Genomic DNA, 113655 nt, shown 5'->3' with positions numbered 1-113655 from the left:
GCCGAACGCAACGGCGCCGCACGGGACGTCGTGGAGGTCGCCGCACTGGTGCACGACCTGAACTACATGGTCCGCCGCAACTCGCTGCCCACGGACGGCGCGGCGCTGCGCCGGAAGGTCCTCTTCGTCGCCGGCGTCTCGCAGGGCGACATCGAGTGGATCGAGCGGATCGTCGTCGAGGCGGAGATGCGCACCCGCTCCCGCGACATCTCGCTGGAGGCGCAGGCGCTGTCCGACGCGGACACGCTGTTCAAGGCACTGCCGGTCACGCCGGTCGTCCTGGCGCACAAGTACCTCCAGGAGAACGGCATCACCCTGCGCGAGCTCGCGTACAAGATCGTGGGCGAGCAGGTGGGCAAAGCCGACGAGGGCTACTACTTCTACGACTCGGAGGCCGCCGCGACCTACACGAAGTGGGCCGAGACGAACCTCCTGTTGTGGAAATGCATTGTCGAGTCCCTAGACGACCCGTGCGTCGAGGACCTGCTGACCAAGGTGGCGTCCTGAGCACGTTCTTCAGCGTCTGAAGATCAGCGAGCAGGCGTGAGGCCCACGGTCTGCTGCAGAGGCATCGTCACGCCGACGGCGGTGAACGCGAGTTCGCGAGCCGCCCGCCGGACGGTGAGCACGCCGAGATAGGAGTGCACGGTCGAAGCGCGCCGCAGGTCGACGTACGCCTCGACAGCGGCGTCGACGATCAGGTCACCCGCCACGCGATCACCGAAGCGGCGGACCAGTTCGTCGACCGCTTGCCGCAGCTGGGCTTCCGAGTTCAGCATGCCCAGGTAAACGACCAGCCGACGCCCGCGGTTCAGCGCGCCCGGAGATCGGCACTTCCGTGCAGCGCGTACGCGAGCCCCATGACGTTGCCGCGGCTGAGCATCTCCCACCGCACCTGCCGCAACGCCTCGCCGGCGCTGATCCCGGCGGCCAGCCGGGAGAGCAGCAGGCCCGTCACCCAGCCGGCCATGTCCTGCGGTACGGCGACCTCGGGACTGATCACGCCCGACGCGCCGTGCTCGACGAACGAGCGCACCAGGCCGTTCATCGGTGTCGTCCCCACGATTAACGGCTTGCGCACGGGCCAGTGCGGTTGTGGCCACACACCCTCGCTGTGCCACCGTGCGATCTCCTCGGCGTCGAGGAACCCCTCGCGGAAGTGCAGGTGCACGACGTCCATGACCTCGTCCGCCAGCGCCCGCCCCAGCTCGGACGGGCTGACGTACGCCGATGTCACGGATTCCGGCGGGACCTGCGACATCAGCTCCGTGACGTGCCGCTCGGTGAGCGAACGGTCCATCCCGGGATCGACCGCCATCGCCACCTCGAACGGCCACGGGCGCGGAAGGATCCGCTGCACCAGCGGCCCGACGGGGTGCTCGAGCACGCTCGACAGACCCCAGAACCCGAAGGGGCACAACACGTTCCCGCTGTGATCGGGCACCGGGCAGTGCGCGGGCACCTCTCCCCCGGCGCCGAACGGCCCGAACTGCCCGACCGACGGGCACAGCCGGTGCGGCCCGTCCGCGAACGGCAGGTCGTAGATCATCGGCCACCGCACCGGACCGGAGGCGGCGGACGCCACCATCACCCCGGCCGGACGTCCCGTCACCCGCGCCGCTTGCCGGACGGCGTCGGCCGGCCCGGGCTGACCGAACAGCCGCGCGTACGCCGCCGCACCCTGCCGGGCCAGGAAGGCGAGATCGGCGCAGTAGGCCGGGAAGTCCTTGCCGTACCAGGGATCCAGCCCCGACGACGAGGGCAGCGACAGCGCGGGCCCGGCCAGGCTGGTCCACGACGTCACGCCTCCTGCCGCGACGAGCGCCCGGTCGCCGAGGTCCAGGACCGACACCGCGCGCGCCGCCGGGAGATCCGCGAACGTCCGGGAGAGCTTCCACCGCGGCAGTGAACGCGGCTCACCCGCGCCGACCGGCAGCACGACCTGCTGGACGTGCACCGGCACCACACCGTGGTAGACGACCAGCTCACCGGTCCAGGGCACGGCGGCGTACGGCGTCGTGACGTCGAAGCTCACCCACGAGCTGGGCCCCTCGGCCGGCAGCACGAACGACTCGGACTGCCCTGGCCGGCCCGACATGCTGAGCACGGCGCGCAGCTCCAGGTCGGCCGGCAGGACGACGGGATAAGCACCGACGCGCGCCCACACCTCGTACTCCGCGCCCGGCCGCAACGCCCCGGCGATGCCCTCGGTGGCTCCCGGCAGCGCGACCATGACCGTCACCGCGCGATCCGCGACCACAGGCGGTGCGGGCAGGGACGTGTACGTCATCCTCCCCAGCCGCTCCAGCTCCCGGAACTGCCAGAGGACGTCCTCGACCCGTGTCTCACCCGAACCGCGTGGCGCGGCGAGGACGACGTGCGGCGCGCTCCACCCCATCACCACCGACGCGGTGTCCACACCGGACACCCAGGTGTGCACGGCGGTGAAGAGGACGACCGGCCGGCCGAGCGCGCGCAACGACGCGACCACCGGAGCCGAGTCCCACGAGCGCGTGTCGTGCAGCGCCACCACGTCGCCGGGCACGTCCGAGAGCGGCGGCAGCGACGAGGCCGACGAGAAGTGCCGGAGGTCGAGCACCGCGAACCTCAGCACCCGCACCTGCGTCGTGACCGCGGTGGACGCGGCCGATCCGACGGCCAGCCCCCGGCTGACCTGCTCCCACCCGGCCGGATCGGTGATCACGACGAGCGAGGAGGCGGGCGTCAGTGCCGCGACGAAGTCCAGTGGTGAACCTTCACCACCGGTGACGGTGAACTCAACGGGCGCCACAGCCGTACGACTGGAGGTGCAGCTAGAACGGCCAGCCAAGCACCGGCAACCCGACCACGGCGTCCACGGCGAGACCGCAGAACACGAACATCAGGTAGAGGTTCGACATGTGGAAGAACTTCATGGTGTTCGTGGATCCGCCGCGCCGGACAACGTTGTGCAGCTTGTGCGCGAAGACCGCGAACCACAGGCCCGAGAGGGCCGCCACCGCCACGTAGATCCAGGAGGTGACGGGGGCGAGGGCGAGCGTGCAGACGACGGTGATCCAGCTGTAGATCACGATCTGCCGCGTCACCTGCGCAGCTGTGGCCACCACGGGCAGCATCGGCACGCCTGCTCGGGCGTAGTCCTCCTTGAACTTCATCGCCAGCGCCCAGGTGTGCGGCGGGGTCCAGAAGAAGATCACGCCGAACATGACCAGGGCGGGCCACTCGACGGTGCCCGTCACCGCGCTCCAGCCGATGATCACCGGCATGCAGCCCGCCATGCCGCCCCAGATGATGTTCTGGGAGGTGCGGCGCTTGAGCACGAGCGTGTAGACGAAGATGTAGAAGAGGATGGTCGCCACGGCGAAAGCCGCCGACATCAGGTTGACGAAGATCCACAGGAACGCGAACGAGACGATGCCGAGCACGATGCCGAAGATCAGGGCGTTGCGCGGCGGAATGGCGTTGTGCGCGAGCGGGCGGGCCGCCGTCCGCTTCATGATCGAGTCGATGTCGGCGTCGACGAAGCAGTTGAGGGCATTTGCCGACCCCGCGGCGAGGGTGCCGCCGGCGAGGGTGCAGGCGATGAGCCACAGGGGCGGCAGGCCGCGCTGGGCCAGGAGCATCGCGGGGATCGTCGTGATCAGCAGGAGCTCGATGACCCGCGGCTTGGTGAGCGCCACGTACGCGCCGACAACCTGGCGAGGCGACCTGGCGGGGGCCTCGGCGACGAGACTGTCGGCACTCATCGGGTGAACGCTCCTCGTGTCGAAACAGGTGTGAAAACCAGCGACTGATGGTAACCGCGCAAAGAATTCACAGCCCGTTCGGGTGCTGGTGTGCCCCGGCACACACGTGCCTGGGACCTTTCAGAGCAACTTCTGAATCTCTCCGGACTAGGCTGGCCGGAGGACGTGGGAGAGACGCGGGTGAGGCTCTTCGGGATCGATTCCGAACGAGCTGGGCACCCGCCCTAGCGACAAGTTTGGAGCTGTAAGTCCGTGACCGTCACCGACGACATCACCCGGCTCACCAAGGCCGATCTGCCTGACGACTGGACCGACCTCGACAAGCGCGCCGTGGACACCGCGCGCGTGCTCGCGGCGGACGCCGTGCAGAACGTCGGCAACGGCCATCCCGGTACCGCGATGAGCCTTGCCCCACTCGCGTACACGCTGTTCCAGCGGATCATGCGGCACGACCCCGCGGACGCGGACTGGGTCGGCCGCGACCGGTTCGTGCTCTCCGCCGGGCACTCCAGCCTGACGCTGTACGTCCAGCTGTTCCTGTCGGGTTACGGCCTGGAGCTCGACGACCTCAAGCACCTGCGCAAGTGGGGCTCGAAGACGCCGGGTCACCCGGAGCACGGCCACACCAGGGGCGTCGAGATCACCACCGGCCCGCTGGGCTCGGGCCTGGCCGCCGCCGTGGGCATGGCCATGGCCGCCCGCCGCGAGCGCGGCCTGTTCGACCCGGAGGCCGCGCAGGGCGAGAGCCCGTTCGACCACCACATCTACGTGATCGCCTCCGACGGTGACATCGAGGAGGGCGTCACCTCCGAGGCCTCGTCGCTCGCGGGCACGCAGCAGCTGGGCAACCTCGTCGTCTTCTACGACGACAACAAGATCTCCATCGAGGACGACACGACGATCGCGCTGTCCGAGGACACCGCGGCGCGCTACGAGGCCTACGGCTGGCACGTCCAGGTCGTGGAGTCCGGCGAGAACGTCACGGGCATCCTCGAGGCGGTCGAGAAGGCCAAGGCCGTCACCGACAGGCCTTCCTTCATCCTGCTGCGCACGATCATCGGCTTCCCGGCGCCGAACAAGCAGAACACCGGTGCCGCGCACGGTGCCGCGCTGGGCGTCGACGAGGTCAAGGCCACCAAGCAGATCCTCGGCTTCGACCCCGAGCAGACCTTCGAGGTCGCCGACGAGGTCCTGGCGCACACCCGCGAGGTCGTGAAGCGCGGCGAGCACGCCAAGGCCGAGTGGCAGAAGTCGTTCGACGCGTGGGCGTCGGCCAACGCCGAGGCCAAGACGCTGCTGGATCGCCTGGTCGCGCGCGAGCTGCCCGCGGGCTGGGACGCTGACCTGCCGGTCTACCCCGTGGACGCCAAGGGCGTGCCGACCCGCAAGGCCTCCGGTGAGGTCATCAACGCGCTGGCGAAGCACCTGCCGGAGCTGTGGGGCGGTTCGGCCGACCTGGCCGAGTCGAACCTGACGACCATCAAGGGCGCGAAGTCCTTCGGTCCCACGGAGATCTCCACGGGCATGTGGAGTGCCGACCCGTACGGCCGCGTGCTGCACTTCGGTGTCCGCGAGAACGCCATGGGCATGATCCTCAACGGCATCGCGCTGCACGGCCCGACCCGTCCGTTCGGTGGCACGTTCCTCGTGTTCTCCGACTACATGCGTCCCGCGGTGCGTCTCGCGGCGATCATGCAGGCCGCCGTCACGTACGTGTGGACGCACGACTCCATCGGCCTGGGCGAGGACGGCCCGACGCACCAGCCGATCGAGCACCTCGCCGCCCTGCGCGCGATCCCGGACTTCGCCGTGGTCCGCCCCGGTGACGCCAACGAGACCGCGTTCGCGTGGAAGGCCGTCATCGAGCAGCTCGGCCCGGTGGGCCTGGCGCTCAGCCGGCAGAACGTCCCGACGCTCGAGGGCACCTCGGCCGAGGGCGTGAAGCGCGGCGGTTACGTGCTCTTCGGTGACGAGAACCCGGAGATCGTGATCATCGGCACAGGCTCTGAGCTGCAGGTCGCCGCCGAGGCAGGGAAGGTCCTGCAGGGCGAGGGCGTTGCAGTGCGAGTGGTCTCCATGCCGTCCATCGACTGGTTCGAGAAGCAGGACGCCGAGTACCGCGAGTCGGTGCTGCCGCCCTCGGTCAAGGCGCGCGTCGCGGTGGAAGCCGGCATCGCGCAGCCTTGGTACCGCTACGTCGGCGACAACGGCGAGATCGTCTCGATCGAGCACTTCGGTGCCTCGGCCGACTACCAGGTCCTGTTCAAGGAGTTCGGCTTCACGACGGAGAACGTCGTCGCCGCCGCCCGCCGTTCCCTTGACCGAGTGAGGGGTTAATTCAGTGAGCAAGCCGAATCTTGCCAAAGAGAATTTGGCTCGACTGTCCGGTGCCGGCGTGTCGATCTGGCTCGACGACCTGTCCCGTGAACGGCTCACCAGCGGCAACCTGGACGAGCTGATCCGCGACTGGAACGTCGTCGGCGTGACGACGAACCCGACGATCTTCGCGGGCGCGCTGTCGAAGGGCGAGTCCTACGACGAGCAGGTCCGCGAGCTCGCGAACCGGGGCGCCGACACCGAGGCGGCCATCCGCGAGGTCACGACGACCGACGTGCGCAACGCGTGCGACAAGTTCCGCGACGTCCACAGCTCGACCGGTGGTGTGGACGGCCGCGTCTCCATCGAGGTCGACCCGCGCCTGGCGTTCGACACGGACAAGACCGTGGCCGAGGCGCAGGACCTGTGGAAGACCGTGGACCGGCCGAACCTGCTGGTGAAGATCCCGGCCACCGAGGCGGGCCTGCCGGCGATCACGAAGACGATCGCCGAGGGCATCTCCGTCAACGTGACGCTGATCTTCTCCGTCGAGCGGTACCAGAAGGTCATGGAGGCCTACGTCGCGGGCCTCGAGCAGGCCAAGGCGAACGGCCACGACCTGCGTTCGATCCACTCGGTCGCGTCGTTCTTCGTGTCCCGGGTGGACACCGAGATCGACAAGCGCCTGGGCGCGATCGGCACGGACGAGGCGACCGCGCTGAAGGGCAAGGCCGCTCTCGCCAACGCGTGGATCGCCTACGGAGCGTTCGAGAAGACGTTCCAGGGCGAGCGCTGGGAGGCTCTCAAGGCGGACGGCGCGCACGCGCAGCGTCCACTGTGGGCGTCGACCGGCGTGAAGGACCCGAGCTACTCCCCCACCCTCTACGTCGACCAGCTCGTCGTCGCCGACGTCGTGAACACGATGCCGGAGAAGACGCTGCACGCCGTCGCCGACGCGGGCAAGATCACCGGTGACACGGTCACCGGCCGCGCCGCTGAGGGCCAGGAGGTGTTCGACCAGCTCGCCGCCGTGGGAGTCGACCTCCCGGACGTCTTCAGGACCCTGGAGACCGAAGGCGTCGAGAAGTTCGAGAAGTCCTGGGAAGAGTTGCTCGAGACGGTGACGAACCAACTGGCTCAACTGAAGGGCTGATACCCAAGTGACCTCCGTCGAAATCGTGAGGTCACCGAACGCCGACCAGGTCAGCACCATCGCTGCTGACCTGGTCGCGGATTCGGTGCCGAGCAAGCTGACCGCGCAGGACCCGACCCTGTGGGGGCCGGAAGCCGAGTCCGAGGCGAGCATCCGCCTCTCCTGGACGACGTTGCACGAGTCGTCCCGTGCACTGCTCCCCGAACTCGTGGCACTGCGCGCCGAACTGCACGCCGAGGGTGTCGACCGCGTCGTCCTCGCCGGAATGGGTGGCTCGTCGCTGGCCCCCGAGGTGATCACGCGGACCGCGGGCGTTCCGCTGGTCGTGCTGGACACCACCGATCCCGCCCAGGTCGTCGACGCTCTCGCCGGTGATCTCGAGCGCACGGTGATCGTGGTGTCGTCCAAGTCCGGTGGCACTGTCGAGACCGACAGCCACCGCCGGATCTTCGAGAAGGCCTTCACCGACGCGGGCATCAACGCCGCGTCGCGCATCGTGGTCGTCACCGACCCCGGCTCGCCGCTGCAGAAGGCGTCCGAGGAAGCGGGCTACCGCAAGGTGTTCCTGGCCGACCCGAACGTCGGTGGCCGTTACTCGGCGCTGACGGCGTTCGGCCTGGTGCCGTCCTACCTGGCCGGCGCCGACGTCGAGGCGCTGCTGGACGACGCGGCCGAGGTCGCGAAGGTCGTGTCGCAGGACTCCGTGGACAACCCGGCGGTGATCCTGGCCGGGGTCTTCGGCGCCGCGCACGCGCACGGCGCCGAGAAGATCATCTTTGCCGACACCGGGTCCGGCATCGTGGGCTTCGGCGACTGGGCCGAGCAGCTCATCGCCGAGTCGACCGGCAAGAACGGCACCGGCCTGCTGCCGGTCGTCGTCGAGGGCCCCGGCGCTCCCGGTTTCGTGGACGCGCGAACGGATGCCACGACCGTCGCGATCGGACCGGCCACCGGGTCGGCGAACATCGCGGTCGAGGGCAGGCTGGGCGCGCAGTTCCTGCTGTGGGAGTACGCGACCGCGCTCGTCGGCCGGGTGCTCGGCATCAACCCGTTCGACCAGCCCGACGTCGAGGCCGCGAAGAAGGCCTCCCGCGCGCTGCTCGACGCACCGGCCGTCGCCGCCACGATCCCGTCCTTTGTGGATGGTCCGGTCGAGGGTCACGGCACCGGCTGGACGCAGCGCAAGGTCCACACGGTCGCGGAAGCGCTTGCGGCGATCGTTGAAGTGACGCCCGAGCACGGCTACATCTCGGTTCAGGCGTACTTGGACAGGATCGACGACGCGTCGTTCGAGCTGCTCCGTGCGGAGATCGCGAAGAGGACGCACCTGCAGACCACGTTCGGCTGGGGTCCGCGCTTCCTGCACTCGACCGGCCAGTACCACAAGGGCGGTCATCAGAACGGCGTGTTCATCCAGATCACCGGCGAGTCCGGTGACGACCTGGAGGTGCCCGGCCGTCCCTACACGCTGGCGCAGCTGCAGCTCGCGCAGGCGCTCGGCGACGGTCAGGTCCTGGCCGAACACGGTCGCCCGGTGCTGCGTCTTCACCTCGAGGACCGCATCGCCGGCTTGGCCCAGCTCGTCGAGGCAGTCCAGGAGGACGGCTCGTGACCACATCCGCCAAGTGGCACAACCCGCTGCGGGACGCGCGCGACAAGCGCATGCCCCGCATCGCGGGCCCGAGCGCGCTGGTCATCTTCGGTGTCACCGGTGACCTGTCGCGCAAGAAGCTGATGCCCGCGATCTACGACCTCGCGAACCGCGGTCTGCTGCCGCCGGGCTTCGGTCTCGTCGGCTTCGCCCGCCGCGACTGGGCCGACCAGGACTTCATGAAGGTCGTGCACGACGCGGTGAAGGAGCACGCGCGCACGCCGTTCAACGAGGCCGTGTGGCAGCAGCTCGCCGAAGGCATCCGGTTCGTGCAGGGCACGTTCGACGACGACGCGTCGTTCGACAACCTCGCGTCGTGCCTCGCGGCTCTGGACGCCGAGCGCGGCACGGGCGGCAACCACGCGTTCTACCTGTCGATCCCGCCGGGCGCGTTTCCGACGGTGGTCAACCAGCTCAAGCGCGCGGGCCTGGCGCAGTCGCAGGCCGACCAGTGGCGCCGCGTCGTCATCGAGAAGCCGTTCGGCCACGACCTGAAGTCCGCCAAGGAACTGAACCGCACGGTCAACGAGGTCTTCCCCGAGGAGTCGGTGTTCCGCATCGACCACTACCTCGGCAAGGAGACCGTGCAGAACATCCTGGCGCTGCGGTTCGCGAACCAGCTGTACGAACCCATCTGGAACTCGAACTACGTCGACCACGTGCAGATCACCATGGCCGAGGACATCGGTCTCGGTGGCCGCGCCGGCTACTACGACGGCATCGGCGCGACGCGCGACGTCATCCAGAACCACCTGCTGCAGCTGCTCGCGCTGATCGCGATGGAGGAGCCCGTCTCCTTCAAGCCGTCGGACCTGCGGGCGGAGAAGGTGAAGATCCTCTCGGCGACGCGTCCCGCGGAGCCGTTCGAGGAGACCACCGCGCGCGGCCAGTACACCGGTGGCTGGCAGGGCGGCCAGAAGGTCCTGGGCCTGCTGGAGGAGGGCGGTTTCTCGCCCGAGTCGAAGACCGAGACGTTCGGCGCGATCACCTGCGAGGTCAACACCCGCCGCTGGGCCGGGGTGCCGTTCTACCTGCGCACCGGCAAGCGGCTGGGCCGTCGCGTCACCGAGGTGGCCGTCGTGTTCAAGCGGGCGCCGCACCTGCCGTTCGACGACACCGCGACCGAGGAACTGGGCCAGAACGCCCTGGTCGTCCGCGTGCAGCCGGACGAGGGCGTGACGATCCGGTTCGGGTCGAAGGTGCCGGGCAACACGATGGAAGTCCGCGACGTCACCATGGACTTCGGTTACGGCCACTCGTTCACCGAGTCGTCGCCGGAGGCCTACGAGCGGCTGCTGCTCGACGTCCTGCTCGGCGAGCCGTCGCTGTTCCCGAAGAACGACGAGGTCGAGCTCTCCTGGGAGATCCTCGACCCGATCCTCGACTTCTGGGCGCGCAAGGACGAGCCGGCTCTGGAGAAGTACAAGGCTGGGACCTGGGGTCCGCCCTCGGCGGACGCGATGACCGCCAGGACCGGAAGGCACTGGAGGCGTCCGTGATCATCGACCTGCCCTCGACCACCACCTCCCAGATCAACTCGCGGCTGGTCCGGCTGCGGGACGAAGGCGGTGCGACGACCCTCGGTCGCGTGCTGACCCTCGTCATCGTGACCGAGGACGGCCAGCGCACCGACGCCGCGATCGACGCGGCGAACGACGCTTCGCGCGAACACCCGTGTCGCGTGATCGTCGTGGCCCGCGGCGCTCGTCAGGCCGCACCTCGCCTGGACGCGCAGATCCGCGTCGGTGGTGACGCCGGAGCGTCCGAGGTCGTTGTCCTTCGTCTGTACGGAGAACTCGCCAAGGAAGGCGCCTCGTGCGTCATGCCGCTGCTGCTGCCGGACACCCCGGTCGTGGCGTGGTGGCCGTTCGACGCGCCGGTCTCGCCGTCGAAGGACCCGATCGGCCAGCTCGCGCAGCGTCGCATCACCGACGCCGCGGCCGAGAAGAACCCGATCAAGGCCCTGGAGTCCCGGCGGGCGCACTACGCGCCGGGCGACACGGACCTGGCGTGGACGCGGCTGACGTTGTGGCGCGCCATGCTCGCCTCGTCGCTGGACCTGCCGCCGTACGAGAAGGTCCTGGAAGCGGACGTGACCGGTGAGGCCGACTCGCCGTCCACGGACCTGCTCGCCGCGTGGCTGACCGACCGGCTGAAGGTCCCGGCCAAGCGTTACAAGGCGACGTCGGGTGAAGGCATCGTGGAGGTGCGGCTCGGCCGTCCCTCCGGCTCCGTCGACCTGCTGCGCCCGGACGGCAAGGTCGGCACGCTGACCCAGCCCGGCCAGCCTTCCCGCCGGGTGGCGCTGCAGCGTCGTTCGGTGCGCGACTGCCTCGCCGAGGAACTGCGCCGGCTCGACCCCGATGAGGTCTACGCGGCGGCACTGAGGTCGCTCGCGAAGGTCGTGAAGGGCCGCACGCCGTCGCCGAAGGATGAGGCTCCCGCCGCCGTCGCGGAAGCCACCAACGGTTCCGTTCCCAAGAAGTCGAAGGCGAAGGCTGGTTCGTGAGCAACCCGCAAGTCGTGGTGCACCGCGACGGCGACCTACTGGCCGCCGCCGCGGCAGGCCGCCTGGTGACCCGCATGGTCGACGCCCAGGCCGCACGCGGCTACGCGTCCGTTGTGCTGACCGGCGGCCGCACCGGCACCGCGGTCCTGGAACACCTGAACCGCAACGCCGCGCGGGACGCGGTGGACTGGTCCCGGGTCGACCTGTATTGGGGCGACGAGCGGTTCCTGCCTTCGGGGCACCCGGACCGCAACGAGACCCAGGCGCGTGCCGCGCTGCTGGACCACGTTCCGGTGGATCCGTCGCGCGTGCACGTGATGGAGCCGTCGGACGGCAAGTTCGGTGACGACCCCGAGGCCGCCGCCGAGGCCTACGCCGCTCTGCTGGCGTCGGTCGCGCGGCCGGAGGACCACGGCGACGTGCCTGCGTTCGACGTCTGCATGCTGGGCGTCGGCGAGGAGGGGCACGTGGCGTCGGTGTTCCCGGATTCGCCTGCTGTGCACGAGAAGGAGCGGACGGTCGTGGCAGTGCGCAACTGCCCGAAGCCGCCGCCCACGCGCGTGTCGCTGACTCTCGCGTCGGTGCGGTCCGCGCAGGAGGTCTGGCTGATGACCACCGGTGAGGCCAAGGCCGCCTCGGTGGCCATGGCGTTGAGCGGTGCCGGCGAGGTGCAACTGCCCGCCGCCGGTGCCACCGGTCGCCGCCGGACGTTGTGGCTGCTGGACACGGCGGCCGCCTCGGCGGTGCCGGCCTTGTTCAAACCACCGCTGGCTTAGTGGTTCCGGCCCCCAGGCTTCGGCCTGGGGCCAGTTCCTCCATCACGCGCACCGGCACCGGCAGGTGCGGATGAGCGGCCGCGGAGTGCCGAGCCTGAGCATCCTCCAAACACAGCACCAAGGTCTCCCCCGAAGCGTGCGGATGCCGGGCAACGGCCCGATACGTCTTGTCGACCGACTCGGCCCGCAAAGCCATGTGGTGCAACAACTCCGCAGAACACATAGGATTGCGCGCGATCCGCGTAGCGAAGAGATCCGGCGTCAGATCGGCACGCGCCGCCACCATCATCCGCACCTGTATGACGGGCGACGCGGCCAACGCCGGAGTTCGGCGGGAGAAGCGGAAGCGCAGGTCGGGGCGCCCGGCCAGGCAGTGCGGGGTTCGACGCCAGACCGTCCAGTACAGCGTTCACCAATCTCCCAGGTAACACGGCAGGCATTCCCCCCGACAACGCGTATCATCCCCAATCGCGTTGAGTAGCGGGGGTTTTGTGGCAATCGGCAGTGCGAAGCGACGTCCCACCATCGGGATGATCACCGCTGGCCCGCTCATCGAGCTCGCGGGCGAGCAGTGGCGTGGTGTCAGCGACGGGGCTCAGCGCCTCGGGTGCGACCTCGTGTGCTTCGTGGGCAGTGAACTGGATCATCCGGATCCGCTCAAGCGTCGTGCCAACACGGTTTACGACCTCATTTCGCCGAACCGCATCGATGCGCTCGTGGTGTGGACTACGCGCGTGGGCCAGCTCATCGGCTCCGATGGCATGCAGGAGTACGTGAAGCGGTACGCGCCCATGCCCATCGTGAGCGTGGAAACAGGCCTTGCCCAGTGGCCAACGATCTCGATGGACAACCGGGACGGCATGAAGCAGGCCGTCGACCACCTCATCGAGGTGCACGGCAAGCGCCGGATCGCGTTCGTCCGAGGGCCGCAAACGCATGCGGGCGCCCGAGAGCGGTTCCTGGGTTACGCGGATTCGTTGCGCAACCACGGAATCCCGTTCGATCCCGCGCTCGTCACGATGCCGGGTTCGTTCATCTGGGAACCCAGCCGCGCGACCGAGGCCGTGCGCAAAATGCTCGCGCGGATCGAGGAACCACCGGACGCCATCGCCGCCGCGAGCGACGACTACGCGATCGGGGTCGTGTCCGCGCTGGAGGAACTGGGTTTCCGTACACCGGAGGACGTCGCCGTCGTCGGGTACGGCAACCACACGAACGTCCGCACGCACGACCTCGGTTACAACGCGGGAAGTCAGACGTCGAGGGCGCGGCGCGAGGTGCACGCCGACGCGGCGACGCCCGCGTTCACCACCGTCAGGGCGCCGTTCCACGAGATGGGGTTCCGGGCGGCCGAACTCGCGGTGGCGCTGGTCAGGGGCGAGCCCACGCGCCGGCGGCAGACCATGCCGACCGAACTGATCGTGCGCCGGTCGTGCGGCTGCCTGCCGTCCGGGCTCGGCGACCACGCGCCCGCGCACGACCGGCTGAGCATCAACGAGTCCGCGACCGCGTCCACCGTGGCCGACCACCTGCGCGACTCGCTCGGGCAACCCGCCGTGAAGCTGCCGGAGGGATGGGCCGAGCAACTGGTCGTCGAGCTCATGGCGGCTGGCCGCGGCGAGGTCGAGGGCGCGGAGTTCCTGAAGCTGCTGGCCGAGTACATCCGCGGAAGTGCGCGCGCCGGGTGCGAACCGGCGCAATGGTGGCCACCGCTGTTCGACCTGCATCGGTTCGTGACGGCCCGCATCAGTGACGCGACAATCATCAACGACCTGTGGCTGCGCGTGCAGTTGCTTCTGGGCGATGCGTTCGCTGCGGACGCACGGTTCAAGTACCTGTCGCACGAGCGTCACGACCAGACGGTGCGTGAAGCAGGGCAACGGCTCATCGCGTCACGGGACGTGGACGAGCTGACGAGCGCACTGGCCGAGGAACTCCCCCGCCTCGCCATCCCCGGCTGTCACGTCATGGCGTACGACACTCCGGGTACGGCGCGCGCGCTCGTCCGGTACGAGCACGGCGAACTCAAGACCCCACCGGACGCCCCGTTCCCCACCATCAACCTGACGCCGTACCAGTTCCGGCGGAACACCCCGTTCAACGCGCTGATCGCCCCGCTCTACACCGACGAGGACCACCTCGGGTACGTGATCTTCGAGGAGGGCCCGGAGCCCGGCTGGATCTACGAGGCCGTGCAGCAGCAGCTCAGCAGCGCGTTGCGCAGCATCAGGCTGATGCAGGAACTGAAGGACGCGCGCGCACGGCTCGAAGAACGCGTCGGCGAGACCGAAGCGCAGTTGCGGCACGCACAGAAGATGGAGGCCATCGGCCGGTTGACCGGTGGCATCGCACACGACTTCAACAACATCCTCACGGTCGTGAACGGCAACAGCGAGATGCTGCTGCGCCGCACCCTTCAGGACGATCCGAGGCGCACGGCGATCGAGGACATCAGGCACGCCGGCGAACGGGCCGCGAACCTGACGAGGCAGCTGCTCGCGTTCACCCGCCAGCAGGTCCTGCATCCGGAGTCGCTGGACCTCAAGCACAACCTCACCCAGGTCCACTCGATGCTGCGCACGCTCGTCGGCGACCACATCGAACTGGAGATGCACCTGCCCGACGGCGTCGCCCGGGTGTGGGCGGACGCGGGCCAGGTCGAGCAGATCCTGTTCAACCTCGCGGTCAACTCCCGCGACGCCATGCCCGGCGGCGGCACGCTGAAGGTCTCGATCGCGGACAGGAAGCTCGGCGGCGGCGACACCGGCCGGATCGTCGGCGTGCGGCCCGGCGAGTACGTCGTCCTGCGCGTCCAGGACACCGGTGCCGGCATGGCGCCGGACGTGCAGGCGCAGGTGTTCGAGCCGTACTTCACCACCAAGCCGGTCGGCAAGGGCACGGGTCTCGGCCTGTCCACGGTGTTCGGCATCGTGCAGCAGTCCGGCGGGCAGATCGAACTGAAAAGCGCGCTGGGCGAGGGCACGACCGTGGAGGTCTATCTGCCCGTGCCGCACGAACGCGACGGCACGCCCGAAGCGCCGTGCGCGCGCCGCCCCACCACGCACCAGGGCGCCGGCACCGTGCTGCTCGTGGAGGACGACGCGCAGGTGCGGGTCATGACCCGGCGCTCGCTGGAGATCGCGGGCTACGCGGTGATCGAGGCGGGCGACGGCCAGGAGGCGCTGCAACTCGCCACCGCGCACCGCAGCACCATCGACCTCGTGCTCACCGACGTCGTGATGCCGAAGATGGGCGGCCCGGAACTCGTCCGGCTGCTGCGCTCGACCGGTGCCGCGCCCGCCGTGATGTACATGTCCGGCTACACGACCGACGAGGTCCTCGACGACGAGGTGCTGATCACCAAGCCGTACGTGGAGTCGGTGCTGCTCGAACGCGTCCGCGAGGTACTCGCTCAGGACGCCTGAGCGCGCTTGGCGAGCACGGCGCGGATCGTCTCGTCCAGCGTCTCCAGCCGGAACGGCTTCTGCAGGTAGGCGGCGATCTCGTGCCCCGCGAACCGCCGCTCCAGCGACGGGCGGTCGTAGCCGCTGGTCAGCACCACCGGCACGGTCAGGCCCTCGCGTTCGAGCTCCGCGAGCACCTCCTCGCCGGACAGGCCCGGCATGCTGTGGTCGAGCAGCATCGCGTCGATCTCGGTGGACCGCCGGCGGAGGGTCGCGATCGCCTCGATGCCGTCGATGGCCTGCAGAACGGTGAAGCCCAGCTCCTCGAGCAGGCTCACGGTGTACCTACGCACGGGGTCCTCGTCCTCGACGACGAGCACCAGCCCAGCCAGCGACATACGGGCAAGTATGCCGGAAACTATTCGTGTCCTCAGCACCAGGTCACCGTCTATTCTTGGTAATTCTTCACGAACTGCTCCATCAGTGTGACCTGGGCCATTTGGATCACACCATTGGTGGAGGCTCTGCGCTAACCTTCGCGACACCGCTGCCGCGCCACGCTGAGAAAGAGGGACCAGGAAAGGCCAACTCCATGCGTAAAGCGACGGCAGCAGCCGCTCTGGCCGTGCTGTTCACATTGTCGTCAGCACCCGCACACGCCGCGACGATTCCTTCGGAGCGCGTGACGATCGACGTGGTGACGGTGAACGGTTCCGGGTGCAAGCAGGGCACCGCCGAAGTGATCGTCTCACCGGACAACACCTCGTTCTGGGTGATCTACAGCGACTACCTGGCCCAGGCGGGCAAGGGTGCCGGTGCGACCGAGTTCCGGAAGAACTGCCAGCTGACCCTGCAGGTCAACGTCCCGCAGGGCTTCTCGTACGGCATCGCCGAAGCGACCTACGGGGGCTACGGGTACGTCCGGCCCGGCGCCGTCGGGCACCAGTCGGTGAATTACTACTTCCAGGGTCAGTCGGCCACCACGACGTGGAGGCACACGTTCAACGGTCCGTTCGACGACAACTGGTCGATCACCCACCGGACCGAGTTCTCCGAGATCGTCTGGGCACCGTGCGGCGAGAAGAAGAATCTCAACGTCAACAGCGCCCTGCGGGTCGACAAGGGTACCTCGGACGCCGATACGAACAGTTTCATGACGATGGACTACCAGCGCGGAGAAGTGCGCACCCTGCACCACTTCTCGTGGAAGCGCTGCTGATTTCCTGAAAGGCCGCCGCCACCCAAGTCCAACCGCCGCCACCCTCCTGCGAGACGCGTTTGGAAAGGTGCCTCATGCTCAACGCGGTTGCCGCTGCCCTGCTGGCCTCGGCCATCATCATCCCGCCCGGCGCGCCCGGCGACACGCCGCCGCCCGACCACATCACCATCGACGTCGTCACGGTCAACGGCTCGGGTTGCCCGGCGGGCACGGCGGCCGTCGCGGTGTCCGAGGACAACAAGGCCTTCACCGTCACCTACAGCGACTACCTGGCCCAGATCGGGGTCGGCGCACGACCGACCGACTTCCGCAAGAACTGCCAGCTCAACCTGCGGGTCAACGTCCCGCAGGGCTTCACCTACGGCATCGCCCAGGCCGACTACAGAGGGTTCGCCCACCTGGAACGCGGGGCGTACGCCATCCAGAAGGCCAACTACTACTTCCAGGGCATGTCGCAGAACGACTCGGCCTCACACCGGTACAACGGTCCGCACAGCGACGACTGGCAGGCCACCGACCAGACCGAGCTCGCCGCGATCGTCTACTCACCGTGCGGCGAGAAGCGGAACTTCAACATCAACACCGAGCTCCGCGTCTACCCCGGCTCGTCCAACACGGCCACGACGACCAGCTTCGTGTCGATGGACTCCACGGACGGTGCCATCGACACGACCTACCAATTTAGTTGGAAGACGTGCCCGTAGTAGTGCTGTGACTACCGCACGCGCTCGCACGAGCGTGTGCGGTAGCACATATGTGAGCCGACAGCCGTACAGATTCGCGTGTGACGACGTCTTACTCCCATGACGGGGCAGGTCGGGGTAAAGGGGCAGCCAATGCCATCCGCCGCATACGCGCAGTACGGTGAGGATCGCAAGGCTCACAGGGGAGGTCGGATACTGACCACGACGCTGCTCCCGGCCAGACGGTCGGCGACGACTGCGGCCGGCTCACGCTGGCCGCTCAGTGGTGACTACCGCCAGGTCCTCGCCGACCTCGCGTTGATCTTCTTCGCCGCACTCGACGTCTGGCTTTTCGGGTTGTGGCTCGAAGCCGACCCGATCACGGACCTCCCGCCGATCGAGAACTACCAGCTCTGGCTCAACTGGCTCGCGGTCGGCGCGCTGGTCCTGCGCCGCCGGTTCCCGTTCCTCACGCTGGTCCTCACCATCCCCGGCTTCTTCGTAGGCTGGTCGCAGCTCGCCGCGATGATCGCCCTCTACACGGTCGCCCGCCGCTACATCGGCGGCTGGCAGACGGGTCTCGCGGCCGCGCTGGTGTGGCTCTGCCGGTTCGTCGCCTGGCCGTTCCAGGAGCTGATCGAACGGCCCGCGTCGGGTCACTTCCACTCGGCGATCTACGGCTTCCTGGTGGCGGGCCTGCCGATCGCGATCGGCCTGCTGGTGCACGCGCGTCAGGAACTCTCCGACCGCATCTCCGAACTGGCCGAGTCACGCGAGAGAGAGCGTGTGCTCCACGCGCACGCCATCCGTGCCGACGAACGGGCAAAGCTCGCCCGCGAGATGCACGACGTCGTGTCGCACCAGGTCAGTCTCATCGCGATGCAGGCGGGCGCGCTCCGCATGGCCGTGGCCGACGCCGAGCACAAGCAGGTCGCTGGCACCATCCGCATGTTGTCGACGCGCACGCTCGACGAACTCCGTCAGCTCGTGTCCGTCCTACGCACCACAGACGACACCCAGCCGAGCCTCGACGAGCTGCCGGAGCTGGCCGCCGACGCGGGCTTCGAGGTCACCATCCAGCTCAAGGGCCCCGTCGAGGACCTCTCCGCACCGGTGTCCGGCGCCGTCTACCGGACGGTGCAGGAGGCCCTGACGAACATCCGCAAGCACGCCGTGGGCGCGAGCGCGACGGTGTTCATCGACGCCCAGTACGACGACAACGTGCTGGTCGAGGTGCGCAACACCGCCTCGTCCAGCCCGTCGTCGACGTTGCCCAGCGGAGGTCACGGCCTGGTCGGCCTGCGTGAGCGCGCCACGTTGCTCGGTGGCGAGTTCTCGGCGGGGCCGACCGAGGACGGCGGCTTCCTGGTGTCGGCGACGTTCCCGAGGGAACGCGTCATCACCGATTGAAGCGCTTGAAGGCGTGGTACGACTTCTTGGGCTCCAGGCGGTAGGGCGAGTTCTCGTCGTCGAACCGCTCACGGATCGTGCGCAACAGGCTGTACGAGGCCATGTCGTAGTCACGATCGCGGCTCGTCGGGTTGTGCGGCGAGTCCGGTGAGATGACCGAGTACAGGTGCGATCCCTCGACATCGGGCTGTGCGCCGAACACGCGCAGCATGCGGGCGATGTGGTCGGCCTGTTCGCGTTCGTTCCGCTCGAAGCCGGGCTTGATCACGGGCGGGTCGGCCTCGTAGTCGACGATGTCCCAGCCCATCCCGCCGGCCTTCGCCGCGCCCGTGAAGGTGCAGCAGCCGTACTCCAGGATCATCAGCGGCTTGCCCCAGCGACGGTATTTGTCCAGGTCAGTCGCGTACTCGGCGTCGGTCTCGAAGTGCGTGTAGTAGTCGAGGCCGACGAGGTCGAACAACGACCAGTCGGTCCACTCCGCGTCCGCGCCCGCCGCCGCGCCGTAGGTGATGCGGCCGTGGAACTCCCTGCGCGCCACCTCGACGGCCTTCGCCATGAACTCACGGAAGCGCCGGACGACCGCCGGCCAGTCCGTGATCGACGGGATGTGCGCGATCCGGTCGAGGAACGTGTCGCCGGGGATGATGCCCGGCGTGAACAGGAAGTGCTCGCAGCCGGTGACGAACGTGATGTCGTCGCCGTGCCGCTTCCGCTCGGCCGTGCGCGCGGCCTCCGCCATGTGCTGCAGGATCTGCTCCTGCGGGTGGTCGTAGAGCCTGGGCTGCACGAAGACCCGCATGCCCTGGCGCACCGCCGCGTCCGTCGTCTCGGCGAGGCGGCCGAGATCGCTGCCGAACGCCGTGATCGACGGGCAGCGCAGGTCGTCCGCGATCAGCCGGATCTCCCGTTCCAGCTGCGGACGGCTCCAGCGCACGCGGCTCAGCGGTTCCCCTGCCGCGTGCAGCACACCGGTGTCGTAGCAGACGCCGCCACGCTTCCGCGGCGCCGCTGCCGCCGTGCCTCCCCCGATGCTCGCCAGCACCGCGGCACCGGCGACGGACTTCAGAAACACCTTTCGACTGATCATCGTTCCCCCTGACTGGTTGCTCTCCCAGAAGCACTGCTTCTTCGAGAACGCCCGTCAGGGGTCGAATTGTCGCGTTCGAAAAGCGGTCAGGCGCGCCTGGAGGCCAGCGACGCACTCAGTGCCGCGGCCGCGCCGAGAACACCGCAGGTGAGCGCGACGGACATCGTCGGTTCGTGCTTGAGCAACACCGACACCAGCAGCCACACGGCCAGCCCGAGGCCGAGACCGAGCGGCACCGACGCGATGACCGCCGCCATGCCGGTCTGCCGCCGCCGCAACGCCCGCAGGTTCGACTCCAGGTACGCGAACGTGAACAGCAGCAGCAACGCCGAACCGGTGCCCATGAGGCTCAGCCACGGCGTCTGGCTGGACTCCAGCAGGAACGGCGGCTGCTCGTCGACCTGGGCCGTCACGACGCCGCCGATGATCCACCTCGCCGCGCCCGGCAGCACGAAGCCCTCGGTCCCGCGCTGCGGCACGTCCGCGAGCGGAATCCCGGCCGCCGTCACGACGAGATGCGTGCCGTCGACCTTCACGGGGCCCGCGAGGTCCATCTCGATGGTCGTCGCGGGCGGGTTGCCGGTCGCCACGAACGGCACCACGGCCATCGCGATCAACGCGAGCGCCGCCACCAGCCACAACGCCCACGGCGTCGACGGCGGCTTGATCACCTGCGAGGCGGGCACCAGCGTGCTGCTGCCGCTCAGGCGCGCAGCGGGGATCGGGTCGACCAGCGTGGCCCGGATCCGCTGTCCCGTGAGCGTGACCGTCTCGCGTTCCGGCACAGGCCGCAGCGACGGACGTGTGGACGACGACGACACCTGCGGTGCTAGGTGCACGGGGATGCCCAGGCGCACGAGCCAGTCCGGACCGAACAGGTGGCCCGCCGCGCCCGCCAGGTCGATCGCGAACGTCTCGGCGTTGCGGTAGCGCGCGTCGGGCTCCCGCGCGATGCTGCGCATCACCACACCGGCCAGAGGTTCCGGCACCTTCGGCAACGGCCGCGGCTCCTGGAACACCCTCTTCTGGATCATCGCGATCGGACCGCCGCCGCGTTCGAACGGCAGGTCGCCGCACAGCAGTTCGTAGAGCATCGTGCCGGTCGCGTAGACGTCGGCCGCGGGCGACAGGGCGTTGCCCATCGCCTGTTCCGGCGCGATGTAGGCGGGCGTGCCGAGCACCGCGCCGCCGTGCGTCACCAGCGTCGCGCCCTCCGACACCACCTGGGAGATGCCGAAGTCCGCCACCTTCACCACGCCGTTCGAGGTGAAGAGCAGGTTCTTCGGCTTCACGTCGAGGTGCAGCACGCCGGCCTCGTGCGCCGCGTGCAGCCCAGCCAGCGCCGCCAGCACGATCCCGCACGACTGCTGCGCGGTCAGGCCGTCACCGGAGAACCGCGACCAGACCGTGCCGCCGTCGAGGCGTTCCATCACCAGCAGGTGCTCGCCCTGCTGCCGGACGTAGTCGTAGACCGGCACGATGTGCGGGTGGTCGAGGCGTGCCAGCAACCGCGCCTCGTGCTCGAAGCGCTCACTCATCCGCGGATCTTCGGCCACGGCGTGCGGCAGCCGTTTGATCGCCACGGGACGCCCGAGCTGACGGTGCACACCGCCGTAGACGACACCCATGCCGCCCTCGCCGATCTGGTCGCCGACGGCGTACTGCGGCAGGGCGGCGACCACACTGGACAGAGTCACCGTTGAATCCTCACGGTATCCATTTCGGACGGTGGCCGTTGCTCACCGGGGTGCGGCGTCACGTAACCGAGCACGAACGCCGCCGCGGCCGCGCCGATGATGAACGGGATCTCGGCCGTGGGCGACGGCGCCACCAGCCGCAGCACCGACAGCGAGATGACCGCGATCAGCCCGGTCCCGATGCCGGCGGGCAGGAACCGCATGGCCCGCTGCCACCGGTTCGCGGGCAGCCTCCTGCGCGCCAGCGCGATCAGCGCGCCCGCCCACGACAACGCCGTCAGTACGAGCACGCCCAGCCCGAACGCCCCGTAGACCGACCAGAGCGAGCCCCTGACGTCACCGGTCGTCTCGACGGACGCGATGCTCTCGCGTTGCACGTCGATGACCTCGACCGTGACCGGAAGGAGACCGATCGCCTGCGAGCCGAGGTCGGTCGGCTCCAGCGGGAACGAACGGGTCTCCGAGGACTTCGCCGGCACGTCGAACGGAACCGTTGTGTCGTAAGCGAAGAAGGTCAACGCCAGCGCGGTGCCGCTGATCCGCACGGTCTTCACGCGCTGCGGGGTGTTCGTATTGTTGCGGACCGTGACCGAAATCTTGGCGGTCTGCGACGGGTCCAGCACCAGGTTCCCTACTCCAACCGGCCTACCGTCCACATCGGCCTCGAGGATCACAGACCCGTCCTGTGCGGAGGCCGCGGAGGGAAGCAGCATAATTCCGCACCACAGCAGTAAACCTGCACCGGCCATGCGACGTCTCACTAGCGCACCTTAGGTTCTGATCCGGGGAGAGGGAATGCGGTCTTTAGGCTTACTCGTGGCCATGATGGCCGGTGTTACGGTGCTGGTCGCCACACCGGCCACGGCCCAGCAGCCGCCGGTGCTCTCGGCGAACCCGAGCGTCGGCGCCCCAGGAACGGCTTTCAAGGTCGCGTGGACCGGGATCTACTTCGATCCGGACTGCACGAACTTCGCCATGCGCGTCCTCTGGGACGGCAAGACCGTAGTGGGCAGCGGTACCGGTGGCGGTCGCGGGACGGGTTCCGGTTCGGCAACGGTTCCGGCGAACGCCACAGCCGGTGGTCACCGGGTGACGGTCCAGGCGACCTCGTGCCAGGCCGGCGCGGCGACCACGACGTTCACCGTCCGCGTCCCGCCGACCACCACGACGACTCAGCCGCCCGTCACCACACAGCCGCCCGTTGTCACCAACCCACCGGTGACCAAGCCTCCCGTGACGACCCGTCCCCCGGTCATCACGACCACCACGACTCCCCCGGTGACGACCACGACCACCACCACGGATTCGTCGACCCCGCCGTCCTCCTCCACGACCGACGCGCTGACCGACCCCGATGACGGCGTCCTGATCCTGGACAAGGACAACATCCAGCCCGGCGACGACCTGACCGCGACCGGCACCGGCTGCCCCAAGGGCGCGAAGGTGACGCTGAAGTCGCTGGGCCAGGACGTCGGCAGGACCACGGCCGACGAGAACGGCGAGTTCCGCTCACCCGTGCGGTTCGAGAACATCGAGCCCGGCCGTCACAAGGTCCGCGCGGAGTGCGGCATCGTGCTCGTGGGCAACGTGGACGTGACGCTGTCGAGCTCGTCCGGTGGCACGACCAGCACGCTCGTGGTGCTGTTGTTCTTCCTGCTCGTGGGTGCCGCGATGCTGCGCCGTCAGTTCTCCGGCCTGAGGCGATAACGAGAAACGCGAAAGGCACCCTCTCCGCAGTAGAGGGTGCCTTTCGCGTGACTACCGAAGATCTGAGCCTTACGGCTCTTCGCGCTGGCGGCGCAGCTTGGCGAGAGCCTCTTCGAGGATCGCCTCGCCGTCCGCGTCGGAGCGCCGCTCCTTCACGTACGCAAGGTGCGTCTTGTACGGCTCGTTGCGCGGAGGCGCGGGTGGCGTCTGCTCGTCACGACCTGCCGGCAGGCCGCAGCGCGGGCAGTCCCAACTCTCCGGAACCTCCGCCTCGACCGCGAAGGAAGGCCGGGACTCGTGACCGTTCGCGCACCAGTACGACACCCGACGACGGGGCGCGGACTCGCCGCGCTCCGACTCACCCATCGGGCCTGCGCCGACGCGGGTACCGCGAATCGCGTTACCACCGGACATCGACCGTTACACCCCCACCAAGTGGTTACCCCAAGCCCCTGAGGGCTTCTGCCGCTGAACGGAAGATCAGGCTCCGGGGAGCTTGATCAGCAGCCCGATACCCACGATGGCGATGACCCAGATCGCGCCGACGAACAGCGTCAGGCGGTCGAGGTTCTTCTCGACAACGGAGGAACCGGACAGACTCGACTGCATGCCGCCGCCGAACAGCGAAGAAAGGCCGCCACCACGGCCGCGGTGCAACAGCACCAGCAGCACCAGCAGCACGCTGGAGACGATCAACAGGATCTGCAGGAACAGGATCATTTCTTCCTCGCTGTCAGGCAGCCGACGCCATAGAGTACCTGTTCGACTGCCGAACGTGTGCATCCGGTGGGATTAGGGATTAAGCCAGATCAACTTAGGGTAGAGGCCCGCCGGCAGCCAATGCGCACAGCTTGGTGAATTCGTCCGCCTGAAGGCTGGCGCCGCCCACGAGAGCGCCGTCGATGTCCTTCTGCGCGATCAGTTCACCGATGTTCGACGACTTCACCGAACCGCCGTAGAGCACCCGGACGACCGCCGCGGTCTCCTCGCCGTACTTCTCCGCGACGAACGAGCGGACCAGCGAGCACACCTCCTGCGCGTCCGCGGACGACGCGGTGCGGCCGGTGCCGATGGCCCACACGGGCTCGTAGGCGAACACGATCTTGGCGACCTGCTCGGCCGTGAAGCCCTTGAGGCCGTCCTCCAGCTGCCGGCGCACCAGCTCCAGGTGACCCTTGGCCTCGCGGACGTCGAGCTTCTCGCCGAAGCAGAAGATCGGGGTGACCTCGACCTTCAGTGCCGCCTTGACCTTGGCGTTGACGATGGCGTCCGTCTCGCCGTGGTACTCGCGCCGCTCGGAGTGCCCGACGACCACGTAGTGGCAGCCGAGCTTCTTGATCATCAGGCCGGAGACCTCACCGGTGTAGGCACCGGAGTCGTGCTGCGAGATGTCCTGCGCGCCGTACTTGATCAGCAGCTTGTCGCCGTCGACCAGCGTCTGGATGCTGCGGATGTCGACGAACGGGGGAAGAACGGCGACCTCGACCTTGGCGAAGTACTTCTCCGGGAGGGAGAAGGCGATCTTCTGCACGAGGCCGATCGCCTCGAGGTGGTTGAGGTTCATCTTCCAGTTGCCCGCGATGAGCGGGAGCCGGGCTGCCATCAGGACTCCAAAACGCTGATGCCGGGGAGTTCCTTGCCCTCAAGGAACTCCAGGGACGCGCCACCGCCGGTGGAGATGTGCGAGAAGCCGTCCTCGGGCAGGCCCAGCGCACGCACCGCGGCAGCCGAGTCGCCACCGCCGACGACGGTGAACGCGTCGGACTTCACGAGCGCCTCGGCGACGGCACGGGTGCCGCCGGCGTAGGTCTCGATCTCGAACACGCCCATCGGGCCGTTCCAGAACACGGTCTTGGCGTCGGCGAGCTTCGACGCGAACAGCTCGCGCGACTTCGGGCCGATGTCGAGGCCCATCTTGTCGGCGGGGATCGAGTCGGTGCCGACGACGTCGTGCTCGACGTTGCCGAACTCGGCCGTGACCAGCACGTCGACCGGCAGCACGAGCTCGACGCCGCGCTTCTCGGCCTCGGCGAGGAAGCCCTTCACCTGGTCGAGCTGGTCGGACTGCAGCAGCGACGTGCCGACCTCGTGGCCCTGGGCCTTGAGGAACGTGTACGCCATGCCGCCGCCGATGAGCAGCCGGTCGACCTTGGCCAGCAGGTTCGCGATGACGCCGAGCTTGTCGGACACCTTCGCGCCGCCGAGCACCACGACGTACGGGCGCTCCAGGTCGTCGGTGAGCTTCTTGAGAACCTTGAGCTCGGCCTCGACGAGACCGCCGACGTACGCGGGCAGCTTCTGCGCCACGTCGTAGACCGAGGCCTGCTTGCGGTGCACGACACCGAAACCGTCGGACACGAACGCGTCCGCGAAGGACGCGAGCTCGTCGGCCAGTGCCGAACGCTCCGCGTCGTCCTTCGAGGTCTCGCGGGCGTCGAAGCGGACGTTCTCGAGCATCACGACGCCACCGTCGGTGAGCGCGCCGACCACGGACGTGGCGGACGGGCCGACCAGGTCGCTCGCGAGCGCGACCTCGGTGCCGAGCAGCTCACCGAGGCGAGCGGCGGCCGGGGCCAGGGAGAACTTGGGGTCCGGCTCGCCCTTGGGGCGGCCGAGGTGGGCGGTGACGATCACGCGGGCACCCGCGTCGGCCAGGGCCTTGATCGTCGGCACCGACGCGCGCACGCGGCCGTCGTCGGTGATCTTGTCGCCGTCGAGGGGGACGTTCAGGTCGGCGCGCACGAGGACGCGCCGACCCGAGACACCCTCGGCGAGCAGGTCGCTGAGAGTCTTCACTGACTGTTCGCCCCTGCTCAGATCTTGGAGGCGACGAGCTTGACCAGGTCCGCGAGGCGGTTGGAGTAGCCCCACTCGTTGTCGTACCAGCCGACGACCTTGACCTGGTTGCCGATCACCTTGGTCAGCGGCGCGTCGTAGATGCACGAGTGCGGGTCGGTGACGATGTCGGCCGACACGATCGGGTCCGTCGAGTACTTGAGGATGCCGGCCAGGGGGCCCTCGGCGGCGGCCTTGTACGCGGCGTTGACCTCTTCGACGGTGACCTCACGCTTGAGCGTGACGGTCAGGTCGGTGGCCGAGCCGGTGGGGATCGGCACGCGCAGCGCGTAGCCGTCGAGCTTGCCCTTGAGCTCCGGCAGCACCAGGCCGATGGCCTTCGCGGCGCCCGTGGAGGTCGGGACGATGTTCAGCGCGGCGGCGCGGGCACGGCGGAGGTCGCTGTGCGGCGCGTCCTGCAGGTTCTGGTCCTGCGTGTACGCGTGGATCGTGGTCATGAGGCCCTGCTCGATGCCGAAGCTGTCGTTCAGCACCTTGGCCAGCGGCGCGAGGCAGTTCGTGGTGCAGGACGCGTTCGAGATGATCGTCTGCGAACCGTCGAGCTTCTCCTCGTTCGCGCCGATGACGACGGTGAGGTCCTCGTTCTTGGCCGGCGCGGAGATGATGACCCTCTTGGCGCCGCCCTCGTCCACGTGCGAGCGGGCCTTGGTGGCGTCGGTGAAGAAACCGGTCGACTCGACCACGACGTCGACGCCGAGGTCCTTCCAGGGCAGCTTGCCCGGGTCGCGCTCGGCGAGGGCCTTGATGACCTTGCCGTCGACGGAGATGCCTTCGTCGGTGACCTGCACGTCGGCGTCCAGACGACCGAGGATGCTGTCGTACTTCAGCAGGTGGGCCATGGTGGCGACGTCACCGAGGTCGTTGAACGCGACGATCTCGATGTCGTGGCCGCCGGCCCTCACGGCGCGGAAGAAATTGCGCCCGATCCGACCGAAACCGTTGACACCTACACGAACCGTCACGACTGACTCCTTGCGTTCAGCTTGGTAGGAACAAGCCCACCCTATCTGCCGAACTGCGTCCCTGGTCACAGGGATAGTGAGTATCTCTTGATCGAGCCAGAAAATCGGCCCCTGACTAGGCCGTTCGGCGGCGCAGCGCGCGGAGCATCCAGAGGTACGCGCTCAGCTCCTCCGCGGCCTCCGCAGCAGTGCGGCAGGACTCCGGACCGGTCTCCTGCGCGTCCCCGCCGACGACGGCCGTGATCCGGGCGAGCCACTCGTCGACGACGGCCCGGTCCTGGGGCGGCACAAGCGACGCCGCCGGGTCCACCGGTCTGTTCTGCGCTGTCATGGACCGATCCTGGCTACACCTGGGAGAACCGTTCAATACCCGAAACAGCGGGTGTTACGGACCGTTACGCGCCGGGTACGGTCAATGGTCATGACGGCCACCGCCGCCTGCGTGACATGTGGAAACCCGCTTCCCGAAGCGGTCGCGGGCCGACGCTACTGCTCCAACGCCTGCCGTCAACGCGCGTACCGCGAACGCAGCTCGGCACGCGAGGACTCCCCGCACGACTCGGCTCTCCCGGCTCCGCTGGACACGTTCGTGGGCCGCCGCGAGGAGCTGGCCTCGCTGGCGCGCACCGAGACGGCACGTCTCGTCTCGCTGGTCGGTCCAGCGGGCGCCGGCAAGACCAGGCTGGCCGTCCAGCATGTGGCCAGACGCGCCGACCAGACGTGGTGGGCGGCGTTGGCGCCGGTGTCCGACGCCGTCCAGGCCGTCTACACGGCGGTCGGCGCCCACCCGCTGCCGAACCGCTCGGTGCGCGACGCGGTGGTCGCCGAGATCGAGCAGCACCGGCGGCCGTTGCTCGTGCTCGACAACTGCGAGCACCTGCTGGCCGACGTCGCCGACGTGGTGTCGGAGCTGCTGGCGTCCTGCCCGCGGCTGCGCGTCCTGGTGACGTCGCGGGAGCCTCTTCGCCTTGCCGGGGAACAGGTCTTCGCGGTCGGCGAGCTGGAACTGCCGCCCGCCGAGGCCGACGTCACCGAGGCCCTGCGTTACGACTCGGTGGTCCTCTTCCGCGATCGCGCGGTGTCGGTGGACCGCTCGTTCGAGGTGGACGCCACGAACGTCGCCGACGTCGTCGCCGTGTGCCGTTCCCTGGACGGCATGCCGCTGGCGATCGAACTGGCCGCGCGGCGCATCACCGTGCTCTCCCCCGCCGACATCCTCGCCCGCCTGGGCGACCGCCTCGCGTTGCTGACCGGCGGGCCGCGCGCCGCCGAGGACCGGCACCGCACGCTGCGGACCGCGATCGGCTGGAGCTACGACCTGCTGTCCGAGGAGGAGCAGGCGGCGTCGCGCCGGCTCGCCGTGCTGGGCGTGCCGTTCGACCTCGGGGTGGCGAGCGCGGTCTGCGGTGTTGCCGACGCCCTGGAGCTGCTGACCGGTCTCGAGCAGAAGTCGCTGCTGGTGGTCGACCGGGTCGGCGGCCACACGACGTTCCGCCAGCTCGAATCGGTCCGCCTCTACTGCCACGAGCGCGCTATCGCGCACGCCGACATCTCTCTCGTGGCCGACCGTGTCGTCGAGTGGGTGTGTTCGGTCGTGGAGCCGGAGATCTCGTCGTTCTTCCCGTCGCCGCCCGTCGTGCTGCGCCTGGACCGCAACGTCGGCCTGCTCGCACTGGCCGTGAAACGCACCGCGGAGACCGGCGACTGGTCGCGGCACGCGCTCGCGATCGTCGCGATGGCCTGGACCTCGACCCCGCACGGCCCTCGCGGCGCCACCACCGAACTACTGCATCAGGCACTGTCCCGGCCGATGCCCCAGGCGTACCGCAGCGTTCTGGCGGTGCTGGCGGCGATGCACCACCGGGTGCGCGGCGGCTGGCACGTGACCCGCCGGTTCGCCGAGGAGTCGCTGGCGATCGAACGCGCCGACGCCCGCCGCCCCGGCACGACGGCCCGTGCGCTGGAGGTACTCGCGTCCGCCGAGGCCCACACCGGCGGTCCGGAACTGGCCTGGCGGTTGTTCGACGAGGCCGCCGCACTCCTGCGCGAATCGGACGACAAGCTCGCACGCGCCATCCTGCTGAACTCCTACGGCTGGACGTTGGTGCAGCACGGTTTCCCGGACCGGGCCGCTCCGCTGGTCCACGAGGCGCTGACGTTGACCCGCCTGATCGGCCTGCCGCACATGCTGAACCCGGTCCTGCACACCGCGGGCGCGATCACGTTGGCGCGCAACAGTTTCGCCGAGGCGGTCGACCTGTTCCGCGAGAGCCTCGAAGTGGGTTCCGAACACCCGGTGGACCAGTACTACGACCTGGAAGGGCTCGCACTGGGCTTGGTCGGCGTGGGTTCCGACGACGAACGCGCCCTCTCACTGCTCGTGTCGGCCGCCGCCGTCCGCACCCGCTACGACTTCCGCGCCGAGCCGTACTGGCAAGCGCTGCTGGACGAGGCGCGAGCCGTGTGCCGTGAGCGGATCGCGGCCGGGCGCCTGCGCGCCGCCGAGTCGACGGGCGAGCGAATGTCGTTGGCACAGGCCATTTCCTACGCCCTGACCGCGCGCCCGAACGCCGAGGCCGATGGGCTGGTCTCCGCACGCGAGTTGCACGTGGCGACGCTGGTGGCGGAGGGGCTGACGAACCGGCAGATCGGGCAGCGGCTCGGCATCTCACCGCACACGGTCGCCCGGCACGTCACGCACGCGCGGTCCAAGCTGGGGCTGCGGTCGCGGGCCCAGCTCGCCGTGTGGGCGGGCCGCCAGACGCCCTGAAGGCCCGCACCTGATCGCCAGGTGCGGGCCTGCGGAGTGGTTCAGGTCAGCCGAGGTCGGGGAACTCGACCCGCTCGGGGTCGACGGTGCCGACGCCACCGATGTTCACCGGCGCGTGCCACGAACCTGCCAGCGCGTTGTTGTTCTGCCACGCCGTCAGCGAGCCGTCACCGGACACCTTGATCACTTCCGCCCTGCCGTCCGCGTTGAGGTCGGCGAACTTGACGCCGGCGATCGGACCGGCGCCGACCCCGCCGATGGCCGACGGCGCGTGCCACGACCCGGCGAAGGCGTCGTTGTTCTGCCACGCGACGAGCGTGCCGTCGGCGTTGACCTTGACCAGGTCTGCCTTGCGGTCCGCGTTGAGGTCGGCGAGGCGCAGCTGGGCCGGGTCGACCGGACCGGTACCGCCGATGTTCACCGGCGCGTGCCAGGATCCCGCCAGCGCGTTGTTGTTCAGCCACGCGGTCAGCGAGCCGTCCGGGCCGATCTTGACCAGGTCCGCGCGCTTGTCACCGTTGAGATCGGCCAGCCGCAGCTGTGCCGGGTCGACGTCGCCGACGCCACCGATGGTCGACGGCGCGTGCCACGAGCCGGTGAGGGCGTTGCCGTTCTTCCAGCCGGTCAGCGTGCCGTCGGCGTTGACGCGGACGATGTCCTCCTTGCCGTCACCGTCGAGGTCGCCGTACTTCACCCGCGACGCCTCCACCGGGCCGACACCGCCGATGCCCTCCGGCGCGAACCACGAACCGGCCAGGGCGTCGAAGTTCTGCCAGCCGGTCAGCGTGCCTCCGTCGTTGAGCCGCACGACGTCCGCCTTGCCGAACTGCGGGGGCGGCGGCGCGTCGCTGACCCCGACCGGGCGGACGTACTTCACGAGGTAGTAGCCCTCGCTCGCCGAGTAGGTGCCGGTCGTGCCATTGATCGTCTCCGGCACCACGCGGGACCTGCCGGAGGTGGTCGGCTGGTCGCCGGAACCGCCGTCCCAGTTGCCGTTCTGGACGCGGACCGTGCCGTTGGAGTTGACCCCGACGACGATAGCGACGTGGTTGATGTTGCTGGCCGAGTTGGTCGAGCTGAAGACCGCGGCATCACCGACGTGAGGCGTGTCGCTGAGTGAGCCGTTGCTGACGCCGTACCGGTAGAAGCTGCGGGCGCCGGGGTCGAGGCCGGTGACGCTGATGCCTCCGACGTTCGCCCAGACCCACTTGGCGAAGTCGGCACACCAGTACTCGGGACGGCCGCTGTAGCCGGTGCAGCTGGTGTAGTAGTACCTGCCTCCTAAACTGTTGGTGCTGCAGGCCATTTTCCCCTCGTTGGCGTTGGCCAGGTTGGCGATGTCGGTACCCGTGGCAGCCTGGGCCTGGCCGACGAGCAGCAACGAGCCGAGGACGGCGGTGGAGAGCAGGGTCGTGGCGACCCGGCTGAGGGCGCGAGTGAGCGTCATGGTGGTTCTCCTTGTCAGAGTTGGGTTTCGGGATTGCTCAGCCGAGCTCTGCGAACTCGACGCGGTCGGTCTCGTTGATGCCGACGCCGCCGATCGCCGACGGCGCGAACCACGAACCCGCGAGCGCGTTGTTGTTGCGCCACGCGGTCAACGTGCCGTCGCCGTGGACCTTGATCACGTCGGCCTTGCCGTCCGCGTTGAGGTCCGCGAACCGGACGCCCGCGACACCGTCGGCCCCTACGCCACCGATGGTCGACGGCGCGAACCACGAACCGGCCAGCGCGTTGCTGTTCTGCCAGGCGGTGAGCGTGCCGTCGGCGTTGACCCTGATCAGGTCGGCTTTGCCGTCGGCGTTGAGGTCGGCGAAGCGCAGCTGGGCCGGGTCGACCGGACCGGTGCCGCCGATGGTCTGCGGCGCGTGCCAGGAACCGCCGAGGGCGTCGTTGTTCTGCCAGGCGCTGAGCGTGCCGTCAGCGTCGATCTTGATCAGATCGGCCTTGTGGTCGCCGTTGAGGTCGGCCAGCCGCAGCTGCTTCGGGGCGACGGAGCCGACGCCACCGATGGTCGACGGGGCGAACCACGAACCGGCCAGCGCGTTGTTGTTCTGCCAGCCCGTCAGCGTGCCGTCGGCGTTGACGCGGATCAGGTCCTCGCGGCCGTCCCCGTTGAGGTCGCCGAACTTCAGCCGCGCCGGCTCCACCGGCCCCGTGCCGCCGATGCCCTGTGGTGCGTACCAGGAACCGTTGAGAGCGTCGTTGTTCTGCCAGCCGGTGAGCGTGCCGTCGGCGTTGAACCGCACCACGTCCGCCTTGCCGAACGGGGTCCCGCCACCGCCACCGCCCCAGAGGTGGTTCGCGATCTTGACCGCGTCGGGTGCCTCGACGCCGTACTTGTAGCGGAGGTCCTCGCGTGGCCGCTGCACGTCCGCGGCCACGGCGCCGATGTCCGCGTTGTTCCAGGAGCCGTTGGGGTAGAAGCGGACCATCGTGTCGAGGAACTTGTCCGTCGCGATCGCGGGGTTCGTCCGCTCAGCGAAGCTGCCCCAGCTCGCCCGCTGCTGGAACAGGCCGACCGAGTCGAGGTCGCCGCCGTCCAGGTTGGCGTTGCTGCTCTCGATGATCGTCGTCGAGATCGCGATGGCCGCGGCTCTTTCGTTGAAGCCACGTGCTTTCACCCGTTGCACCACCGCACGGGCGCAGGAGGTGTTGTAGGCGGTCATGTGGCCGCGCATCTTCTTTGCCAGCAGCGGGTTGAGTGCCGCGGCGTCGGCGGCGTCCGCCGACGAAGGTCCGGCCGACGTGCACGGCAACGCGTTGGCCGCGTGCGCCGCACCGGTCCCGAGCAGGCCGAAGGACAGCGACGAGACAGTGATGGCGGCCAGAATTCCGCTCAAGCGATTCATCAGTTTCCCCAAGTCGGTGGTTCCTGCGTTCTTGGGGAAACGATCAGCTGCCGGCCTGCAAACCGGCTGTAAACCTCCTGCAAGCCGCCTTCAAGCGATCCTGCAGGCCGTTACACGGCGAATGGCCCGCAACCGATCGGCTGCGGGCCATTCGCTTCGTCTTCTCTAGTGGTGTGGCCCGGAACGTTGCCGGGGGAATTCGCGGTCAGACGGGTGCATCGTGGTGTCGCCCCCACGTTCTCGTACTGGTTGTACGGGGACGTGGGGGCGGCGCCGCGAGGTGCCCTGCTGAGCGTGGATTACCTCGCCGACGTTCCGGGTCGCGCCACTAGACCTCTGCTTCGAGCATTTCCGCCGTGACCGCGGACTCGGTGTCCGGCAGGCCCAGATCCTTGGCCCGCTTGTCCGCCATGGCCAGCAGACGCCTTATACGGCCTGCCACCGCGTCCTTGGTCATCTGCGGGTCCGACAGCTGGCCCAGCTCCTCCAGCGACGCCTGGCGGTGCGCGAGGCGCAGCTGCCCGGCGGCGGCCAGGTGGTCCGGTGCCTCCGGGCCGAGGATCTCCAGCGCACGGGCGACCCGTGCGGCGGCCGCGACGGCCGCGCGGGCCGAGCGGCGCAGGTTCGCGTCGTCGAAGTTCGCCAGCCTGTTCGCGGTCGCGCGGACCTCACGCCGCATCCGGCGCTCTTCCCACGCCATCACGCTGTCGTGCGCGCCGAGCTTGGTCAGCATCGCCCCGATGGCGTCGCCGTCCCTTATCACCACGCGTTCGGCCCCGCGGACCTCGCGCGACTTGGACGAGATGCCCATCCTGCGTGCCGCACCGACCAGCGCGAGCGCCGCCTCGGGGCCGGGGCAGGTGATCTCCAGCGACGAGCTGCGACCGGGTTCGGTCAGCGAGCCGTGCGCCAGGAAGGCACCACGCCACGCGGCTTCGGCGTCGCACACGCCACCGGACACGACCGGCGCGGGCAGGCCGCGCACCGGACGGCCACGCGGGTCGAGCAGACCGGTCTGCCGGGCGAGACCCTCGCCGTCCTTGACCACGCGGACGACGTACCGGGTGCCCTTGCGCAGGCCGTTCGACTGGATCGTGAAGACCTCGGCGTGGTGGCCGTAGAGCGCCTGGATCTCCTTGAGCAGCCTGCGGGCCGCGGAACCCAGGTCGAGCTCGGCCTCGACGACGACCCGGCCGGACACGATGTGCAGGCCGCCGGCGAACCTGAGCAGGGAGGACACCTCCGCGCGGCGGCAACAGGTCTTGGATACCGCGAGCCTGCTCAGCTCGTCCTTGACCGCCGACGTCATCGCCACTGGCCAGTCCCTCCCACTCCGGTCTCCACGACCACTTGCCTCAGGCAACCGGCAAGTGCCTCCGGATCATGCCGTTCTGCGGCGTCCGGTGCGGCGATCTTGGCCAGATGCGTACGCGCACCCAGTGCCGAGGCGGCTCGCGTCAACCGGTCCGGGGTGGGGACCGAGTCGACGTCGGCGATCACCGCGTCCACCTTCAGCTTGGGTGCGTGTTCGCAGACTACGTCCAAATGCCGCTCCGGAGAGAAACCAGCGGTTTCACCCGGTTGGGGGACGAGATTGAGCACGAGCACCTTTTTGGCCCGCGTGTGCACGAGCGCGTCGTGCAGTTCGGGCACCAGCAGATGCGGCAAGACGCTGGTGAACCATGATCCGGGCCCGAGTACCACGACATCGGCGTCAAGTACAGCCTGTACTGCTTCCGGGCAGCCGGCAGGTCGCCCGTTCGGGGCTGTCAACCGGATGCGCTGCACCAGTCCCGGCGTGGTCGCGATGGCGACCTGGCCCCGGATCCGCCGCACGTCCGTCTCGTCCTCGTCCAGCCCGACGACGTCCGCCTCGATGTCGAGCGGATCGTTCGACATCGGCAGCACCCGGCCTGTGACGCCGAGCAGCCTGCTGGTGAGGTCGAGCACCGCGACGGGGTCGCCGAGCTGCTCGAGCAGCCCGGCGATCACCAGGTTGCCGACCGCGTGCCCCGCGAGCGCCCCGGTGCCACCGAAGCGGTGCTTGAACAGCGACGTCCACCGCCGGCTGGCCTCGTCGTCCCCCGCCAGCGCCGCCATGGCCTTGCGCAGGTCACCGGGCGGCAGCAGGTCGGCGAGCTCGCGCCGCAGCCGCCCCGACGACCCCCCGTCGTCCGCGACGGTCACCACGGCCGTCACGTCGTCGGTGACCTGCTTCAACGCACTCAGCGTCGCGTGCAGGCCGTGGCCGCCACCCAAAGCAACAGCTTTCAACTTCGTCATTCACGTCCCAGATCCCTGTGCACGACCTTCACGGCCGTGCCGTCCTCGCTTGCCAGCCGCCCGGCCAGCTCTTCGCTCAGGGCGACACTGCGGTGCTTGCCGCCGGTGCACCCGATCGCGAGCGTCAGGTAGCGCTTGCCCTCACGCCGATAGCCGGCACCGATGAGCCTGAGCAGCTCGTGGTACCGATCAAGGAACTCGTCCGCGCCCTCCTGGGACAGCACGTAGTTACGCACCTCACCATCGAGCCCCGTCTGTTCCCTGAGCTCCGGGATCCAGAACGGGTTCGGCAGGAACCGCACGTCCATGACGAGGTCGGCGTCCATCGGCAGCCCGTACTTGTACCCGAAGCTCAGCACCGTGACCCTGGTCCGGCTGGCCATTTCGCTGCCGAACGTGTCCTCGATCTTGGCCCGCAGCTGGTGGATGCTCAGCGCGGACGTGTCGACCACCAGGTCAGCCTCCTGCTTGAGCGGCGTCAGCAGGATCCGCTCGGCCTCGATGCCGTCCTGCAGCCGCCCGTCCCCCTGCATGGGGTGACCGCGCCGCACCGCCTCGAAGCGCCGGATCAGCACGGCGTCGGTGGCTTCGAGGAACAACACGCGCGGCTTGTACCCACGCGCGTCGAGGTCCTTGATGATGGAGGCCAGGTCCTCGGTGAACGCGCGGCTGCGCACGTCCATGACGACCGCGACCCTGGTGATCGCCCCGCGCGCCTGAGCGCCGAGCTCGACCATGGTGGCGATGAGTTCCGGGGGCAGGTTGTCGACGACGAACCAGCCGAGGTCCTCCAGGCACTTGGCCGCGGTGCTGCGGCCCGCACCGGACAGCCCGGTCACCACGGCGACTTCGATGCCGGACTTCTCCGCGTTCACGACTACGACTCCTGTTACCTGTTCATGAGCGCGACTGTGCCGCTCTCGTTTGGGCAAGCTCGATGTTGGGTCACGCCACGACCGGACGCCCCCTTGGAGAGTCTCCACCGGAACGGCCCCCACGTGCGGCAGGTTCCACGGTTGACGGGGCGCGTCGTGGTCGTGGTCACGATCCTCACCCGGTCCGCGGAACGTTCGCAGTGCGAGCGTGACCGGTGCGGCGGGTGGGGCGAGTGAGAGGCACCGCGCTCACCCCGCGACCGGGTAGCTCGACTGGAACGCCGAACACGACCTGTGTCCGCGCGAACCGAGCCAGCCGCTCCTCGACCCCGCTCGCTCGCAGCAGCTCGTGGCCCGCCGACTCGTGCACCGAGCCCGGACCGGACAACTCGCTTAGGGTGCAACATCTTCCCGGTGTCGTGGGTGGCCACGCCGTACACGGCCCGCAGGTGCGCGACCAGGCGCGGCGAAGCCTGCAACTCGGTCAGCAACTCCTCGACGGACGTGGGCAACGGCCGCAGCGTCACGGCTTCGGCCAGGCCCTCGAACTCGGCTCCCACCGGCGCCGGACCTCCCGTCTGCTCCGCGAGGCGAGCCGGCTCCTGTCCCATCAGGAGTTCCCGCCCGACGAGGCCAACGTCGCCACCACGGCCTCCGCGGTGCGGCGACCCACCCCCGGCACGTCGCTGATCTCGTCCACTGTGGCCTGTCGCAGCTTCCGCACCGAGCCGAAGTGCTTGAGCAGCGCGGCTTTGCGGGTCTCGCCGAGGCCCGGCACCTCGTCGAGGGCCGAGGTGGTCATGCGCTTCGAGCGCTTCTGGCGGTGGTAGGCGATGGCGAAGCGGTGGGCCTCGTCGCGGACTCGCTGGAGCAGGTACAGTGCGTCGCTGGTGCGCGGGAGGATCACCGGGTCCTGCTCGCCCGGGACCCAGACCTCTTCGAGGCGTTTGGCCAGGCCCACGACTGCCACGTCGGTGATGCCCAGTTCGGCCAGGACATCGGAGGCCGCGGCGGCCTGGGGGCCCGCGCCGTCCACCACCAGGAGGTTGGGCGGGTAGGCGAACTTGCGGAGTTTGCCGGTGTCCGGGTCTATGCCCGGGTTGGGGCCGCCGGACGCGGTTTCGCGCAGCATGGCCTGGAAGCGGCGGCGGACCACCTCGGCTATCGAGGCCACGTCGCCTTCGGAGGCTGCCTCGCGGACGGCGAAGCGGCGGTATTCGGACTTGCGGGCCAGGCCGTCCTCGAACACCACCAGGGACGCCACGACGTCGGTGCCCTGGACGTGGCTGATGTCGATGCACTCGATGCGCAACGGCGCGGTGTCCAGGGACAGGGCGTCCTGGATTTCCTGCAGGGCGGCGGAGCGGGCAGTGAGGTCGCCCGCCCGGCGGAGCTTGTGCTGGGCGAAGGCCTCGGAGGCGTTGCGCGCCACCGTTTCCATCAGGGCCCGCTTGTCGCCGCGTTGCGGGACGCGCAGGACCACCCGCGAACCTCGTTGCTCGGACAGCAGGTCTTCCAGGGCCGAGGCGTCGTCCGGCAGCACCGGGACCAGCACCTCGCGCGGGGTGTTCTCGGTGTTGTCGCCGTAGAACTGCATGATGAACTGGTCGACGAGCCCGCCGTCGTCGAGGGCCTCCACCTTGTCGAGCACCCAGCCCCGCTGACCGCGGACACGGCCGCCGCGCACGTGGAAGACCTGGACCGAGACCTCCAGCTCGTCCTGCGCGAACGCCATCACGTCGGCGTCCGTGCCGTCGCCCAGCACGACGGCCTGCTTCTCCATCGCGCGGCGCAACGCGCCCAGGTCGTCGCGCAGACGCGCGGCGCGTTCGAACTCCAGCTCATCCGAGGCCTGCAGCATCTCGCGCTCCAGGCGGCGGACCATGTGGTCGGTCTTGCCCGCCAGGAAGTCGCAGAAGTCGAGCACGATGTCGCGGTGCTCGTCGGCCGACACCTTGCCCACGCACGGCGCCGAGCACTTGTCGATGTACCCGAGCAGGCACGGGCGGCCGATCTGGTTGTGCCGCTTGAAAACACCCGCCGAGCACGTGCGCGCGGGGAACACGCGCAGCAGCAGGTCGAGCGTCTCGCGGATGGCCCAGGCATGGGCGAACGGCCCGAAGTAGCGCACGCCCTTCTTGCGCGGGCCGCGGTACACGTGCAGGCGCGGGTAGTCCTCGTGCAGCGTGACGGCCAGCACCGGGTACGACTTGTCGTCGCGGTACCGGACGTTGAAGCGCGGGTCGAACTCCTTGATCCAGTTGTATTCGAGCTGCAGCGCCTCGACCTCGGTGGTGACCACCGTCCACTCGACGGAGGCCGCCGTCGTCACCATCTGGCGCGTACGCGGGTGCAGCCCGGCCAGATCCGCGAAGTACGAGTTCAGCCTGCCGCGCAAGCTCTTCGCCTTGCCGACGTACACGACCCGGCCACCGGCGTCGCGGAACTTGTAGACGCCGGGAGCCTCCGGAATCGTGCCCACAGCAGGGCGATACGTCGAGGGATCTGCCACGCCGTCCAGACTATCGACGCGGTCCGACAAAAACAGAAAGGGTCAGGTCAGGACGACCTGGTCACCATCGACCTTCACCGAGACCGCACGCAGCCCGGTCGTCGCCGGCCCCTTCTTCACCGCGCCGTCGGAAGCACCGAACTGGCTGCCGTGCGAAGGACACGTGATGGTGCCGCCGGAAGGCTCCGCGACCATCGAACCCTGATGCGGGCACGTCGCGTCGTAGGCCTTCACCTCGGTGGCGGAAATCCGCGCGACGACGATCTTCTTGCCGCCGGGGGCGTCGACGACGGCCCCGCCGCCCTCGGGCACGTCGGCCAGGGCGACGAGCGCGGTGCCGCTGGTCCCGGCGGATCCCGTCGGGGTCGAACCGCCCTGGGTGGGTGTGGTTCCGGACTCGGTCGAGGTCGGGGTGGAACTGCACGCCGTCACGAGTCCGCTGGGAACGGCGAGGGCAACCGCGATTCCGCACAGCGCCGCGCGCCTGCTGACCAGGCTTTCGGTGTTCACGACCGATCCTCCGTGGTGGTGGGTGTTCGGGGTCACACCACAGCATTACGCGAACAGGTCCGCGAGAGTTCAGCGAGAAGCCAGATGCACAGCGAATGCACAGGTCTCAGCCGAGCACCAGATCGTCTCCGGAACGGACGAGGGCGATTTCGACGAGACCCGATTCAGCAGGTCCTTTGCGGACGGCCCCGGTCGAGGCGTCGAAGGCGCTTCCGTGCAACGGGCAGGTGATCACGCCGCGGGCAGGCGGGTTGACCATCGAACCCACGTGCGGGCAGGCCGGGTTGAAGGCACGGAATTCACCCGATCGAGATTGCACGACCAACAGCTGGGCGTTGCCGGGCATGTCCACCAGCACGCCGGAGCCGTCGGGCACCGAGGAGACGGCGACGACACGGTCTCCGGGCCGGGCGGTGCCGGCACCGCCCGTCTTACGAGGAGCGGGCTCGCCACAGGCGCTCAAAGCGGCAGCGAGCCCACACAACAACACTGAACGACGATCCACGAGCACCGATTATCGGCGCTGGTCCTCCGCGGCGGCCTGCCGGGCCAGCGCAAGCACGGCGGTGAACGGCGGGAACCAGTGCCGCGAGTGCGACGGCGGGTTCGCCCAGCGCAGCGATCCGTACCTGGTCATCGTCGGCGGGAGCGCGATCCGGTGCGGCGATCGCACGAACTGGACCTCCGGCGGAGCCTTCAGGTGCGTGGGCAGCAACGCCACCAGTTCGGCGAGGAAGATCCAGTGTTCACGGGGGCCGGGGATCACCGTGACCGGTCCGGCGAGCATCCGCGACTTCAGGTCGGCCAGGACTCGCGACCCGATCCGCGCCGGCATCGCCAAGGCTGTCGTGGCGGGACCCAGGGGCAGGAACACACCCTGCTCGGTGACGGTCACCCGCCAGCCGAGCAACCGGTAGCCCGCGACGGCCTCCCCGATCGCCCGTGCGTGTCCCCTGTTCTGTGGGATCCCGGCCGTGCCGGTCTCCGCGGTCGTGAGGCTCATCGGCGGTTGTCCTCCCCGTTGGTGGGTCAGGCACTGGTCAAGCCGCGGGGATCCACCCGCAGCCTGACGTTGTGCAGGGTCCTTCTCACTTCCCCCCAACACCACTCGCCTGCTGCATGGGCCCCATGCAGCGGACGTATGAAGCTCATCCACCGGGTGGAGGTACCCGGACTGCGACACGCGAACCCATTACGTCTTATGCATGAGATGGATGGACTGACGATCACACGTCCGTACACTGGGGAAACGCTCAGTGACGGGGGCGAGGCCGATGGATGCAGCGAGACCCAAATCCAGACGCGCTTGCCCGTGTGGGGCGTTCATCGCCGCCGACAACTCCGATCGGCTGTGTCACCGGTGCCGCCGCAACGCTCGTGCGGACGTGCACGGACCACCTGAGGTCCCGAACGACTTCTGGGACCACCCCGCGATCGCCGCCGCATGCACGGACCGCGACATGGGTGCGCTGATCTCCGCGTACCGGCACCACCCCCGGCACCTCAGCCGGGTCACGCAGGACCGCATGGCGGCGTGGCTCGGCATCAGCCAGGCGCAGCTCTCGCGTTACGAGTCGGGCGAGAACCAGATCGACCGGCTCGACCGGCTGCGGCACTTCGCGCTGGTGCTCGGTGTACCGGGCGAACGACTGTGGTTCGACCGCGTCGTCATCCCAGCTCAGGTGGGCTCACCCGACACGGGCCCGCCAGACGTGCTCGCCGCCCCCTGGGAGGCGACGAGCATTGCCCGTTCGGTCGAGGAGACGGCGAGGAGCGACTTGGCGATCAGCAGACGAGCGGCGCTCACCGGAGCCGCCGCGGTGACGGTGGGTTCCGCACTGGTCGAGCCGCTGCAGCGGTGGTTGCACCCCCTGCAGAACCTGTCGAAATGGTCGTCGCACTCGGCGATCAGTGAGGAGGAGCTCTTCGCGTTGCAACGCGTGGCGGACGGGCTGCGCGGCTGGGGTGGCCGGGGCGGCTACGGACTGGCCCGCAAAGCCGTCCTGGGTCAGCTGGACGAGCTGGCCGAACGCCTGGGCCGGGCACCGTCCGGCCCGACGACGGAACGCGCGTTCTTCATAGGCGCGGAACTGTCGAAGGTGGCGGCGAGCATGTCGTTCGACGCCGGCCTGCACAACGCGGCCCAGCGCTACTACGTGCTGGCCGTCCGCATGGCCAAGGCCGGCCACAACGACGGCTTCGCGGCACTGTGCCTGGCCGCCATGGCACGGCAGATGTTCGACCTGGGCCGCCCCGAGGACGGCCTGGAGCTGGTCCAGCTGGGCCAGTACGGCACCCGCCGCACCGGCACACCGACGCTCAAGGCGCTCCTGCTCACCCGCGAGGCCTGGGCCTACGCGAGCATGGGCAAGACCCGCGAGTTCCATCAGGCCGTGGGCATGGCGCAGGAGAGCTTCGCCCAGCGGGACGCGGACCACGAACCGCGCTACCTGCACAGCTTCGACGAGGCCGAGCTCGAGGGCGTCATCGGCGCCCGCTGCCGCGACCTCGCCCTGCACGACCCGTCCCAGGCCGTGTTCGCCGAACAACACATCCGGCGGGCCCTGGCACTTCGGGACCCGTCCAAGGTGCGCAACCGCGCCTTCGACGTGATCGGACTGGCGCGCACCAAAATGGTCGCGGGAGACCCGGAGGCAGCGTGCGGGTTGATCAACGAGGTCCTGCCGACGGCGGCGAAGCTCTCCTCGGGCCGAGTCCTGCGCAAGCTCGAGGACTTCGCCAAGGAAGCGGCACGGCACCGCCACATCCCCGCCGTGCAGGACACCAGGGACGCGATCAGAGCGATCCGGACCGCTTGATGCGCGTAGGCATCACGGGCCACAGCAACCTGGTCCCGGAGTGCGTCCCAGCCGTCCAGGCCGCCATCACGGAGGCGCTGGAACGGCTGGGCACCACCCTGGTGGGCGTGACCTGCCTGGCCCCGGGAGCCGACCAGGTCTTCGCCAGGGCCGTGCTGGCACTGGGCGGGGAGGTGGAGGTGGTCCTGCCCGCTCTGGACTACCGCGACCGCCTGAAACCGCACCAGGTGGCCGACTACGACGAGCTCCGCGCCGCCGCCACGGTCGTCAGCGTCCTCCCGCACATGTCGAGCGGACGGCTGGCCTACGTGGCGGCCAACGAACGCATGCTCGCCTCCGTCGAGCTCCTGGTGGCGGTGTGGGACGGCGTCCCGGCCCAGGGCAAGGGCGGCACGGCGGACGTGGTGGAGCAGGCCCGCGCGTCCGGCGTGCCGATCGAGGTCGTCTGGCCGGACGGGGCGCGCAGGAAACCTTGAGGGTCGCTAGGCCGAGTGAGGGAAGTTGATCGGCAACCGGACCAACTCCCCTCACAGGCCTAGCCCCGCCCACCGAGCTTGATCACGATTTCGGGGCATGGCAGCCGATCAGTTCGCTCGCCTGGCCGACCGCCAGCAGTCCCTGCGAACAACCCTGCGAGTCCTTCAGTCCGCAGGCCCTGGCAGCCCGGACTTCCAGTCCCTCCTCACCACCGCGAACGCCGAGGTGGAAGCGGTCATGCAGGCCCGCCGGGACGTCGAGGCGGCCAGGCTGACCACCCCGAACCGCGCGATAGCCGTCGCCACCACCGCCACGGCGCTGATCGTCGCCGTGGGCTGGTTCGACGCCTGGTCGCTGCTCTCGCTCCTGGTGGCGGTGGCCACGGCCGCGTCGGTCCTGGTGGACCCGGCGGGCCGCCGGATCTTCGAACCGCGGGCCAGGACCACCGCGATCACCGCGGCGCTGGTCGCCACCCTCCTGACCCCGCTGGCCAGCGGCTGGGCGACACTCATCACCGCGGCGGGCATCGCCTGGTGGGCCTGGAGGACGCTCAAATGAACATCGACCCGGTCAAGGCACTGGACGGCAAGGTCGAGCGGCTCAAGAAGGAACTGAAGTCGCTGGAGACCCGCATCGACCACGCCCAGACCGACGCGGCGCACGACCAGCTCAGCCAGGCGAACCAGCTCAAGGACACCACGCGCAAGCTCACCAGGACCAACGACCGCGTCACCGAGCTCGCGGAGAGCGTCCACCGCCTGGAGCGTCTTCTGGTGGCACTGAACCGGAAGGTCCGGGCGGGCGAGACCCGGAAGGCGAACTTCGACGACTGGCCCGAGATCGACGAGGCACAGCTCGCCAAGATCCTCAAAGGCCAGGAGGCCTACGCCCGCAGGGCTTTCACCCCGCAGGAAGCCAAGGACACGCGCAAGGCCATCGCCGAGTACGACCGGAGGGCCCTCGAGGCGATCGACGCGGCCGAGGCCCTGACGCACCTCCCGCCCACGGCGGAAGCCTTGTGGCGCAAGAACTACAAGCAGTGGCGGTCCATCTCGGACCAGAAACGCCCGGAAGCCCCGGACGACGACACGCATGCCAAGGACACCGTTGCCAAGTCGGCCGGCAACGAGGCCATCGCGCACACGCGACAGCTGATCCGCGCGCGCATCGAGGACGCGGTGGCACGTGATCTGCTGTTCCCGGCGTGGTTCGAGAACATGCTCGGACCCGCCGCACCGCCCGGCAAGGCGGACGATTGGCTTTACACCGCAACGGATGTCGTGTTGTACCGGCTGTTGCACGACGTCACCAGCCCAGCGGACGCGCTCGGTCCGGCACCCCTCGAAGAGGGGCACCGCAAGACCCTGCACGACCGCCTGACCGGCGAGTGCGCGGACCACCGGAAACCGTGAGAAAGCCCGGGCAGGGCGCCTCTGCCCGAGCACTCAACTCACGCCAGCTCCAGGCTGAACCGCTGCTGCTCGGCGTCCACCGCGAGCACCTTCACCTGCACCGAAGCACCGACCTCGGCCTGGCGGCCGTGCAGGAGCCCGTGTGCACCGGCGGGGTGCTCGATGAACGAACCGAAGGGAACGGTCGAGACGACCTTCCCCGAAAAGACATCACCAACGTTGGGAAGCATTGCGCATCACCTCCTCTCCCTGAGCGCGTATCCCACAAAGCGGATAGGCGCGGGGCTGGAGGGGCCCTGATCAAGTCAGGGCCGGGCAACCGTTCCGCTCACGGCACAAGGCCGACCCGGCAGTCATGACGAGAACCTTAACCACCGCAGGCCGTTGTCCGCAACGGAATCTAGACTTCCCCACATGCTGGAGACGTCCGCACGACTGCTGAAGCTCCTGTCCCTGTTGCAGGTGCGGCGTGACTGGACGGGCCCGGAACTCGCCGGCCGGCTCAGCGTCGACGTGCGCACGATCCGCCGTGACGTGGACAAGTTGCGCAGCCTCGGTTATCCCGTCACGTCACTGCCCGGCGCGGCCGGCGGCTACCAGCTCGGGGCGGGTGCGGAACTCCCGCCGCTCCTGCTCGACGACGACGAGGCGGTCGCCGTCGCGGTCGGACTGAGGACGGCGGCGAACGGCTCCATCGCGGGCATCGAGGAGACGTCGGTCCGTGCTCTCACCAAGCTCGAACAGGTGCTGCCGACGAGGTTGCGCCGGCGCGTGCAGGCACTTCAGGCGCACACCACTCCCCTGCCGGCCGCGGGCCCTACGGTCGACCCGGAGACGCTCACGATCATCGCCGCCGCCTGCCGCGATCACCAGCAGCTGCGCTTCACCTACGCCCCGACGCAGGGCGAGCCCGCGAAACGGCTGGCGGAACCGCAGGGCCTCGTGCACACCGGCCGCCGGTGGTACCTGGTCGCGTGGGATGTGCCCAAAGAGGACTGGCGAACGTTCCGGGTGGACCGCATCACCGAGGAACCCGCGCTCGCGGCGAGGTTCACGCCCCGCGAACCGCCGGCGAAGTCCCTCGGCGAGTTCGTGTCGCGACAGGTCGCCTCCAGCGTCTACACCTACCAGGCGGTGCTCACGATCCACGCACCCATGCAGGCGGTCGCGGAACGCACCACGCCGATGTCCGCGGCGCTGGAACCGATCGACGACCAGTCCTGCCTGATGCGCACGGGCGCCGACGGGCTCGAACGGATCGTGTTCCACCTGCTGTTCCTGGGCTTCGAGTTCGAGGTGCACGAACCGGTCGAACTCAGGGACTACATCGAGATTCTCATCGGCAGACTCCGCAACGCCATTACAGTGCAGGAGTGACAGTGGACTTCGCGACCGCGGCGGACCCGTTCAGACGGGAGCTTCTCGCGCACTGCTACCGGATGCTCGGCTCGCTGCACGACGCCGAGGACCTGGTGCAGGAGACGTACCTGCGCGCGTGGAAGGCGTACGGCCAGTTCGAGGGCCGTTCGTCCGTCCGCACCTGGCTGTACCGGATCGCGACGAACGTCTGCCTCACCGCCCTGGACGGCCGCACCAGACGCCCGCTGCCGTTCGGGCTCGGCACCCAGGCGGCCACCGAGGCCGACCCGCTCACCCAGGACCACGAGGTCCCGTGGCTGGAGCCGTTCCCGACCGATCCGGCCGCGATCGTCACCGAACGCGAGTCCACCCGGCTGGCGTTCGTCGCGGCGTTGCAGTACCTCCCGCCGAGGCAACGGGCGGTGCTGATCCTGCGCGACGTGCTCAAGCTCAGCGCCGCCGAGACCGGAGACGAGTTGGACATGACGGTGGCGGCCGTCAACAGCGCCCTGCAGCGGGCGCACGCTCAGCTCAAGGACCTCACCGAGGACGAGGTCGTCGAACCGGCGGAGGCCAAGCCGCTGCTCGACCGGTGGGTGAAAGCCTTCGAGGCCAAGGACATCCCGGCGATCATCGGCATGTTCGCGCAGGACGTCGTCTGGGAGATGCCGCCGTACCCGCAGTTCTACCGGGGCCCGGACATGGTCGCGTGGCACCTCGCGAACCAGTGCCCGTCAGTCCCGCACGGCGCCAGGATGATCGCCACCGAAGCGAACGGCCAGCCCGCGTTCGGGCTCTACCTGCGCGGCGAGGACGGTGTGTTCCGGCCGTTCAACCTCCAGACACTGGAGGTTCGCAAGGGCCGGATCACGCGCGTCTCGTCGTTCTTCGACCTCAGTCTGTTCCCGCGATTCGGGCTGCCTTCGACCGCATGAACTCGGCACGGTCCAGCGGCCGGTTCACGATCCGCATGTCACCGATCCAGCCGTGCAACGACTTCTCGACGACCTTGTCGTAGGCGTAGGCGCCGACGAGCCACGGGTCACCGGCGGTCGAGATGCCGCGCGCGGGCGTGGACGGGTTGCGCAGCAACGGAGATCCGTCGACGTACAGCGTGGTGTGCACGCCGTCGTTGACCACGGCGATGTGCCACCACGTCTCGTAGTCCATCTCGTGGCCCCAGTTCGTGGAGATGCCCGGCAGGCTACGCGGGAACACCGCCCACTGCAGCTGACCGCCACCGGCGACGTTCAGGGTCGCGATCGGCTCGCTCGGGTCGTCCCCGGTCTTGCCGGCCGCCGAACCGGGCGCGAGCTTGGTGAACAGACCGCACCAGGGATGGTTGAAGCCGTTGGGAAGCTTGAGGAACAGCTCGATGGTGTAGCCGCGCTCGAACGTCTCCCTGTTCACCGGCGCCGAGTCCACGGTGGACAGATGGCCGTCCTTGCCGAAGTACAGCGAACGGTGTGACGGCGCGAGCCGGCTGTGGTCGTCCGAGGCGGTCAACGAGCCGGTCTGCCGCAGGTCGTTCCCGTTGCCCGACAGGTCCTTCAGGCCCTCACCGAGGCGCCAGTAGGCGACTGTGCCATGTACCAGCACGTCACGGACGGGCTGCGGCGCGGGCAGCACCGGCGGGTCGAAGCGGGCGAACCGCTGCTCGAAGTCGATCGGCACGCTGAACCGGTCGGCCGGTCCGGTCAGCTCGATCTCCTTGCGCTCCAGCGGGTTGAGCGACTTCTTGCCGAGCAGCCACGGCGACAGGGTGCGGACGTCGATCACACCGCGGTCCAGGTCGAAGTGGTAGAACCGGATCATCGCGCCGCCGCCGTAGTAGCGGTCCTGGTAGTTCGCGATGTGCACGTGTACGTCGTTGCCGGCGGTGTTGCGCATGGTCGTACGGGCGGGCGGCCAGAAGTGCCCGTTCAGCGTCAGGAAGATCTGGTCGTTGTCCTTGATCAGCTCGTTCCACAGCCTGCGGCCGTAGTCGGACATCGCGGCGGTGCCGTCACCGCCGTCGTAGACCAGTTCGTGCGTGGTGAGGATGACCGGCAGCTTGGCGTGCTGCTGCAAGACCGAACGCGCCCACTCGAAGCCCTTGGCGGACATCCGCCAGTCCAGCGCGAGCACCAGCCATTCCTGGCCGGCCGCGCGGAACACGTGGAACGTGTTGTAGCCGTCGGCACTCGCCCCGCGGAACGTCGGCGAGTTGCGAAACCGCCGCGGCCCGAACCGGTCGAGGTACGGAGTGCGGCCGCGCTGGTCGTCCAGCCGCGAGTCCGGCACGTCGTGGTTGCCCGCGAGCACGCTGTACCCGATCCGGCGGCGGTCGAGCACCTCGAACCGCTCGCTGATGTCGTCGATCTCGCTCTGGCGCGCGTTCTCGACCAGGTCGCCGAGGTGGCTGATGAAGACGATGCTCTCGGATCTCTGCCGGTCGATCAGGTACTGCAGCGTGGCCTTCAACGGCGCGGAGTCACCGCGATCGAGGTCGAACATGTACTGCGTGTCCGGGATCACGGCGAGCGTGAACCGCCGCGCCTCGGGGTCGGGACGGCCGCCGACAACGTTGTCAGCGGTGGCGGAACCAGGGGTGACCAGGGCGGCAGCGGCGGCGGTCGCACCGGTGCCGAGCAGGAAGGAACGGCGGGACGCGGTCATGGCGCGGAGCGTAGGTGTGCTGGGCCAACGGCAGGCGAACAATGGTCGATAGCATTGCGAACTATGTCTTGGGGGTTGCTGGCGGTCGCCGGCGTGGTCGTCGCTTTCGGAGGGTTGCTGCAGGGCCTGATCGGCTTTGGACTGGCCCTGGTCGCCGTGCCGCTGCTCGCGTTGCTGGACCCGGCGCTCGTCCCGGTGCCGGTCCTGGTCATCGCCTGCGCGCACGCGGTCATGTCGCTGGCCAGGGAGTTCGGCCACGTGGACTGGCGTGGCGTCGGCTGGGCGATGCTCGGCCGCCTGCCGGGCACGGTCGTCGGCATCTGGATCGTCGACTCGCTGGACCCGAAGAGCTTCGGCGTGGTCGTCGGCGCCGCGGTGCTGGCGTGCGTGCTGCTGTCGATCACGTCCTGGCGCCCCCACCCCACCCCGCCGTCACTGGTCACCGCCGGCGTGGCGAGCGGCTCGTTCGGCACGGCCACGTCGATCGGCGGCCCGATGGTCGCGTTGCTCTACCAGAACCAGGCCGGGCCGGAGGTGCGGGCGACGCTGGCGGCGTTCTTCACGCTGGGCTCGGCCGTCTCGATCCTCGGCCTGACCGCCACCGGCAACGTCACCGCGCACCAGCTGTGGAGCGGCGTGCTGCTGATCCCGTTCCTGGTCGCCGGATTCCTGCTTTCGGGGCCGTTGCGCGCCAAGTTCGACGCGAAGGGTGTCCGGACCCCCACGCTGATCGTGGCGGGCGCGAGTGCCGTCGTGCTGATCGTGCGGAGCGCACTGCTGTGAAGATTCCGCCCGCGGTGGCGGCGCTGCACGAGCACCGCCACCGCTTCAGGCGAACCGATCAGGCGAACGGCTGAACGTTCGGCTGGAACACCTGGCCGTCGGCCGGAGCGACAAGATCCACCAGGTACTTCGCGACCGCCGCGTCCGTGCCCGCCGAGCGGCCCAGGATGCAGTGGCCGAACGCGTCGACGCTGATCAGGCGCGCGTTGCCGAGCTGCTTGGCCATGCGCTGCGAGAACAGGTACTGCGTCGCCGGGTCGTAGTAGTTGCCCACGACGACGATCGGGTTCTTGGTGTGGCGGTTCCACGGGCCGATCCAGCGGTCCGGGTTGCGCGTCGGCCACGTGGCGCAGGTCAGCAGGTCCGCGGCGGCCTGGTAGCGGCCGAACGTGGGCGACTCCTGCTCCCACTTCGCCGCGGTCCTCTCCCAGTTGCGGGTGGTGCGGGAGAACGGCTTGTCGGTGCAGTTGACGCCGAAGTACGAGTCGTCCGCGGTGTACGGGGTGTCGGGCAGCGGGTCGACGTCCATGCGGCCGCCGGCGTTGTTCAGCGGCGGGGCCAGCTCCACAGTGGACTGGACGCCGAGGGTCGCGGCGGACGGGTTCAGCGCCAGGTGGACGTTCTGCAGCCAGGCGGCCAGAGGCGCGATCCGGGCGATCGAGTACAGGTCGCCGGCGACGCGGCCCACCAGGCCGGACAGGGTGACCTGCGTGCCGTCCGGCAACGTCGCGGGGGCCTTGCCCAGCGCGGTCTTCATCGCCTCGAACTTGCCGCGGGCGTCACCGGCGAACGCGCACTTGGTGGCACCGACGGAGTCGCAACGCTTCAGCATGGCGTCGAGAGCGATCTCGAAGCCGTCGGCGCGCTGGCGATCGTACTCCGCGCCGTTGGTCAGGCGGAGCCGCGGGTCGACGTTGCCGTCGATCACCATCGCCCGCGTGCGCTGCGGGAAGATGTTCGCGTACGTCGAGCCGATCAGCGTGCCGTACGAGAAGCCGACGAAGTTGAGCTGCTTGTCCCCCACGGCCTCGCGCATGACGTCGAGGTCGCGTACGACCGCTTCCGTCGACATGTGGTTCAGCAGCGGACCGGCGTTGATCTTGCAGTAGTCCGTGTAGGCCTTGGACTGCTTGATGGTGCTCGTGATCTCGGCCTTGGTGATGGGCAGGGAGTGCCAGCCCTCGTTGACCGAGTCGGCCTCCTCCTGGGTGCGGAAGCAACGCATCGGCGCGCTGCGGGCGACGCCGCGCGGGTCGAAGCCGACGACGTCGAACCGGTCGAGCACCGACGGCTGGAAGTAGTTCTTCGCGACGGCGCCGCGCAGCAGGCCGGAACCGCCGGGGCCGCCGGGGTTGAGGAAGATCGAGCCGATCTTGCGCGACGGGTCGTTCGCGGGGCGCTTCATCATGGCGATGCCGGTCTTCTCACCGCGCGGGCGCGAGTGGTCGACGGGCACTTCCTGAACGGCGCAGGTGAGCTTCGCGCGCTCCTCGGGCGTCACGGAGGCGGGAAGGGCGGCGAGGATGTCGGCCGCGCACTGCCCCCAGGCAGCGGGTCTGACGTTCGACGAGACCTCGGTCTGGGCGCTCGCCACGCCCAGGCCGGAAACGATGGTGCCGAGCACGAGCGCGCTCGCGAGTACGGCACGCGCTGAAGATGATGACGTCACGCTTGCACCCCATCACCGACCGTGCACCGTTTGTACCCGCCTATCGTCGGGTTGTCCGACGACAGGCGGGCATCAACGAACTAGTGGCGCGACCTGAGTTACACCGCTTGGGCTAGCGAGACCGCGAACCGTCCCTCGGCGTCGGTCCACCAGCGGTGCAGCGAAAATCCGCCGTCCTCCAGCTCCTGCCGCACGCCCTCCTCGCGGAACTTGGCCGACACCTCGGTGCGCAGTTCCTCGCCCTCGCGGAACTGCACGACCAGGCCGAGTTCTGCGAGATTCACGCTCATCGCCCGCTTGGCACGCAGGCGCATCTCGATCCACTCCTGCTCGGCGTTCCACAACGCCACGTGCTCGAACGCCTCGACGTCGAAGTCTCCGCCGACCTCGCGGTTCAGCACGTTCAGCACGTTGCGGTTGAACTCCGCCGTCACGCCCTGCGCGTCGTCGTATGCGCGCACCAGCGTGCCCAGGTCCTTGACGAGGTCCGTGCCGAGCAGCAGCCACTCCCCCGGCTCCAGCACGTCGCGGACCGTGCGGAGGAACTTCTCCCGTTCCTCCGGGATGAGGTTGCCGATCGTGCCGCCCAGGAACGCGACCACGCGCGGCGACTCGCCGGGCAGCAACGACAGGTGCTGCGTGAAGTCGCCGACCACGCCGTGCACCCGCAGGCCCGGGTAGTCCGCCATGATCGCGTGCGCGGCCTCGGTGAGCGCCGACACCGACACGTCCTGCGGCACGAACTCCTTCAGCGTCCCGTGCTCGCGCAACGCGCTGAGCAGCAGCCTCGTCTTCTCCGACGAGCCGGAACCCAGCTCCACCAGCGAATGCGCGCCCGTCGTCGCCGCGATCTCGCCCGCGCGCTCCGCGAGCACCTCCCGTTCGGCACGGGTCGGGTAGTACTCCGGCAACCTCGTGATGTCCTCGAACAGCGCACTGCCCACGGCGTCGTAGAACCACTTCGGCGAGACCCACTTGGGGTCCGCGGTCAGTCCGGCCCGAACGTCGGCACGTAGCGCGTGTGCGGCGTCCTCCGGCTTGAGATGAACGTCCAGCACCGGCTCGGTCATATCGGTCGAACCTCCACAGTGGATGGTACGGCGGTGACCACGTGCCGGTCGGGGATCTCCCGCCAGTCCGGGTCGTCGTCGAGCGGCTCGGACGCGAGTGTCACGCCCTCGCCTTTCTGCAGCACCCACAGGGCGTGTGTCCACGTCGTCCCCACGAGCACTTTTCCGTTGGTCAGCAGGAAGTTCAGGCGCGACTTCGGCGCCGCGTCCGCAACCTCCCGCACGAGTTCAACAAGCGTTTGTGCCGGGTTCTTCCCGGTTTCCAGACGACGTCTGAGGACCGTCCACAACAGCGCGGAGTCGGTCGGCGCGTCCATCGTGAGCAGGTCGGTCACGTCGAGCGTCTTCGCCAGGCGCGCCACGGTGTGCGGCCAGCCGTCGACGCGTCCGTTGTGGCTGAACAACCACGTGCCGTCGGTGAACGGCGCGCACGCCGCGTCCGCCACGGGCATCCCCGTGGTCGCGGACCGGACCGCCGCCAGGAAGGCCGTCGATTCGGTGCCCGCCAGCTGACGCAGGTTCGGGTCGCTCCACAACGTGCCGGCCCGGCGGTAGCGCACCGGGCCGGGGAACCAGCCGACGCCGTACCCGTCGACGTTGACGGTTCCCCCCGCCCGCATGTCGCCGGGCGCGTAGGACTGGCGCTCCAGCGAGTGCGGTGCCTCGTAGAGCGGACCGCCGATGGGCACGGCGGTGCCCAGGTAAGCCAGGTGGCGGCACATCCGGCTAGGCGTCCCTGGCGCAGCGGAAGCCGGCGAAGATCTGCCGTCTGATCGGGTAGTCCCAGTTGCGGAACGTCGCGCGGATCGCCGACTTGTCGGTGCCGAACGAACCTCCGCGCAGCACCTTGTAGTCCGGGCCGAAGAAGACCTCGGAGTACTCGCGGTACGGGAACACCTCGAAGCCCGGATACGGCCCGAAGTCGCTCGACGTCCACTCCCACACGTCGCCGATCAGCTGGTGCACACCGGCAGGGGACGCCCCCGCCGGATACGCGCCGACCGGGGCCGGTCGCAGGTGGCGCTGGTTGAGGTTCGCGTGCTGCTCGGCCGGTTCCTCGTCGCCCCACGGGTAACGGCGGGTCCTGCCGGCGGCGGTGTCGAAGCGGGCCGCCTTCTCCCACTCCGCCTCCGTGGGCAGGCGCTTCTTCGCCCACGTCGCATACGCCTGGGCCTCGTGGAAGCACACGTGCACCACGGGTTCGTCCGGCACGATCGGCTCCGTCACGCCGAACGCCGTGCGCACGAACGAGTGCTCCTCGCGCTGCCAGAACCTCGGCGCCACGAGCTTGGCGTTCGTGCGGTGCTCCCAGCCGTCGTCCGTCCACAGACGACGGTCGTCGTAACCGCCTGCCAGGATGAACTCGGCGTACTCGCCGTTCGTCACCGGCGTCGTGTCGATGAAGAACGAGTCGACGTGCACGGCGTGCGCCGGACGTTCGTTGTCCAGCGCCCACGGTTCGTCCGACGTGCCCATTTCGAACGGTCCGCCCGGAATGAACGTTTCCGTTGCGGGAACCAGGTTTCCACCGGGCGGCAACGGTGCGTGCAGCACCGGTTCACCCGTACGTAACTGGTGCGTCGCAAGCATCGTCTCGTCGTGCTGCTGCTCGTGCTGCACGATCATCCCGAACGCGAAGCCGTTCTCGACGAGCCGGCGCCCCTGCAGCGGCACCTTCTCCAGCACGTCGAACACCTTGCCGCGCACGTCCCCGACGTACTGCCGGGCCTCTTTCGGGTTGAGCAGCGGCAACTCCGGCCGCACGCTGCGCGAGAACTTGAACGCGTCGTAGTACTCGTCGATGTCGCTGCGCACCGGTTCGCGTCCGCCGACATCGCGAACGAGCCACAGCTCTTCCTGGTTGCCGATGTGCGCCAGGTCCCAGACCAGGGGCGACATCAGCTTCGAATGCTGCCGCACGAGGTCGTGCTCGTCGACGGCGTCGGTCAGGGCGGTGGAACGCGCGCGTGAGCGCAACAGTTCCCCCGCCACCTGCTCGCGGAGGTCGTCTCCATTGATTTGGCGGGTCACAGCTTCCCCTCAAGCTCCCGGCCGATGGCGCCGATCTGGTCGTGGGAGAGTCCGGTGCGGGGCAATGCCTCGATGCCCAGCGCCACAACGTCTTTCGCGGCACGCGCGATGCGTTCGTCCGCCAGTCCGTACCGCGCGGCGACGAGCCACCGCCCGGCCGCCCGCTCGGTCGCCGCCAGCACACCGTCCACAATGGACGGATCACTGAACAGCGCGACGAGCAGCGCACTCGGCGCGATCCACCCGCCCGGAGCGGGTGTGTCCAGGTATCTGATCTCCATGTACCCGCGCGGCCGCACCGGCGGGAACATCAACGACAGGTGGTAGTCGAGGTCGTCGCTCGTGGGGACGCGATCGTGCGCCCCGTCCAGCCACTCCGCGAACGTGAACCTGCGCGCCGGAATCCAGTTGGGACCCGGCCCGCGCACGACGATGACGGGTGTGTCGACGACTCTTCGCGCGTAAGCCTGAGCCGGATCGGCGCACACAGCACTGGGTCTGGTGCGCACGGGATCACAGCCATAAAGCGTGCGCATGCGCGCGGACGCCCAGTCCCGGTGCATGCCACCGACGCTCGGCGAGTTCGCGAACAGCGCGATCATCACCGGCCCGAGCTGGTGCACGGCGGCCCATCTGTCCTGCAGGTACTTCTGCTCGCCGAAGTCGAGGCACACCTGCAGGCCCGCGGTGTTGCACATCATCGAGATGCCGTCGGCGCCGAGCCCGCCGAACGCGTGCTCCATCGCGGCGTACCGGGGCACCTGCAGCAGGCGTGCGGGACGTCGATGCAGGTCAGCACCCTTGTCGCCGAGCACGAGACCGTGGTCGGCCAGCATGGCGGTGAGGTAGGAGATGTCCTGGGCGACGGTGGAGAAGAGGTCCGGGAGGCTGGCGCAGGGAGGAGTGGAGATCTCGACCTGCCCTCCCGGTTCGACGGTCAGCGGGGTGCCGCTGGGAAGCGGCCTCTGCGGGCTGTCCGGAACGAGAGTGGGTGGTGCGTGTTCGCCGAGAGCTACGGCGAGGCGGTGTTTGTCGAGGACCTGAACAGGGTCTTCGGCGTGGTGGACGGTCCATTCCAGCTCCACGCCGAAAAGCCTCGGAGGCCCGTGTTTGAAACAGACCGAGGCCACATAAGCCTCGGCCTCGGCGCGATCGGCGAACCTCGCCGGCGCCGGTTGATTACGCAACGCAGTCACGCTGCCACACTCCCCGTGATCGTCTGGCCGATTCGACGCTACACGCGGGGTCTGACACTCGCAGCCCTCAAATCCTTACGAAACAAGTGAAGTGCCCGTGTGCACGCGTGCATGCAGGGGTTTTTGACACAGTTCCTTGGAGGACCTCCAACTCGTAAGGTAATCAAGCAAACACAGAGGATCACCACGGGGGCCCTGATGACAGACCCGCTCGCACCGGTCAGCGGGCAGTTCGCGCTGGCAGGCTCCACCGGCGCGATCGACGCAGGCGCCATGCCCTCACCGGACGGCGTCAGGCCCTGGGGACTGCGCCGCGCGCACCCGGCTCGCCCGGTACCGGTCTCCGGCGAGCCGACAGCGCTGACGACGTCGAGCGTCGACGGTGAGGACCCGCCCAGCGCCGAAGACTGGATCAACGACTGATGACGGTTCTCGTGCTCGCCGCGGACCGGGATCCCACAGCCGATCGAGTCATCCGCACCCTGTACGAGCGCGATGTGCCGCATGTCCGGTTCGACACTGCGCGATTCCCACTGGAAGCAGCCATCGACGCGGAGTTGCGGCAAGGCCGGTGGACCGGACGGTTGCGGACGAACGGGAAGATCGTCGCGTTGGAAGAGCTGCGATCGATCTGGTACCGCAGCCCCGGCGCGTTCGAGTTCCCCGGCACGCTGTCCGCGACCGAACGCCAGTGGGCGACGACCGAGTCCAAGCTGGGCCTTGGAGGAGTCCTGGCAGCTCTGCCCGTGTGTTGGGTGAACCATCCGGCACGCAACGCGGACGCGGCGTACAAGCCTGTACAGCTGGTCACCGCCGCTCGATGTGGCCTCCAGGTGGCGGACACGCTCGTCACGAACGAACCCGAGGCCGTTCGCCGGTTCGCCTGCGGCGGCGAGGTGGTGACCAAAGCGTTCGGCTCACCTTCCATCCGGGAGGAGGGAGTCCGGAAGGTCACCTTCACCGCGCTCGTGACCGAGAGCGATCTCGCTGACCTGCGTGGAATCGAGGTCAGCGCTCACCAATTCCAGCGCTGGGTCCCCAAGCTGTGCGAGGCGCGGGTGATCGTGGTCGGCGATCGGCTGTTCGCCGCCGCCATCCACGCTCGGACCGAGGAGACCCGCGTCGACTGGCGCAACGACTACAGCGCCCTGCGCTACGAACGGATCGAGCCGCCGGCCCAGGTCACGAACGGTGTGCGCGGATACTGCGCCGCACTCGGCCTCGTCTACGGAGCGTTCGACTTCGTCATCAGACCGGACGGCGCGTGGGTGTTTCTCGAGTGCAACGCGGGCGGCCAGTACGGATGGATCGAGGACGAGATCGAGGCACCGATCAGCGAGGCGATCGCCGACGTTCTGGAGGCCGGATGACGGCCTGGCAGCAGCTGGCCCGCGGGCTCGCGGACGAGGTCGAGGCGGACGGCGCCACCGCCTGGCGGGATGCGCTGGAATCGGTGCCACGGCACGTCTTCGTGCCCAGGTTCTACGTCCAGCACGCCGATGGGGGGTGGACTGAGACGACGTCGCGGGATGACGGCTGGATGACCGCCGTCTACCGGGACCGGCCGCTGGTCACCGAACTCGCCACGACGCCGGAAGGCCACCGCGTCACCGTCTCGTCGTCGACCAAACCGGGACTCATGGTCCGCATGCTCGAAGCCCTCGACCTGCACGCAGGTCATCGAGTGCTGGAAATCGGCACCGGTACGGGCTACAACGCCGCGCTGCTCGCGCACCGGCTCGGGTCCGAGCAGGTGTTCTCAGTCGACATAGGTGCCTCGCTCGTCAACGCCGCCCGTGCACGGCTGACCGGACTGGGACTTGCCCCTACTCTCGCGGCCACGCACGGCGCTGATGGCTGGCCGCAGCACGCTCCGTTCGACCGAATCATCGCGACGTGCTCGCTACCTCAGGTGCCGTGGGCATGGGCAGAACAAGTCAGCGAAGGAGGCCGTGTCCTCGTGGACCTCAAACCGAGCGTCCACGCCGGCAACCTCGTGTCGCTCACACGTCACGCCGATCGCCTCGAAGGAAGGTTCCTGCCACGATGGGCGGGATTCATGGCGATCCGCGATGAGGACAGCGCACCGGAAACCCTCGTTCCAGCAGTCGACCTCGATGAGGGAACGCGTTCGGCCACACGGCTGGATCCTCTTCCATGGTCGTCCCTCGTGCCGTGGTTCCTCGCTCAGGCAGCTTTGCCGGGCGAGGTGGCGTTCGGCTACCGCGGAGACAAGGCGGTCTTCAGCACCAACGACGGCTCGTGGGCCTCGATCGGATTGAAGCCCGATGACACCGGGGAACGTGAGGTGCGCCAAGGCGGTCCAGTCCGGATCTGGGACGCGTTCGAAGCCGCGCAACGAACGTGGGACGAACTCGGCCGGCCGAACTGGGACCGCCTTGGACTGACGGTCACACCCGATGGCCGCCATCGCGTCTGGCTCGACGCTCCGGCGAGCGGCATCGGGTGGGACCTCAGGTGAAGCTACGTCCTGGCATTCGAACGGCCGCGCAGCACCGTGCCGGCGACCGACGCGTTCTTGATCGCCGTCTCGATCTGCGCCATCGACGAACCGGAGGTGATCCCGGGAACCGTCGCGGTGTTCAACGCGTACAACGTGAACGTGTACGGGTTGGTCGAGCCGCCAGGGCAGGGCCCGAAGTACTTCAGGGAGTTGGCACCGGATCCCATCGCCTTCTGCTTCGCCGCGCCCTGGCCCGGCACGGCGAACCCGGACCCCAGGTTCTCCGGCAGCGAACGGGAACCACCCGGAATGTCCCAGATCGCCCAATGGAGCTTGTTGCCGTTGTTCACGCGGTCCGCGAACACGATGGCGTAGGCCTGCGCCCCGGCGGACTCACCCCACGCGAACGACGGCGACGGGTCCTGGCCCGCGACACCGTCACCGGCGCACGTGTGCTTGGCCGGGATCATCGCGTCGTCCGCGAACGCCGGTGACGACAGTTTGAAAGCACTGCCGCCGCCTTCGTAGACGATGTCGATGTGCATGATCCGGTCGTTGCCGGCCGACCCGTCCTTGTCGGTCGTCGTGGTCAGCCAGATGTCGCCCTCCCGGTCCACCTCGACCGTGCGCAGGCGGTTGTAGGTGCCCTGGAAGTAGATCTGCTGGTCCACGAGGTTGCCGCCGGCGTCGATGCGCATCCGGTAGATGCGCTGGCCGACGGTGGTGGCGACGAAGACGTAGTCGTTGATGATCGTCAGGCCGGAGGGTGAGGCCTGCGAGGTCGACCAGGTCTTCTTCGGCGGGACGGTGCCGGCGCAGCTGCCGATCGTGCCCTCGCAGGGCTCCCAGCCGTAGTTGCCGCCCTTGGTGATCAGGTTGACCTCGTCCTGCCGCGAGTTGCCGAACTCCGAGGCCCAGAGGCGGCCCTGCGAGTCGAAGTCGAGGCCCTGCACGTTGCGGTGGCCGTAACTCCAGATCGCCTTGCCGGGGAACGGGTTGTCGGACGGGATGGAGCCGTCCGCGTTGAGGCGCAGGATCTTGCCGGCGTTGGTGTTCAGGTTCTGGGCGTTGTTGCCGTTCTGCGCGTCACCGGTCGAGATGAACAGGTACCGGCCGTCCGGGCTGAACCGCAGGCGCCCGCCGTTGTGGTAGCGGTTCTTCGGCACGCCGTCGAGCAACGTCGTCCAGCCGGTCAGCTGCGTGCCGTCGAACTGCGCCCTGACCAGGCGGTTTCCGCCACTGTAGGTGTGGTAGACGTACACGAACCGGTCGGAGGCGAACTTCGGCGACACCTCGATGCCGAGTGCGCCGCCCTCACCGTTCGTGCCCATGGCGCCGGGCACCTTGCCGACGACGGTCTTGGCGCCGGCCTCGGTCACGCGCAGGACGTTGAACGTCTCGCGCTCGGTCACCAGCGCCGAGCCGTCGGGCAGGAACGCGAGGCCCCACGCCACGTCGACGCCGGACGCGATCTGCTTGACCGTGCCGGGGTTCGGCACACCGGTGCCGCCGCCGGCCGTCGGCTTGACGGAAATCTCGTTCGAGAACGGCGATAAGTTGCCCGCCGCGTCCTTGGCACGCACCTTCACCGCGTACGTCTGGCCGGTCACCAGGCCGGCGACGGTCGCCGACGTGGCCGAACCGTCCGCGGTCTGCTTCAGGACGCCGTCGAAGTGGATCTCGTAGCCGGTGACGGCCACGTTGTCGCTCGAAGCGCCCCAGGCGATGGCGACGCTGGTGGAGGTGGCGCCGGTGGAACGCAGGGTGCCCGGAGTGGTGGGCGCCTGGTTGTCCACGGGCGCGGGCTTGGTGCGGCCCGGCACGTTGTTCGAGGCCTGCGAGACGTTGCCCGCGCGGTCCTTCGCGAACACGGTCCAGTCGTACTCGACATCGGGACGCAGGCCGGTCGCGGTCGCCTCCAGCACGTTGCCGACGCTCGTGACGAGCTGGCCGTGCTGGTAGATGTCATAGCCGGTGACGCCCACGTTGTCGGTGGCCGCCTCCCACTTCAGCGACACGGAGTTGTGGGTCGACGACACGAACTGCAGGTTGCGCGGCGGCGTCGGCGCCTCGTTGTCCGGCGGGCCGACCAGCACCGCGGTCAGCTTGTCCGCGTTCGGGCCGCCGTTCGCGGTCGTCGCGGTCGCCTTGATCCTGTTCGCGCCGGCGTGCAGCGTGACCTTCGCGGTCCGCGTCTGCCACGTCGTCCATGCGCCCGTGCCGGGGAACGAGACGGTCTGCGCGTTGGCGCCGTCCACGGTCACCGAGACCGGACGGTCGGCCGTCGTCCCGTTGGCGTAGCGAAACGTCAGGTCGTGCTCGCCGCCGGACTCGGCGTTGATCGTGTACTCGACCGACGAACCGATGACGTTGTTGTAGTTGACGAACCCGCGGCCGGAGAAGCCCGCCCAGTTGGACTCGACGACGCCCTGGCTGATCGTCGCGTCCTCCGCCTCCTGCTCCAGCGCGGGAACGGGCGCGAGCTCCTCGACCTCCAGGTAGTCGAGGTTGGGGCCACCGGTGGCACCGGTGGACGTGAGCTTGATCTTGTTCGAGCCCGCGTTCAGGTTCACGGTGTTCTCGGCCGACATCCAGGTCGTCCACGCGCCGGTACCGGCGAACGCGCGCTCGTCGGCGGCGAGGGCGCCGTTGACGCTCACGTCGACCGGCCGGTTGGCCGTGGTTCCGTTGGCGTAGCGGAAGACCAGCTTCGCCTGGCCCGCCTTCGACGCGGTGACGGTGAACTCGACCGAGCTCCCCGCGACGTTGTCGACGTTCACGAACCCGGCCCCGGAGAACCCGGCGTGGTTCGACTCCACCACGCCCTGCGAGATCGTCGCGTTCTCCGCTTCGTATCGCACCGGCGCCGCGAGGGCCTCCGGTACCGACATCACTGCGACGGCTGTTGTGCAGGCAACACCCATCGCGCCGAACGCGCGAAACGTCCGGCTTCTATTCGGTGCCACTGTTGTGCCTCCCACAAGACGGGTAGGGGGTTCACGAGGGAGCGGCGGCGGATTCAGTTTTAGACAGGAAAGTTTCTTGACTGTCGCGCAGATCACACCACCGCGCGACAGTTGAGTCAACCCCGTCCCGGACGCACTGGAAAGCGCTTACCAGAACCAGTTACCTGTCCCGGTTCTCCGCGAGAGCGGCGATCAGGTCCGAGACGGACCGGCTGAGCAGCAGGTCGATCATGTGGACACCTGTGGACTCACGCCGCTGCCACCCCAGGCGCTCGGCGAGCGTCGACAGCTTGATGATCTCCTGGGTGTCCATGGCGGCAGAGGATATGGGCAGCACCTCGCCCATTCGCGCAGGCCCGGCCGATGATCCACACGAAAGGGATCACGGGGGAAGATCACACTGATGGACCTGTCCAATCCGTACGTACGGATTGGATTTCCCGCCCTCTCCCTGCGACCATCTACCGGTGCCCAGGGTGAGCCAGGACCACCTCGACGCCCGCCGCCGTCAGATCCTCGACGGTGCGCGTGCCTGTTTCGCGCGACACGGCTACGAGGGTGCCACGGTACGCCGTCTGGAAGAAGCCACGAGCCTCTCTCGCGGCGCGATCTTCCACCACTTCCGTGACAAGGAGTCGCTCTTCCTCGCATTGGCCGAGGACGACGCGCTCCGAATGGCGGACGTCGTCGCCGAGCAGGGCCTCGTCCAGGTCATGCGCGACCTCCTCGACGAGCCGGAGAAGCGGACCGGGGAGCACGCCGCCGACTGGCTCGGCACGCGCCTCGAGGTCTCCCGCCGGCTCCGCACCGACCCGGATTTCCGGGCGCGGTGGGCCGAACGCAGCGAGCAGCTCACCGCCGCCACCCGTCAGCGCCTCATCCGGCAGCGCGAAGCCGGCAACCTGCGTGACGACGTCGACGTCACGGTGCTGACCAGCTTCCTGGAGCTCGTGCTGGAAGGCCTCGTCTCGCACCTCGCGATGGGGCTCCCGGCCGACGACATGGAACCCGTGCTCGATCTCGTGGAAGAAACCGTGCGGCGACACCGCCGCAACTCTTGAGAGTTCTTCACGTAGACCGCACTGTGGACACATGTCCCAGCTGAAGACCACCGCCCAGTTCTTCGCGCTGCGCACGCTCGTCCGCGGCTACGCGCTGATCGGTGACCCGTACGCGGGAGTCATGGCCTCGCCGCCGGACCGCGACCCGTACGCGATGTACGAGAAGGTGCGCGCCAAGGGCGACATGGTGCGCAGCCGCATGGGCGCCTACGTCACGCCGAGCCGCGAGATCTGCGACTCGGTGCTGCGGGACAACAGGTTCGTCACCGCGACCTTCGACGAGGCGTCGATGGTGCCGATCACGTTGGTCAAGAACGGCGAGAAGATCGTCAACCCGGTGCAGGACTCGTTCCTGATGAAGAACCCGCCGGACCACACCCGCCTGCGCAGGCTCGTGCAGCCGTTCTTCACGCCACGGGCCCTCAAGGACCGCACGGCGTCCATCCAGAAGATCGTGACCGATCACCTCGACCGGCTGGGCGACCGCTTCGACGTGGTCACCGAGTTCGCCTCGCAGGTGCCGATCCAGGTCATCGCCGACCTGCTGGGCGTGCCCGACGACCACAAGGACGTCTTCGCCCGCTGGGGCAGCGCCCTGGCGGAGACGCTCGACGGCGTGTGGTCGCACCGGCAACTGAAGGACCTGCACGCCACGATCATCGAGTACAACGACTTCATCGACGTCCTGATCGACGAACGCCGCCGCAACCCCCAGGACGACATCGTCAGCCACCTCGTGACGCAGCACGAGGACCTCAGCCGCGAGGACCTCGTCGCCACCACCGGGTTGCTGCTCTTCGCGGGCTTCGAGACGACGGTCAACCTGATCAGCAACGGCGTGCTGAAGGCGTTCGAGAACCCGCACACCGTGGCGCCGCTGGCCCAGAGCGCCGAGTACGCCGAGGGGTTCGTCGAGGAGGTGCTGCGGCTCGACCCGCCCGTGCAGTACACGATCCGCTGGCCAGGGGAACGCCTCGAGCTGGCCGGGGTGTCGCTGCCGAAGGGCATGCCGGTGATGCTGATGCTGGCGGCGGCGAACCGCGATCCGAGGGTGTTCGAGGACCCGCTGAAGTTCGACCCGACGCGGTCCAACGCGCGCGAGCACCTCGCGTTCAGCGCGGGCATCCACTACTGCATCGGCGCGGGCCTGAGCCGCATCGAGGGCACGCTGGCGTTGCACGAACTCTTCAAGCGCTTCCCGAAGCTCGCGGCGGACGGCCCGATGACGCGCAGGCGCTCGAAACTCATCCGCGGCGCGTTGCGACTTCCGGTACGGGCCAACGAAACGAGCCGATCACTGACGGTGAAGTAATGCTGACCTGGGGCTAATTTCGTTGCGGCGAGTGCTCGACTTCACCCGGCTGGAGCAATGTTCGTGCCCCAATGACACATCTGTGTAGTGCATTCTTAGAAGTGAGAGGGAGACCCGCCGCACCGCCGCCGCGACGGGCCTCCCTCTCACCTTGTCGAAAGCCTTATTCGACGCCCGACATCAGCTTCTTGATAGCCGGTGCCGCCACGGCCAGGCCGCCACCGAGAACGACGGCTGCGCCGCCCAGCGTGAGGAAGTACGCCGACGGGCTCGTCGTGTAGAACTTCACGAGCTGCGCGGCCACACCGGTACCGGCCGAGCTCGCCAGGAACCACAGCCCCATCGTCTGCGACGCGAACGCCTTGGGCGCCAGCTTCGTCGTGACCGAGAGGCCGACCGGCGAGAGCATGAGCTCACCGGCGGTCATGAACAGGAACATCACCACGAGCCAAAGCGGCGTCACCTTGCCGTCGGCGGCCGAGTTGCTCGCGAAGTACATGAGCACGAACGACAGGCCGACCAGCACCAGCGCACCCGCGAACTTGCGCGGCGTGGACGGCGCGCGGTTCGCGAGCTTCACCCACAGCAGCGCGAACACCGGCGCCAGCACGATGATCATGATCGGGTTGATCGACTGGAACCAGGCGACCGGGAACTCCCAGCCGAACACGTGGTTGTCGACGTTCGAGTCGGCGAACTCCGCGATGACCGACGCGCTCTGCTCGAAGATCAGCCAGAACATCGCCGCCGCGATGAACAGCGGGATGTAGGCGACGACCCGCGGACGCTCGTGCGGCAGCGTCTTCTTGCTGCGCAGCATGACGGTGAAGTAGCCGATCGGCAGCACGATGGACATGATGCTGATCATCAGGATGACGCCCTCGACACCGCCGAGGAAGAACGCCAGCACGCCCAGCCCGACGATCGCCGCGGCGATGAGGCCGATCAGGCCGTAGATGCGGCCCTTCTCCTGCGCAGGCAACGGGTTCGGCGCCACGGCGGCCGAGCCGCGCAGGTTCTTGCGGCCGTAGTGGTACTGGACCAGGCCGAGCGCCATGCCGACCGCGGCCACGCTGAAGCCCCAGTGGAAGCCGAGGCCGTCCGCGAGTGCGCCGGTGATCAGCGGCGAGATGAAGCCACCGATGTTGATGGCCATGTAGAAGATCGTGAAGCCCGCGTCACGGCGGTTGTCGTGCTGCTCGTAGAGCCCGCCGACGACGGTCGAGATGTTCGGCTTGAGCAGGCCCGTGCCGAGCACGATGAAGACCAGGCCCGTGTAGACGCCCGCGAGGCCGATCGGCAGGGCCAGCGCGATGTGGCCGAACATGATCAGCACGCCGCCGTAGAACACCGACCGCTGCCCGCCCCAGACGCGGTCGGCCAGCCAGCCACCCGCGACACCGGACATGTAGACCGCTGTGCCGTAGATGGCCACGACGGACAGGGCGAGCGCCTTGTCGACGCCAAGACCTCCCTCGGACACGGCTGTCCACAGGTAGAGGCCGAGGATGGCCTTCATCCCGTAGAACGAGAACCGTTCCCAGAGTTCGGTGAAGAACAGCGTGGACAGGCCTCGGGGGTGCCCGAAGAATCCCTTGTCCTGCGCGGAGATGCTGGCGCTAGGAGCGCTCACGTCATCGTCCCTTCGTGTCAACGATGTCACGGCGGATCTGGTCGAGATTACGCCGAACGCGCGTACGGTTTGAAATCAGGGTTGCGCCCAAGTGGCTTAACTCTCACGCCGGGGTGCGCACTTGGGCGAGATTTGATGCACTGCTGGGATGGACTTGATCCAGGCGCACGGTGTGGCGATGACGGAGTTCGACCGGCGGGTCCGGCAGGTCGCCCCGGACCAGTGGTCGCTCGGCACCCCCTGCCGGGAGTGGTCGGTCAGAGACCTCGTCGGCCACCTCGTGTACGAGCAGCTCTGGGCGCCGGAACTGCTGGCCGGCTGCACGGCGGAGCAGGTCGGCGACCGGTTCGACCACGACAACCTGGGCGACGACCCGCTCGTGTCCTGGGTCGTGGCGGCCGCGGCGGCGCGCGAGGCGTGGCTCGGGCCGTTCGCGCTGGCGAAACCCGTGACCGTGTCGTCGGGGAAGCTGGACGCCGAGGAGTACTGCTGGCAGATGACCACGGATCTCGCGGTCCACGCCTGGGACCTGGCGCGCTCGATCGGCGCCGACGAACGCATCGATCCCGATCTCGCCTCGACCGTCCTGAACTACGTCGAGCGGAGCATCGGCGAATGGAGTGGTTCGCCGATGTTCGACTCGCCCGTTCCGGTGCCGCCGGACGCGGACGACCAGACGCGACTGATCGGACTTCTGGGACGTAAGCCCTAGGTTCTTTCCGAAGCGTCCCGCGCCGCATCCCCCTGTGCCTCCTGCGGTGCGGGACGCTCCTCCCCCGGCAGCGATCACGGATCCCCCCGGACCGACGATCGCACCGCATTTCTACAGGTAGATCGTTGTCCGGTGTCGGCGCCGGAAAACCGGACAACGACCTCCGGACAACGGTTTGGTCTCCCTCAGAACATCAGACGACCTTCAGCTCCAGAGTGACGCACCTGATGCCGACGGCGTCGAGGTGCTCGCTGACCCGCACGAACCCGGCGCTCTCGTAGAACCCGATGTTCCCGTCGCTCTCGGCGCCGGTGAACAACCAGACGACCCGCACCTCCGCGGGCGCCCGCTCGCTGATCGCCTCGAGGAGCTTCCGCCCGACCCCACCGCCCTGCACGTCCGGTGCGACGGCCAGCCGGGCGACCTCCATCCGCTCACCGTCGACGCGGCTGCGCACCGACCCGACGAGCCGCGCCCCGTCGAACGCGCCGAACGCCGGCATGCCGTCGCCCAGGTGGCGCCGGATCTCATCCAGCGTCTCGACGAGCGGCGGCAGGTCCCACGCCCCGTACCGCCTGGCTTCCGCGAGGTACGCGGCGCGCTGGACCGTCATGACCTCACCGGCGTGCCCGCCCGTCAACGGTCCGATGTGGACGTTCACGGCCCGGTGACCCCCGGCGTCCAGCTCTCCGGCAGGCCGCTCTCGGTGAGGATGATCTGGTGGTCGTGGAACCCCTCCGGCGCGTCCGGCTGCCACGGCCACTGCCCCTGCGGCGTCGGCACGATGATCTGCAGCGCCGCGAAGTCCGACCCGTCGTAGAGCAGGTACGCGCTCCCGAAGAACTCCGGGTAGAACCCCTTGTAGACCCGCTCGAACGCGACGGGCACCCCGTCGAAGAAGTCGTCGTAGAGCTTGCCGGGCTGGAACCGCTCGCCACCACTGGCCCGCTGGACGTACATGTTGATCAGGTTCTCGCCCATGCCCTGCGGCAGCCCGATCACCACCGCCTCGGCCACGCCGAACCGGCGCCAGGCCCCCACCGAGAACACGTATCCCGCGCCCTCGGCGTCCGGGTTCACAACGATGTTGGTGTGGCCGAACCGGTCGGCCGCGGAGAGCAGGCGGGCGCGCAGCTCGATGTCTTCGTCGGAAAGCACGGCACCCAGCCTACGGCACCTCCCGGCGCCTTATGCCTGCTTGGAGCTGTTCCAAGGCTCCCACCTTCAGGCATATTTGGCCGGAAACGATAGAGCTTTCGCGGCGCTGCCCCTACCGTCCGTCCATGCCCAAGAGATCGTCCAGCGTGGTGGGCCGCGAGTTCGGCAACGGCGTCCGAGCCGCCATCGAGAGCACCGGCCTGACCCAGCGCCAGCTCGCCGAGGCACTCGGCTGGCAGGAGGCCAAGTTGTCCGACATGCTCGCCGGCAAAGGCGGAGTGAACGAGTCGGAGGTCCGCGAACTTCTCGCCTACTGCCGCACACCACTCAAAGAGCGCGAACGCCTGCTCGACCTGTTCCGCGAGTCGGGGAACGTCTGGCTGCAGATGCCCGAAGACGGCGTACCGGACCAGGTCCGCACACTGATCGAGCAGGAGCAGAACGCCAACCAGATCGACTGTTGGTCGATGATCCTCGTGCCAGGTCTTCTGCAGATTCCCGAGTACATCACCGTCGTCACCGAGGCCGCTCCTGTCGAAGCAGAGAACGTGCCGCCTCTCGTCGCCGCACGTGTCGCGAGGGCGGAGATCCTCGATCCGGACCGGAAGTTCAACTTCTACGTGCACGAACAGGCTCTGTGGCTACCGGTCGGCGGCGAGGAGGTGTGGCGCGAACAGCTCGCTCACCTCCTGCGGATGTCGGTGCGGAAGTACATCAGCCTGCGGATCATCCCTCGATCGGCCGGCATGCACGCGGGCACATCCGGCGACTTCCGGGTGATGAAGTTCCCGAAGTACCCACCGGTCGTCTACATCGAGAGTGTCAGGTGCTGCTTGTTCTTCGATGACAAGGAGACCGTTGACACCTACGAGACCATCCTGACGGACCTCGCAGCCGTCGCGTTGGATGAGGAACAATCGAGGGCGGTGATCAACAGCATCTTGGAGGGCCTCCAATGACCAACTGGCGCAAGAGCAGCTACAGCGGCACCGGCGACAACTGCGTCGAGGTAGGCCACGGCGTCGGCATCCGCGACAGCAAGGCGCCGACCACGCACCTCCCCTTCTCGGCGGCCGCGTGGTCGGCGTTCCTGAACGACGTGAAGGTCAGCTCACCGCAGTCTTGACTCTCGCGCGGTGCAGGCGTTCGATCGCGATGATCGTGATCGTGACGAGAACCGCCTGGGCGATCATCACCCAGTGGAACGCGTTCGCGTAGACCGCCGCCTGGCCGGGGTGTCCGGCGGCGGTGTCGTGGGCGAGGTCGCGGTCGGGAATGGATCGTCCGATCAACCAGGTGAGCGTGACGGCGTAAAGACCTACAGCGATGGCCTCACTGCCCATGCGAACGAGGTTGAGGACGCCTGAGGCCGTTCCGATGCTGTGCGCGGGGACGGCGGCGAGCGCCTCGGCGTCGATCAGGCCCATCGGCAGGCCGAACCCGAAACCGAGCAGCACCATCGGCAGGACGAGCCAGCCGAGCCAGGTTCCCGGCGCCAGCAGGAGCATGCCCAGCGTGCCGAGGACGAGTGCTGCCAACGAAACTCGGATGATCGTCATGGGCGAGCCCCGCGCACCGATCATCGGTCCGATGAGCACCGGGATCGCCATCGGCAGCATCAACAGCCCGGTCTCTCCCGCGGACAGTGCCGCGACCCCGCTGAACGCCACCGGCAGGTACGTGAGCAGGGTGACGAAGCCGAACGCGCCGGCGACGGGCACGAGCGTCAGCGCGAGGAAGTACTGGTTGCGCAGCAACGAAAAATCAGCCAGCTTGCGGCGTTCTGCGCTTCGGAGATTCGGGAGCAACGCGCTCAACGCGAGCGCGGGCACCGCCAGCACCGCGTGCGCCGCGAAGACACCGCGCCAGTCGAACAACGCGATGAGCCCGCCTGAGATCGTTGGGCTCAGGGCAAGTCCGAGACCGATCACGGTGCCGAACACGGCGAAGGCGCGTCCGCGTTCGGCACCGCTGAAGGCGTTGGACAGCAACGAGGTTCCACCGGTGGCGACCGCCGCGCAACCGACGCCCGCGACGAGCCTGGCGGCGTCGAGCACCAGCAGGTTCGGCGCGAGCGCGCTCATCGCGGAGGCGGCCAGCACCAGCGCGACGCCGAGCCGGAACGTGGCGCGGTAGCCGATTCGGTCGGACGCGATGCCCCAGACCAGGCTGAAGACGGCGAACGTGACGTTGAATCCGTTGACCACCCACTGCAGCATCGCCGGTGAGCTGCCGAGTTCGCCGGCGATGTGCGGGAGGGCGATGGCCGTTCCCGAGATGCCCATCGGAATGACGAACACCGCGATCATGATGATCGGGATCATCACCCGGCTCTCATGCCGCATAGCCGCCGTCGACGTTGATCGTGGCGCCGGTGATGTAGGCGGCGTCCGGCCCCGCGAGGTACGTGACCAGGCTGCCGACCTCGTCGGCCGTCCCGTAGCGGGCGGCGGCGATGTGGGTGCGCACGCTGTCGGCGAACGGGCCGTCGGCCGGGTTCATGTCGGTGTCGACCGGGCCGGGCTGCACCGTGTTGACGGTGATGCCCCTGCCGCTGACCTCGCGGGCGAGTGCCCTGGTCAGCCCCGCGACCGCCGCCTTGGTGAGCGCGTAGACGGTGCCGCCGGCGAACGGGATGCGGTCGGCGTTGACGCTGCCGATCGTGATGATCCGGCCGCCTTCCCCGAGGTGCCGCAACGCTTCCTGGCTGGCCACGAAGACACCGGTCTGGTTGACCGCGAGCGCCCGGTCGTAGTCGGCGTCGGTGACCGTGCCGACGGGACTGATGTCGATCACCCCCGCGTTGTTGACGAGGACGTCGAGGCGCCCGAACCGTTCGGCGATCTCGGTGATCCCCGCTCGCACCGCGTCGCGATCCCCCGCGTCGACCCGAATCGCGACCGCCGTGCCACCCGCTTCCCCGATGGACTTCACCACCAGTTCGGCCTGCTCAGGCGACGCGTAGTAGGTGATCGCCACCGTCGCTCCGGCCGCCGCGAGCCGTTCGGCGATGCCCGCCCCGATGCCGCGCGACCCACCCGTGACGATCGCGACCTTGCCGGCCAATGACTTGCTCATCGCACTTCCCCTGTCCTTGTTGAATGCTTGCTCAAGATGTCACCGCAGCCAGTCGACCGGCAAGTGATATCTTGAACGAGCACTCAAAAGGTGAGGAGGGCCACGATGGCAGTCGGCAGGCCGCGGGAGTTCGACACGGAGCACGTCCTGGCCGCCGCCATGCGGGTGTTCTGGGCCAAGGGCTACGAGGGCGCCACCATGGCCGACCTCTCGGCCGCCACGAACCTCAAGCCGGGCAGCGTCTACGCCGCGTTCGGCTCGAAAGCGGGCCTGTTCAAGCAGGTGACCGACCACTACGCCGCCACCGTCTCCACCTACGGTCCGGTCGCCCTGCTGGCCCCGACAGTCCGCGACGTGGCCCGCCTCTGGCTGCAGGGCGCCGTGGACACCACGACGGGCGACGACACCCCACCGGGTTGCCTGCTCGTCCAAAGCGCCCTGGCCACCGGCGACACCGCCGTCGAGGCCAAGGCCGAACTCTCCGCCCGCCGCCACGCCGCAGAAGAAATTCTCACCGAACGCTTCACGCGCGCCCTTGCCGATGGCGACCTACCTGCTGACGCCGACCCACGTGACGCGGCGGTCTACGTGCTGTCGATGTCGCACGGCATCGCGGTCCAGGCGTCCACCGGCGCCACCCGCGAGCAGTTGCGGCGGCTCGTCGAACTGACGCTGCGCAAGCTCCCCTGGGAGTGAACGCGAAACGCCGGCCACGCTGCTGCGTGACCGGCGTTCGTGCTGCTGCTGGTGGTCAGCCGACCTCGGCCATGACCTCGTCCGACACGTCGAAGTTCGCGAAGACGTTCTGCACGTCGTCGCAGTCCTCCAGCGCGTCGATCAGCTTGAAGATCTTCCTGGCGCCCTCGGCCTCCAGTTCCACCGACACCGACGGCATGAAGCTCGACTCGGCCGACTCGTAGTCGATGCCCGCCTCCTGCAGTGCCTTGCGGACCGGGATCAGGTCGCCGGCCTCGGACACGACCTCGAAGGCCTCGCCCAGGTCGTTGACCTCCTCGGCGCCTGCCTCCAGGACCGCCAGCATGACGTCGTCCTCGTTCGTGCCCGCCTTCGGCACGATCACGACGCCCTTGCGGCTGAACATGTACGACACCGAGCCGGGGTCGGCCATCGAACCGCCGTTGCGGCTCATGGCCGTGCGGACCTCGGTGGCGGCGCGGTTGCGGTTGTCCGTGAGGCACTCGATGAGCACCGCGACACCGTTCGGGCCGTAGCCCTCGTACATGATCGTCTGCCAGTCGGCGCCGCCGGCTTCCTCGCCGCCGCCGCGCTTGCGGGCGCGCTCGATGTTGTCCAGCGGCACCGAGTTCTTGCGGGCCTTCTGGATCGCGTCGAACAGCGTCGGGTTGCCGTCGGGGTCGCCGCCGCCCGTGCGGGCCGCCACCTCGATGTTCTTGATCAGCCGCGCGAAGAGCTTGCCGCGCTTGGCGTCAATAGCGGCCTTCTTGTGCTTGGTGGTCGCCCACTTGGAGTGGCCGCTCATTTCTCCTCCGTCGAACCGCGAACCATGTCAACGAACAGTCGGTGAACACGCTCGTCACCCGTGAGCTCCGGGTGGAACGCCGTCGCCAGCACGTTGCCCTGCCTGACCGCGACGATCCTACCGGCGGCGTCTCCCGCCTCAGCCGTAACAGGAACCGTAGCGAGAACCTCGACCTCCCCGCTCACCGCCTCCACCCAAGGTGCCCGGATGAACACGGCGTGCACAGTCTCCCCTGCCAGGTCGAGGTCGGTCTCGAACGAGTCGACCTGCCTGCCGAACGCGTTGCGCCGGACCGTGACGGCCAGGCCGCCGAGCTGCTCCTGGTCCTCCCGGCCGTCCAGCACGGTCTCGGCCAGCAGGATCATGCCCGCGCACGACCCGTAGGCGGGAAACCCGGCCTTGATCTTGGCACGCAGCGGCTCCAGCAGCTCGAAGTTCACCAGGAGCTTGCTCATGGTCGTCGACTCGCCGCCGGGGATGACGATGCCGTCGAGCTCGTCCAACTCCTCGGCGCGGCGGACGGGGCGCGCGGTGACATCGCACTTCGCGAGCGACACGAGGTGTTCCTGGACGTCGCCCTGGAGGGCTAGCACGCCGATGACGGGTGGGGCAGCAACCATGCTCACCAGCATATTCGAGGTCCACGACCCCGCTGCGCAGCCCTCCGGGCGACGCCGGGTCAGTCGACGGAGATCAGCCGCTCCTGCGCCGGACCGACCGGCTGACGCGACTTCACGAAGCGCCACCCGAGGAACAACACCAGTGCCAGCACCGGAATCGACCAGAACGCGATCTTCTCGGCCGTCCCCGCGAACGCCATCTGCCCGATCACCAACGCGAGGAACGCCAGCGTTCCGTACGAGGTGTAAGGCGCTCCGGGCATCCGATAGGAGGGCCGCTGGATCTCTCCCGCCAAGGCCTTCCTGCGCAACCGCAGCTGACAGATGATCAACGTGGCCCAGGTCGACACGACACCCAGCGACGCGACGGCGATCGCGATGTCGAACGCCTCCTTCGGCACGATGTAGTTGAGCACCACGCCGAAGAGGTAGGCGACACCGGTGAAGAGGATGCCGCCGTAAGGCACGTGCCGGGAGTTCATGCGACCGGTGACCGCGGGCGCCTCGCCCTTCTGCGCCAGCGACCTCAGGATGCGGCCGGTCGAGTAGAGACCCGAGTTGCAGGAGGACAGTGCGGCCGTCAGCACGACGGCGTTCATGATGTCGCCGACCACCGGGATGCCCAGCGCCGAGAACACGGTCACGAACGGCGACTCGGTGCCGGTGAAGTGGTCCCACGGCAACAACATCGTCAGCAGCAGCACCGAACCGACGTAGAAGATCGCGATGCGGTAGACCACGCCGTTGATGGCGCGCGGCATGACCTTTTCGGGGTCCTTGGTCTCACCGGCGGCGATACCCACGAGTTCGATGGCCGCGTAGGCGAAGACGACGGCCTGCAACGTCATGAGGGCGATGCCGACGCCTGCCGGGAACAGGCCGCCGTGGCCGAGGGTGTTCGAGACCGAGGCCGTCGTACCGCCGATGTCGGCGTTGCCGATGACCAGACCGGCACCTACCACCAGGAAGACCACGATCGCGGTCACCTTGATGACCGAGAACCAGAACTCCAGCTCACCGAAGAGCTTGACCGACAGCATGTTGATGGCGACGAGCACGACCAGTGCGACCAGCGCGGTGATCCACTGCGGCAGGTCGGGGAACCACTTGTGCATGTAGATCGCGATGGCGGTGATCTCGGCGATGCCTGTCATCGCCCAGTTCAGCCAGTAGAGCCAGCCCGAGGTGAAACCGGCCCACGGGCCGATGAACTCGCGGGCGTACTCGACGAAGCTGCCGGACACGGGCCTGTGAAGCACAAGTTCGCCCAGCGCGCGCATGACGAAGAACGCCGCGAGGCCGCACACCGCATAAGACAGGATCAGCGACGGCCCCGCTGTGGCGAGGCGTCCACCCGCACCCAGGAAAAGGCCGACGCCGATCGCGCCACCGATTGCGATCATCTGCACCTGGCGCTTGCTCAGCGCCTTGGTGTAGCCGTCCGCATCAGTTTCCACAGAACTCACGAGGAGGTTCCTTCCGAAACGGAAAAATGCTCGCGTCGGAACCTCCCGCGCCCCGACGCGCTGATTCGGGGAACCCTAGCGAGTGGCGGTCATCACCAAGAAATCACCTGGGGAAGACTTAACGTAAGCGACGTCACAGAGCGCTGCGTTTAGGTCGTCCCAAATGTCCTCTACGTGCTCGAGACCCACCGAAATGCGCAGCAAATTGTCCGGAACGCCAGAAGCACGCAGTTCTTCTCCGGGAACCAGGCGGTGCGTCAAAGCCGAGGGGTGCTCGATAAGTGTGTCGACCGAACCCAATGAGACGGCCGGCGTGATGAGCTTCAGCTTCCGCACCACCTCGACGGGATCGCCGTGCACACCGAACGCGATCATCGCGCCTGTTCCGCGCATCTGCCGTGACCTGGACGGGTAGCGCACGAACTCCACGGCGTCGTGCTCGGCCAGCCGCGAAGCCAGCACCGCCGCCGAACGGGACGCCGCCTCGACGCGCAACGGCAGGGTCGCCAGCCCGCGGTGCAGCAGGTAGCCGCCCAGGGGGTGCAGGACGGCGCCCGTGATGATCCTGACCTGCCGCAACGCCGCCGCGAGCGACTCGGAGCAGGCCACGACGCCGCCGAGCACGTCACCGTGCCCGCCGAGGTACTTGGTCCCGGAGTGCAGCACGTAGGAGGCGCCGTGCAGCACCGGGTTCTGCAGGATCGGCGTCGCGAAGGTGTTGTCGACCATCACCGGCACGGAGCCGGCCTGGCGCACGACGTGCTCGATGTCGACGAGGTCCAGGTTGGGGTTGGCCGGGGTCTCGACGACCACGAGCCCGGTGTCCGGCCGGATCGCGGAGGACACCAGGCCCGCTTCGACGTACGTCGTCGTGACGCCCAGGAGACCGGACGACAGCAGGTGGTCGGTGCCGCCGTACAACGGCCGCACGGCTACGACGTGCGGTTTTCCCGCCATCACGCAGGCGGCCTGGATCACGGCGGTCACCGCTGCCATGCCGCTGCCGAACGCCACGGACGTCTCGGTGTGCTCGAGAGCCGCGAGCGCCTGCTCGAACCGGGCCACCGTCGGGTTGTGCAGCCGCGCGTAGACGGGCGAGCCGGCCCGCGCGGCGCCGGTGGCCCACTCACCCAGCGCTTCCCCGCCGAGCGCCTGGTCAGGCACGGGGTAGGTGGTGGACAGGTCGATGGGGGGAGCGTGCACGCCGAGCTCCGCGAGGTCGTCGCGGCCGCCGTGCACTGCGATGGTCTCGATGCGCGTCATGGCCCGAATGGTGAAGACTGCCTCGGCATAGTGGGCGCAAGACCGCAGCTGATTCGGTGGAACGGAGAAGAGCCGTGCTGGATTCGATCGACGAGGCCATCGTGCGGGAGCTGCGGAAGGACGCGCGGCTGCAGAACAAGGACCTGGCCGAACGCGTCAACGTCGCGCAGTCCACGGCGGTGGTCCGGCACCGGGCGCTGCGGGAGCGCGGCGTGATCACCGGCTACCACGCCGAGATCGATCCCGGCGCGGTCGGGCAGCACGTCCAGGCGATGCTCGCGGTGAAGATCCGCCCGCACACCAAGGAAATCGTCGACCCGTTCATGGCATACGTGCTGTCGCTCCCCGAAACGCTCGCGCTCTCACACGTGACGGGTCCAGAAGATTTCCTGGTGCACGTCGCGGTATCGGACGTCGGCCATCTCCAACGACTCGTGCTCGACAAGTTCACGAGCCGCCGAGAGGTGACGGAGGTTCATACAAACCTGCTTTTCTCGCACGTCAGGAAGCATTGATCGGCTGCTCAAGCCACGCCGATGAACCTCAGTCCCGCCGTAGTCACCGCGGCCAGCACGATGACAGCGACGAAAGGCAGTTTCCGCCACGCCGCAATGCCGCCGACCGCAACTCCGATGGCGAGTGCCCAGCCGCCGAACTGCTTGCCGTTCGTCAACGCCGAGACCGCCACCAGTGCCAGCAGCAACACCGTCGCGGACGCCGACATCAGTTCGCGCACCCGATCCGGCAGGGTCACGCGGTCGCGCAACAACGGTCCGGCGAACCGGATGGCGAAGGTGCCGGCGGCCAGGATCAAAACTGCGGTGACGGGCACGGCTCCTCCTTCTTCTTAGTGGTGCGAAACGCGAACAGTCCGGCGAGCGCAAGCAGCACCGGCACACCCGCAGGCAGGAACGGCGTCGTAGCGAGCGCTATAGCCGCACCCACGAGTGCTGCGTTGCGCGTAGCCGCGTCCTTGAGCGCCGGCAGCGTGAGCGCCAGCAGGGCCGCCGGGAACGCCGCGTCCAGCCCGAACGTCATCGGGTCGCCGATCGCCTGCCCCACGAGCGCACCGATGAGCACGCCCGTGTTCCAGCTGAAGAACAGCGACACGCCGCACGCCCAGTAGGCCGCACGCGCTCTCGCGGGGTCCTTCTGCGACATCGCGAACGCCGTGGACTCGTCGATCAGCAGGTGGCTGCCGACGATCCGGGCGAGCGGGCTCCTGCCCAGCACGTCCCCGATCGCCAGCCCGAACGGCAGGTGCCGCGCGTTGAGCACGAGCCCGGCCAGCACCGCCGCGGCAGGGCTGCCACCAGCGGCGACAATGCCCACAGCCATGAACTGCGACCCGCCCGCGAAGATCACCAGCGACATCAGCACCGGCATCCACCACGGCAGGCCGGAGCCGACCGAGATCGCACCGAACGAGGCACCGGTCACCGCGGCACCGAGTGCGACTGCGGCCACGTCACGCAGGAGCACAGCATCAAGAGTTCGCCAGATCGAACGCACCACCCATTAAGATGAACACCTGGGACTGGTGTTCGTCAAGACGAACGGATGGACTTCTGTGTCGAACGCACCACTCGACCTCATCGCGGCCAACCTCCGCCGGGAGCGCGATCGCACCGGCATGTCGCTCTCCGAGGTCGCCAAGAAGGCCGGCGTGGCGAAGTCGACGCTCTCGCAACTGGAGTCCGGCGCCGGAAACCCCAGCGTGGAGACCCTGTGGGCACTGGGCGTGGCGCTGGGGGTCCCGTTCAGCCAGCTCGTCGAACCCGCCGTGCCGCGCGTGCAGGTGATCCGCGCGGGCGAGGGCCCGGTCATCCACTCCGAACGCGCGCACTACTCGGCGACACTGCTGGCCGCGTGCCGTCCGGGCACCAAGCACGACATCTACTGGCTGGCCCTCGAACCGGGCGGCGCCCGCGAGTCACTGCCCCACGTGCCGGGCAGCATCGAGCACATGATCGTGGCGACCGGCCGCTGCCTGGCGGGCCTCGCCGAAGACCCGGTCGAGCTCGGGCCCGGTGACTACATCGTCTATCCCGGCGACGTGCCGCACATCTGCAAGGCGCTGGAGCCGGGTACGACCGCGATGATGGTCATGGAGCACACCGTCTAGCCAAGGCGGCTTCACCGGCTCGCGGTGCGATTCTTCCCACTTAACCGTATAGCAGACAGGGGGCCTTGCCACAAGGCCCCGTGCATCGTTCACACTCATCGCCTCAGCCAGAACACAGGCGCACTGGGGAGCACGTGGGTTACGAAGAAGAACTGCAGTCCGAGCGTGAGTACGTAGCCGAGCTCTACGCACGGCTCGATGGGGAACGCGCGCGCGTGAAGGCCGCGTACCTGTCGGCGCTGGGTGGCACCGGCGAGACCGCGATGGACCGTGACAACGAGGTGCGCGCCCGGCACCGCGAGATGAAGCGCCTGAACGTGGCCGACTACGGCCTGTGCTTCGGCCGGTTGGACAGCGTCGACGGCGACCGTTCCTACATCGGCCGCATCGGGCTGTTCGACGAGGAGAACGAGTTCGAACCGGCGCTGCTCGACTGGCGGGCACCGGCGGCGCGGCCGTTCTACACCGCCACCGGGGCCACGCCTGAGGGCATGCTCCGGCGCCGTCAGTTCCTCACCCGCCGCCGCACCGTGACCGGTTTCACCGACGAGGTGTTCGGCAAGCTCGGCGAGGAGCAGGGCGACGTGGCCCTGCTGGAGGCGTTGAACGCGCCGCGTGGCGAGGGCATGCGCGACATCGTCGCGACCATCCAGTCCGAGCAGGACGCGATCATCCGGCTGGACCACCCCGGCGTGCTGGTGATCGAGGGTGGCCCCGGCACCGGCAAGACGGTCGTGGCGCTGCACCGCGTCGCGTACCTGATGTACACCCAACGAGAGCGCATGGAACGGCACGGCGTGCTCGTCGTCGGCCCGAACCCCGCGTTCCTCAACCACATCGGCCGCGTGCTGCCGTCGCTGGGCGAGTCGGACGTCGTGTTCTCGACCGCGGGCAGCCTGCTGCCGGGTCTGGTCGCGACCGCCGAGGACGCTCCGGACGTCGCGCGGCTCAAGGGTTCGCGCGCGATGGTCGACGTGCTGAAGGCGGCCGTCGGGGCCCGGCAGCGCGTTCCCGCCGAGCCGATTCCCATCGGCATGAAGGACGTCGTCGTGCAGATCGGCGCGGACGTCGCCGAGTGGGCCCGTCAGGAGGCGCGCGACAGCGGCCTGCCGCACAACGAGGCCCGCGCGGTGTTCCGCGAGATCGTCACGTACGTCCTCACCGAGCGGGCGATCGGCCGGATCGGCAAGGGCTGGATGTCCCGGTCGGACAAGCAGGCCTGGGAGGACATGCGGTCCGGCCTGGTCAAGGACCTCGACGACGACGAGAGCTTCGTCGCGGCGCTGGACTTCCTGTGGCCGATCATGACGCCGTTCGAACTGCTGGGCGAGCTGTACTCGTCGGCCGAGGCACTCGCGGCTGCGGGTGCGGACCCGTCGCTGCTGCGCGCCGAGGGCGAGCCCTGGACGATCTCGGACGTGCCGTTGCTCGACGAGCTGCACGACCTGCTGGGCAAGGACGGCACCGAGCAGGCCGACGACCAGGCCGCGGCGGCGGAACGCCGGGCCGAGGCCCGGTACGCGGCCGAGGTGCTCGACAGCATGGTCGGCCGCTTCGACCACATGGACGACGAGGACCACCTCTTCGCCTCGGACATGTTGTTCGCCGAGGACCTGGCCGAGCGCTTCGAGGACCACGACCAGCGCACGCTCGCGGAACGAGCGCTGGCGGACCGCGCCTGGACCTACCGGCACGTGGTGGTGGACGAGGCGCAGGAACTGTCCGAAATGGACTGGCGCGTGCTGATGCGCCGCTGCCCGGGCCGTTCCTTCACGGTGGTGGGCGACCTGGCGCAGCGTCGCGCGGCGGCGGGTGCCACGTCGTGGGGCCAGATGCTCGACCCGTACGTGCCGGGACGCTGGGAGTACCGGTCGCTGACGGTCAACTACCGCACGCCCGCGGAGATCATGGCCGTCGCGGCACGGGTGCTGGCCGAGTTCGCGCCGGACGTGAAGGCTCCCGATTCGGTGCGCGCCAACGGCGTTCAGCCCTGGGCACGACTGGTGACCGAGGAGGAGCTGGCCGGCGCCATCGAGGAGTTCACCAAGCAGGAGGCGGAGTTCGAGGGAACGAGCGTGGTGATCGGGCTGCCCGGCGTGCCCGGCACGGTGCCCGCCGCCGAGACCAAGGGCCTGGAGTACGACTCGGTGCTCGTCGTCGCGCCGGAACGGATCCTGGCCGGAGGGCCGCGCGGTGCGGCGGAGCTGTACGTGGCGCTGACCCGTGCCACGCAACGGCTCGGCGTGCTGCACCACGAGGCGTTGCCCGCCGCTCTGTCCGGTCTCGTGGAAAGCGTGGGCACGACGAGCTGAAACGACGAAGGCGCACCGCTTCGTGCGGTGCGCCTTCGGTTCGGGGCTCTGTCTACCAGCCGCGCTCGGAGAGGCGGTGCGGCTCCGGGATCTCGTCGACATTGATGCCGACCATGGCCTCACCCAGGCCGCGCGAGACCTTGGCGATGACGTCGGGGTCGTCGTGGAAGGTGGTGGCCTTCACGATGGCCTCGGCGCGCTGGACCGGGTTGCCAGACTTGAAGATGCCGGAACCGACGAACACGCCCTCGGCGCCGAGCTGCATCATCATCGCGGCGTCGGCCGGGGTGGCGATGCCGCCCGCGGTGAACAGCACGACGGGGAGCTTGCCGTTCTGCGCGATCTCCTTGACCAGCTCGTACGGCGCCTGGAGCTCCTTGGCGGCGACGTAGAGCTCGTCCTCGGGGAGGTTCTGCAGGCGGCGGATCTCCTGGCGGATCTTGCGCATGTGCGTGGTGGCGTTCGAGACGTCACCGGTGCCGGCCTCGCCCTTGGAGCGGATCATGGCCGCGCCCTCGGTGATGCGGCGCAGCGCCTCACCCAGGTTCGTCGCGCCACAGACGAAGGGAACGGTGAACGCCCACTTGTCGATGTGGTTGGCGTAGTCGGCCGGGGTCAGCACCTCGGACTCGTCGATATAGTCGACACCGAGCGACGCGAGGACCTGGGCCTCGACGAAGTGGCCGATGCGGGCCTTCGCCATGACCGGGATCGAGACGGCGTTGATGATCCCGTCGATCAGGTCGGGGTCGCTCATGCGCGCGACGCCGCCCTGGGAGCGGATGTCGGCGGGCACGCGCTCGAGGGCCATGACGGCGACGGCGCCCGCGTCCTCCGCGATCTTCGCCTGGGTGGCGTCGACCACGTCCATGATGACGCCGCCCTTGAGCATCTCGGCCATGCCGCGCTTGACGCGGGCGGTGCCCGTGACCTGATCAGTGCTCACCGGGGTGACCTTTCACGAGGGGAAGTCTTGGTGAACTCACCGTACGTCCGCTGTGGCCCTCTCGCCCAAGCCACTGGAGCCGCGATCCAGAAGGCCACTTTCCGATCAGCCGCAGGTCGTGAGCCTCATCACTGGGCAAGTCCGTGAAACATGTTCGCGAGGCGGCGGGCATCCGATCGGGCCAGCGGGGTTGTCCCGGGAGGTGAACGGGTGTGAGATCGAACACTACGACTTGACGGAGGTCGCCATGGGAAGCAAGCACTCCGACAACGGCACATCGGCAGGCGCGGTCGCTGTGGACGACCCGGCCAAGGTCCGCAACGTCGTGCTCGTGGGGCCCTCCGGGGCGGGCAAGACGACGCTCACTGAGGCCCTGCTCGCCGCCACCGGTGTCCTGACCCGCGCGGGATCGGTCACCGAGGGCACCACGGTCTGCGACCACGACCCGGCGGCCGTGCGACAACAACGATCGGTAGGCCTCGCCGTGGCTCCGATCCAGCACGGGGACATCAAGATCAACCTGATCGACACCCCCGGATACGTCGACTTCGTGGGTGAGCTCAGGGCAGGACTTCGGGCCGCGGACGCGGCCCTTTTTGTTGTCAACGCTTTCGAAGGCGTCGACGCGGCCACCATCTCGTTGTGGGAGGAGTGCGCTCTCGTCGGCATGCCTCGCGCCGTCGTCATCACACGCACCGACCACCACCGTGCGAACTTCGGCAACGAGGTCATCGAGTGCCAGGCGGCGTTCGGCCCGGGCGTCGTGCCGTTGTACATGCAGGAGGGCGACTCACTCGTCGGGCTGCTGACGTCCGGTGAGAACTACCCGGACGAGCGCGCGGCGTTGATCGAGGGAATCATCGCCGAGAGCGAGGACGAGACCCTCATGGACCGCTACCTGGCGGGCGAGGAGATCGACCAGGACACGCTGATCGCCGATCTGGAGACCGCCGTCACGCGCGGCTCGTTCCACCCCGTGATGCCCGTGTGCGCCGCAACCGGCATGGGCCTGGTGGAGCTGATGGACGGCATCGCGCGCGCCTTCCCGTCACCGCTGGAGCACGAGCTTCCGTCCGTGACGTCGGTGGACGGCATCCCGCAGCCCCGCCTGGCCGCCGACCCGGACGGGCCACTCGTCGCCGAGGTGGTCCGCACCGCAGTGGACTCCTACGTCGGCCGCGTGTCGCTGGTCCGCGTCTTCTCCGGCACCCTGCGCCCCGAACGGCCCGTGCACGTCTCCGGCCACGGCATGGCCGACCGCGGCCACGAGGACCACGACGCCGACGAACGCGTGGCCCACATCTACTCGCCGCTGGGCTCGTCGCTGCGCGAGGTCCCCTACTGCGTCGCCGGCGACCTGTGCGCGTTGACGAAACTGACCACCGCCGAGACCGGCGACACCGTGTCCGCGCCCGAACAGCCGCTGCTCATGGCGCCGTGGAACATGCCGGAACCGTTGCTGCCCATCGCTGTCGTGCCGCGCACCCGCAGCGACGAGGACAACCTGGCCCGCAACCTGAACCGCCTCGTCGCGAGCGACCCGACACTGCGCCTGGACCGCAACGCCGAGACGCACCAGATGGTCCTGTGGTGCATGGGCGAGGCGCACGCCGACGTCGTGCTGGCCCGGCTGCGGGCCGGCGGCGCGGAGATCGACACCGAACCGGTGCGCGTCGCGTTCCGTGAAACCTTTGCCGGGCCCGCGAAAGGCCACGGCCGGCACGTCAAGCAATCTGGAGGTCATGGCCAGTACGCGGTGTGCGACATCGTGGTCGAACCGCTCCCCCGCGGCACCGGCTTCGAGTTCGTGGACAAGATCGTCGGTGGCTCGGTCCCCCACCAGTTCATCCCCTCCGTCGAGAAGGGTGTGCGCGCACAGCTGGAGCGAGGCCTGCACGACGGCACCCCTGTCGTCGACGTCCGGGTGACGCTCGTGGACGGCAAGGCGCACTCTGTCGACTCGTCGGACGCGGCCTTCCAGACTGCCGGTGCGCTGGCGCTGAAGGAGGCCGCGTCCGCTGCCCGGACCCAGTTGCTGGAGCCCATGGACGAGGTCATGATCCGGCTGCCCGACGAACACCTGGGCACCGTGCTGGGCGATCTGTCCGGACGGCGCGGGCGGGTGCTCGGGACCGAGGCGGACGAGGGCGGGCGCACGGTGATCCGTGCCGAGGTGCCGTCGTCCGAGTTGCTGCGGTACGCGGTCGAACTGCGGTCGCTGACGTCCGGGACCGGCACGTTCACCCGTCACTTCTCCCGGTACGACCCGCTGCCGGAGGCGCTGGCGGCTCGCGCGGCAAGGTAGTCAGGGCGTCTGCAAGTACCACCGGCTCGAAGTCGGCGGTACTTGCAAACCCCGGTACAGCTACGTGTTCTGCGGGAACCCGAGGTTCACGCCGCCGTGCGACGGATCGAGCCAGCGCGACGTGACGACCTTCGAGCGGGTGAAGAAGTGCACGCCGTGCGGCCCGTACGCGTGTGCGTCGCCGAACAGCGATTCCTTCCAGCCACCGAACGAGTAGTAGGCCACCGGCACGGGGATCGGCACGTTCACGCCGACCATGCCGACCTCGATCTCGTTCTGGAACCGGCGGGCCGCGCCACCGTCGTTGGTGAAGATCGCGGTGCCGTTGCCGTACCGGTTGCGGTTCACCATCTCGACGGCGTCCTCGTAGGTGTCGCAGCGGACGACCGAGAGGACCGGGCCGAAGATCTCGTCGGTGTAGATCGTCATGTCCGTGCCGACGTGGTCGAAGAGCGTCGGGCCGAGCCAGAACCCGCCCTCGTCGCCGTCGATCGGGTGGTCGCGGCCGTCGACCGCGAGGACGGCGCCCTGGGAGACGCCGGCGTCCAGATAGGACGTGACCTTGTCCCGATGCACGCCGGTGACCAGCGGTCCCATCTCGCACGACGCACCGGAACCGACCTGCACGTCGGCGATCCGGGACTTGATCTTCGACACCAGTGAGTCGCCGACTTCACCGACGGCCACGACGACCGAGATCGCCATGCATCGTTCACCGGCCGAGCCGAAACCGGCGGAGACCGCGGCGTCCGCGGCCAGGTCGAGGTCGGCGTCGGGCAGGACGACCATGTGGTTCTTGGCACCACCGAGTGCCTGCACGCGCTTGCCGTGCGCGGTGCCGGTCTCGTAGACGTAGCGGGCGATCGGCGTGGAGCCGACGAACGAGATCGCCTTCACCGTCGGGTGTTCCAGGAGCCGGTCGACGGCCACCTTGTCGCCGTGCACGACGTTCAGGACGCCGTCCGGGAGCCCGGCCTCGGCGAACATCTCGGCGATGAAGATCGCCGCCGACGGGTCCTTTTCGGACGGTTTCAGCACCACCGTGTTGCCGCAAGCGATTGCGGTCGGCACGAACCACAGCGGAACCATCGCCGGGAAGTTGAACGGCGAGATCACGCCGACCACACCGACGGGTTGCTGGATCGAGTAGACGTCGACGCGGGTCGACGCGTTCTCGCTGAACCCGCCCTTCAGCAGGGTCGGGATGCCGCACGCGTACTCGACCGACTCCAGCGCCCGCTGGATCTCGCCGCCCGCGTCGGACACGACCTTGCCGTGCTCCGCCGAGACGATCTTCGCGAGGTCGCCCTTGCGGTCGTTCAGCAGCTCGCGGAACTTGAACATCACCGTCGAGCGCTGCGCCAGGGACACGTTGCGCCACGACGCAAACGCTTCCGCGGCGGCGTTGACGGCAGCGTCCACTTCGGACACTGACGCGTAGGCGACCTGCTGGGCGACCTTGCCGGTCGTCGGGTCGTAGACGTCGCCGAGCCGTTCCGGAGCGCCGTCCCAGGGCTTGCCGTTGATGCGGTGTTTGATCCACTTCTGGGTATTGATCACGCCCGCTCCACCGCCAGAGTAAGAATCCCGAGAGCCTCTTCCAACTCGTCCTCGGTCAGGGTCATCGGCGGGGCCAGGCGGATCACGTTGCCGTACAGGCCGCCCTTGCCGACGAGCAACCCGCGCGCCTTCGCCTCGCTCAGCACGGTCGCGGCGGCACCGGCGTTCGGTTCGCCCTCGGGTCCGACGAACTCGACGCCGACCATCAGGCCCTTGCCGCGCACGTCACCGATCACCGGGTGCTTCTCGGCCAGTTCGCGCAGGCCACCGAGCAGCCGTGAGCCGAGCTTGGCCGCGCTGGCCTGCAGGTCGTGGCTCAGCAGGTAGTCGACGGTGGCGAGCGCACCGGCCGTGGAGATCGGGTTGCCGCCGAACGTCGAGATCGAGTTGGCGTTGATCGTGTCCATCAGGTCGCCGCGCGCGACGACACCACCGATCGCGAGACCGTTGCCGAGGCCCTTGGCGAACGTCATCGCGTCCGGCACGACGTCGTGCGCCTGGATGCCCCAGAAGTGCTCGCCGGTGCGGCCCCAGCCGGTCTGCACCTCGTCGGAGATGAACAGGATCCCGTACTCGTCCAGCACGTCCTTGAACGCGCGGAACAGGCCGTCGGGCGGGGACGTGAAGCCGCCGACGCCCTGGATCGGCTCGGCGATCATGCACGCGACGTCGCCGGACGTGGTGGTCTCGATGATCTCGCGCAGGTCCTCGACGCAGGCCCTGATGTAGTCCTTGTCGTCCATCGCCCTGAACGGCGAGCGGTAGCGGTAACCGCCGTGCACCCAGCTGACCTTGATCGGCGACAGCGCGGACGCCGACCAGCCGCGGTTGCCCGTGATGGCGATCGTGGCGAACGCACGGCCGTGGTAGCTGTTGCGCAGTGCCAGGACCTGCTCGCTGCGGCGCGCCTGGGTGGCGAGCATCAGCGCGGTCTCGTTCGCCTCGGTGCCGGAGTTGGTGAAGAACACCTTGGCGTCCGGGATGCCGCTCAGGTCCGCGATCTTCTCGGCCAGCTCGACCTGCGACCTGATCAGGTAGAGCGTGGAGCTGTGCAGGACGCCGGTGTCGAGCTGCGACCGGATCGCGTCGCTGATCTCCGCGACGTCGTAGCCGATGGCGTTGGTCAGGATGCCGGCGAAGAAGTCCAGGTAGGTCGTGCCCTCGCGGTCGGTCACGCGGCGCCCGGAGGCGCTCGCGATCTCGATGGGCTCGTCGTAGTAGAGGGCCAGCCACTTCGGCATGACCGCGCGGTGTCGTGCCAGCAGCTCCTTGTGGGCCATCTCGTCCTCCAGGGGTCTGACGCCTGCCTCGGAGTCTGCTGGCGCGCCGGGTGCGCCGCCATGCACAACCTGTACCCGGATCGGCTGGTTGGCATTACGTTGTGTCCATGTACCCGACGGTCGCCGAAGTCGTCGCTCTGCCGGTGATCCGGCAGGGAAAGCCGCGTCTGGTGGCCGGAGCGGCGGGCCTCGGCCGTCGCGTGCGATGGGTGCATGTGGCGGAGATCGCAGACATCGCGCCGCTGCTGCGCGGCGGTGAGCTGGTGCTCACGACCGGCGTGATGCTGCCCGAGTCCGGCCTCGCCCGGTACGTCGAGGAACTGGCCGCCGTCGGCTGCGCGGGCCTCGTCGTCGAGCTGGGGCGGCGGTGGCGTGACGACGTGCCGGGCGCGCTCGTCACCGAGGCCGAACGGCACGGGTTGCCGCTGGTCACGCTCACCGAGGAGACCAAGTACGTGGCCGTGACCGAGGCCGTCGTGGGGCTGATCGTGGACGCCCAGCTGGCCGAGCTGCGGGCCGCGGAGCAGGTGCACGAGACGTTCACGGCGCTGACGGTCGCGGGCGCCGAACCCTCCGAGGTGCTGCGCGAGGTGGCGCGAACGTCCGGGCTGGCGGTCGTGCTGGAGACGCTCGGCCACGACGTGCTCGCCTACGACGCCGCCGGGCACGACCCCGTGACGCTGCTGGACGACTGGGCGGCGCGCTCGCGGGCCGTCACGGTGACCGAGCGGACCGCCTACGACACCGAGTCGGGCTGGCTGATCACGATCGTCGGGGCGCGCGGCGCGGACTGGGGCCGGCTCGTGATGGTCTCGCCCGAGCCGCCACCGCATCGGCACGTCGTGGTCGCCGAGCGCGCCGCGTCCGCGTTGGCGGTGCATCGGCTCGTGGCGCGCGACCGGGAGTCGCTGGAACGGCAGACGCACCGCACGTTGCTGGCCCAGCTGCTCGGCCAGGCACCGCAGTCACCGGACCTGGGCGCGCGGACGGCCGCGCTGGGGGTGCCGCTGGAACGGCGGCAGCTGATCGGCGTCGCGGTCCGGCCGGTGTCCGTGCTGCAGGGGCAGACGCTGGCCACCCAGGAGGTCCTGCGTGATCTCGCGGAGGCGACGGCGCTGGCGGCCCGGCGGGTCACGGTCGCGGCGCTGGTCGGCGTCGTCGACGACACCTCGGTGCGCGCACTGCTGTCGGTGCCGATGACCATTGGCGTGGAAGGGGTTCTGCGCAAGGTCGCGCGCGAGATCCACCGGACGGCGGCGTCCTCCGTGGTCATCGCCGTCGGCACGACCGTGACGTCCACAACGGACGTTCGCCGCTCGCTCGGCGAGGCCGCGCACGTGGCCGGAGCGGCGTTGCGAGCACCGGGATCCCAGCTCTACCACCGGCTCGACGACGTGCGGCTGCGCGGGCTCCTGCACCTGCTGCGCGAGGACGAACGCGTGCGGGCGTTCGCGGACCGCGAGCTCGGGCCGTTGCTGGCACGCGACTCGGCCCAGGGCTCCCGGCTCGTGGAGCTGCTGCGGTGCCTGTGCGAGAACGGCGGCAACAAGTCGGCGGCCGCGGCGGCGGCCCACCTGTCCCGGACGGCGTACTACCAGCAGCTGGGGCGGATCGAGCAGGTTCTCGGCGTCTCGCTGGAGGACCCGGAGTCCGTGCTGTCGTTGTACGTCGCCCTGCTGGTACACGAAATGGGCCCGTGAGCGCGCACGGGCCCATTCTCGACGTGTGAACTCAGCCGTTGATCGTCGGGAAGGTGCCCGAGAGAACGGTCGGGTTCGGCACGACGTTGTTGGTCGGCAGGTCGGACAGCGACGGCGACGGCAGGTTGCCGAGGCTCGCGGTGCCCGGCAGGTCCTGCGGGTCCGGCAGCCCGGCGATCTCGCCGACCTGGGCCGCGACGGGGTTGGGAACCGAGCGCTCCTGCGCGACGGCGGGCAGAGCGGGAACCGGCAGGTCGGAGGCCACGGGCGCGCCGACGTGCGGCAGCTGGACCGCGTTGGCGGCGTCGAGCGGGTTGGCGAGCTGGGTGGCGCCGGTGACCAGCTTGTCCGCGCCGACCTCGGGAACGCCGGTGTTCAGCTGCGGCAACTCGGTGGCGCTGGCCGAACCCGCGAGCAGCGGAGCGGCGCTGGCGGCGAGCAGAGCGGCGGCACGGAACAGTCCGGAACGAGACACAGTTTTCCTCAATCTGGTTTGGGGACCGATCTTCGTATTCATCGGCGCGTTTGGTTCGCGAATTGACCCGCTCGATCGGGTGTTCAGGGCTTGAACCTCACGCCCCGGGAGGTCCGACGGTCCCGGCGTGATCCGTTGGAGCAGCGGTGACCTGGCCAAAAGCGACCGTCCGCGCGCTGCACCACCACGACGAGATCGAACTGGTCGCCGCCTCCGGGCACACGCCCTCCGGTCACCGTCGGTACACATCGGACGACGTCCGCCACTTCTATCAGGTGAGATCGCTGCGTCAGCGGGCGCAGGAAGTCCGAACGGGACAGTTCTGATCGGACTTCGTCCGGGGAAAGTCCTCGCTGGGGTAGAAGTTGGTCATGCTTCCCGATGACCGACGTCTGCAAGCCGCCAACCCGACCGGCTGGTTCGAGGACCTCTACGCGGAGGCCGAAACCGGCAGGGCCTCCGTCCCGTGGGACATCCCGAACCCGCAACCGCACCTCGTCGAGTGGGCCGACGGCCTGGACGGCACCGGTCAGCGTGCATTGGTCGTGGGCTGTGGTTACGGCCGCGACTCGGAGTTCCTGGCCTCGCTGGGCTTCGAGGTGACCGCGTTCGACATCTCCCCCACCGCCGTGGCCGCAGTCCAGAAGCGCTACCCGTCGAGCCCTGTCTCCTATGTGGTCGCCGACCTGCTGGACCCGCCCGCCGAGTGGCACCGCGCGTTCGACCTCGTCGTGGAGAACATGACGGTCCAGGCACTACCCGTCGCCCTGCACGCCGAGGCGACCGGGCGGGTCTCGTCGCTGACCGGCTCGACGCTGCTGGCCCTGGCGGTGGCGCGCGACGAGGGTCCCGAACCGGACGGTCCGCCGTGGCCGCTCACGCCCGCGGAGATCGAGGCGTTCGCGGGCGACGGTCTGACGCCGCGTTCCATCAGGCGCGACAACGGCAGGTGGGTCGCGGAGTTCGTGCGGCAACTGGCCATGAACTGACCACTTATGACGGACGTCGGCCCCTTAGCGTGAATCATGCTCGTTCGTCGGCTGATCGCCCGTCTGCTCGACTGGCTCCTGGTGCTGGTCGTGGCCTGGCCGTTGGTCCACGAACCCGTGCTGGTGGTGCTCTGCGCGGCGGTGTACGACGCTCTGCTGCTCCGGCTGAACACCCTCGGCAAAGCCCTGACGGGGCTGCGGGTCGTGGGCCCCGCGTCCGGCCTGGGCCTCAGACGGGTGCTGGCACGCACGCTCGTGACGACCGCGCTGCCGGGCGTGGGCGCGGTGCTCGTGCTGACCGGTCTGGGCTGGCGGGAGCCGGCACTGATGGCGGGCCTCGGCTGGCAACAGCCGTGGGTCGTCGTCGGCGAGCACGTCGGCCCGGGGTCGGCGGGCTGGCTCTCGTCGTTGCTGCTGGTGGGCGGGTTCGTGCTGCTGGTGCTGTCCGTCGTGGAGGCGCTCGACCTCCGCGGCACGCGGACCTGGCACGACCGCAAGGCGGGCACGGCCGTGGTTCGGCTCAAAGTCGCTGCCCGATGAACCTCAACGCGTCCGGCAGCACGCGGCGCCAATAACCGACATCGTGCTCGCCGTGCTCGAACGGCACGGGCGGGTCGAGCCGCCGCACCCCAAGGCATGGGCTGAACGGGGACAGGTTCGACGGACGGCACCACGCCGTCGGGGCCCGTCCAGCCGAGCAGGCGACGGCCGCGCGGGGTCAGCGCTCCGTACGTCCCCGCTGCTCCCGCCAGGCCCGCGCCACCGAGCAGGACGGCTCGCCGAGAGATCCCCATGGCCGCCATGGAACACAATGTGCGCCGATCATGACAAGCGTGGACACTCTGACACTGCCAGACCTGCGGCGGCGGACCCAGGATTCCGGGATGGAATCCGGCCGGGTTGACGTTGTTTCAGCAGCGTAACAGGGGGTTGTCCGATGGCATTCGAGTCCTCACCGCCCCAGGTCACACGTGATGGCCGCGTCGAACTGAGCGACGTAGGTCCCATCAAGGACAGCAGGTTCTACAACCCCGAGCTCGCGCCCGTGCCCGTCGAGCAGCGGACATGGACGACGTACAACTTCTTCGCGCTGTGGATGGGCATGGCGACGAACATCCCCAGCTACCTGCTCGCCGCCGGACTCGTCGCGATCGGCATGAACTGGCTGCAGGCCTTCCTCACGATCACCCTCGGCAACATCATCGTGCTGGTCCCCATGCTGCTGAACAGTCACGCGGGCACGAAGTACGGCATTCCGTTCCCGGTGTTCGCACGAGCGTTCTACGGTATCCGCGGCGCCAACCTCGCAGCGTTGCTGCGGGCGTTCATCGCCTGCGGCTGGTTCGGCATCCAGACGTGGGTGGGTGGTCAGGCGATCCACATCATCGTCGGGAAGCTCGCGGGCACCGGATGGACCGCCGCACCGCAGGTCTTCGGCCAGCCGTGGACGCTCTGGCTGAGCTTCTTCGCGTTCTGGGCCCTGCAGATGGCGATCATCTGGCGCGGCATGGAAGCGGTGCGCGTACTCGAGAACTGGGCGGCGCCGCTCGTGGCGGCCGGCCTGGTCGCACTGACCGCCTGGGTGCTGACGCGGGCCGGCGGCCTGGGACCGATCCTCTCCGAACCGTCGAAGCTGGGGTGGGGTCTCGACTTCTGGAAGGTGTTCGCGCCCTCGTTGATGGGCATGATCGCGTTCTGGGCGACGCTGTCGCTCAACATGCCGGACTTCACCCGGTTCGGCGGCGGCCAGCGCAAGCAGGCATGGGGGCAGATCCTCGGACTGCCGACCACGATGTCGTTCATCGCACTGCTGTCGGTGCTCACGACGTCGGGCACCGTCGTGGTGTTCGGTGAGGCGATCTGGGACCCGGTCGCGCTGACCGCCAGGCTCGACAACGCCGTCGCGGTGGTCATCGGACTCGTGATGGTCATCCTCGCCACGATCTCGACCAACCTCGCGGCGAACGTCGTGAGCCCGTCCTACGACTTCTCCAACGCCGTGCCGAAACTCATCAGCTTCCGGGTCGGCGGACTGATCACCGGCGTGCTGGGCGTCGTGATCATGCCGTGGCGGCTGATCTCCGACCCGCGTGTCTACATCTTCGCGTGGCTGGGCTTCTACGGCGGTGTGCTCGCCGCGGTGGCAGGCGTTCTCGTCGCCGGGTACTGGGTCCGTTCGCGCACCCACCTCGACCTGGCCGACCTGTACGTGGAACACGGACGGTACTGGTTCAACGGCGGCTGGAACTGGCGTGCTGTCGTGGCGACTCTCGTGGGCTCGGTGCTCGCGGTGGGTGGCGCCCACAGCGGGCCGTTCCCGGCGGACGGGCTCATCCCGTTCCTCAAGCCGCTCTACGACTACAACTGGGTCGTCGGCTTCGCGGCCGGCTTCCTGGTCTTCCTCGCTCTGAAGGACAACACGGCAAAGGAGACGACCAGGTGAGCAACATCATCCGGGCGGCGCTCGTGCAGCAGAAGTGGACGGGCGACAAGGAGTCGATGATCGCGAACGCGGTCGAGCACATCCGTGCTGCCGCTTCTCAAGGCGCGCAGGTGCTGTGCCTCCAGGAGCTCTTCTACGGCCCGTACTTCTGCCAGATCCAGGACGCGGACTACTACTCCTACACCGAGTCGATCCCGGACGGCCCGACGACGGCGCTGATGCAGGAGGTGGCCGCCCAGAACAACATCGTGCTGATCGTGCCGATGTACGAGGTGGAACAGCCGGGCGTCTACTACAACACCGCGGCCGTGATCGACGCGGACGGCACGTACCTCGGCAAGTACCGCAAGAACCACATCCCGCAGGTGAAGGGGTTCTGGGAGAAGTTCTACTTCAAGCCCGGCAACCTCGGTTACCCCGTGTTCGACACGGCGGTCGGGCGGATCGGCGTCTACATCTGCTACGAACGCCACTTCCCCGAGGGCTGGCGTGCTCTCGGCCTCGCGGGCGCGAAGATCGTGTTCAACCCGTCCGCGACGTCGCGCTCGTTGAGCGAGTACCTGTGGAAGCTGGAGCAGCCCGCCGCGGCCGTCGCGAACGAGTACTTCGTCGGCGCGATCAACCGCGTGGGCGTGGAACCGTTGGGTGACAACGAGTTCTACGGCCAAACGTACTTCGTCTCGCCGCGCGGGCAGCTCGTCGGCGACGCGGCGTCCGACACCGAGGAAGAGCTCGTGGTGCGCGACCTCGACCTGGACCTGCTGACCGAGGTCCGTGACACGTGGGCGTTCTACCGCGACCGCCGTCCCGACACCTACGAGGGCCTGGTGACCCCGTGAGCACTCTGATCCGTAACGGCCTGGTCATCAACGCGACCGGCTCGCACGCCGCCGACGTGCTGATCGACGGCGAGCACATCGCCGCGCTCGTCACGACCGGATTCGAGGTGCAGGCCGACGAAGTCATCGACGCGGCGGGGAAGTACGTCATCCCCGGCGGCATCGACGCGCACACGCACATGGAGATGCCGTTCGGCGGCACCCAGTCCGCGGACACCTTCGAGACCGGCACGACCGCGGCGGCGTGGGGCGGCACCACCACGATCGTCGACTTCGCCGTGCAGCCCAAGGGAAGCAGCCTCCTGTCCACTCTGGACAGGTGGCACAGCAAGGCGGACGGCAACTGCGCGGTCGACTACGGCTTCCACATGATCATCTCCGACGTGACCGACGAGTCGCTCAAGGAGATGGACTCGTGCATCGCGGCGGGCGTGAACAGCTTCAAGATGTTCATGGCCTACCCCGGCGTCTTCTACGCGACGGACGGCGAGATCCTGCGCGCCATGCAGAAGGCGCGCGAGACCGGCGCCACGATCATGATGCACGCGGAGAACGGCATCGCGATCGACCAGCTCGTCGCGCAGGCGCTGGCCTCGGGACTGGGTGACCCGGTGCAGCACGGCCTGACCCGGCCGCCGGAGCTGGAGGGCGAGGCCACCTCACGCGCGATCCAGCTCGCGAAGGTGACCGGTTCCCCGCTGTACATCGTGCACCTGTCGGCCTCGCAGGCACTCGACGCCGTGACGGCGGCGCGGGACACGGGCCAGAACGTGTTCGCCGAGACGTGCCCGCAGTACCTGTACCTCTCGCTGGAGGACCTGGCACGGCCGGGCTTCGAAGGCGCGAAGTACGTGGCGTCGCCTCCGTTGCGGCCCAAGGAGCACCAGTCGTCGCTGTGGCGCGGGCTGCGCACCAACGACCTCTCGGTGGTGAGCACCGACCACTGCCCGTTCTGCTTCAAGGACCAGAAACAGCTGGGCGTCGGCGACTTCTCCAAGATCCCCAACGGCATGCCCGGCGTCGAACACCGCGTCGACCTGCTGCACCAGGGCGTCGTGAAGGGCGAGATCACCCGCGAACGCTGGGTCGAGATCGTCTCCACGACTCCCGCGCGCATGTTCGGCATGTACCCGCGTAAGGGCGTGATCGCACCGGGAGCCGACGCGGACGTGGTGATCTACGACCCCAAGGCCTCCCAGACGATCTCCGCCGAGACCCACCACATGGCCGTGGACTACTCGGCCTACGAGGGCTTCGAGGTCACCGGCAAGGTCGACACCGTGTTCTCCCGCGGCCGCAAGGTCATCGCGGACGGCGCGTACCACGGCTCGACGGGCCACGGCCGGTTCGTCTCCCGCGACCTCAACCAGTACCTCGTCTGAGAAAGGCGGTCACCCGTGGACTTCGGTGTAGTGCTGCAGACCGACCCGCCGGCGCGGGACGTGGTGGAAGGCCTCCGCGCGGCCGAGGACTGCGGCTTCCGCTACGGCTGGACGTTCGACTCCTGCGTGCTGTGGCAGGAACCGTTCGTCATCTACTCGCAGGTGCTGTCGGCCACCCGCGATCTCGTCATCGGCCCGATGGTCACCAACCCGTCGACCCGCGACTGGTCGGTGACCGCCTCGCTGTTCGCGACGCTGAACGACATGTTCGGCAACCGCACGGTCTGTGGCATCGGCCGCGGCGACTCGGCCCGCCGCGTGATCGGCCAGAAGCCCGCGACACTGGCGACACTGGGCGACGCGATGCACGTGATCAAGGAACTGGCGGAGGGCCGGGAAGTCGAGCACCACGGCACACCGGTGCAGATCCCGTGGGTGCGCAACGGAAAGCTCGAGATGTGGATGGCCGCGTACGGTCCGCGCGCGTTGAAGATGGTCGGCGAGCAGGCCGACGGCTTCATCCTGCAGACCGCCGACCCGGACATCGCCCGCTGGACGATCGGCTCGGTCCGCGAGGCCGCGGCGGCCGCCGGGCGTGACCCGGCGGCGATCACGATGTGCGTGGCGGCACCGGCCTACGTGGGCACGGACCTACCCCACCAGCGCGACCAGCTGCGGTGGTTCGGCGGCATGGTGGGCAACCACGTCGCGGACCTCGTCGCGCGGTACGGGGACTCGGGCGCCGTGCCCAAGGCCCTGACCGACTACATCAAGGACCGCGAGGGCTACGACTACGCCCACCACGGCAAGGCGGGCAACCGTTCCACCGACTTCGTGCCGGACGCGATCGTGGACCGCTTCTGCCTCGTCGGGCCGGAGTCGGCGCACATCGAGCGGTTGCAGGAACTCAAGGAGATCGGCGTCGACAACTTCGCGCTGTACCTGATGCACGACGAGAAGGACAAGACGCGCGACGCGTACGGATCGGCGGTCATCCCGGCGGTGTAGCGGGAATAATGGTCTTGATGCCTGACGACGCCGACCTGCCCACCCAGTCCGTGGAGAACACCGTGCACGGAGACGTGCACGGGGTGGTCCTGCAGGTCGGCGCCGTCACCGGCGACTTCCACCACCACCAGCACCCCGGTCCGGCTCGGGCCACCCTGCCGCTGCGGTGCGGCCTGGTGCCTCCGCGCGCGGCCGCGTTCCAGGAACGGTCCGTCGACCTCGACGCTCCGGTGACGGTGCTGTCCGGACTGCCGGGGGTGGGCAAGAGCCAGCTGGCCGCGGGCCACGCCGAACGGCAGTGGGCCGCCGGTGAGGTCGACCTGCTGGTGTGGATTACGGCGACCTCGCGCGAGGCGATCGTCTCCGGCTACGCCGATGTGGCCACGAAACTCCTCGGCGTCGAGGATCCGGAACGGGGCGCACGCACGTTCCTGGAGTGGCTGGCGGGCACGCACGAACCGTGGCTCGTGGTGCTGGACGACCTGCGGACGCCCGCCGATCTCGACGGGCTGTGGCCGCCGGACGGTGGCCAGGTGGTCGTGACGACGCTGCGCCGGGACGCCGTCCTGCGCGGGCACCAGCGGCGGCTGGTCTCCGTCGAGGCGTTCACCGAGGCCGAGGGGATCGCCTACTTGCGAACGGCGCTGGCCGACCAGCCCGCGTTGCTCGACGACGACGGGCTGGTGCGCGAGCTCGGCGGGCTGCCGGTGGCGCTGGCCCAGGCCGCGGCGAACATGCTGGACAACCACCTGTCGTGCGCGCAGTACCGCGCTCTGCTGCCGGAGCGGCTCGACCCCACCGCGGCGACCTGGTCGCTGGCGGTCGAGCAGGCCGACCGGCTCGCGCGGACCGGGGTGGTGCGGCCGCTGCTCGACGTCGCGAGCGTGCTGGAGCCCAACGGGATTCCGGTGGCGGTCTTCACGACGCGGACGATGCTCGACTTCCTCGGCGTGGACGAGGCCGATGCACGGGACGGGCTCGGGTGCCTGCACCGGTTGAGTCTGGTCGCCTTCAGCGAGGGGTCACGCGAGGTGCGGGTGCATTCGCTCGTGCAGCGCGCCACCCGCGCGGCGTGGTCCGACGAACGGGCCGGAGTCGTGGTCAAAGCCGCCGCGGACGCGCTGGAGGAGGTGTGGCCGGACGTCGTGACGGATCCGTTGCTGGGACAGGTGTTGCGGGCAAACGCCCAGGCGCTCGCCGACGCCGGTGGCGTTCACCTGTGGTGTCCCGGAGGTCATTTCCTGCTGTTCCGCGCGGGCAGGAGCCTCGGCGAGGCCGGCTACCACGCGGACGCCGTCCGCCACTTCGACGATCTGCAGGCCACCGCGACCAGGCAGCTGGGTCCCGATCACCTCGACACCCTGCTCTGCCGATTCAACGCCGCCGGCTGGCGTGGCAGCGGAGGCGACGCGGCCGCAGCGGTCGAGGGGTTCCGGGCCCTGCTCGTCGACGTGACGCGGCTCTTCGGGCCGGACCACGTCGAGACGCTGAGAGTCCGCAACAACCACGCATACTGGCTCGGTATCTCGGGCGACAGGGCCGGAGCGGCCACAGCGTTCAGGGACCTTTTCTTCGACCAGATGCGGGTGCTCGGCCCGGATCATCCCAGCACGTTGACCACCCGCCACAACCTCGCGTTCGCGCAGGCGAAAACAGGGAGCCACGACCGCGCGGTGGAGTCGTTCGAGGCATTGGTGCGGGACCTGGAGCGCATCGTGGGCCCGGATGATCCCAGTGCTCTGGAGGCACGCTCCGGTCTCGCCGCCGTCCTGGCCGAGGCCGGCGAAGCAGACGACGCGGCCGACGAGCTGGAAGACCTGCTGGAGGACCAGATCCGGGTGCTGGGCGCGGACCACCCGCGCACGCTGTGGACCCGGTGGAGCCTCGCCCAGTGGCGGGCGCTGACCGGTGATCCGGCCGGCGCGGTGGAGGAGTTCGAGGTGCTGGTCGAGGATCAGATCAGGGTGCTCGGCGAGCTCCACCCCGACGTCCGCGCGACCCGCGAGAAGCTGGAGCACTGGCGCGGCGTCAGCGAACCGGACGAGCCCGGCCGTCCCAGTCCTTCGTGAGCTCGGGCAGCAGTTCGGCCAGCTGCACCGGATACACGGTGTCCTCTGTGGACTCCAGCTCCTCGGCACTCCACCAGCGGTAGCCGGAGATGCTGGTCTCCTCGACGTCGTTGAAGCCCGAGGTGTCGATCGTCAGGTCGCCGTCGACGGAGGCGTGGAAGAACCACTCCTCGGCGTCGAACGTCTCGCCGTCGAAGCTGAACACCGCACGACGGCGCCAGATCGGGCCGGTCAGCTGCTCCGGCGCGAGCTTGAGACCCGTCTCCTCGAACGCCTCGCGCACGGCCGTGTCCCGCAGTTCCTCGCCCTCCTCGACGCCACCTCCGACGGTGAACCAGAAGAGTTCCTGAGGGCGGGCGGGATCGAAGCCCTGGAAGAGCAGCACGCGGCCCTGGACGTCCGTGAGAAGCACGCGCGCGGACGGCCGGGGCGTGAGCAGCACGGCGTCCGACGGGGAGGCCGGCTCGGCGATCTCGAAGTACGACGGGTGCGGCGCCGTGCCGGCCAGGCGCAGCCAGCGGACGACGCGGCGGCGGCGTAGCAACAACGCGTCGCGCACGGCGTCGTTGTGCACGCGGCGGGCAAGCATGACGCGTTCCTCGGCGTCGGACAGTTCGGCGGCCAGCGCGGTGGGCAGAGCGGACCGGTCCAGGGCGCCCAGCAGCGCGGAGAGTTCGTTCTCGAAGAGTTCGCGGTCGGCGCGCGAGGCGGCCTCGGCCTTGGACGCGGCGGCGGAGAGTTCGGGGTCCAGCAGCGCGCGGACCACGACGGCCCGGCGGGCCAGGGCGGCGTCGACGGCGGCCCAGGCGGCGTCGGTGCGGACGTGCAGGCGGTCCAGGCGGTTCGCGATCGAGAGAACCCAGGCGGCGAGCAGCAAAGCCAGGACGACGACGACCAGTGCGGTGGTCATGCCTCGCTCACCCGGCGCGGATCGGCGGCGATGGCCGTCTCGTACACGCGCAGCACCTGCGAGGCCACGACGGACCAGTCGAAGGCCTGCACCCGTTGGGAGGCAACGGCGACGTACTCGGCGCGCAGTGCCGAGTCCCGCAGCACCGGGCGCAGCGCGTCGGCCAGTGCCCGCGCGTCGCCCACCGGGAACAGCACGCCCGCCTTGCCGTCCTCCAGCACGCGCCGGAACGCGTCGAGGTCCGAGGCCACGACCGCGGTACCGGCCGACATGGCCTCGGTCAGGATGATGCCGAACGACTCGCCGCCCGTGTTCGGCGCGACGTAGACGTCCACCGAACGCAGCATCCGGGCCTTGTCCTCGTCGCTGACCTGGCCCAGCAGGTCGACGCGGTCGGAGAAGGGGCCGTCGAACGGGTTGTCGCCGCGGCCCACGACGAGCAGGCGCAGGTCCGGGAACTCGTCGGCGATCAGGCCGAACGCCTCCCACAGCACCGGCATGCCCTTGCGCGGTTCGTCGTAGCGGCCCACGAAGCCGAGCGTGCCACCGGCGCGCGGATAGCCGTCCAAAGTGGACGCGGAAGCGAAGAAGTCGACGTCGACGCCGTTCGGGATCTCCACCGCGTCACCGCCGAGGTGCTCGACCTGGACGCGGCGGGCCAGCGACGAGACGGCGATGCGGGCGGTGACCTTCTCCAGGAACGGCTGCAGCACGCCCTGGAACGCCGACAGCATCTTGGAGCGCGGCGTCGAGGTGTGGAAGGTGGCGACGATCGGGCCGTCCGCGACCACCAGCGCCAGGAACGACAACGATGGCGCAGTGGGCTCGTGCAGGTGCAGGACGTCGAACTGGTGCTCGTCGATCCAGCGGCGGACCCGCGTATACGAGACGGGACCGAAGCTGAGACGTGCCACGGAACCGTTGTACGGGATGGCGACCGCGCGGCCCGCGGACGTGACGAACGACGGCAGCGCCTGGTCGTCGTCGGCGGGCGCGAGGACGTTCACCTCGTGGCCAAGTCCGATCAGGGCGCGCGCGAGGTCGACGACGTGGGCCTGTACTCCCCCGGGCACGTCCAAGGAGTACGGGCAGACGATGCCGACCTTCACCGCGAAAGCCTCCGGGAAAGGGCGGCGCGACGCTTCTCGGGCAGGTCGGCGAGCCAGAGCTGCTGCAGCATGTGCCAGTCGGCCGGGTGCGCGGCGATGTCGGCGGCGAACACGTCCGCGACGGCCTGCGTGGCGGTCTGGACGTTGCTCACCTTGATCGGCGGGTGGATGCGGAAGTGCCAGCCGTCCTCGGTGAACCAGCAGCCGACCGGCAGCAGCGCGGCGCCCGTCGTCGACGCCAGGTGTGCCGGGCCCGCGGGCATCAGGGTCTGCTCGCCGAAGAACGTCACGGGCACGCCGGACGACGTCAGGTCGCGGTCCGCCAGCAGGCACACGACCTTGTTGGCGCGCAGGCGTTCGGCCAGCACCGTCGCAGGTGGACGGTCGCCGCCGTTGAGCGGCAGCACCTCGAAGCCCAGCGTCTCGCGGAACTCCACGAACTTGCGGTACAGCGACTCGGGCTTGAGCCGCTCGGCCACCGTCGTGAACGTGCCGGAGTGGCCGACGAGCCAGACGCCCGCCATGTCCCAGTTGCCGCTGTGCGGCAGGGCGGCGATCGCACCGGTGCCGTTCGCCAGCGCCGCGTCGAGGTTCTCCTGGCCGGACACCTGGAACCTGTGCTTCTCGTGGGCGGCGCGCAGGTCCATCGACGGCAGCCGGAACGCCTCGCACCAGTAGCGTGCGTACGACCGCAGCGAGTCGCGCACCAGGTCGTCGAGTTCGTCCTCGCCCGCCTGCGGCACGACCCGGCTCAGGTTCCGGCGCAACTGGTCGATGCTCGGGCCGCCGCGCTTCACCGCGTAGTCGGCACCCGCGCGGAACAACCCGCGCGCCCACGACTCCGGCAGCAGGCGGATCAGCCGCCACCCGGCGCTGTATCCAAGGGTCGCGAGGTTCACGCGGCCTCCCGCGCCGACTTCGCGACCGCGAAGATCCGCTGCAGCACCGTCGCGACCGTCATCGCCGCGAGCAGCCACAGCGAGATGGCCATCAGGTGTGGCACTCCCAGCCCCTGCACCCCGGCACCGATCAACGCGATGATGAACCGCTCGGCCCGCTCGGCCAGCCCGCCGTCGGCGGAAAGCCCGGTCGCGTCGGCACGTGCCTTGACGTAGGAGATGACCTGCGAGGCCACCAGGCAGATGAACCCGGCCGCGGCCGTCCACCGGTCGCCGGTGTCGAACGCGTACCAGGTGAGCGCCGCGAACAACGCCCCGTCCGCGATGCGGTCACAGGTGGCGTCGAGCACGGCACCGAACTTGGTCGGCCCCTGGGCGCGGGCCATGGCGCCGTCGATCAGGTCGAGCAGCACGAAGAACGTCACCAGCGCGCAGCCCAGGAACAGCTGCCCGCGGGGAATGAACCACAGTGCACTCGCGACGGCACCGATCGTGCCGGCCACGGTCACGGCGTTGGGCGTGAGGCCACGCGCCAGCAGCCACGCCCCGACCGGATCGGTGACGCGCGAGACGGACGCGCGAGCGAAGATGTTCAGCATGGCAGGTCGCAGCCTAGCTGGACTGGTGAAACACACCCATCGCGCCCCTTGCCTGATCGCACGCGGGGAGCTTTCGTGCGGTCGGGGGTTTACCTCGTTAGTTGACCTCTCAGTCGCGCAGTGGGACAGCACAGACGACCTCATCAAGCGGCGAGCGATGCTGATTGACGCGATCGGCCGTTGGAAGGATGGCCCCACCTCATAAGACGGAGCCGAGGAAGCCCCTCGCCGCGTGAAGCACGAACAACGCCCGTCCCTGACACTGTTCCGTGGGCCGATGGCCGCAGCAGCAACGCTCTTGCATGCGAACGAGCGCCCGCACCGGACTTCCGGGGCGGGCGCCATTTCATGAGACGTACCTTCTATGTGAGCCTGTAGTTGTTGTACGACCCGTGCAACTGAGGCGACGTGACGCCCGCCATATCTCAACCCTCTGAACTTCCTGCACTCCGCACTGGTTTTGCATCGATGCGAAGTTTCCGTTAGCGCAATTGAGTGAACCGCATCTGGTTGTTAACCTTTCACAGTTCATGATCTCCCCCAGAGACTCAAGAACACCGCCGCCTATTAATGATCTTCTGTTACGTTCATTGCTGTCGCCTCGCGAGGGGGTGAGGCGACGCAGGGGGATCGAGGGGGAGAGGCGCGTTTGTGCTTCTCATTTTTCGCCTGCCCTTGCTTTGATGCTGAAGTAGAGGTGGTTGAAGTGAATTTGGCAATGAAACGCGCAGTTGGCTGCGCGCTGGTGGCTGCGTTTGCCGCAACGGCTCCGGCTGTGGCGACTGCCGCGCCTGCAGGGGATCAGGCACAGGTCTGGGAGCAACAGAACGCCGAAATCGATCGTTACGGCCGCGAGCACCCGCAAGACATGGCGGGTCTTGAGCGGCTTGTCGAGAAGTACACCGGGCAGAAGACGCAGGTTTCCGTCAACGGGGTCGAGGGCATGCTCACGGGCGAGCAGGCTCAGAGGGTGCTCGATGGACGACGCGCCGCATGGAAGCTGGCCGATAAGCAGGGCGTCGACAAGCAGCGCCCTGACGCGCAGGTCATGGGCGCTGTGCCAGTCGATGCCTTCAACGTGAGCGTTCAGTTCATTCCCGTTGTCGGACCGCCGCGACGCATCAAGGCTCGCGGAAACTGGGACTTCCGCGACAACTACGTCAACGGCAGCAACCCTGACGACATGTCCAGCGTGTCGGTCAAACTCCAGGGCTGCATGCGCATCCTCGGCACCACGACTCTGACCTACGACTATCGGGGCAACCAGACGGCCAACGCCGCCTACCTCAAGGACTCGGGCCTATCCACAGGTGCGCCGATCAGCGGCATCCGGGATCGAGTTTCAGGCTTCGTCACCAACTTTGATCACGGCTTCACCGAGGTCTTGGTCCAGAACGACTGCGCCGCAGCCCAGATCGGCGCCGCCTACGCCTTCGAGCACAACCAGGACAGTAACGCAGGTTTGAGCGCCTCTGCGGGGTGGGGTTTCCTGAGCATCGCGTACACGAACATCACGCCCGCGTTGCAGAAGGGGTCGGGTCCCATCTACGCCAACTTCTGAGAAGGGCGAGTCGTGCTCGGCGCTGGCGGTACGATGGCCCTCGACTAGGCCGGAATCGTCGAACCGAACGGGTGCCGGGTGAACAAGTTTCCGTGGGTGTTGTTCCTCGCAGCGGTGATCGCCTCTGCCCTCTCGTGGGGAGATATGTCGGGTGTGCAAAGAGCTGATCGGATCACAGCACTACTTTGCGTTGCTGCGGTCCTTGTTTCTCTGACCAGCACCATTGCCCGGCGTCGCGAGTAGTCAAATGAACGGCAGTTAAAGGGCTCGCCATAAGTTCCTGGCAGGAACCGGAGAAGGCCTGACGGTGTGCCTCCGCTCGTTATCGAGCAGAGGCACACCGTTCTTCGATGTGGACCTGCTTCGACATAAAGCGGATTGAGTGTCAGGGCTTGGCGTTGCGACATGCGTCGATCTGGCGGAAGGTTTCAGCCACCCGCTCGATTTCGTTCGCCTGCGGCGGGTCCGCTGTTCTGGGTGATCAGCCGCTCGCGCTTGCGCGGCGTGCCGGTCAGGGCTGGTCACCTCCTGCTGTGTCGCGTGTCGGCCGGGTCAGCCGAGGTCGCCGGTGTCTGAGGTGAGCGGGCAGCCGTCTGCGTCGCGGGGGTCGCTGATCGGGGTGACGCGCCGTTCGGTGGCGGCCACGACGCCGAACGCGGCCAGCGCGGTAAGCGCCGCCTGGATCACGCCGGTGATCGCGTCGCCCTGGCCGGCGGTGAACACGTCGGCGCCGACGAGACCGAAGACGAGGGCGAGCAGGCCGCCGATCCAGGACGCGGCACTCCGAGCCGTAGCGGTTCCGGGCGTAGCGGATACCGGCGATGCTCAGCCGGACGGCGGCCCGGTCGGTGATCGGCGGTTCGCCGTGCCAGGCCAGTGCGGCTGACGCCTGGTTGATCCAGCGGTCGAGCAGTGCGGGATCTGCAAGGCCGCCGGGTTCTCGTCTCGTGGCGGCGGTTGCGGCGCCGGGTCGGGTGGTGTGGTTGCCGCCGGAGGCGCGGTGAGGACGGCTGTGGCCGGACGGGTTCCGCGTCCCAGCCGCGACTGCGTTTCTGTCCACATGGAGCGATGGTGCCGCCGAGCAGGACGGCGACGAGGAGCAGCGCCGGGGCGCGGCGGGTAACCGGAACAGCACGCTTCAGTCGTCCCACCAGACCTCGTCGTGCCTTGCGTGGACGGGCGGCAGGCGGCCTGGAGGCTGCGGCCGCGCTACCGGACACGTAGTGGGCAGGTATCGGGGCTTCCCTGTCGACGCTCGTTCAGCACGAAACCGAACGTGTTGAGATGCCTGCTGATCGACTGGTCGGACTGGGACCTGGCATCTCGCAGTTGCTTCACTGCGCGAACGCCATCCGGATCGCGAGGCGACGCGGCACCGAGACGCCGTTCTCCGAGCCGGCGCGTGCTGCTGCGAAGGTGCTGCCGGCCGACCTTCAGTCCTAGCAGAACAGACACACCACCACGGAGAGACGTCGTTCCCGCTGATACGCTGACCAGCGGAAACGGCGTCTCCCTGAACGTGCTCAGGGTCTCTAGGTGACGAGTAGGTCACCAAATGAGGGAAACCCGGGGAGTGCGATAGGGCCCCCGCGTGCGATCAGCAGGGCCTACCCGAGCCGGCGGTGGTCCTCGGCGATGCGCTTCAGCAGTGCCTGCAACTCCTCCCCTCGCACCGCCAGCCGCTCCAGCCGCCCGAACAACGCGAGGTACTCGCGCACGTCCAGCGGGTCGGTGATGGTGGCGTTGCCGGTCAGCACGCTGACCGTCACGACACGCTCGTCGTAGATGTGGAAACCGTGCAAAGCGACCACGTTCGCGTCCGCCGACCACGGCACGACGGCGAGCCGGACGTTCGGGCGGCGCTGGATCGCGGCCAGGTGTTCCACCTGTTCCGCCATCAGCTCCGCCGAGCCCATCCGCCAGCGCAGCGCGCTTTCGGAGAGCACGAACACGAACTGCTTCGCCAGGTCGTCCATCCGGGATCGGCGGGTGCGCAGGGCGGCCACCGCGGCCTCCTGCTCCGAATGCGGCATCGTCCCCAGCACGATTCGCAGGTAGGGCTCGGACTGCAACAGCGCGGGTACCAGGTTGACCTGGAAGAACCTCGATGTCGCGGCCCGCGCCTCCACGCGGCTGATCGTCTGCTGGTGGCGGTGCGCTCCTCGGTGCAGCACGACGCGACGGGTTTCCGCCTCCGCGTGCAGCGACCTGGCGAGTTCGACCAGTTCGATGCGCGTCTCTCTCGCGGCGGCCAGTTCCGCCACGAGACGCTCCACATCCGTCACGGACGGGAGCAGCATGCCGTTCTCGATCTTCGACAGCTTGGACTGGCTCATCCCGGTGGCACGGGCGGTGGCCGTGCCGGTCATCTTCGCCTCGGTGCGCAACCGGCGTAGCTCACGCGAAAGCCGCTCTCTCGCTAATCGCGAACGCTCAGGTGCGGTCATGTTCGCACCGTAACCATTCGCACACGGTGAGACGATCGGCCATCGGCGGGGACTTGACTCGCAGTTGACACCTCCAGGTGGGTGATCTCACCTACCTGGAATCGCTTTGTGCTGCTGTTACGTCTCGATCGACTGGAGAAAAACACCCAAAAGGTGCAACCGAAAGCTGTTCCGTCCCACGCGGGAACACCGTTGATTATCCAGCGCAGACAAGTTGAGTGGTTTTTGTCACTCTTTTGTCCAACAATTAGTACGGCTTTCAATCACGGACACACTGACTAAACGCCTCGTTTAGCCCGCAATACCGCGCGAACACCAAGGCCGATGGCACCGAGAATCAGCACGAACCCGATGAGCCCGAGGTCCAGAGCGTCGTCGTGCAGTCGAGGTATAGATCGACTGCCGCTCGCGATCTATCGAAAGTCAACAGATAGACACTGCGAAACGATCAGTCGACTGCCTTCCAGCCGTCGGCCAGCAGCTGACGGGTCTCCCCCAGCAGTTGCGGCAGCACCTTGGTGTGCCCGATGACCGGCATGAAGTTCGCGTCCCCACCCCACCGCGGCACCACGTGCTGGTGCAGGTGGGCGGCGATCCCCGCCCCGGCGACGACGCCCTGGTTCATGCCGATGTTGAACCCGTGCGGCGCCGCCACGTGCCGCGCGACCTTCATGGCCCTCTGCGTGAACGCGGCGAGCTCCGCGGTCTCCGTGACCGTCAGCTCCGAGTAGTCCGCCACGTGCCGGTACGGCAGCACCATCAGGTGACCGGGGTTGTACGGGTACAGGTTCAGCAACGCGAAGACCTCGGCCCCGCGCGCGATGATCAGACCGTCGGAGTCGGACAGTTCGACCACGCGGCAGAACGGGCAGCCGGCGGGCTCGTCGCCGTCGGCCTTGCCCGCGCCCTGCACGTACGACAGGCGGTGCGGGGTCCACAGGCGCTGCAACGCGTCGTGGACCCCCACACCGGCCTGCTCGGAGAACTCAGGCGTCACGAGAGCAGTTCCGCCGTGGGCGAGGCGTTCTCGCGTCGGCCGACCCACTCGACGATCTGCTCGACCGCCCGCTCCACCGGCACGCCGTTGATCTGCGTGCCGTCGCGGAACCGGAACGACACCGCGTTCGCCTCCACGTCCTTGGCGCCGGCCAGGAGCATGAACGGCACCTTCTGCATGGTGTGGTTGCGGATCTTCTTCTGCATGCGGTCGTCGGACGCGTCCACGTCGACCCGGATGCCGGCCTTCTTCAGCACGTCGCGCACCGCGAACAGGTGGTCGGCGTTCTCGGACGTCACCGGGATGCCCATGACCTGCACCGGCGCGAGCCACGCCGGGAACGCGCCCGCGTAGTGCTCGGTCAGCACGCCGAAGAAGCGCTCGACCGAGCCGAACAGCGCGCGGTGGATCATGACCGGGCGCTGGCGCGAGCCGTCCGGGCCGGTGTACTCCAGTTCGAACTTCTCGGGCAGCATGAAGTCGAGCTGGATGGTCGACATCTGCCAGGTGCGGCCGAGCGCGTCCCGCGCCTGCACGGAGATCTTGGGGCCGTAGAACGCAGCGCCACCGGGGTCGGGCACGAGCTCGAGACCGGACTCCTGGGCGACCGAGGCGAGCGTCTCCGTCGCCTCCTCCCAGACGTCGTCCGGGCCGACGAACTTCTCCGGGTTCTTGGTGGAGAGCTCCAGGTAGAAGTCGTTCAGGCCGTAGTCGCGCAGCAGGTCCAGCACGAACGTCAGCAGCGACTTCAGCTCGTCGCGGACCTGGTCGCGCGAGCAGAAGATGTGCGCGTCGTCCTGCGTCATGCCGCGCACCCTGGTCAGGCCGTGCACCACGCCGGACTTCTCGTACCGGTAGACGCCGCCGAACTCGAACATGCGCAGCGGCAGCTCGCGGTAGGACCGGCCGCGCGCCTTGAAGATCAGGTCGTGGAACGGGCAGTTCATCGGCTTGAGGTAGTAGTCCTGGCCGGGCTTGCGGACCGTGCCGTCCTCGTTGAACTCGGCGTCGAGGTGCATCGCCGGGTACATGCCGTCCTTGTACCAGTCCAGGTGACCGGAGACCTCGAACAGCTTGCCCTTGGTGATGTGCGGCGAGTAGACGAACTCGTAGCCCTCTTCGGTGTGCCGCTGCCGGGAGTAGTCCTCCATGGCCTTGCGGATGATGCCGCCCTTGGGGTGGAACACCACGAGACCGGAGCCGATCTCGTCCGGGAACGAGAACAGGTCGAGCTCGACACCGAGCTTGCGGTGGTCGCGGCGCTCGGCCTCGGCCAGGCGCTCCAGGTAGAGGTCCTGGGCCTCCTGCGACTCCCACGCGGTGCCGTAGATGCGCTGCAGCTGCGGGTTGTTCTCGTTGCCGCGCCAGTACGCGGCGGCCACGCGGGTCAGCTTGAACGCCGGGATGTGCTTGGTGGTCGGCACGTGCGGGCCGCGGCACAGGTCGCCCCAGACCTGCTCACCGGAGCGCGGGTCGAGGTTGTCGTAGATCGTCAGCTCGCCGCCGCCGACCTCCATGATCTCGCTGGTGTCGACGTCGCTCTTGATGTCGACGAGCTCCAGCTTGAACGGCTCCTTGGCCAGCTCGGCCTTCGCGGAGTCGATCGACTCGACGACGCGGCGGGAGAACCGCTGCGAGGACTTGATGATCTGCTTCATGCGCTTCTCGAGCGCCTGCAGGTCCTCGGGCGTGAAGGGCTTCTCGACCTGGAAGTCGTAGTAGAAGCCGTCCTTCACGGGCGGGCCGATGCCGAGCTTGGCCTCGGGGAACTGCTGCTGCACGGCCTGTGCCAGCACGTGCGCGGCGGAGTGGCGGACGACGCTGCGGCCGTCCTCGGTGTCCGCGGCGACGGCCTCGACCTCGACGTCGACCTGCGGGGTCCACGACAGGTCGCGCAGGTGGCCCTCGGCGTCGCGCACGACGACGATCGCGTCGGAGCCCTTGCCGGGGAGACCGGCTTCGCGCACGGCCGTGCCCGCCGTCGTCCCAGCCGGAACCACCACGCGCGGCGGGTTCTGGGCGACTGCTGGGCGCGACTCGGACACGGTGACTCCTACGTTCGACGTGGTGGGGTGTTCGGATCAGATGTTATCGGTGCTCAATACGGACATGACGATCGCGTCGTGGAAGACGCCGTCCCAGAGCAGGGCGTCCCTCAACCGGCCCTCCTCGCGGAAGCCGAGCTTCCGGTAGACGTGGATGGCCCGGTCGTTGAAGTCGTACACCTCCAGATCGACCCGGTGGAGCCCTCGGTCGTGAAACGCGTGGTCGAGAACGTGCTTCAAGGCGCGAGAGCCGTAGCCCTTGCCGAAGCCGTCCCACAACGCGATCCGCACACCCGCCGACCGGTTGTGCGGATTGATCGTGAGAACGACCTCGCCGAGGAACTTGCCGTCCTCGGTAATCGCACGGGTGTAGCGGTTCGGATCGTTCAGCGTCCGCTCGATGTAGGCCTCGTAATCCTCCAGCGTGAACGTCGCGTGAGTACCGGTCAGGCGGTTGACCTCGTCGTCGTTCGGCCGGGACGCGGCCATCTCGGCGGCGAACTCCTTGCGCAGAGGTACGAGTTCCATGCACCGATTGAAGCCGGTGGACGCAAGCGGATTCCGGCCGCCATACCTACGTACACGCTTCTGAGTGGTTTTTCGGATGCGGTCAAGCGCCCAAGGCGAGCACTCTGTTGTCTCCCGGCCCGCCGAATGGAGCATCGATCATGTCCGACCTGGTCGTCGAATGCCCGGTACGCCTCACCGAGTCCAACCGGGACGAACTGCGCCTGCTCTACGCCGATCTCCGCGACCACTACGCACGCCGCGACGCCCGCAACGGCACGCGCACGACGTTGCACTTCCTGTGGACCGGTGTCCTCGACGACGAGCTCATCGGCGCGACCTATGCCGACCAGCGGCACGTTTTCGCTGGTTCCAGGCCCGTCATGAACTCAAGGCGCGACTCCGAAGGACTTCAGGAAACGAACAGGTGGCTGTCAGCCCCAGCTCAGCCGAACGGCGCATCGTTGAGGACATGAGCGAGCAGGGACAGACGCCTCCACCGCGGGAGCCGTCCGAGAACGAGCCGCAGGCCGCCCAGCCTGCACCGGACCAGGCAACGACCCCGCTGTCGGCCGACGCACCGGCGGCGGCCACAGCAGCGGAAGCACCGACCCCACCTCCAGCGGCGCCCGCTGCGGCCGCAGTGCCCGTGGGCCCTGGCCGGGGAAGGCGTTTCGTGCGGCACCGCGCCACGCAGCTGGTCGCCGTGGGCCTGCTGGGGCTCGTCCTCGGCGGCGGCATCGTGGGAGCGGTCGCCGCGAACCGCTTCGACGACCGCGACGGCCCCGGCCACATGCGGATGTACGAGCGCGGCGAGCGCGGGCCCGATCGCGGCCACGAACGCGGCGGAGACCGCTTCGACCAGCGCGGCCCGTTCAACGACCGCGGCGACCGCTTCGAGCGGTGACCGACCGAGCGCACGCCCAGCGAACATCCGATCCCCGACGGCGCTGGGCGTGCGCTCCCCAAAACCAGGAACGCGCGTCTCGGACGGATTAGTCCCCCTCGTTCTGCCGTGACGCGCGTTCCGCCCTATACCTAGTGGGGCTGCGGCCCGAGCCGGATCGCCAGCAGCTGGCGCCGCAGCACCTTCCCGGTCGCGTTGCGCGGCAACTGCGGCACCACGACGACCTCGCGAGGGACCTTGTGCCGAGCGAGCCGGGTGCGCACGAACTCGCGCAGCTCCCGCACGTCGATGCGCGTCCCGGCGACCGGCACCACGAACGCGCGCAACCGTTGCCCGTACTCGGGATCCGGCACGCCGAGCACCGCCGCGTCCCGCACCCGATAGTGCGTCATGAGCAGGTTCTCGACCTCGACCGGGTACACGTTCTCGCCGCCGGAGACGATCATGTCGTCCTCCCGGCCGTCGAAGTAGAGCCGGCCGCTGGGGTCGAAGTGCCCGAGGTCGCCGGTCGCGACGAGTCCGTCGATGGACTCCTTCTGCGTGCCGTCCGTGTAGAGGTCGACGGTCAGTGAGCCACGCACGTAGATCTTGCCCGTCACGAACGACCGCGTGATGTGGTTGCCGTCGGCGTCGTAGATGCGCACGACGCAGTTGTGCGGTGGCAGGCCGACGCTGGACGGCGCGGCCACGAGGTCCTCCGGGGTGGCGATCGTGGCGACCGCGACTTCCGTTGAGCCGTAGAGGTTGTAGAGCACCGGTCCCAGCACGGCCTGGGTGCGTTCGACGAGGTCCGTCGTGATCGGCGCGCCCGAGGAGAACACGACGTTCAGGTGCGAGAGGTCGAACGAGTCGATCACGTGCCGGTCGAGTTCCATGATCCGCTGCAGCATCGTCGGCACCAGGACGAGCGTCGTGCAGCGCTGGCCCTGCACCGACCACAGCGTCTTGCGCGGGTCGAAACGGCGGTGCAGCACCGCGCGCGAACCCAGCGACATCGCGAGGGTCAGGTGCGAGTAGCCGACGGAGTGGAAGATCGGCGCGGCGATGAAAGTCGACTCGCCCGACCTCATCGGGATGCGGTCGAGGAAGTCCGACGCGGTGAGCACCGACTTGATCTCGCGGGCCGTGCCCTTGGGCGTGCCGGTCGTGCCGGACGTCAGCTGGATCACGACACCCGGTTCGCGCGGCGGTTCCAGTTCGCCGCGCGGCGCCTTGGCCACGAGCTGGTCCAGTGTCGGCGTGCGACGGTCCAGTCCGTCGCGCGACCACGAGAGCCAGCGCGGAATCGACGGCGGCAGCTGGTCGAACAGCGGCGTGAACTCCTCGTCGTGAATGACGAGCGACGCGCGTTCACGTTCCAGGACGTCCAGGACGACCGGTGCGGCGAACCCGGTGTTCACCAGCAGCACGCGGACGCCGAGTTTCGCGCACGCCAGCAGCGACTCGACCATGCCGCGATGGTTGCGGCACATCAGCGCGACGATGTGCGTGTGCTGGATGCCCAGCGAGCGCAGGCCCTGCGCGATCGCGTTCGAGCGCCTGTCCAGCTGGCGGTAGGTGACAGATCCCCGTTCGTCGACGACGGCTATGCCGTCCGGGTTCAGCCGGACGGAACGGCGCAGCGCCGTGACGTTCGGCCCCCAGACCTTGACCTCTTTCAACGCCTGCATGGACATCTTGAAGTTCGTGAGACTCACCATGCCCGCGGCGGACAAGACACGGAGTGAGTGCACCCGGCCCATGGCGTCGCGAAACACCTTGCGCAACCCTGGCATCAACAACTCCTCGCGCTGCAAGTCCCCGAGGTATTCGGACGGTAACTGTCCGCAAGGCTCTCGCCAAGGGTTGTTCGATGCGGAATCTGCATGACAACACGACATTCTACCCTGCAAACGTTTACACGGACAGGAAGCCGCGCAACAACGAAGCCGTGCCGTCGAGGTGTTCGGCCATCGCCTGCCGGGCCGCCACGGGGTCTCCGTCCAAAATGGAGGCGATGATGCGCTCGTGCTGGGCGTTGGAGTGCGCGAGGTTCGGTTCGAGCAACGGGATGTGGTCCAGCAGCTCGTTCGCGCGCATCCGCGACTCGGCGACGGCGGCGGTCAGCGCGGCGGACCCGGTGACCTCGGCGATCGCCAGGTGCAGCCGCGAGTCCTTGCGCCGATATTCCGCGAGCGTCGAGGTGGAAGCCTCTTCCAGCCGGGCGCGCAGCCCCCGTCGTTCGGCGGGGCCCAGCGACCGTCCCGCCGCCGTCTCGGCGGCGCCGGTCTCCAGCACCCTGCGCAGCGTCAGCACGTCGTGGAGGTCGCCGAAGTCCTTGGCGGGCGCGGACTTCGGCAGCACCTCGTTGACGAACGTGCCGCCGTACCGCCCCCTTCGGGACTCGACGTAATGGTTCTCCTGCAACGACCTGATGGCCTCGCGCACGGTCACCCGGCTCACGCCGAGCCGGGTGGCCAGGTCCCGTTCGGACGGCAGCCGCTCACCCGGCGCGACGACGCCGAGCCGGATGGACTGCATGAGCCGTTCGACGGTCTCCTCGAAGGCGTTGCCCGCCCGCACCGGGCGGAACAACGCCTCCTGCGCGTGTTCGGCCACGGCTAGAGCGGTGTCACGTACGCGCCGGCGATGCCGCCGTCCACGAGGAAGTTCGACGCCGTCATGAACGACGAGTCGTCGGACGCCAGAAACGCGACGGCCGCGGCGATTTCCTCGGGTTCGGCGAACCGACCGAGCGGTACGTGCACGAGACGCCGTGCGGCCCGCTCGGGGTCCTTCGCGAACAGCTCCCGCAACAGCGGGGTGTTGACGGGCCCCGGGGAAAGCGCATTCACCCGGATGCCCTCGCGCGCGAACTGCACGCCGAGCTCACGCGACATCGCGAGCACTCCGCCCTTCGACGCCGTGTAGGAGATCTGCGACGTCGCCGCACCCATCGTCGCCACGAACGACGCGGTGTTGATGATCGAGCCCTTGCCGTTGGCCTGCATGTGCGGGATGGCGTACTTGCAACACAAATAAACCGACGTGAGGTTCACCTTCTGGACGCGCTCCCACGCCTCGATGCCCGTGGTGAGGATCGAGTCGTCGTCGGGCGGCGAGATACCGGCGTTGTTGAACGCGATGTCCAGCTTGCCGTAAGTGTCCACAGTGGTCTGGAACAGCGCTTTGACCTGTTCCTCGTCGGTCACGTCGACCTGGACGAACAGCCCGCCCGCCTCGTCCGCGGCCGCCTTGCCGCTCGCGGGGTCCAGATCGGCGACGACGACCTTCGCGCCCTCGCTCCCGAACCTGCGCACGGTCGCGAGTCCGATGCCACTGCCGCCACCTGTCACGACGGCCACGCGGCCTTCGAGTCGCTGCACCATCTTTGTGTCTCCTTGGATCAGGTTGCGATGAAGACGTTCTTGACTTCGGTGAAGGCGTCCAGCGCGTCCGGTCCCAGCTCGCGACCGAGCCCGGACTGCTTCACGCCACCGAACGGCGTCCAGTAGCGGACGGACGAATGCGAGTTCACCGACAGGTTTCCGGCCTCGACGGCCCGCGAGACGCGGATCGCGCGACTGACGTCGTTGGTCCAGATCGACCCGGACAGCCCGTACTCGGAGTCGTTCGCGATCCGGATCGCGTCGGCCTCGTCGGTGAACGGCAGCACGACGACGACCGGTCCGAAGATCTCCTCGGTGACCGTCGCGTGGTCCGCGGGAGGCGTCAGGACCGTGGGCGGGAACCAGAATCCGGGCCCGTCCGGTGCCGTACCGCGGAACGCGACGTGGGTGTCGTCTGGAACGTAAGACGCGACCTTGCCGAGGTGCGCCGCGGTGATGAGCGGCCCCATCTCGGTCGCGTCGTCGCCGGGCTCGCCGACCCGCACGCCCTGGACGGCGGGCTCCAGCAGTTCCATGAACCTGTCGTAGACGCTGGCCTGCACCAGGATTCGCGAACGGGCACAGCAGTCCTGCCCGGCGTTGTCGAACACCCCGTACGGCGCCGTGGCGGCCGCCTTCTCCAGGTCGGAGTCCGCGAAGACGATGTTCGCCGACTTGCCGCCCAGCTCCAGCGTCACCCGCTTCACCTGGTTCGCGCAGCCGGCCATGATCTGCTTGCCGACCTCGGTCGAGCCGGTGAAGACGACCTTGCGCACCAACGGATGCGTGACGAACCGGTTGCCGACGACGCTGCCCTTGCCCGGCAGCACCTGGAACACGCCTTCCGGCAGGCCCGCCTCCAACGCGAGCTCGGCGAGCCGGATCGCGGTCAGGGGCGTCACCTCGGCGGGCTTGAGCACGACGGTGTTGCCGGCGGCCAGCGCGGGCGCGAACCCCCAGCCCGCGATGGGCATCGGGAAGTTCCAGGGGACGATCACGCCGACGACGCCGAGCGGTTCGTGGAACGTGACGTCGAGCCCGCCCGCGACCGGGATCTGCTTGCCGAACAACCGTTCCGGCGCGGCCGAGTAGTACTGCAGCACGTCGCGGACGTTGCCGGCCTCCCACCGCGCGTTGCCGATGGTGTGGCCGGAGTTCTCGACCTCCAGCCGCGCCAGTTCCTCGACGTGCGAGTCGACGACCTCCGCGAACTTCCGCAGCAGCCTCGCGCGATCACCGGGGGCGACGTTGCGCCAGCTCTCGAACGCCTTCTGCGCCCGGCCGATCGCCGCGTCCGTGTCACCGAGGGTGGTGTGCGGTACGGACCGCACGATCTTCTCGGTGGCGGGGTTGATGACGTCAAAGGTCACGACGCTTTGCTCCTTGCCGCTTCCACCAGGGCTTCGAAAAGCCTCAGGTCCTCGATGTCCTGCTCCGGGTGAGACTGCACGCCGACGACGAACCGCGCGCCTTCCAGCTCAACGGCTTCCACGGTCCCGTCGGGCGCCTTCGCGGTGACGCGCAGCCCATCCGCCACGCGGTCGAGCGACTGGTGGTGATGGCACTGCACGGTCGTCTCCGGGCCGATGATCGTGTACAGGTGCGTGTCCTGCACGACCTCGATCTCCGTGTGCCCGAACACGCCAGGCGCCTCGTTGTGGCCCTCGACGTGCTGATGCAGCGTGCCGCCCAGCGCCACGTTGAGCACCTGCATGCCCCGGCACACGCCGAGCACCGGCAGGTCGAGCTTCAGCGCGGCGTCGACGAGCGCGAACTCGGCGTCGTCGCGGGCACGGCTCGGTTCGCCGGTCTTCTCGTGCCTCTCGGCACCGTAGGCGGCGGGGTCGATGTCGGCACCGCCCGCGATCACCAGGCCGTCCAGGAACCCGATCGTCTCGGCGTTCCAGGTGCCGACCGGCGGCAGCATGACGGGGTTGCCCCCGGCCTCGACCACACAGTCGAGATAACCGCGGTAGAGCACCGCGGCCTCCACGTCCCACAACCCGAAGCGCGTGCGCTCCAGGTACGTGCTGATGCCGATGAGCGGCTTAGAGGCGCTCAAACCCGCGCACCTTCTCCCAGTCCGTGACCGCCGCCTCGAACGCGGTCAGCTCGACCTTGGCCGCGTTCAGGTAGTGGTCGACGACGTCCTTGCCGAACGCTTCGCGCGCGATCGTGCTGTCCGCCAACAGGTCCGCCGCCTCGCGCAGCGTCGTCGGCACCGTCGGCCGGTCGGACGCGTAGGCGTTGCCGACGAACTCGTCCTCCAGCTCCAGCTTCTGCTCGACGCCGTGCAGCCCGGCCGCGATGAGCGCCGCCACCGCGAGGTACGGGTTCACGTCGCCGCCGGGGACCCGGTTCTCGAACCGCAGCCCGTGGCCGTGGCCGACGACCCGCAGCGCGCACGTGCGGTTGTCCCGTCCCCACGCGACGGCGGTCGGCGCGAACGAGCCCTTCACGAAACGCTTGTAGGAGTTGATGTTCGGGGCGAGGAAGTAGGTGAGCTCCCGCAGCCCGGCCAGCTGGCCCGCGAGGAAGTGCTTCATCAGCTCCGACATGCCGTGGCCCTCGGCGAAGACCGGCTCACCGTCCCTGGAGCGCAGGGAGAGGTGGATGTGGCAGGAGTTGCCCTCGCGTTCGTTGTACTTCGCCATGAACGTGAGCGCCTTGCCCTGCTGGGCCGCGATCTCCTTGGAACCGTTCTTGTAGATCGCGTGCTGGTCGCACGTGCGCAGCGCCGTCGTGTACTTGAACGCGATCTCGTGCTGACCGGGGTTGCACTCGCCCTTGGCCGACTCGACGACCATGCCCGCGCCCGTCATGCCGTTGCGAATGGCCCGCAGCAACGGTTCCACGCGCGCGGTGCCGAGCAACGAGTAGTCGACGTTGTACTGGTTGGACGGCGTGAGGTCGCGGTAGCCGGCGTTCCAGGCCTGCTCGTAGGAGTCGTCGAAGAGGATGAACTCCAGCTCGGTGCCGACGTAGCAGTCCAGGCCGAGCGCGGCGAGCCGGTCGAGCTGCTTGCGCAGGACCTGCCGCGGCGAGGCGACGACGGGGTCGCCGTTCTCCCAGACGACATCGCACATGACGAGGGCGGTGCCCTCCTGCCACGGCACGCGCCGGAGCGTCTCCATGTCCGGCTTCATCACGAAGTCGCCGTACCCGCGCTCCCAGCTCGACATCTCGAAGC

Annotated in this window: 107 protein-coding genes (2 of these 107 only partly in view); 46 read left to right on the top strand and 61 right to left on the bottom strand. The window is 68.7% G+C overall.

Annotation, left to right across the window (positions count from 1 at the left end; translation table 11 throughout):
* Positions 1-507 carry the 3' portion of an HD domain-containing protein gene (locus IG04_RS0119660; protein ID WP_173850028.1) on the top strand. The gene continues 147 nt to the left of window position 1, outside the view, so only the last 507 of its 654 coding nucleotides appear in the window; the start codon falls outside the window, past its left edge; it ends in the stop codon at positions 505-507.
* A gap of 23 nt (positions 508-530) precedes the next feature.
* Here IG04_RS0119660 and IG04_RS0119655 read toward each other — a convergent pair whose 3' ends face one another.
* Genes IG04_RS0119655 through IG04_RS0119645 form a run of 3 tightly spaced genes read right to left on the bottom strand, consistent with a single transcriptional unit; the run spans position 531 to position 3746 of the window.
* On the bottom strand, positions 531-779 hold the full coding sequence (locus tag IG04_RS0119655; protein WP_030478129.1) for a three-helix bundle dimerization domain-containing protein: 249 nt from the start codon (positions 777-779) through the stop codon (positions 531-533).
* Positions 780-811: 32 nt separating this feature from the next.
* Positions 812-2791, bottom strand: coding sequence for a hypothetical protein (locus IG04_RS0119650; RefSeq protein WP_030478128.1), 1980 nt, complete (start codon positions 2789-2791; stop codon positions 812-814).
* Between the two features lie 22 nt (positions 2792-2813).
* The gene (locus IG04_RS0119645; protein WP_030478127.1) at positions 2814-3746 is read right to left on the bottom strand and encodes a heme o synthase; all 933 of its coding nucleotides are present in this window, start codon (positions 3744-3746) and stop codon (positions 2814-2816) included.
* A 252-nt stretch (positions 3747-3998) separates the two neighbouring features.
* Here IG04_RS0119645 and tkt point away from each other — a divergent pair, with 252 nt between their 5' ends.
* The 7 genes from tkt (at position 3999) to IG04_RS44095 (ending at position 15576) form a co-directional block, all read left to right on the top strand.
* Complete coding sequence (tkt, locus tag IG04_RS0119640) at positions 3999-6083, top strand: transketolase (RefSeq protein WP_030478126.1); 2085 nt, start codon at positions 3999-4001, stop codon at positions 6081-6083.
* 4 nt (positions 6084-6087) lie between these two features.
* Entirely contained in the window at positions 6088-7215 is a 1128-nt protein-coding gene (gene tal / locus IG04_RS0119635) for a transaldolase (RefSeq protein WP_030478125.1), read from the top strand.
* Between the two features lie 25 nt (positions 7216-7240).
* Positions 7241-8827, top strand: a complete 1587-nt coding sequence (locus IG04_RS0119630; protein ID WP_245816690.1) for a glucose-6-phosphate isomerase — start codon at positions 7241-7243, stop codon at positions 8825-8827.
* 50 nt (positions 8828-8877) lie between these two features.
* On the top strand, positions 8878-10365 hold the full coding sequence (gene zwf / locus IG04_RS0119625) for a glucose-6-phosphate dehydrogenase (RefSeq protein WP_051770267.1): 1488 nt from the start codon (positions 8878-8880) through the stop codon (positions 10363-10365).
* Positions 10362-11375: a glucose-6-phosphate dehydrogenase assembly protein OpcA gene (gene opcA, locus IG04_RS0119620; RefSeq protein ID WP_030478122.1), complete on the top strand. Its 1014-nt coding sequence runs from the start codon at positions 10362-10364 to the stop codon at positions 11373-11375. Before zwf ends, opcA begins: the two co-directional genes overlap by 4 nt.
* Positions 11372-12151 carry a 6-phosphogluconolactonase gene (pgl, locus tag IG04_RS0119615; protein ID WP_030478121.1) on the top strand — a complete coding sequence of 260 codons (780 nt, stop codon included), beginning with the start codon at positions 11372-11374 and terminating at the stop codon, positions 12149-12151. Before opcA ends, pgl begins: the two co-directional genes overlap by 4 nt.
* Before the next feature lie 530 nt (positions 12152-12681).
* Entirely contained in the window at positions 12682-15576 is a 2895-nt protein-coding gene (locus tag IG04_RS44095; RefSeq protein ID WP_084402126.1) for a substrate-binding domain-containing protein, read from the top strand.
* Here the strand turns inward: IG04_RS44095 and IG04_RS0119600 are convergent.
* Positions 15564-15953 carry a response regulator gene (locus IG04_RS0119600; RefSeq protein WP_030478118.1) on the bottom strand — a complete coding sequence of 130 codons (390 nt, stop codon included), beginning with the start codon at positions 15951-15953 and terminating at the stop codon, positions 15564-15566. The genes IG04_RS44095 and IG04_RS0119600 overlap by 13 nt on opposite strands.
* 194 nt (positions 15954-16147) lie before the next feature.
* Between IG04_RS0119600 and IG04_RS0119595 the strand changes: the two genes are divergently transcribed.
* From IG04_RS0119595 to IG04_RS0119585, 3 genes are all read left to right on the top strand, one after another.
* Positions 16148-16774, top strand: a complete 627-nt coding sequence (locus IG04_RS0119595) for a DUF4360 domain-containing protein (protein ID WP_030478117.1) — start codon at positions 16148-16150, stop codon at positions 16772-16774.
* A 74-nt stretch (positions 16775-16848) separates the two neighbouring features.
* Complete coding sequence (locus tag IG04_RS0119590) at positions 16849-17478, top strand: DUF4360 domain-containing protein (protein ID WP_030478116.1); 630 nt, start codon at positions 16849-16851, stop codon at positions 17476-17478.
* 132 nt (positions 17479-17610) lie between these two features.
* Positions 17611-18867 (top strand): sensor histidine kinase, encoded by a 1257-nt coding sequence (locus IG04_RS0119585; RefSeq protein ID WP_030478115.1) that lies wholly within the window; start codon positions 17611-17613, stop codon positions 18865-18867.
* Here the strand turns inward: IG04_RS0119585 and IG04_RS0119580 are convergent.
* The 3 genes from IG04_RS0119580 to IG04_RS0119570 all read right to left on the bottom strand — a co-directional run bounded on the left by IG04_RS0119580 (position 18857) and on the right by IG04_RS0119570 (position 22364).
* Complete coding sequence (locus IG04_RS0119580) at positions 18857-19954, bottom strand: hypothetical protein (protein ID WP_030478114.1); 1098 nt, start codon at positions 19952-19954, stop codon at positions 18857-18859. The genes IG04_RS0119585 and IG04_RS0119580 overlap by 11 nt on opposite strands.
* Positions 19955-20040: 86 nt before the next feature.
* Positions 20041-21651: a serine/threonine-protein kinase gene (locus tag IG04_RS0119575; RefSeq protein WP_030478113.1), complete on the bottom strand. Its 1611-nt coding sequence runs from the start codon at positions 21649-21651 to the stop codon at positions 20041-20043.
* Entirely contained in the window at positions 21648-22364 is a 717-nt protein-coding gene (locus tag IG04_RS0119570; RefSeq protein ID WP_144065676.1) for a hypothetical protein, read from the bottom strand. The genes IG04_RS0119575 and IG04_RS0119570 overlap by 4 nt, the downstream gene beginning before the upstream one ends.
* Positions 22365-22473: 109 nt before the next feature.
* Between IG04_RS0119570 and IG04_RS48180 the strand changes: the two genes are divergently transcribed.
* On the top strand, positions 22474-23358 hold the full coding sequence (locus tag IG04_RS48180) for an MSCRAMM family adhesin SdrC (protein WP_245816689.1): 885 nt from the start codon (positions 22474-22476) through the stop codon (positions 23356-23358).
* A gap of 69 nt (positions 23359-23427) precedes the next feature.
* Here the strand turns inward: IG04_RS48180 and IG04_RS0119560 are convergent, their stop codons facing one another.
* The 6 genes from IG04_RS0119560 to IG04_RS0119535 form a co-directional block, all read right to left on the bottom strand.
* Positions 23428-23772, bottom strand: a complete 345-nt coding sequence (locus tag IG04_RS0119560) for an RNA polymerase-binding protein RbpA (protein WP_030478110.1) — start codon at positions 23770-23772, stop codon at positions 23428-23430.
* A 66-nt stretch (positions 23773-23838) separates the two neighbouring features.
* On the bottom strand, positions 23839-24078 hold the full coding sequence (secG, locus tag IG04_RS0119555; RefSeq protein ID WP_030478109.1) for a preprotein translocase subunit SecG: 240 nt from the start codon (positions 24076-24078) through the stop codon (positions 23839-23841).
* A 94-nt stretch (positions 24079-24172) separates the two neighbouring features.
* On the bottom strand, positions 24173-24961 hold the full coding sequence (gene tpiA, locus IG04_RS0119550) for a triose-phosphate isomerase (RefSeq protein WP_030478108.1): 789 nt from the start codon (positions 24959-24961) through the stop codon (positions 24173-24175).
* Entirely contained in the window at positions 24961-26154 is a 1194-nt protein-coding gene (locus IG04_RS0119545; protein WP_030478107.1) for a phosphoglycerate kinase, read from the bottom strand. The genes tpiA and IG04_RS0119545 overlap by 1 nt, the downstream gene beginning before the upstream one ends.
* A 17-nt stretch (positions 26155-26171) precedes the next feature.
* Positions 26172-27176 carry a type I glyceraldehyde-3-phosphate dehydrogenase gene (gap, locus tag IG04_RS0119540; RefSeq protein ID WP_030478106.1) on the bottom strand — a complete coding sequence of 335 codons (1005 nt, stop codon included), beginning with the start codon at positions 27174-27176 and terminating at the stop codon, positions 26172-26174.
* A gap of 115 nt (positions 27177-27291) precedes the next feature.
* Entirely contained in the window at positions 27292-27507 is a 216-nt protein-coding gene (locus tag IG04_RS0119535) for a hypothetical protein (protein ID WP_144065675.1), read from the bottom strand.
* A 90-nt stretch (positions 27508-27597) separates the two neighbouring features.
* On the opposite strand from IG04_RS0119535, the gene IG04_RS0119530 reads away from it, so the two are divergent.
* Positions 27598-29946: an ATP-binding protein gene (locus IG04_RS0119530; protein WP_159460515.1), complete on the top strand. Its 2349-nt coding sequence runs from the start codon at positions 27598-27600 to the stop codon at positions 29944-29946.
* 46 nt (positions 29947-29992) lie between these two features.
* Here the strand turns inward: IG04_RS0119530 and IG04_RS0119525 are convergent, their stop codons facing one another.
* The 9 genes from IG04_RS0119525 to IG04_RS0119480 all read right to left on the bottom strand — a co-directional run bounded on the left by IG04_RS0119525 (position 29993) and on the right by IG04_RS0119480 (position 39978).
* Complete coding sequence (locus IG04_RS0119525; RefSeq protein ID WP_030478103.1) at positions 29993-31393, bottom strand: FG-GAP-like repeat-containing protein; 1401 nt, start codon at positions 31391-31393, stop codon at positions 29993-29995.
* 37 nt (positions 31394-31430) lie between these two features.
* Positions 31431-32795 (bottom strand): FG-GAP-like repeat-containing protein, encoded by a 1365-nt coding sequence (locus IG04_RS47220; protein ID WP_159460514.1) that lies wholly within the window; start codon positions 32793-32795, stop codon positions 31431-31433.
* Between the two features lie 328 nt (positions 32796-33123).
* Positions 33124-34110 carry a DNA-binding protein WhiA gene (whiA, locus tag IG04_RS0119515; protein WP_030478101.1) on the bottom strand — a complete coding sequence of 329 codons (987 nt, stop codon included), beginning with the start codon at positions 34108-34110 and terminating at the stop codon, positions 33124-33126.
* Positions 34101-35069, bottom strand: coding sequence for a gluconeogenesis factor YvcK family protein (locus tag IG04_RS0119510; protein ID WP_051770265.1), 969 nt, complete (start codon positions 35067-35069; stop codon positions 34101-34103). Before IG04_RS0119510 ends, whiA begins: the two co-directional genes overlap by 10 nt.
* A gap of 5 nt (positions 35070-35074) precedes the next feature.
* Complete coding sequence (rapZ, locus tag IG04_RS0119505; RefSeq protein WP_051770263.1) at positions 35075-35932, bottom strand: RNase adapter RapZ; 858 nt, start codon at positions 35930-35932, stop codon at positions 35075-35077.
* A 631-nt stretch (positions 35933-36563) separates the two neighbouring features.
* Positions 36564-38465 carry an excinuclease ABC subunit UvrC gene (uvrC, locus tag IG04_RS0119495; RefSeq protein WP_084402124.1) on the bottom strand — a complete coding sequence of 634 codons (1902 nt, stop codon included), beginning with the start codon at positions 38463-38465 and terminating at the stop codon, positions 36564-36566.
* 42 nt (positions 38466-38507) lie between these two features.
* Positions 38508-38975: a Rieske (2Fe-2S) protein gene (locus IG04_RS0119490; protein ID WP_030478097.1), complete on the bottom strand. Its 468-nt coding sequence runs from the start codon at positions 38973-38975 to the stop codon at positions 38508-38510.
* Positions 38976-39081: 106 nt separating this feature from the next.
* The gene (locus IG04_RS0119485) at positions 39082-39480 is read right to left on the bottom strand and encodes a Rieske (2Fe-2S) protein (RefSeq protein WP_030478096.1); all 399 of its coding nucleotides are present in this window, start codon (positions 39478-39480) and stop codon (positions 39082-39084) included.
* 9 nt (positions 39481-39489) lie between these two features.
* Positions 39490-39978, bottom strand: coding sequence for a hypothetical protein (locus IG04_RS0119480; protein ID WP_030478095.1), 489 nt, complete (start codon positions 39976-39978; stop codon positions 39490-39492).
* A gap of 382 nt (positions 39979-40360) precedes the next feature.
* On the opposite strand from IG04_RS0119480, the gene IG04_RS0119475 reads away from it, so the two are divergent.
* From IG04_RS0119475 to IG04_RS47685, 4 genes are all read left to right on the top strand, one after another.
* Entirely contained in the window at positions 40361-41794 is a 1434-nt protein-coding gene (locus IG04_RS0119475) for a helix-turn-helix domain-containing protein (RefSeq protein WP_245816688.1), read from the top strand.
* Complete coding sequence (locus tag IG04_RS0119470; protein ID WP_030478093.1) at positions 41794-42270, top strand: hypothetical protein; 477 nt, start codon at positions 41794-41796, stop codon at positions 42268-42270. Before IG04_RS0119475 ends, IG04_RS0119470 begins: the two co-directional genes overlap by 1 nt.
* Positions 42271-42367: 97 nt before the next feature.
* Complete coding sequence (locus IG04_RS0119465; RefSeq protein ID WP_030478092.1) at positions 42368-42829, top strand: hypothetical protein; 462 nt, start codon at positions 42368-42370, stop codon at positions 42827-42829.
* Complete coding sequence (locus tag IG04_RS47685; RefSeq protein WP_051770231.1) at positions 42826-43683, top strand: hypothetical protein; 858 nt, start codon at positions 42826-42828, stop codon at positions 43681-43683. The genes IG04_RS0119465 and IG04_RS47685 overlap by 4 nt, the downstream gene beginning before the upstream one ends.
* A gap of 38 nt (positions 43684-43721) precedes the next feature.
* Here the strand turns inward: IG04_RS47685 and IG04_RS0119455 are convergent, their stop codons facing one another.
* On the bottom strand, positions 43722-43913 hold the full coding sequence (locus IG04_RS0119455) for a S1 RNA-binding domain-containing protein (protein WP_030478090.1): 192 nt from the start codon (positions 43911-43913) through the stop codon (positions 43722-43724).
* Between the two features lie 184 nt (positions 43914-44097).
* Between IG04_RS0119455 and IG04_RS0119450 the strand changes: the two genes are divergently transcribed.
* Complete coding sequence (locus IG04_RS0119450) at positions 44098-45060, top strand: helix-turn-helix transcriptional regulator (RefSeq protein WP_030478089.1); 963 nt, start codon at positions 44098-44100, stop codon at positions 45058-45060.
* Positions 45057-45977 carry a sigma-70 family RNA polymerase sigma factor gene (locus tag IG04_RS0119445; protein ID WP_030478088.1) on the top strand — a complete coding sequence of 307 codons (921 nt, stop codon included), beginning with the start codon at positions 45057-45059 and terminating at the stop codon, positions 45975-45977. Before IG04_RS0119450 ends, IG04_RS0119445 begins: the two co-directional genes overlap by 4 nt.
* On the opposite strand, the gene IG04_RS0119440 is transcribed toward IG04_RS0119445, so the two are convergent.
* Positions 45937-47700, bottom strand: coding sequence for a LamG-like jellyroll fold domain-containing protein (locus IG04_RS0119440; protein WP_051770229.1), 1764 nt, complete (start codon positions 47698-47700; stop codon positions 45937-45939). The two genes, IG04_RS0119445 and IG04_RS0119440, sit on opposite strands and share 41 nt — an antisense overlap.
* Before the next feature lie 63 nt (positions 47701-47763).
* Here IG04_RS0119440 and IG04_RS0119435 point away from each other — a divergent pair, with 63 nt between their 5' ends.
* Complete coding sequence (locus IG04_RS0119435) at positions 47764-48483, top strand: sulfite exporter TauE/SafE family protein (RefSeq protein ID WP_030478086.1); 720 nt, start codon at positions 47764-47766, stop codon at positions 48481-48483.
* A 58-nt stretch (positions 48484-48541) separates the two neighbouring features.
* On the opposite strand, the gene IG04_RS0119430 is transcribed toward IG04_RS0119435, so the two are convergent.
* The 5 genes from IG04_RS0119430 to IG04_RS0119410 all read right to left on the bottom strand — a co-directional run bounded on the left by IG04_RS0119430 (position 48542) and on the right by IG04_RS0119410 (position 54449).
* Positions 48542-50152 (bottom strand): alpha/beta hydrolase, encoded by a 1611-nt coding sequence (locus IG04_RS0119430; RefSeq protein WP_051770227.1) that lies wholly within the window; start codon positions 50150-50152, stop codon positions 48542-48544.
* A gap of 98 nt (positions 50153-50250) precedes the next feature.
* On the bottom strand, positions 50251-51222 hold the full coding sequence (egtD, locus tag IG04_RS0119425; RefSeq protein WP_030478084.1) for an L-histidine N(alpha)-methyltransferase: 972 nt from the start codon (positions 51220-51222) through the stop codon (positions 50251-50253).
* Entirely contained in the window at positions 51219-51944 is a 726-nt protein-coding gene (egtC, locus tag IG04_RS0119420) for an ergothioneine biosynthesis protein EgtC (RefSeq protein WP_030478083.1), read from the bottom strand. Before egtC ends, egtD begins: the two co-directional genes overlap by 4 nt.
* Positions 51945-51948: 4 nt before the next feature.
* Positions 51949-53253: an ergothioneine biosynthesis protein EgtB gene (gene egtB, locus IG04_RS0119415; protein WP_030478082.1), complete on the bottom strand. Its 1305-nt coding sequence runs from the start codon at positions 53251-53253 to the stop codon at positions 51949-51951.
* Positions 53250-54449, bottom strand: a complete 1200-nt coding sequence (locus tag IG04_RS0119410) for a glutamate-cysteine ligase family protein (protein ID WP_051770225.1) — start codon at positions 54447-54449, stop codon at positions 53250-53252. Before IG04_RS0119410 ends, egtB begins: the two co-directional genes overlap by 4 nt.
* 198 nt (positions 54450-54647) lie before the next feature.
* Between IG04_RS0119410 and IG04_RS0119405 the strand changes: the two genes are divergently transcribed.
* The 3 genes from IG04_RS0119405 to IG04_RS0119395 are packed head-to-tail and all read left to right on the top strand — an operon-like array spanning position 54648 to position 56931.
* Positions 54648-54872, top strand: coding sequence for a hypothetical protein (locus IG04_RS0119405; protein WP_030478080.1), 225 nt, complete (start codon positions 54648-54650; stop codon positions 54870-54872).
* A complete protein-coding gene (gene tgmB, locus IG04_RS0119400) occupies positions 54872-55819 on the top strand; it encodes an ATP-grasp ribosomal peptide maturase (protein WP_030478079.1) in 948 nt (315 codons plus the stop codon). The genes IG04_RS0119405 and tgmB overlap by 1 nt, the downstream gene beginning before the upstream one ends.
* On the top strand, positions 55816-56931 hold the full coding sequence (locus tag IG04_RS0119395) for a methyltransferase domain-containing protein (RefSeq protein WP_030478078.1): 1116 nt from the start codon (positions 55816-55818) through the stop codon (positions 56929-56931). Before tgmB ends, IG04_RS0119395 begins: the two co-directional genes overlap by 4 nt.
* Before the next feature lie 2 nt (positions 56932-56933).
* On the opposite strand, the gene IG04_RS0119390 is transcribed toward IG04_RS0119395, so the two are convergent.
* Both IG04_RS0119390 and IG04_RS46575 read right to left on the bottom strand, forming a co-directional pair.
* Positions 56934-59804: a PQQ-dependent sugar dehydrogenase gene (locus tag IG04_RS0119390; RefSeq protein ID WP_030478077.1), complete on the bottom strand. Its 2871-nt coding sequence runs from the start codon at positions 59802-59804 to the stop codon at positions 56934-56936.
* Positions 59805-60039: 235 nt separating this feature from the next.
* Positions 60040-60192, bottom strand: coding sequence for a hypothetical protein (locus IG04_RS46575; RefSeq protein ID WP_157512953.1), 153 nt, complete (start codon positions 60190-60192; stop codon positions 60040-60042).
* Between the two features lie 154 nt (positions 60193-60346).
* On the opposite strand from IG04_RS46575, the gene IG04_RS0119380 reads away from it, so the two are divergent.
* Together IG04_RS0119380 and IG04_RS0119375 are read left to right on the top strand one after the other, a co-directional pair.
* A complete protein-coding gene (locus IG04_RS0119380; RefSeq protein ID WP_030478076.1) occupies positions 60347-60940 on the top strand; it encodes a TetR/AcrR family transcriptional regulator in 594 nt (197 codons plus the stop codon).
* Between the two features lie 31 nt (positions 60941-60971).
* Positions 60972-62252, top strand: coding sequence for a cytochrome P450 (locus tag IG04_RS0119375; RefSeq protein WP_030478075.1), 1281 nt, complete (start codon positions 60972-60974; stop codon positions 62250-62252).
* A 163-nt stretch (positions 62253-62415) separates the two neighbouring features.
* On the opposite strand, the gene IG04_RS0119370 is transcribed toward IG04_RS0119375, so the two are convergent.
* Positions 62416-63885 carry a peptide MFS transporter gene (locus tag IG04_RS0119370; protein WP_051770221.1) on the bottom strand — a complete coding sequence of 490 codons (1470 nt, stop codon included), beginning with the start codon at positions 63883-63885 and terminating at the stop codon, positions 62416-62418.
* A gap of 148 nt (positions 63886-64033) precedes the next feature.
* Here IG04_RS0119370 and IG04_RS0119365 point away from each other — a divergent pair, with 148 nt between their 5' ends.
* Positions 64034-64597, top strand: a complete 564-nt coding sequence (locus IG04_RS0119365; protein WP_030478073.1) for a TIGR03086 family metal-binding protein — start codon at positions 64034-64036, stop codon at positions 64595-64597.
* Positions 64598-64790: 193 nt separating this feature from the next.
* On the opposite strand, the gene IG04_RS0119360 is transcribed toward IG04_RS0119365, so the two are convergent.
* Together IG04_RS0119360 and IG04_RS0119355 are read right to left on the bottom strand one after the other, a co-directional pair.
* A complete protein-coding gene (locus tag IG04_RS0119360) occupies positions 64791-65258 on the bottom strand; it encodes a GNAT family N-acetyltransferase (RefSeq protein WP_051770219.1) in 468 nt (155 codons plus the stop codon).
* Positions 65255-65755 (bottom strand): DUF4262 domain-containing protein, encoded by a 501-nt coding sequence (locus IG04_RS0119355; protein ID WP_245816686.1) that lies wholly within the window; start codon positions 65753-65755, stop codon positions 65255-65257. Before IG04_RS0119355 ends, IG04_RS0119360 begins: the two co-directional genes overlap by 4 nt.
* A gap of 125 nt (positions 65756-65880) precedes the next feature.
* Here IG04_RS0119355 and IG04_RS0119350 point away from each other — a divergent pair, with 125 nt between their 5' ends.
* Both IG04_RS0119350 and IG04_RS45410 read left to right on the top strand, forming a co-directional pair.
* Positions 65881-66714, top strand: coding sequence for a helix-turn-helix domain-containing protein (locus IG04_RS0119350; protein ID WP_030478070.1), 834 nt, complete (start codon positions 65881-65883; stop codon positions 66712-66714).
* Positions 66711-66881, top strand: coding sequence for a DUF397 domain-containing protein (locus IG04_RS45410; protein WP_084402121.1), 171 nt, complete (start codon positions 66711-66713; stop codon positions 66879-66881). Before IG04_RS0119350 ends, IG04_RS45410 begins: the two co-directional genes overlap by 4 nt.
* Here the strand turns inward: IG04_RS45410 and IG04_RS0119340 are convergent.
* Both IG04_RS0119340 and IG04_RS0119335 read right to left on the bottom strand, forming a co-directional pair.
* The gene (locus IG04_RS0119340; RefSeq protein ID WP_216824335.1) at positions 66862-68079 is read right to left on the bottom strand and encodes an MFS transporter; all 1218 of its coding nucleotides are present in this window, start codon (positions 68077-68079) and stop codon (positions 66862-66864) included. The genes IG04_RS45410 and IG04_RS0119340 overlap by 20 nt on opposite strands.
* 10 nt (positions 68080-68089) lie before the next feature.
* Positions 68090-68833, bottom strand: coding sequence for a 3-oxoacyl-ACP reductase family protein (locus tag IG04_RS0119335; RefSeq protein WP_030478068.1), 744 nt, complete (start codon positions 68831-68833; stop codon positions 68090-68092).
* A gap of 105 nt (positions 68834-68938) precedes the next feature.
* Here IG04_RS0119335 and IG04_RS0119330 point away from each other — a divergent pair, with 105 nt between their 5' ends.
* Positions 68939-69529 (top strand): TetR/AcrR family transcriptional regulator, encoded by a 591-nt coding sequence (locus IG04_RS0119330; protein ID WP_030478067.1) that lies wholly within the window; start codon positions 68939-68941, stop codon positions 69527-69529.
* Positions 69530-69584: 55 nt separating this feature from the next.
* On the opposite strand, the gene IG04_RS0119325 is transcribed toward IG04_RS0119330, so the two are convergent.
* The 4 genes from IG04_RS0119325 to IG04_RS0119310 form a co-directional block, all read right to left on the bottom strand.
* Entirely contained in the window at positions 69585-70334 is a 750-nt protein-coding gene (locus IG04_RS0119325; RefSeq protein WP_030478066.1) for a YebC/PmpR family DNA-binding transcriptional regulator, read from the bottom strand.
* Positions 70331-70954, bottom strand: coding sequence for a pyridoxal 5'-phosphate synthase glutaminase subunit PdxT (gene pdxT / locus IG04_RS0119320; RefSeq protein ID WP_030478065.1), 624 nt, complete (start codon positions 70952-70954; stop codon positions 70331-70333). Before pdxT ends, IG04_RS0119325 begins: the two co-directional genes overlap by 4 nt.
* A 59-nt stretch (positions 70955-71013) precedes the next feature.
* The gene (locus IG04_RS0119315; protein ID WP_245816694.1) at positions 71014-72357 is read right to left on the bottom strand and encodes an amino acid permease; all 1344 of its coding nucleotides are present in this window, start codon (positions 72355-72357) and stop codon (positions 71014-71016) included.
* A gap of 138 nt (positions 72358-72495) precedes the next feature.
* Positions 72496-73683 carry a trans-sulfuration enzyme family protein gene (locus tag IG04_RS0119310; RefSeq protein ID WP_051770217.1) on the bottom strand — a complete coding sequence of 396 codons (1188 nt, stop codon included), beginning with the start codon at positions 73681-73683 and terminating at the stop codon, positions 72496-72498.
* A 74-nt stretch (positions 73684-73757) separates the two neighbouring features.
* Between IG04_RS0119310 and IG04_RS0119305 the strand changes: the two genes are divergently transcribed.
* A complete protein-coding gene (locus IG04_RS0119305) occupies positions 73758-74198 on the top strand; it encodes an Lrp/AsnC family transcriptional regulator (protein WP_030478062.1) in 441 nt (146 codons plus the stop codon).
* 8 nt (positions 74199-74206) lie between these two features.
* Here IG04_RS0119305 and IG04_RS0119300 read toward each other — a convergent pair whose 3' ends face one another.
* Both IG04_RS0119300 and IG04_RS0119295 read right to left on the bottom strand, forming a co-directional pair.
* Positions 74207-74515 carry an AzlD domain-containing protein gene (locus IG04_RS0119300; protein ID WP_030478061.1) on the bottom strand — a complete coding sequence of 103 codons (309 nt, stop codon included), beginning with the start codon at positions 74513-74515 and terminating at the stop codon, positions 74207-74209.
* Complete coding sequence (locus tag IG04_RS0119295; RefSeq protein WP_030478060.1) at positions 74494-75195, bottom strand: AzlC family ABC transporter permease; 702 nt, start codon at positions 75193-75195, stop codon at positions 74494-74496. The genes IG04_RS0119300 and IG04_RS0119295 overlap by 22 nt, the downstream gene beginning before the upstream one ends.
* A 58-nt stretch (positions 75196-75253) precedes the next feature.
* Here IG04_RS0119295 and IG04_RS0119290 point away from each other — a divergent pair, with 58 nt between their 5' ends.
* Together IG04_RS0119290 and helR are read left to right on the top strand one after the other, a co-directional pair.
* Complete coding sequence (locus IG04_RS0119290) at positions 75254-75808, top strand: helix-turn-helix domain-containing protein (protein WP_030478059.1); 555 nt, start codon at positions 75254-75256, stop codon at positions 75806-75808.
* Positions 75809-75942: 134 nt separating this feature from the next.
* Complete coding sequence (gene helR / locus IG04_RS0119285; protein WP_245816685.1) at positions 75943-78120, top strand: RNA polymerase recycling motor ATPase HelR; 2178 nt, start codon at positions 75943-75945, stop codon at positions 78118-78120.
* Positions 78121-78172: 52 nt separating this feature from the next.
* Here helR and pdxS read toward each other — a convergent pair whose 3' ends face one another.
* Positions 78173-79066 (bottom strand): pyridoxal 5'-phosphate synthase lyase subunit PdxS, encoded by an 894-nt coding sequence (gene pdxS, locus IG04_RS0119280; protein WP_030478057.1) that lies wholly within the window; start codon positions 79064-79066, stop codon positions 78173-78175.
* 247 nt (positions 79067-79313) lie between these two features.
* On the opposite strand from pdxS, the gene IG04_RS0119275 reads away from it, so the two are divergent.
* Positions 79314-81371, top strand: a complete 2058-nt coding sequence (locus IG04_RS0119275; RefSeq protein ID WP_030478056.1) for an elongation factor G-like protein EF-G2 — start codon at positions 79314-79316, stop codon at positions 81369-81371.
* Positions 81372-81431: 60 nt separating this feature from the next.
* Here IG04_RS0119275 and IG04_RS0119270 read toward each other — a convergent pair whose 3' ends face one another.
* The gene (locus IG04_RS0119270) at positions 81432-82931 is read right to left on the bottom strand and encodes a CoA-acylating methylmalonate-semialdehyde dehydrogenase (RefSeq protein WP_245816684.1); all 1500 of its coding nucleotides are present in this window, start codon (positions 82929-82931) and stop codon (positions 81432-81434) included.
* Complete coding sequence (locus IG04_RS0119265; protein ID WP_030478054.1) at positions 82928-84211, bottom strand: aspartate aminotransferase family protein; 1284 nt, start codon at positions 84209-84211, stop codon at positions 82928-82930. Before IG04_RS0119265 ends, IG04_RS0119270 begins: the two co-directional genes overlap by 4 nt.
* Before the next feature lie 107 nt (positions 84212-84318).
* On the opposite strand from IG04_RS0119265, the gene IG04_RS0119260 reads away from it, so the two are divergent.
* Complete coding sequence (locus tag IG04_RS0119260) at positions 84319-85911, top strand: PucR family transcriptional regulator (RefSeq protein ID WP_030478053.1); 1593 nt, start codon at positions 84319-84321, stop codon at positions 85909-85911.
* A gap of 31 nt (positions 85912-85942) precedes the next feature.
* Here IG04_RS0119260 and IG04_RS0119255 read toward each other — a convergent pair whose 3' ends face one another.
* Positions 85943-86386 carry a hypothetical protein gene (locus IG04_RS0119255; RefSeq protein ID WP_030478052.1) on the bottom strand — a complete coding sequence of 148 codons (444 nt, stop codon included), beginning with the start codon at positions 86384-86386 and terminating at the stop codon, positions 85943-85945.
* A 146-nt stretch (positions 86387-86532) separates the two neighbouring features.
* Between IG04_RS0119255 and IG04_RS0119250 the strand changes: the two genes are divergently transcribed.
* The 8 genes from IG04_RS0119250 to IG04_RS0119215 all read left to right on the top strand — a co-directional run bounded on the left by IG04_RS0119250 (position 86533) and on the right by IG04_RS0119215 (position 95116).
* Positions 86533-86712 carry a MerR family transcriptional regulator gene (locus IG04_RS0119250; RefSeq protein WP_030478051.1) on the top strand — a complete coding sequence of 60 codons (180 nt, stop codon included), beginning with the start codon at positions 86533-86535 and terminating at the stop codon, positions 86710-86712.
* Positions 86713-86757: 45 nt separating this feature from the next.
* Entirely contained in the window at positions 86758-87375 is a 618-nt protein-coding gene (locus IG04_RS0119245; protein ID WP_030478050.1) for a class I SAM-dependent methyltransferase, read from the top strand.
* A 36-nt stretch (positions 87376-87411) separates the two neighbouring features.
* Positions 87412-87915, top strand: a complete 504-nt coding sequence (locus IG04_RS0119240) for an RDD family protein (protein ID WP_030478049.1) — start codon at positions 87412-87414, stop codon at positions 87913-87915.
* Between the two features lie 397 nt (positions 87916-88312).
* On the top strand, positions 88313-89818 hold the full coding sequence (locus IG04_RS0119235; protein WP_036015174.1) for an NCS1 family nucleobase:cation symporter-1: 1506 nt from the start codon (positions 88313-88315) through the stop codon (positions 89816-89818).
* Positions 89815-90657: a nitrilase-related carbon-nitrogen hydrolase gene (locus IG04_RS0119230; protein WP_030478047.1), complete on the top strand. Its 843-nt coding sequence runs from the start codon at positions 89815-89817 to the stop codon at positions 90655-90657. The genes IG04_RS0119235 and IG04_RS0119230 overlap by 4 nt, the downstream gene beginning before the upstream one ends.
* Positions 90654-92039: a dihydropyrimidinase gene (hydA, locus tag IG04_RS0119225; protein ID WP_030478046.1), complete on the top strand. Its 1386-nt coding sequence runs from the start codon at positions 90654-90656 to the stop codon at positions 92037-92039. The genes IG04_RS0119230 and hydA overlap by 4 nt, the downstream gene beginning before the upstream one ends.
* 15 nt (positions 92040-92054) lie before the next feature.
* Entirely contained in the window at positions 92055-93047 is a 993-nt protein-coding gene (locus IG04_RS0119220) for a TIGR03842 family LLM class F420-dependent oxidoreductase (protein ID WP_030478045.1), read from the top strand.
* A gap of 17 nt (positions 93048-93064) precedes the next feature.
* The gene (locus IG04_RS0119215; RefSeq protein ID WP_144065674.1) at positions 93065-95116 is read left to right on the top strand and encodes a tetratricopeptide repeat protein; all 2052 of its coding nucleotides are present in this window, start codon (positions 93065-93067) and stop codon (positions 95114-95116) included.
* Here IG04_RS0119215 and IG04_RS0119210 read toward each other — a convergent pair.
* The 4 genes from IG04_RS0119210 to pgsA are packed head-to-tail and all read right to left on the bottom strand — an operon-like array spanning position 95076 to position 98633.
* Complete coding sequence (locus IG04_RS0119210; protein WP_030478043.1) at positions 95076-96026, bottom strand: NUDIX hydrolase; 951 nt, start codon at positions 96024-96026, stop codon at positions 95076-95078. The genes IG04_RS0119215 and IG04_RS0119210 overlap by 41 nt on opposite strands.
* Positions 96023-97135: a glycosyltransferase family 4 protein gene (locus IG04_RS0119205; protein ID WP_030478042.1), complete on the bottom strand. Its 1113-nt coding sequence runs from the start codon at positions 97133-97135 to the stop codon at positions 96023-96025. Before IG04_RS0119205 ends, IG04_RS0119210 begins: the two co-directional genes overlap by 4 nt.
* The gene (locus IG04_RS0119200) at positions 97132-98034 is read right to left on the bottom strand and encodes a phosphatidylinositol mannoside acyltransferase (RefSeq protein WP_030478041.1); all 903 of its coding nucleotides are present in this window, start codon (positions 98032-98034) and stop codon (positions 97132-97134) included. Before IG04_RS0119200 ends, IG04_RS0119205 begins: the two co-directional genes overlap by 4 nt.
* Positions 98031-98633, bottom strand: coding sequence for a phosphatidylinositol phosphate synthase (gene pgsA, locus IG04_RS0119195; protein ID WP_030478040.1), 603 nt, complete (start codon positions 98631-98633; stop codon positions 98031-98033). Before pgsA ends, IG04_RS0119200 begins: the two co-directional genes overlap by 4 nt.
* Before the next feature lie 706 nt (positions 98634-99339).
* On the opposite strand from pgsA, the gene IG04_RS0119190 reads away from it, so the two are divergent.
* Positions 99340-100194, top strand: a complete 855-nt coding sequence (locus IG04_RS0119190; RefSeq protein ID WP_144065673.1) for a hypothetical protein — start codon at positions 99340-99342, stop codon at positions 100192-100194.
* Between the two features lie 552 nt (positions 100195-100746).
* On the opposite strand, the gene IG04_RS0119185 is transcribed toward IG04_RS0119190, so the two are convergent.
* Positions 100747-100917: a hypothetical protein gene (locus tag IG04_RS0119185; protein ID WP_245816683.1), complete on the bottom strand. Its 171-nt coding sequence runs from the start codon at positions 100915-100917 to the stop codon at positions 100747-100749.
* A 561-nt stretch (positions 100918-101478) separates the two neighbouring features.
* On the opposite strand from IG04_RS0119185, the gene IG04_RS46570 reads away from it, so the two are divergent.
* A complete protein-coding gene (locus IG04_RS46570) occupies positions 101479-101637 on the top strand; it encodes a hypothetical protein (RefSeq protein ID WP_157512950.1) in 159 nt (52 codons plus the stop codon).
* A 164-nt stretch (positions 101638-101801) separates the two neighbouring features.
* Here the strand turns inward: IG04_RS46570 and IG04_RS0119175 are convergent, their stop codons facing one another.
* The 4 genes from IG04_RS0119175 to IG04_RS0119160 all read right to left on the bottom strand — a co-directional run bounded on the left by IG04_RS0119175 (position 101802) and on the right by IG04_RS0119160 (position 106211).
* Complete coding sequence (locus tag IG04_RS0119175) at positions 101802-102641, bottom strand: helix-turn-helix domain-containing protein (protein ID WP_030478037.1); 840 nt, start codon at positions 102639-102641, stop codon at positions 101802-101804.
* 448 nt (positions 102642-103089) lie between these two features.
* Entirely contained in the window at positions 103090-103638 is a 549-nt protein-coding gene (locus IG04_RS0119170; protein ID WP_030478036.1) for an HIT family protein, read from the bottom strand.
* The gene (gene thrS / locus IG04_RS0119165; RefSeq protein WP_030478035.1) at positions 103635-105641 is read right to left on the bottom strand and encodes a threonine--tRNA ligase; all 2007 of its coding nucleotides are present in this window, start codon (positions 105639-105641) and stop codon (positions 103635-103637) included. Before thrS ends, IG04_RS0119170 begins: the two co-directional genes overlap by 4 nt.
* A 78-nt stretch (positions 105642-105719) precedes the next feature.
* Positions 105720-106211: a GNAT family N-acetyltransferase gene (locus IG04_RS0119160; protein ID WP_051770210.1), complete on the bottom strand. Its 492-nt coding sequence runs from the start codon at positions 106209-106211 to the stop codon at positions 105720-105722.
* A 140-nt stretch (positions 106212-106351) separates the two neighbouring features.
* Here IG04_RS0119160 and IG04_RS0119155 point away from each other — a divergent pair, with 140 nt between their 5' ends.
* Both IG04_RS0119155 and IG04_RS46565 read left to right on the top strand, forming a co-directional pair.
* On the top strand, positions 106352-106666 hold the full coding sequence (locus IG04_RS0119155; protein WP_030478033.1) for a hypothetical protein: 315 nt from the start codon (positions 106352-106354) through the stop codon (positions 106664-106666).
* Entirely contained in the window at positions 106663-107097 is a 435-nt protein-coding gene (locus IG04_RS46565; RefSeq protein WP_144065672.1) for a hypothetical protein, read from the top strand. Before IG04_RS0119155 ends, IG04_RS46565 begins: the two co-directional genes overlap by 4 nt.
* A gap of 131 nt (positions 107098-107228) precedes the next feature.
* Here IG04_RS46565 and IG04_RS0119145 read toward each other — a convergent pair whose 3' ends face one another.
* The 6 genes from IG04_RS0119145 to IG04_RS0119120 form a co-directional block, all read right to left on the bottom strand.
* On the bottom strand, positions 107229-108872 hold the full coding sequence (locus tag IG04_RS0119145; protein WP_036015172.1) for an AMP-binding protein: 1644 nt from the start codon (positions 108870-108872) through the stop codon (positions 107229-107231).
* Between the two features lie 121 nt (positions 108873-108993).
* Positions 108994-109695, bottom strand: a complete 702-nt coding sequence (locus IG04_RS0119140) for a FadR/GntR family transcriptional regulator (RefSeq protein WP_030478030.1) — start codon at positions 109693-109695, stop codon at positions 108994-108996.
* 2 nt (positions 109696-109697) lie between these two features.
* Positions 109698-110465: a 3-oxoacyl-ACP reductase gene (locus tag IG04_RS0119135; protein ID WP_030478029.1), complete on the bottom strand. Its 768-nt coding sequence runs from the start codon at positions 110463-110465 to the stop codon at positions 109698-109700.
* A gap of 17 nt (positions 110466-110482) precedes the next feature.
* Positions 110483-111835, bottom strand: a complete 1353-nt coding sequence (locus IG04_RS0119130) for an aldehyde dehydrogenase family protein (protein WP_030478028.1) — start codon at positions 111833-111835, stop codon at positions 110483-110485.
* On the bottom strand, positions 111832-112527 hold the full coding sequence (locus IG04_RS0119125; RefSeq protein WP_030478027.1) for a gamma-glutamyl-gamma-aminobutyrate hydrolase family protein: 696 nt from the start codon (positions 112525-112527) through the stop codon (positions 111832-111834). The genes IG04_RS0119130 and IG04_RS0119125 overlap by 4 nt, the downstream gene beginning before the upstream one ends.
* A protein-coding gene (locus IG04_RS0119120) for a glutamine synthetase family protein (RefSeq protein WP_030478026.1) crosses the window boundary here: on the bottom strand, positions 112514-113655 show its 3' portion. It continues 199 nt past the right edge of the window; 1142 of the gene's 1341 nt are visible here — the last part of the coding sequence; its start codon lies beyond the right edge, outside the window — the gene reads right to left on this strand; its stop codon occupies positions 112514-112516. The genes IG04_RS0119125 and IG04_RS0119120 overlap by 14 nt, the downstream gene beginning before the upstream one ends.

This window comes from Lentzea albidocapillata, from assembly GCF_000719115.1.
Lineage (GTDB): Bacteria > Actinomycetota > Actinomycetes > Mycobacteriales > Pseudonocardiaceae > Lentzea > Lentzea albidocapillata.
Note: the sequence above shows the minus strand (reverse complement) of the source record. Positions and strands in the feature narration are given on the sequence as shown.

What these genes read in the sequence shown, in the direction of transcription:
- IG04_RS0119310 (WP_051770217.1), bottom strand. Translation starts at nt 73,683, where the DNA reads ATGACGCGCATCGAGACCATCGCAGTGCACGGCGGCCGCGACGACCTC.
- IG04_RS0119465 (WP_030478092.1), top strand. Translation starts at nt 42,368, where the DNA reads ATGGCAGCCGATCAGTTCGCTCGCCTGGCCGACCGCCAGCAGTCCCTG.
- IG04_RS0119590 (WP_030478116.1), top strand. Translation starts at nt 16,849, where the DNA reads ATGCTCAACGCGGTTGCCGCTGCCCTGCTGGCCTCGGCCATCATCATC.
- IG04_RS0119525 (WP_030478103.1), bottom strand. Translation starts at nt 31,393, where the DNA reads ATGACGCTCACTCGCGCCCTCAGCCGGGTCGCCACGACCCTGCTCTCC.
- IG04_RS47220 (WP_159460514.1), bottom strand. Translation starts at nt 32,795, where the DNA reads ATGAATCGCTTGAGCGGAATTCTGGCCGCCATCACTGTCTCGTCGCTG.
- IG04_RS0119240 (WP_030478049.1), top strand. Translation starts at nt 87,412, where the DNA reads ATGCTCGTTCGTCGGCTGATCGCCCGTCTGCTCGACTGGCTCCTGGTG.
- pgsA (WP_030478040.1), bottom strand. Translation starts at nt 98,633, where the DNA reads ATGCTGAACATCTTCGCTCGCGCGTCCGTCTCGCGCGTCACCGATCCG.
- IG04_RS0119645 (WP_030478127.1), bottom strand. Translation starts at nt 3,746, where the DNA reads ATGAGTGCCGACAGTCTCGTCGCCGAGGCCCCCGCCAGGTCGCCTCGC.
- IG04_RS0119160 (WP_051770210.1), bottom strand. Translation starts at nt 106,211, where the DNA reads ATGGAACTCGTACCTCTGCGCAAGGAGTTCGCCGCCGAGATGGCCGCG.
- IG04_RS0119330 (WP_030478067.1), top strand. Translation starts at nt 68,939, where the DNA reads ATGGCAGTCGGCAGGCCGCGGGAGTTCGACACGGAGCACGTCCTGGCC.
- IG04_RS0119655 (WP_030478129.1), bottom strand. Translation starts at nt 779, where the DNA reads ATGCTGAACTCGGAAGCCCAGCTGCGGCAAGCGGTCGACGAACTGGTC.
- IG04_RS0119405 (WP_030478080.1), top strand. Translation starts at nt 54,648, where the DNA reads ATGACAGACCCGCTCGCACCGGTCAGCGGGCAGTTCGCGCTGGCAGGC.
- IG04_RS0119435 (WP_030478086.1), top strand. Translation starts at nt 47,764, where the DNA reads ATGTCTTGGGGGTTGCTGGCGGTCGCCGGCGTGGTCGTCGCTTTCGGA.
- IG04_RS46565 (WP_144065672.1), top strand. Translation starts at nt 106,663, where the DNA reads ATGAGCGAGCAGGGACAGACGCCTCCACCGCGGGAGCCGTCCGAGAAC.
- IG04_RS0119570 (WP_144065676.1), bottom strand. Translation starts at nt 22,364, where the DNA reads ATGCTGCTTCCCTCCGCGGCCTCCGCACAGGACGGGTCTGTGATCCTC.
- IG04_RS0119350 (WP_030478070.1), top strand. Translation starts at nt 65,881, where the DNA reads ATGCCCAAGAGATCGTCCAGCGTGGTGGGCCGCGAGTTCGGCAACGGC.
- IG04_RS47685 (WP_051770231.1), top strand. Translation starts at nt 42,826, where the DNA reads ATGAACATCGACCCGGTCAAGGCACTGGACGGCAAGGTCGAGCGGCTC.
- IG04_RS45410 (WP_084402121.1), top strand. Translation starts at nt 66,711, where the DNA reads ATGACCAACTGGCGCAAGAGCAGCTACAGCGGCACCGGCGACAACTGC.
- IG04_RS0119440 (WP_051770229.1), bottom strand. Translation starts at nt 47,700, where the DNA reads ATGACCGCGTCCCGCCGTTCCTTCCTGCTCGGCACCGGTGCGACCGCC.
- IG04_RS0119530 (WP_159460515.1), top strand. Translation starts at nt 27,598, where the DNA reads ATGACGGCCACCGCCGCCTGCGTGACATGTGGAAACCCGCTTCCCGAA.
- IG04_RS0119535 (WP_144065675.1), bottom strand. Translation starts at nt 27,507, where the DNA reads ATGACAGCGCAGAACAGACCGGTGGACCCGGCGGCGTCGCTTGTGCCG.
- IG04_RS0119375 (WP_030478075.1), top strand. Translation starts at nt 60,972, where the DNA reads ATGTCCCAGCTGAAGACCACCGCCCAGTTCTTCGCGCTGCGCACGCTC.
- IG04_RS0119275 (WP_030478056.1), top strand. Translation starts at nt 79,314, where the DNA reads ATGGGAAGCAAGCACTCCGACAACGGCACATCGGCAGGCGCGGTCGCT.
- egtC (WP_030478083.1), bottom strand. Translation starts at nt 51,944, where the DNA reads ATGTGCCGCCACCTGGCTTACCTGGGCACCGCCGTGCCCATCGGCGGT.
- IG04_RS0119390 (WP_030478077.1), bottom strand. Translation starts at nt 59,804, where the DNA reads ATGTCGGTACCGGAGGCCCTCGCGGCGCCGGTGCGATACGAAGCGGAG.
- IG04_RS46575 (WP_157512953.1), bottom strand. Translation starts at nt 60,192, where the DNA reads ATGGACACCCAGGAGATCATCAAGCTGTCGACGCTCGCCGAGCGCCTG.
- IG04_RS0119245 (WP_030478050.1), top strand. Translation starts at nt 86,758, where the DNA reads ATGCTTCCCGATGACCGACGTCTGCAAGCCGCCAACCCGACCGGCTGG.
- IG04_RS0119340 (WP_216824335.1), bottom strand. Translation starts at nt 68,079, where the DNA reads ATGATCCCGATCATCATGATCGCGGTGTTCGTCATTCCGATGGGCATC.
- IG04_RS0119235 (WP_036015174.1), top strand. Translation starts at nt 88,313, where the DNA reads ATGGCATTCGAGTCCTCACCGCCCCAGGTCACACGTGATGGCCGCGTC.
- IG04_RS0119325 (WP_030478066.1), bottom strand. Translation starts at nt 70,334, where the DNA reads ATGAGCGGCCACTCCAAGTGGGCGACCACCAAGCACAAGAAGGCCGCT.
- IG04_RS0119455 (WP_030478090.1), bottom strand. Translation starts at nt 43,913, where the DNA reads ATGCTTCCCAACGTTGGTGATGTCTTTTCGGGGAAGGTCGTCTCGACC.
- IG04_RS48180 (WP_245816689.1), top strand. Translation starts at nt 22,474, where the DNA reads ATGATGGCCGGTGTTACGGTGCTGGTCGCCACACCGGCCACGGCCCAG.
- IG04_RS0119335 (WP_030478068.1), bottom strand. Translation starts at nt 68,833, where the DNA reads ATGAGCAAGTCATTGGCCGGCAAGGTCGCGATCGTCACGGGTGGGTCG.
- IG04_RS0119595 (WP_030478117.1), top strand. Translation starts at nt 16,148, where the DNA reads ATGCGTAAAGCGACGGCAGCAGCCGCTCTGGCCGTGCTGTTCACATTG.
- IG04_RS0119365 (WP_030478073.1), top strand. Translation starts at nt 64,034, where the DNA reads ATGGACTTGATCCAGGCGCACGGTGTGGCGATGACGGAGTTCGACCGG.
- IG04_RS0119265 (WP_030478054.1), bottom strand. Translation starts at nt 84,211, where the DNA reads ATGGCCCACAAGGAGCTGCTGGCACGACACCGCGCGGTCATGCCGAAG.
- IG04_RS0119210 (WP_030478043.1), bottom strand. Translation starts at nt 96,026, where the DNA reads ATGACCACCGCACTGGTCGTCGTCGTCCTGGCTTTGCTGCTCGCCGCC.
- IG04_RS0119580 (WP_030478114.1), bottom strand. Translation starts at nt 19,954, where the DNA reads ATGATCAGTCGAAAGGTGTTTCTGAAGTCCGTCGCCGGTGCCGCGGTG.
- IG04_RS0119145 (WP_036015172.1), bottom strand. Translation starts at nt 108,872, where the DNA reads ATGCCAGGGTTGCGCAAGGTGTTTCGCGACGCCATGGGCCGGGTGCAC.
- IG04_RS0119470 (WP_030478093.1), top strand. Translation starts at nt 41,794, where the DNA reads ATGCGCGTAGGCATCACGGGCCACAGCAACCTGGTCCCGGAGTGCGTC.
- IG04_RS0119135 (WP_030478029.1), bottom strand. Translation starts at nt 110,465, where the DNA reads ATGGTGCAGCGACTCGAAGGCCGCGTGGCCGTCGTGACAGGTGGCGGC.
- IG04_RS0119395 (WP_030478078.1), top strand. Translation starts at nt 55,816, where the DNA reads ATGACGGCCTGGCAGCAGCTGGCCCGCGGGCTCGCGGACGAGGTCGAG.
- IG04_RS0119480 (WP_030478095.1), bottom strand. Translation starts at nt 39,978, where the DNA reads ATGAGCCTCACGACCGCGGAGACCGGCACGGCCGGGATCCCACAGAAC.
- zwf (WP_051770267.1), top strand. Translation starts at nt 8,878, where the DNA reads ATGCCCCGCATCGCGGGCCCGAGCGCGCTGGTCATCTTCGGTGTCACC.
- IG04_RS0119600 (WP_030478118.1), bottom strand. Translation starts at nt 15,953, where the DNA reads ATGTCGCTGGCTGGGCTGGTGCTCGTCGTCGAGGACGAGGACCCCGTG.
- IG04_RS0119175 (WP_030478037.1), bottom strand. Translation starts at nt 102,641, where the DNA reads ATGACCGCACCTGAGCGTTCGCGATTAGCGAGAGAGCGGCTTTCGCGT.
- IG04_RS0119155 (WP_030478033.1), top strand. Translation starts at nt 106,352, where the DNA reads ATGTCCGACCTGGTCGTCGAATGCCCGGTACGCCTCACCGAGTCCAAC.
- IG04_RS0119560 (WP_030478110.1), bottom strand. Translation starts at nt 23,772, where the DNA reads ATGTCCGGTGGTAACGCGATTCGCGGTACCCGCGTCGGCGCAGGCCCG.
- IG04_RS0119260 (WP_030478053.1), top strand. Translation starts at nt 84,319, where the DNA reads ATGTACCCGACGGTCGCCGAAGTCGTCGCTCTGCCGGTGATCCGGCAG.
- IG04_RS0119450 (WP_030478089.1), top strand. Translation starts at nt 44,098, where the DNA reads ATGCTGGAGACGTCCGCACGACTGCTGAAGCTCCTGTCCCTGTTGCAG.
- IG04_RS46570 (WP_157512950.1), top strand. Translation starts at nt 101,479, where the DNA reads ATGCCTGCTGATCGACTGGTCGGACTGGGACCTGGCATCTCGCAGTTG.
- IG04_RS0119585 (WP_030478115.1), top strand. Translation starts at nt 17,611, where the DNA reads ATGCCATCCGCCGCATACGCGCAGTACGGTGAGGATCGCAAGGCTCAC.
- tpiA (WP_030478108.1), bottom strand. Translation starts at nt 24,961, where the DNA reads ATGGCAGCCCGGCTCCCGCTCATCGCGGGCAACTGGAAGATGAACCTC.
- secG (WP_030478109.1), bottom strand. Translation starts at nt 24,078, where the DNA reads ATGATCCTGTTCCTGCAGATCCTGTTGATCGTCTCCAGCGTGCTGCTG.
- IG04_RS0119215 (WP_144065674.1), top strand. Translation starts at nt 93,065, where the DNA reads ATGCCTGACGACGCCGACCTGCCCACCCAGTCCGTGGAGAACACCGTG.
- tgmB (WP_030478079.1), top strand. Translation starts at nt 54,872, where the DNA reads ATGACGGTTCTCGTGCTCGCCGCGGACCGGGATCCCACAGCCGATCGA.
- egtD (WP_030478084.1), bottom strand. Translation starts at nt 51,222, where the DNA reads ATGACCGAGCCGGTGCTGGACGTTCATCTCAAGCCGGAGGACGCCGCA.
- pdxT (WP_030478065.1), bottom strand. Translation starts at nt 70,954, where the DNA reads ATGGTTGCTGCCCCACCCGTCATCGGCGTGCTAGCCCTCCAGGGCGAC.
- IG04_RS0119315 (WP_245816694.1), bottom strand. Translation starts at nt 72,357, where the DNA reads ATGATCGCAATCGGTGGCGCGATCGGCGTCGGCCTTTTCCTGGGTGCG.
- IG04_RS44095 (WP_084402126.1), top strand. Translation starts at nt 12,682, where the DNA reads ATGATCACCGCTGGCCCGCTCATCGAGCTCGCGGGCGAGCAGTGGCGT.